77 protein-coding genes and 10 pseudogenes are annotated in these 87,361 nt (G+C 48.0%); 50 read left to right on the top strand and 37 right to left on the bottom strand.

Annotation, left to right across the window (positions count from 1 at the left end; all coding sequences use genetic code 11):
• Positions 1-1,366: 1,366 nt before the first annotated feature.
• Together kop and CW267_RS10005 are read left to right on the top strand one after the other, a co-directional pair.
• A complete protein-coding gene (kop, locus tag CW267_RS10010; RefSeq protein ID WP_004026564.1) occupies positions 1,367-2,302 on the top strand; it encodes an omptin family outer membrane protease Kop in 936 nt (311 codons plus the stop codon).
• Positions 2,303-2,774: 472 nt separating this feature from the next.
• Positions 2,775-3,257, top strand: coding sequence for a hypothetical protein (locus tag CW267_RS10005; RefSeq protein WP_206053251.1), 483 nt, complete (start codon positions 2,775-2,777; stop codon positions 3,255-3,257).
• 243 nt (positions 3,258-3,500) lie between these two features.
• On the opposite strand, the gene CW267_RS10000 is transcribed toward CW267_RS10005, so the two are convergent.
• On the bottom strand, positions 3,501-3,815 hold the full coding sequence (locus CW267_RS10000) for a hypothetical protein (protein WP_023288299.1): 315 nt from the start codon (positions 3,813-3,815) through the stop codon (positions 3,501-3,503).
• 1,560 nt (positions 3,816-5,375) lie between these two features.
• Between CW267_RS10000 and CW267_RS09980 the strand changes: the two genes are divergently transcribed.
• From CW267_RS09980 to CW267_RS09945, 6 genes are all read left to right on the top strand, one after another.
• Complete coding sequence (locus tag CW267_RS09980) at positions 5,376-5,654, top strand: DUF1778 domain-containing protein (RefSeq protein ID WP_100781744.1); 279 nt, start codon at positions 5,376-5,378, stop codon at positions 5,652-5,654.
• Positions 5,645-6,127 (top strand): GNAT family N-acetyltransferase, encoded by a 483-nt coding sequence (locus CW267_RS09975; protein WP_100781743.1) that lies wholly within the window; start codon positions 5,645-5,647, stop codon positions 6,125-6,127. Before CW267_RS09980 ends, CW267_RS09975 begins: the two co-directional genes overlap by 10 nt.
• Before the next feature lie 37 nt (positions 6,128-6,164).
• Complete coding sequence (locus CW267_RS09970; protein ID WP_004210282.1) at positions 6,165-6,569, top strand: DUF2251 domain-containing protein; 405 nt, start codon at positions 6,165-6,167, stop codon at positions 6,567-6,569.
• Positions 6,570-6,904: 335 nt separating this feature from the next.
• Positions 6,905-7,738, top strand: a complete 834-nt coding sequence (locus CW267_RS09965) for a GIY-YIG nuclease family protein (RefSeq protein ID WP_100781742.1) — start codon at positions 6,905-6,907, stop codon at positions 7,736-7,738.
• 99 nt (positions 7,739-7,837) lie between these two features.
• Positions 7,838-7,999, top strand: a complete 162-nt coding sequence (locus CW267_RS09960) for a bacteriocin immunity protein (RefSeq protein ID WP_223367960.1) — start codon at positions 7,838-7,840, stop codon at positions 7,997-7,999.
• 1,374 nt (positions 8,000-9,373) lie between these two features.
• Entirely contained in the window at positions 9,374-10,102 is a 729-nt protein-coding gene (locus CW267_RS09945; protein WP_012540055.1) for a hypothetical protein, read from the top strand.
• 391 nt (positions 10,103-10,493) lie between these two features.
• Here CW267_RS09945 and CW267_RS09935 read toward each other — a convergent pair.
• From CW267_RS09935 to CW267_RS09925, 3 genes and pseudogenes are all read right to left on the bottom strand, one after another.
• Positions 10,494-11,135 (bottom strand): annotated as a pseudogene (locus CW267_RS09935) (kinase); the annotation flags it as partial.
• Between the two features lie 44 nt (positions 11,136-11,179).
• Complete coding sequence (locus CW267_RS09930; RefSeq protein WP_100781773.1) at positions 11,180-11,866, bottom strand: IS6 family transposase; 687 nt, start codon at positions 11,864-11,866, stop codon at positions 11,180-11,182.
• 662 nt (positions 11,867-12,528) lie between these two features.
• A protein-coding gene (locus CW267_RS09925) for an IS5 family transposase (protein WP_101148623.1) occupies positions 12,529-13,373 on the bottom strand; the annotation gives its coding sequence in 2 pieces (ribosomal slippage) (positions 12,529-13,028 and positions 13,028-13,373; 846 coding nt in all).
• 446 nt (positions 13,374-13,819) lie between these two features.
• Here CW267_RS09925 and CW267_RS09920 point away from each other — a divergent pair.
• On the top strand, positions 13,820-14,182 hold the full coding sequence (locus CW267_RS09920) for a hypothetical protein (RefSeq protein ID WP_100781720.1): 363 nt from the start codon (positions 13,820-13,822) through the stop codon (positions 14,180-14,182).
• 13 nt (positions 14,183-14,195) lie between these two features.
• On the opposite strand, the gene CW267_RS09915 is transcribed toward CW267_RS09920, so the two are convergent.
• A protein-coding gene (locus CW267_RS09915) for an IS1 family transposase (RefSeq protein WP_100781721.1) occupies positions 14,196-14,887 on the bottom strand; the annotation gives its coding sequence in 2 pieces (ribosomal slippage) (positions 14,196-14,629 and positions 14,629-14,887; 693 coding nt in all).
• 259 nt (positions 14,888-15,146) lie between these two features.
• On the opposite strand from CW267_RS09915, the gene CW267_RS09910 reads away from it, so the two are divergent.
• From CW267_RS09910 to CW267_RS09870, 9 genes are all read left to right on the top strand, one after another.
• Positions 15,147-16,103 carry a 2-hydroxyacid dehydrogenase gene (locus CW267_RS09910; RefSeq protein ID WP_064144675.1) on the top strand — a complete coding sequence of 319 codons (957 nt, stop codon included), beginning with the start codon at positions 15,147-15,149 and terminating at the stop codon, positions 16,101-16,103.
• Positions 16,104-17,024: 921 nt separating this feature from the next.
• Positions 17,025-18,167: an alpha-hydroxy acid oxidase gene (locus tag CW267_RS09905; protein ID WP_100781722.1), complete on the top strand. Its 1,143-nt coding sequence runs from the start codon at positions 17,025-17,027 to the stop codon at positions 18,165-18,167.
• Between the two features lie 1,017 nt (positions 18,168-19,184).
• Positions 19,185-20,171: an ABC transporter substrate-binding protein gene (locus CW267_RS09900; RefSeq protein WP_100781723.1), complete on the top strand. Its 987-nt coding sequence runs from the start codon at positions 19,185-19,187 to the stop codon at positions 20,169-20,171.
• Positions 20,172-20,231: 60 nt separating this feature from the next.
• Complete coding sequence (locus CW267_RS09895) at positions 20,232-21,074, top strand: ABC transporter permease (RefSeq protein ID WP_049117517.1); 843 nt, start codon at positions 20,232-20,234, stop codon at positions 21,072-21,074.
• Complete coding sequence (locus CW267_RS09890; RefSeq protein ID WP_032445134.1) at positions 21,074-21,826, top strand: ABC transporter ATP-binding protein; 753 nt, start codon at positions 21,074-21,076, stop codon at positions 21,824-21,826. Before CW267_RS09895 ends, CW267_RS09890 begins: the two co-directional genes overlap by 1 nt.
• Positions 21,827-21,846: 20 nt before the next feature.
• A complete protein-coding gene (gene hisD / locus CW267_RS09885) occupies positions 21,847-23,175 on the top strand; it encodes a histidinol dehydrogenase (RefSeq protein WP_100781724.1) in 1,329 nt (442 codons plus the stop codon).
• Complete coding sequence (locus CW267_RS09880) at positions 23,168-24,463, top strand: hypothetical protein (protein WP_055323540.1); 1,296 nt, start codon at positions 23,168-23,170, stop codon at positions 24,461-24,463. Before hisD ends, CW267_RS09880 begins: the two co-directional genes overlap by 8 nt.
• Before the next feature lies 1 nt (position 24,464).
• A complete protein-coding gene (locus CW267_RS09875) occupies positions 24,465-25,430 on the top strand; it encodes a zinc-dependent alcohol dehydrogenase (protein ID WP_100781725.1) in 966 nt (321 codons plus the stop codon).
• A complete protein-coding gene (locus CW267_RS09870; protein WP_100781726.1) occupies positions 25,427-26,188 on the top strand; it encodes an SDR family NAD(P)-dependent oxidoreductase in 762 nt (253 codons plus the stop codon). Before CW267_RS09875 ends, CW267_RS09870 begins: the two co-directional genes overlap by 4 nt.
• A 5-nt stretch (positions 26,189-26,193) precedes the next feature.
• Here CW267_RS09870 and CW267_RS31570 read toward each other — a convergent pair.
• From CW267_RS31570 to CW267_RS09855, 5 genes and pseudogenes are all read right to left on the bottom strand, one after another.
• A pseudogene (locus CW267_RS31570) lies at positions 26,194-26,650 on the bottom strand (MFS transporter); the annotation flags it as partial.
• Between the two features lie 98 nt (positions 26,651-26,748).
• A pseudogene (locus tag CW267_RS30480) lies at positions 26,749-26,880 on the bottom strand (ISNCY family transposase); the annotation flags it as partial.
• Between the two features lie 56 nt (positions 26,881-26,936).
• Positions 26,937-27,929: a hypothetical protein gene (locus CW267_RS09860; RefSeq protein ID WP_206053247.1), complete on the bottom strand. Its 993-nt coding sequence runs from the start codon at positions 27,927-27,929 to the stop codon at positions 26,937-26,939.
• A gap of 48 nt (positions 27,930-27,977) precedes the next feature.
• Complete coding sequence (locus CW267_RS30475; protein ID WP_162994842.1) at positions 27,978-28,133, bottom strand: hypothetical protein; 156 nt, start codon at positions 28,131-28,133, stop codon at positions 27,978-27,980.
• Positions 28,134-28,322: 189 nt separating this feature from the next.
• A pseudogene (locus CW267_RS09855) lies at positions 28,323-28,709 on the bottom strand (recombinase family protein); the annotation flags it as partial.
• 1 nt (position 28,710) lies between these two features.
• Here CW267_RS09855 and CW267_RS09850 point away from each other — a divergent pair.
• Both CW267_RS09850 and CW267_RS09845 read left to right on the top strand, forming a co-directional pair.
• Positions 28,711-29,681 (top strand): annotated as a pseudogene (locus tag CW267_RS09850) (IS5 family transposase).
• A 160-nt stretch (positions 29,682-29,841) separates the two neighbouring features.
• Positions 29,842-30,635: pseudogene (locus tag CW267_RS09845) on the top strand (IS3 family transposase); the annotation flags it as partial.
• A gap of 62 nt (positions 30,636-30,697) precedes the next feature.
• Here CW267_RS09845 and CW267_RS09840 read toward each other — a convergent pair.
• Positions 30,698-31,384 (bottom strand): IS6 family transposase, encoded by a 687-nt coding sequence (locus tag CW267_RS09840; protein WP_100781773.1) that lies wholly within the window; start codon positions 31,382-31,384, stop codon positions 30,698-30,700.
• 57 nt (positions 31,385-31,441) lie between these two features.
• Here CW267_RS09840 and tnpC point away from each other — a divergent pair.
• From tnpC to CW267_RS31670, 5 genes and pseudogenes are all read left to right on the top strand, one after another.
• Positions 31,442-32,484: pseudogene (gene tnpC, locus CW267_RS09835) on the top strand (IS66 family transposase); the annotation flags it as partial.
• 26 nt (positions 32,485-32,510) lie between these two features.
• Positions 32,511-33,113: pseudogene (locus CW267_RS09830) on the top strand (ArsB/NhaD family transporter); the annotation flags it as partial.
• A 12-nt stretch (positions 33,114-33,125) separates the two neighbouring features.
• Positions 33,126-33,551: a glutaredoxin-dependent arsenate reductase gene (arsC, locus tag CW267_RS09825; RefSeq protein ID WP_100781677.1), complete on the top strand. Its 426-nt coding sequence runs from the start codon at positions 33,126-33,128 to the stop codon at positions 33,549-33,551.
• A 95-nt stretch (positions 33,552-33,646) separates the two neighbouring features.
• Positions 33,647-33,952 carry an AraC family transcriptional regulator gene (locus CW267_RS31675; RefSeq protein ID WP_100781678.1) on the top strand — a complete coding sequence of 102 codons (306 nt, stop codon included), beginning with the start codon at positions 33,647-33,649 and terminating at the stop codon, positions 33,950-33,952.
• Positions 33,918-34,064 (top strand): helix-turn-helix domain-containing protein, encoded by a 147-nt coding sequence (locus tag CW267_RS31670; protein ID WP_100781689.1) that lies wholly within the window; start codon positions 33,918-33,920, stop codon positions 34,062-34,064. The genes CW267_RS31675 and CW267_RS31670 overlap by 35 nt, the downstream gene beginning before the upstream one ends.
• A 70-nt stretch (positions 34,065-34,134) precedes the next feature.
• Here the strand turns inward: CW267_RS31670 and CW267_RS31665 are convergent, their stop codons facing one another.
• Positions 34,135-34,419, bottom strand: a complete 285-nt coding sequence (locus CW267_RS31665; protein ID WP_374733509.1) for an ATP-binding cassette domain-containing protein — start codon at positions 34,417-34,419, stop codon at positions 34,135-34,137.
• 5 nt (positions 34,420-34,424) lie between these two features.
• Positions 34,425-34,604 carry an ATP-binding cassette domain-containing protein gene (locus CW267_RS31660; protein WP_374733517.1) on the bottom strand — a complete coding sequence of 60 codons (180 nt, stop codon included), beginning with the start codon at positions 34,602-34,604 and terminating at the stop codon, positions 34,425-34,427.
• 946 nt (positions 34,605-35,550) lie between these two features.
• Here CW267_RS31660 and CW267_RS09800 point away from each other — a divergent pair.
• The 5 genes from CW267_RS09800 to CW267_RS09780 all read left to right on the top strand — a co-directional run bounded on the left by CW267_RS09800 (position 35,551) and on the right by CW267_RS09780 (position 44,742).
• Positions 35,551-37,002, top strand: coding sequence for a circularly permuted type 2 ATP-grasp protein (locus tag CW267_RS09800; protein ID WP_100696909.1), 1,452 nt, complete (start codon positions 35,551-35,553; stop codon positions 37,000-37,002).
• Between the two features lie 5 nt (positions 37,003-37,007).
• Positions 37,008-37,952: an alpha-E domain-containing protein gene (locus CW267_RS09795; protein ID WP_061156364.1), complete on the top strand. Its 945-nt coding sequence runs from the start codon at positions 37,008-37,010 to the stop codon at positions 37,950-37,952.
• Positions 37,949-41,293 (top strand): DUF2126 domain-containing protein, encoded by a 3,345-nt coding sequence (locus CW267_RS09790; RefSeq protein ID WP_100781681.1) that lies wholly within the window; start codon positions 37,949-37,951, stop codon positions 41,291-41,293. The genes CW267_RS09795 and CW267_RS09790 overlap by 4 nt, the downstream gene beginning before the upstream one ends.
• A 159-nt stretch (positions 41,294-41,452) precedes the next feature.
• Entirely contained in the window at positions 41,453-43,864 is a 2,412-nt protein-coding gene (locus CW267_RS09785; protein ID WP_206053243.1) for a circularly permuted type 2 ATP-grasp protein, read from the top strand.
• A complete protein-coding gene (locus CW267_RS09780; protein ID WP_100683711.1) occupies positions 43,861-44,742 on the top strand; it encodes a transglutaminase family protein in 882 nt (293 codons plus the stop codon). Before CW267_RS09785 ends, CW267_RS09780 begins: the two co-directional genes overlap by 4 nt.
• Before the next feature lie 60 nt (positions 44,743-44,802).
• On the opposite strand, the pseudogene CW267_RS09775 reads toward CW267_RS09780, so the two are convergent.
• A pseudogene (locus tag CW267_RS09775) lies at positions 44,803-45,090 on the bottom strand (amino acid ABC transporter ATP-binding protein); the annotation flags it as partial.
• Between the two features lie 241 nt (positions 45,091-45,331).
• Between CW267_RS09775 and CW267_RS09770 the strand changes: the two are divergent.
• From CW267_RS09770 to CW267_RS09735, 9 genes and pseudogenes are all read left to right on the top strand, one after another.
• A complete protein-coding gene (locus CW267_RS09770; protein ID WP_100781683.1) occupies positions 45,332-45,883 on the top strand; it encodes a thioredoxin fold domain-containing protein in 552 nt (183 codons plus the stop codon).
• Between the two features lie 200 nt (positions 45,884-46,083).
• Positions 46,084-46,332, top strand: a complete 249-nt coding sequence (locus tag CW267_RS09765; RefSeq protein ID WP_100781690.1) for a hypothetical protein — start codon at positions 46,084-46,086, stop codon at positions 46,330-46,332.
• A 298-nt stretch (positions 46,333-46,630) separates the two neighbouring features.
• The gene (locus CW267_RS30470) at positions 46,631-46,807 is read left to right on the top strand and encodes a hypothetical protein (protein ID WP_012540151.1); all 177 of its coding nucleotides are present in this window, start codon (positions 46,631-46,633) and stop codon (positions 46,805-46,807) included.
• Positions 46,808-46,832: 25 nt separating this feature from the next.
• Positions 46,833-47,609, top strand: coding sequence for a hypothetical protein (locus CW267_RS09760; protein ID WP_227521833.1), 777 nt, complete (start codon positions 46,833-46,835; stop codon positions 47,607-47,609).
• Positions 47,610-47,629: 20 nt separating this feature from the next.
• Positions 47,630-48,112 (top strand): hypothetical protein, encoded by a 483-nt coding sequence (locus CW267_RS09755; RefSeq protein ID WP_100781684.1) that lies wholly within the window; start codon positions 47,630-47,632, stop codon positions 48,110-48,112.
• Positions 48,109-49,971 (top strand): hypothetical protein, encoded by a 1,863-nt coding sequence (locus CW267_RS09750; RefSeq protein ID WP_100781685.1) that lies wholly within the window; start codon positions 48,109-48,111, stop codon positions 49,969-49,971. Before CW267_RS09755 ends, CW267_RS09750 begins: the two co-directional genes overlap by 4 nt.
• 345 nt (positions 49,972-50,316) lie before the next feature.
• Positions 50,317-50,904: a hypothetical protein gene (locus CW267_RS09745; protein ID WP_100781686.1), complete on the top strand. Its 588-nt coding sequence runs from the start codon at positions 50,317-50,319 to the stop codon at positions 50,902-50,904.
• Between the two features lie 490 nt (positions 50,905-51,394).
• Positions 51,395-52,309, top strand: a complete 915-nt coding sequence (locus tag CW267_RS09740; RefSeq protein ID WP_206053244.1) for a diguanylate cyclase — start codon at positions 51,395-51,397, stop codon at positions 52,307-52,309.
• 146 nt (positions 52,310-52,455) lie between these two features.
• Positions 52,456-52,662 (top strand): annotated as a pseudogene (locus CW267_RS09735) (IS1096 element passenger TnpR family protein); the annotation flags it as partial.
• A 9-nt stretch (positions 52,663-52,671) separates the two neighbouring features.
• Here the strand turns inward: CW267_RS09735 and CW267_RS09730 are convergent.
• Positions 52,672-53,900, bottom strand: a protein-coding gene (locus CW267_RS09730) for an IS3 family transposase (protein ID WP_165787430.1) whose coding sequence is annotated in 2 segments (ribosomal slippage) — positions 52,672-53,585 and positions 53,585-53,900 — 1,230 coding nt in all. Because the reading frame shifts where the segments join, the coding sequence is not laid out codon by codon here.
• A 120-nt stretch (positions 53,901-54,020) separates the two neighbouring features.
• A protein-coding gene (locus tag CW267_RS09725) for an IS3 family transposase (protein ID WP_165787429.1) occupies positions 54,021-55,246 on the bottom strand; the annotation gives its coding sequence in 2 pieces (ribosomal slippage) (positions 54,021-54,904 and positions 54,904-55,246; 1,227 coding nt in all).
• A gap of 629 nt (positions 55,247-55,875) precedes the next feature.
• Here CW267_RS09725 and CW267_RS09720 point away from each other — a divergent pair.
• Complete coding sequence (locus tag CW267_RS09720) at positions 55,876-57,486, top strand: alpha/beta hydrolase (protein WP_227521831.1); 1,611 nt, start codon at positions 55,876-55,878, stop codon at positions 57,484-57,486.
• Positions 57,487-57,755: 269 nt separating this feature from the next.
• Positions 57,756-57,893, top strand: a complete 138-nt coding sequence (locus CW267_RS30465) for a hypothetical protein (protein WP_165787428.1) — start codon at positions 57,756-57,758, stop codon at positions 57,891-57,893.
• Between the two features lie 40 nt (positions 57,894-57,933).
• On the opposite strand, the gene CW267_RS09715 is transcribed toward CW267_RS30465, so the two are convergent.
• The 8 genes from CW267_RS09715 to CW267_RS09680 form a co-directional block, all read right to left on the bottom strand.
• Positions 57,934-59,235, bottom strand: coding sequence for a tetratricopeptide repeat protein (locus CW267_RS09715; RefSeq protein WP_100781763.1), 1,302 nt, complete (start codon positions 59,233-59,235; stop codon positions 57,934-57,936).
• 160 nt (positions 59,236-59,395) lie between these two features.
• A protein-coding gene (locus CW267_RS09710; RefSeq protein ID WP_100781762.1) for an IS1 family transposase occupies positions 59,396-60,090 on the bottom strand; the annotation gives its coding sequence in 2 pieces (ribosomal slippage) (positions 59,396-59,847 and positions 59,847-60,090; 696 coding nt in all).
• A gap of 678 nt (positions 60,091-60,768) precedes the next feature.
• Entirely contained in the window at positions 60,769-62,268 is a 1,500-nt protein-coding gene (locus CW267_RS09705) for a helix-hairpin-helix domain-containing protein (RefSeq protein ID WP_004196935.1), read from the bottom strand.
• A 27-nt stretch (positions 62,269-62,295) separates the two neighbouring features.
• The gene (locus CW267_RS09700) at positions 62,296-64,029 is read right to left on the bottom strand and encodes a PP2C family serine/threonine-protein phosphatase (RefSeq protein ID WP_100781668.1); all 1,734 of its coding nucleotides are present in this window, start codon (positions 64,027-64,029) and stop codon (positions 62,296-62,298) included.
• Positions 64,029-65,069, bottom strand: a complete 1,041-nt coding sequence (locus CW267_RS09695; RefSeq protein ID WP_099745344.1) for a TerY-C metal binding domain-containing protein — start codon at positions 65,067-65,069, stop codon at positions 64,029-64,031. The genes CW267_RS09700 and CW267_RS09695 overlap by 1 nt, the downstream gene beginning before the upstream one ends.
• A gap of 92 nt (positions 65,070-65,161) precedes the next feature.
• Positions 65,162-65,800 carry a vWA domain-containing protein gene (locus CW267_RS09690; RefSeq protein ID WP_004026585.1) on the bottom strand — a complete coding sequence of 213 codons (639 nt, stop codon included), beginning with the start codon at positions 65,798-65,800 and terminating at the stop codon, positions 65,162-65,164.
• Positions 65,801-66,442 (bottom strand): TerD family protein, encoded by a 642-nt coding sequence (locus CW267_RS09685; RefSeq protein ID WP_004026586.1) that lies wholly within the window; start codon positions 66,440-66,442, stop codon positions 65,801-65,803.
• 24 nt (positions 66,443-66,466) lie between these two features.
• A complete protein-coding gene (locus CW267_RS09680) occupies positions 66,467-67,105 on the bottom strand; it encodes a vWA domain-containing protein (protein ID WP_087499071.1) in 639 nt (212 codons plus the stop codon).
• Between the two features lie 806 nt (positions 67,106-67,911).
• Between CW267_RS09680 and CW267_RS30460 the strand changes: the two genes are divergently transcribed.
• Entirely contained in the window at positions 67,912-68,106 is a 195-nt protein-coding gene (locus CW267_RS30460) for a hypothetical protein (RefSeq protein ID WP_157769350.1), read from the top strand.
• 262 nt (positions 68,107-68,368) lie between these two features.
• Here the strand turns inward: CW267_RS30460 and CW267_RS09670 are convergent, their stop codons facing one another.
• From CW267_RS09670 to CW267_RS09640, 7 genes are read right to left on the bottom strand one after another with little or no spacing between them, the layout of a single operon-like run.
• A complete protein-coding gene (locus CW267_RS09670; protein ID WP_100781670.1) occupies positions 68,369-68,827 on the bottom strand; it encodes a ribbon-helix-helix protein, CopG family in 459 nt (152 codons plus the stop codon).
• Between the two features lie 2 nt (positions 68,828-68,829).
• Positions 68,830-70,053: a DUF4236 domain-containing protein gene (locus CW267_RS09665; protein WP_100781671.1), complete on the bottom strand. Its 1,224-nt coding sequence runs from the start codon at positions 70,051-70,053 to the stop codon at positions 68,830-68,832.
• Between the two features lie 10 nt (positions 70,054-70,063).
• Positions 70,064-71,020, bottom strand: coding sequence for an HpcH/HpaI aldolase/citrate lyase family protein (locus CW267_RS09660; protein WP_011251315.1), 957 nt, complete (start codon positions 71,018-71,020; stop codon positions 70,064-70,066).
• Positions 71,020-72,099 (bottom strand): cysteine protease StiP family protein, encoded by a 1,080-nt coding sequence (locus tag CW267_RS09655; protein ID WP_012540224.1) that lies wholly within the window; start codon positions 72,097-72,099, stop codon positions 71,020-71,022. The genes CW267_RS09660 and CW267_RS09655 overlap by 1 nt, the downstream gene beginning before the upstream one ends.
• Before the next feature lies 1 nt (position 72,100).
• Positions 72,101-72,874: a hypothetical protein gene (locus CW267_RS09650; RefSeq protein ID WP_012540113.1), complete on the bottom strand. Its 774-nt coding sequence runs from the start codon at positions 72,872-72,874 to the stop codon at positions 72,101-72,103.
• Positions 72,867-74,009 (bottom strand): phosphoribosyltransferase domain-containing protein, encoded by a 1,143-nt coding sequence (locus CW267_RS09645; protein WP_100781672.1) that lies wholly within the window; start codon positions 74,007-74,009, stop codon positions 72,867-72,869. Before CW267_RS09645 ends, CW267_RS09650 begins: the two co-directional genes overlap by 8 nt.
• An 11-nt stretch (positions 74,010-74,020) precedes the next feature.
• Complete coding sequence (locus CW267_RS09640) at positions 74,021-75,079, bottom strand: ATP-grasp domain-containing protein (RefSeq protein WP_012540167.1); 1,059 nt, start codon at positions 75,077-75,079, stop codon at positions 74,021-74,023.
• A 310-nt stretch (positions 75,080-75,389) separates the two neighbouring features.
• Between CW267_RS09640 and CW267_RS09635 the strand changes: the two genes are divergently transcribed.
• From CW267_RS09635 to CW267_RS09605, 7 genes are all read left to right on the top strand, one after another.
• Positions 75,390-75,974, top strand: a complete 585-nt coding sequence (locus CW267_RS09635) for a TerD family protein (RefSeq protein WP_012540223.1) — start codon at positions 75,390-75,392, stop codon at positions 75,972-75,974.
• Complete coding sequence (terA, locus tag CW267_RS09630) at positions 75,971-77,122, top strand: tellurium resistance system protein TerA (protein ID WP_080901833.1); 1,152 nt, start codon at positions 75,971-75,973, stop codon at positions 77,120-77,122. Before CW267_RS09635 ends, terA begins: the two co-directional genes overlap by 4 nt.
• Positions 77,123-77,144: 22 nt before the next feature.
• Positions 77,145-77,600 carry a tellurium resistance membrane protein TerB gene (gene terB / locus CW267_RS09625; protein WP_004026604.1) on the top strand — a complete coding sequence of 152 codons (456 nt, stop codon included), beginning with the start codon at positions 77,145-77,147 and terminating at the stop codon, positions 77,598-77,600.
• A gap of 23 nt (positions 77,601-77,623) precedes the next feature.
• A complete protein-coding gene (gene terC / locus CW267_RS09620) occupies positions 77,624-78,664 on the top strand; it encodes a tellurium resistance membrane protein TerC (RefSeq protein ID WP_012540178.1) in 1,041 nt (346 codons plus the stop codon).
• 38 nt (positions 78,665-78,702) lie between these two features.
• On the top strand, positions 78,703-79,281 hold the full coding sequence (terD, locus tag CW267_RS09615; protein WP_004026609.1) for a tellurium resistance membrane protein TerD: 579 nt from the start codon (positions 78,703-78,705) through the stop codon (positions 79,279-79,281).
• Between the two features lie 86 nt (positions 79,282-79,367).
• On the top strand, positions 79,368-79,943 hold the full coding sequence (gene terE, locus CW267_RS09610; RefSeq protein WP_000301240.1) for a tellurium resistance cAMP binding protein TerE: 576 nt from the start codon (positions 79,368-79,370) through the stop codon (positions 79,941-79,943).
• Between the two features lie 84 nt (positions 79,944-80,027).
• A complete protein-coding gene (locus CW267_RS09605; RefSeq protein ID WP_100781673.1) occupies positions 80,028-81,284 on the top strand; it encodes a VWA domain-containing protein in 1,257 nt (418 codons plus the stop codon).
• Positions 81,285-81,604: 320 nt separating this feature from the next.
• Here CW267_RS09605 and CW267_RS09600 read toward each other — a convergent pair whose 3' ends face one another.
• The 6 genes from CW267_RS09600 to CW267_RS09575 all read right to left on the bottom strand — a co-directional run bounded on the left by CW267_RS09600 (position 81,605) and on the right by CW267_RS09575 (position 85,876).
• Complete coding sequence (locus CW267_RS09600) at positions 81,605-82,252, bottom strand: HAD family hydrolase (protein WP_001100942.1); 648 nt, start codon at positions 82,250-82,252, stop codon at positions 81,605-81,607.
• A gap of 224 nt (positions 82,253-82,476) precedes the next feature.
• Positions 82,477-82,791: a hypothetical protein gene (locus CW267_RS09595; protein WP_100781674.1), complete on the bottom strand. Its 315-nt coding sequence runs from the start codon at positions 82,789-82,791 to the stop codon at positions 82,477-82,479.
• Positions 82,792-82,833: 42 nt separating this feature from the next.
• Positions 82,834-83,223: a hypothetical protein gene (locus CW267_RS09590; protein ID WP_100751510.1), complete on the bottom strand. Its 390-nt coding sequence runs from the start codon at positions 83,221-83,223 to the stop codon at positions 82,834-82,836.
• Positions 83,224-83,290: 67 nt separating this feature from the next.
• Positions 83,291-84,049: a hypothetical protein gene (locus tag CW267_RS09585; RefSeq protein WP_100781676.1), complete on the bottom strand. Its 759-nt coding sequence runs from the start codon at positions 84,047-84,049 to the stop codon at positions 83,291-83,293.
• Between the two features lie 235 nt (positions 84,050-84,284).
• On the bottom strand, positions 84,285-85,016 hold the full coding sequence (locus CW267_RS09580) for a plasmid SOS inhibition protein A (protein WP_101148620.1): 732 nt from the start codon (positions 85,014-85,016) through the stop codon (positions 84,285-84,287).
• Between the two features lie 254 nt (positions 85,017-85,270).
• The gene (locus tag CW267_RS09575; RefSeq protein ID WP_071359872.1) at positions 85,271-85,876 is read right to left on the bottom strand and encodes a hypothetical protein; all 606 of its coding nucleotides are present in this window, start codon (positions 85,874-85,876) and stop codon (positions 85,271-85,273) included.
• Between the two features lie 1,239 nt (positions 85,877-87,115).
• Here CW267_RS09575 and CW267_RS09570 point away from each other — a divergent pair.
• On the top strand, positions 87,116-87,361 hold a 246-nt coding region (locus CW267_RS09570), incomplete at its 3' end, for a transposase (protein WP_165787427.1).

Here is an 87,361-nt window from a genome sequence, read left to right as displayed (position 1 = left end):
CTACTGTATGGGATGTCCGGTTAAAAGGCCGGGCATCGCCGGTTCTGCCGGGCAGGAACAACGGGTGTCTACTGTACGCGACAACTCACGCACCAGGTAGGTGCTGAAGGCAATGGTCTACTGTATGCGATGTCCGGTTAAATGGCCGGACATCGCCGGTTCTGCCGGGCAGGAACAACGGGTGTCTACTGGATGCGACAACCCACACACCGGGTAGGTTCTGAAAGGCAATGGTCTACTGTATGCGATGTCCGGTTAAATGGCCGGACATCGCCGGTTCTGCCGGGCAGGAACAACGGGTGTCTACTGTATGCGACAATCAACGCACCGGGTAGGAGCTGAAGGCAATGGTCTATTGTATGCGATGTCCGGTTAAATGGCCGGGCATCACCGGTTCTGCCGGGTGGGAACTACTGGTGTCTACTGTATGCGACAATCAACGCACCGGGTAGGTGCTGAAGGCAATGGTCTACTGTATGCGATGTCCGGTTAAATGGCCGGGCATCACCGGTTGGGAACTACTGGTGTCTATTGTATGCGACAACTCACGCACCAGGTAGGTGTTGAAGGCAATGGTCTACTGTATGCGATGTCCGGTTAAAAGGCCGGGCATCGCCCGTTATGCCAGGCAGGAACAACGGGTGTCTACAGGATGCGACAACTCACGTACCAGGTAGGTGCTGAAGACAATGGTCTACTGTATGCGATGTCCGGTTAAAAGGCCGGGCATCGCCCGTTATCACAGGTATGAACAACGAGTGTCTACTGTAGGCGACAACCCACGTACCGGGTAGTTGCTGACAGGTAATGGTCTACTGTATGCGATGTCCGGTTAAATAGCCGGGCATCACCGGTTATGCCGGGCAGGAACAACGGGTGTCTACTGTAGGCGACAATCAACGCACCGGGTGGGAGCTGAAGGCAATGGTCTATTGTATGCGATGTCCGGTTAAATGGCCGAGCATCGCCGGGTATGCACCAATAGGGTCTACTGTATGCGAGAGTCGACATATAACCCATGTTAGGTGTCTACTGTGTGAGGCAACCTGTGAAGCCTCGTGGGTAAAGGTCTACTGTACTCGATGGTTAACGATCACTTACTGACCATGGATATAGCTCCAGTGGTCTGTATTATTCTGCCGTCCGAGAGTGATATGAGTACGCAGTCCAAGAACCATCAGAAGATTACACTGACTATTTTAACTATAAGAAACTGAATTATATAACTATTAATCAACCTCAATAGAGATGCTGGATATGTTTCCAGAAACCTAAAATTACAAAAATTGACAGTTGCTACATATTTGTATGAGTTTTAAACTATCTCTGCAACACACGGAAAAATGTTTCATTATGGGAATAAAAAATGAACAAAAGTACAATTGCATTGATGATGGCCATGCTTTCAGGTACTGCTTATGCTGACTCTACGCAGTTAACGCCAAATTTCTCACCGGAAAGTGTAACTGTATCTACCTCCGCCGGGATGTTAAGCGGTAAATCTCATGAAATGGTTTATGATACTGGTACAGGAAGAAAGGTCAGCCAGCTGGACTGGAAGATCAAGAATGTTGCCATTTTAAAAGGCGACATTTCCTGGGATGCATATTCGTTTCTGACACTGAATGCACGAGGCTGGACATCCCTGGCTTCCGGGGCTGGTCATATGGACGACTATGACTGGATGAACGATAATCAATCGGGATGGACTGACCACTCATCCCACCCCAGCACGAACGTCAACTATGCCAATGAATTCGATCTGAACGCAAAAGGCTGGGTTTTCCAGAATGAAAACTATAAAGCGGGTGTAATGGCTGGTTATCAGGAGACTCGATTCAGCTGGACTGCAACCGGTGGTTCCTATAACTACGATAATGGTGCATATACTGGAGAATTCCCTGCTGGTGAACGTGGAATTGGCTATAGCCAGCGGTTTTCCATGCCGTACATTGGCCTTGTAGGTCAGTATCGTATTAATGATTTTGAGTTCAATGCATTGTTTAAATTCAGTGACTGGGTTCGGGCGCACGATAACGATGAGCACTACATGCGGGATTTAACTTTCCGTGAGAAGACGACCAGTTCACGTTACTATGGCACTTCAATTGATGCCGGATATTACGTAACTCCGAACGCCAAAGTATTTGCTGAGTTCACCTACAGTAAATATGAGGAGGCTAAGGGAGGGACTCAGATTATTGATACTAACAGTGGCGAGTCCGCCTCCATTGGGGGAGATGCCGCCGGGATATCAAATAAAAACTATACGATTACAGCGGGCCTGCAATATCGATTCTAAGTAAAAAAGCTTGATTAGGATGATTTGTTCCATTTCATTCGTTACCTAATCATGACACATGCCATATTTAATGCCAGAGTAACAGCTCTGGCATTGAAAGATTTCATAAATTAAAAGTCAGGCATACCCGTCAAGCGTAGAAGATGAAATCCACATAAAAAACAGAACCATAGTATGATGCAGCACCATATCATCCATCAAGATTTCGGAGGATATAAGAACAGAATTTATTAAGATATGGAAATATCGAGGTTCCTGTATTTTCTGTCTACTACAGTAGACCACCGGGAAAAGAGATAACATGTATACGCCCGGATTTCAGAAATCGGATTAACTGAATACCATAACACAAAAGCGATAATTCAAAAGAGACAGCCGCATGCACTAAATCAGATCGGTTTCCTGGTTTTTGTTTAACCTGATACTTAATGCTAATGTATGCGTACATTAGCTTTGGCTGAGGACAAGATTCGTGAGAGCTGAAACGAAAGAAGCTATGCGGATGTTTTTGGGGGGACGTTGCTACACGGCTAAACAACTCGAGAAGGACTATCTCTCTGAAGTGGCAGGTTACAGCGACGACCGCTGGGAAGCGCCGCAAAGAGCTGCCCGGCTGGCGGCAGCGGTAAAACGCTACAAAACCTCTGAGATGCTGCGTTTTATTTTTGCCACCATCGAGTATGATCCCGACCCGGATCTGACCCCGCTTGCCGTGAGGCGGCTGTGTCAGGCCTTGTTCGGCAGAACCGGTAGCCAGTGGCTTATAGTGGAAATTTTCGGGGTGAAGGGACGGCAGCACCGCAGCGATGACAGCACTCCGGAGGCCGTTGAAAAAATGGCAACCAGATATCGTCACGCCGCAGGGCTGCACTGGGCGGCAACTCTGGCGGAAATTGAGCGGGTAAAGCGCAACTATCAGACCCAGGTTAAGGCATCCAGTAAGGGAGAAGGGTAAATAACATAAATTTAAGGCTAATGTACGCATACATTAGCATTAAGATAAAATGGCTATACCACCAGTTTTTGTATCCAGATGGCTTACTGACATGTTTCCTTGCACGGTAATTCAGGTCTGAATGCGACAGGGGCCTACAGCACAGAACGGGATTGAGAACTGGAATGCGCTGGTCTGTTTTGCACCAGCGCTACGGGGTTTTTTATACCACACACAGGTTTCAGCTGGTGGGCATCACGGCAGCTACCTGAGCTTACTGTAGTGTTTTTGCCCAGCCCGATACTGTTTTATTGCAGCCTGTTGGCAGGCTACAGAGTCAGCCGGGGCGATGTCTGGATTTTCTTTCAGTGCGTCAATTGTGGCCTGCACCATGCCCTTGTCCAAACCCCATGTGGGGGAGGAGGGATTATTGGCTTCTAAAGGGACTTTCAGTTCCAGTACATCTCGTTTAGCACACGTTTTATTTGCCTGGTAAGTAAGGTCTGGGTCTGCAAGGATTTTAGCGGATACACCAAAACTCGCCAAAACCAGACACAGGGTGATACTTGTCGTTCGCATGTTTTATCCTTATTAATCGTCACTGATAATCAGAGTGGTCTGGGATGCTTCTTTCTCCACGCCATCCACATTCTGTGTTCTGTCCTGATGTTTCCTTCAGAAGTTACTTTATTGTGCTTCGTGGTCGGTGGAGAGGCTAAAACGCTTTCAAGCGTTTCACCAGCATCGAATCGCGCGTACAGCTTGTAATCGGCGGCATTCGTGTTTGTCGGCTCACATTTGCCATGGCTCATTTTTATCATCCTTTGCGATAAGAACTTAACTCTGCCAGGTACCAGCTGCTGGCGCCATAAACGAATTTTTACTTCCGGTGGTAAATCACCTCAGGCATCGTCATCCCGGAGTTCCAGGTTTTAATACGTAGTGAAGGTCTTGCTCAATACTCGCCGGACGGAATTATTCTTCATCACCGGCAGGGGCTGCAGTGCTGGTATGCACTTTATAGCAGTCCACCCGGCGGGACAATTCATGAAAGCTGGTGGGATCGGACCATCACACTCAAAACGTAAGACAACATGCCTTATAGTCCTGCAAAGCCTTTGCTCCGGAGTGCCACGCTCTGCGTGGGTCGCGACTGTGCACATTTTCGGCATATTCTTTTTTTCTTTTTTTTTATTTTTTCTCTTTTTTTCGTCCGCGCGGCGGGGGCCGGGTCGGGCACGTTGAAGGTCAAGACCCTTAAGGGTATGTTGTCTTACGTCTGCTCTTTTGCTACCTGGAACGCTTGCCGGCGATCAGAATGGAGAGAATGGCCAACACGGTAAGACGGCATTCTTTCCCACCGACTGGTCAGAGGTATCGCATACAGTAGACATCCCCCGGGCGCGCAGCATTCAGAACCAGTGACATCCTCCCCGGATCATCGACCGCAGGGGGAAGTAATAATGTAGGGTATGGATGGCTAACCCCTTGATAGGGTACTAACTAAGAAACGGGGGAGCTATATTGGTCAGTATCCCCCAGGAGGAAGGAAAGACTAAGAATGCTGCTCTATACGAAGTTGTTAGCTAAACTGCCTAATAGCGTTTAGGAAATGATTTACCACTGAAGATGGTAAGCAGTTATTGAACAGCCATGACAGCGCATAACTCTCTCCATTTTCCGACCTTTGCAAAACGACTATCCCGGTAATCAGCACCAACGTAAAACCAGATATTTGTCGATTCAAAGTCCGCCCGATCACGCTCCAGGACTGACGCCAATTTATAATCGTCAGGAATTTCAAGGTCGAAGGTTTGCTGTGGTTTTCTCATGACTTAATCTCTGTCAGGTTCTACTTGGGCTTGAGCTCACAAATCAGTGTACCGATCCAGTAAAATTTAACCAGCAAATGCATCCATGACCTTCGAAAGTTAATCTCATCCGAACACTAATGCCGAAGTACGAACCCTGTACTACCCGGTAAAGTGAGCAGACCGGCGAATCATTTCAGATGCGTGTAGTACCCTGACACATCATCGACGCCGTTAAAGCCCTTAGTGCCATAATCGTAAGTCTAGTGTAGCAATTTTACATATGCGGCCTATAATTGTGTATACAACTGCTACACGTGAGGTATTTATGAAACCAGACATTCGTGAGGCTCCGATAAACATCCGGGCGAAAACATCTCAACGCGATCTTATCGACATGGCCGCAAATCTTGTATCTAAATCACGTACTGATTTTATGCTGGAAGTGGCCTGCCGCGAAGCGCAGGACATCTTGTTGGATCAGCGCTTGTTTCTGCTGGATGATAAACAGTTTAACGCGTTTGTCGAAGAGCTTGACGCCCCTATGACCCCAGAGCGTCAGGCGCGTATTGATAACCTGATGAGCCGCAAATCGCCATGGGAATGAGGCCTCCGGAACCTCTTACCCCTGAACACAACATTGCTGAGTTTTGTTGTCAGGATCAGGTTCTTTCTAAGTGGTTGAAGAAAAAGGCGCTGAAGAACCACAGAACGGGCATTTCAAGAGTTTTCGTCGTCTGTGCTGAAAACACGAATAGGGTAATTGCGTACTACTGTTTGGCATCCGGAAGCGTGCACAGAAACACCGTACCTGGAGCATACCGTCGTAATGCACCAGAGGCTTTACCGGTCATTGTTCTGGGAAGGCTTGCGGTTGACGCTGCCTGGGCAGGAAAAGGGCTAGGAGCTGCGCTGCTTAAGGATGCGATATACCGAACAGAACATATTGCAATACAGGTTGGTGTTAGGGCGCTTCTTGTTCACGCCTTAAATGATGAAGTTAGGGAATTTTTCACAAAGTTTGGATTCGAGCCCTCCATTGCCAATGCGCTGACATTATTATTTCCGATCAAAACATGAAAATGTGCAAACAATCAGGGAAAGGAGTGTAATCGGTATGACAATTTTAGTGACGCTACAGGCTCAGCTCATTGTGGGAGAAGCACAGGTGATAAAAAGCCTGGCACCTGAGGGGATGCTGGCGGCTGTATTTGAAGACGACGGCCGGACCGGGTATTTCTATGCCCTCGATGAGTCCGTAGAAGGAAACCCGATTCTTGATGCAGTGCATATCTACAATGTTGAGGATATATCAGACGCCCACATTCCTTCTGACGTTAAAATCGGCTGGTCTGAAGACAGTCAGAAGTGCGTGCTCCTTATCAACGGATATCCGCATGCAGCGTTCGATTTCGTGGGGAAAAACGGGTACTGCAGAAGCGGATACCCACCCCCGATTAACAAGGTTTGGTCTGTGTCCGGCCATGAGTGGAGCGATTCGGTGGATGACTTTTTCCGGTGAGTTACGGTGGGCTTAACGCCTGCCGTTTTCTTTATCCATCGTGAAAATGTCGCCCTGAAGAGACCGGACGATTTCATGGACCTACAAATGATAAAGCAGGTATCCAAATGCCCGCTTCTCGCTCATAGCTGACAATCTATACAACCACAGTTACGAAAACAGGTTGCAGGTGAAGGTGGGATCTTCTTTAGACGTGAGTAAGTTAACGGCCGGAAGGCAACGAAGCTGATAACAAATCGAGTTTATTTAGGGATAACAGCGTACCAGAATGCTGACGTGTAACGTGAAGTCACAGCAAAGAGTTAACAGACTCAATTGATTTTTAAGGAGAGGAAATGAAGCTTTTTGATTATCTGAAGATGGAGTTTCCTGGCCTTACGCCTGAAGATACCAAAGTCCACCTTGCACAAATTAATGATTATAAAGAGGATCCGTTGGTTAAATTCCGTGCAGAGACTTTTGATGAATGGCAGTGCTGGCAGAAGCGACTGGAGTTTAACCGAAGATATGTCGTTTCACTGATTAGGATCCCGGGGACGGAAACCTGGCTATTTGCGGGAGCATTTCAGCAGACAGGCAATGCGGGAAAGAAAGCCTATCCTGGTCGTGAGGAACTGTATTATCAATACCTCCTTGAGAAAATTCCTGAGACTGAAGAATACGCAGGAAGGATGTATATCAGCTTTAAAAATACGGCCCGCAACTTCATTCGCCTCGGTGAAAGTATTCAGAGCGAACTGGTTATCAGCTCAATCACCCCGGTACGTCTGACCTTCGGCGAGTTTCCCGGCTACCGCAACGTTGTGCTGGACCGGAACAGCATCGGCGCTATCCTCAGACTTAATCTCCAATCCTGGCGCACCGCGCTTTCCGTGGTTAAAGGCATATATGTATTAACCGATCGGGACGGTGGAAAACTTTACGTTGGAAAAGCCGATGGAATCGATGGGATATGGGGCCGATGGGAATATTATTTTGGTTCCGGACATGGCGGCAATGTAGGGCTTAAGGAAGCTTTCGGCACATGCGATGAAAATCGACTGCAGAATATTACTTTCTCGATCCTTGAAGTCATGGATCTTAATGCCGAAAAAGGTGAAATTGACCGTCGCGAAACTCACTGGAAACAAATACTGCTCTCGCGGGAGTTCGGCTATAACCGAAACTAATCAAGCCTATACAAGCACGCTGAACTGCTCCCCATTGATTAGGACCAGGCATCAAGGGGAGCAATTGCGCACTCTTTTTTGCAGACCTTAGTCGTTGCTGTGGGTTGCTATGTGGAAGAAACGGACGTCACTACTCTCTCGGTCAGCCTGTATTCATTTGCCCAACTAACACAACATCCTGCTGGCTGGAACCCCATATTCAAACCTGAGGTGAAAGCAGAATCCCTGCCGAAAGGGATTGTTAAAATTGTAAAGGAATGACGAGAAACTAACGGTAAATCTGGCTTTAAAAGGCTTAAGGGAAAGTGCAGGCTAAGACAGTGAACCCGCGCTTGTAAGAGCCCAGTAATGAACTCACCAGAGCCAGCGTCGTCTGGCTGTTTGCCAGGAACCCTGCCAGAGGTCAAAACGCTTCAGTCGTTCGAGTTAGCTTAGCACGGCATCTTCCCCCTGAGATGAAAGGGTGTGCTCAGAAATTGCGAGACCAAAAAGGCCTTCTGCCACAGGGAAAACTTCGCATTCTGATATCAGATCCCCCAGCTCTTTCTCTATCTTCTGATAATCTGCTTTTACAATTAACTGGATTCCCATCAGCGTGTAAACTCAACAATGGCTACCTGCTGAAGCGCCTGGCTAACCCGGGTCAGAACCGCGTCAGAGACTGATTGCCCTCTGATATCATAGACAACTCTACAGCTTCGAATGTTAGGTGGAAGGTGTGACAGCCCGTAAGAGATTCTGCCAAGATTAAATGCAATACTCAGTTGTATAGATTCGCTGGATTCCAGGCTGTGGTTAGCAACCAGAAGAATCTCGCCTCGTTCTTCATTTACAAATTCTGGTGTAAACACCGTACCTCCCTCTCATGACCTACGAAAGTTACTTTTTTCTGAACATTCATAGTTAAATATGTCCGCTCTACTAACCGGTATAAGCTACTTTTTACCACAGTGCTGATATTGAGGCTTCAGATATTCTTCTTCTTCAGGCTTGTGAACCATTTGAGGTGCGATCTAAAGACCAGTTTCGCGTTTACCTTACACCATCGTATACAGTAGACAATTTCACAGTTTTAACAACACTCGCACCTATGGCATTATCTACTCAAGTCCACACATAGGTAAGCTGTCATGTCTATTTCTATCAAAGCAACAACCAACACGCGTACGGGGATCAGGGGAGTACAACGATACGGGACTATGTATCGATGGCGTGTAGATACGGTAAGATTCAGAAGCCTTACTGGACAAGACCCAACGCTACCATTCATTGCCCTTCTTAAAGACCGAAAATCGGGGTGTATCGATTCTGTAGGATTTACAACGATAGAAGAGGCTGCTGATGACCTTTGCAGCTTTTTAAATGCCATGACAGGGGACATATTTGGGTACCGGTGACCATTTTCAAAACATGACTAATTAATAGGAAACACTAAACGGGCGTAGATGCAACGAAATATGTAACGAGTAATCGCCGATGAGTGCTGACAGGTAACGGAAAGCAGGGAATGGCTGGCGTTGCTGGCGTGGGTACCATCTTCTTTAGATATCGTCTCGATTACTTTAATTTGAGAGCAAGTTAGGTTATCGCTAAAATTCTGGGCTAACTTATTTATTTAAAAAGGAAATTCAGGGCGTGGCAAAGTTTTTTTTTAGCTTAAGGTTACAGGAAGCAATCTCTTCAATACCTGTCATGAAGATGCTTGTTGAGCAGGCAGAAGCGAATATATCCCGTGCACTAATTGATGCTGATAAGCCAGAAGCCGTTGAGTCTGGGGAATTTCCGGATGAACAACATCATGAAGATGGTCGAATTACAACGTTTCCAAGTACTTACTATTCATGCGGTTCGTGCTTTGGCTATGATGAAGATGAAGTTAGGTCTGAATACAAACATCTGATCGCGCAGCTGACCCGCCGCTCCGTATTTCTTACCATTTTTGGTCTGTTCGAACACCGTATGGTTGATTGCCTCGCACTAATGGACGACCTTTCAAGCAAGACCACAGACAAAACGCGCAAGACCATTGAAGATTGCCACAAGCGTCTCAAACGCAACTTCGGCGGTAAAAGCATCAAGGATGTCGATCACCTGGCTGTTATCCGAAACATCATGGCTCATAGCGATGGTGTTGCAGAAGATTATAAGACTCTTTCCTGTAAAAAAACAAAAAAAACTGAATATGAAAAACGTCTCCTGCGTGCTATTCCTCGTGCGATGGCTGAGAACGCCGGTGTGTCAATTAACATGTTTAATGACATACTTATGGATGATCGGTTTCTGATGTATGCCGTCGGTGAATTTGAGCGCTATGTTAATGAACTGAACACTGCAGTTCGCACTTATCAAAGCAGGTTGACCTGAAGGAACCGTCTGCTTATACGCTCAGTTATGATGTAAAGTAAGCAATTCACAGTCTGGATATTCTTTTAACGGAGTTATTATATATAAGTTGCAGACTACTCGCTAAATTTGGTGATAAAGGTGCAATTAACTCAGGTAAAATGATCCCTCGTGTAGGCTGAGTTATTGGTGAGGCTTTTGATGGAGTTTCAACCAATCTTGTTGGTAATATAGCGAGGAAGCCCTTCATTGAAGGAAATATAATCAATGATGTCTAAAGATGGTCTGAGTATGTCGAATACTGAATTGAAAAATTAGTATACCCCTAATGTTGCGTTTCGATTGTGATAATTATGGCCCACCTAATGGTGGGCTCATATTAACGTTATGATATCAATGGCCAGTAATATATCTAATTATTCAAAAGCTGAACCACCACCAATCGCCCACCATCCTCTGAAGACAGAATGAACTGGGTGTTGTCCTCCAGCAGCAACTTTTCACCTATGCCGACAGTTTTCCGATCGGGAAGTGATATGAGCCCGCTAAGCCCCTCGTTAACCAGCCACCACTGGTCATTATGGAAGACGAAATAACCAACCCTTTTCTTCTGCTCATCGGTGGTTCGTTCGTTAGGAGCAATCAGTCGGTTGACGTGCCATGCATATAATGACTGACCGCTCCACACCATAAGCCGGTGATCATCTGGCCTGAAAGTTCCAGCTTTTCTCGACGAATACAGATTCAGGATGGGGAGTTTGACTTTGTACGGTGTACCGCAATAGGGACAAACGGGTTTGGTCTTGCCATTGAAAACGTACCATTTCTGGTCACAATCATTGTTCTGGCATGGCTGGATGAGATCAACGGTTTTTACAAGGGCGCTCTCCCATTCATCAGCTGTCGGGCGCTTCGACGGATCATGCAACCCGTCAATAAAAGCCCGGTCGAAGAGAGGTTTCAGGTAGGGCCCCATAATGGTGTACGGGATTTTCTGAGGATCTGCCCACGGGAGCGAAAACGATGAGACCTGATTAGGCTCTGTCGCATTAGCGTAGAGAGGTTAGCAAAAGTGGCGCTGCCGGTTATTTAGGCAGCCTACAGATAAAATTGTTCCGCAGGTGACAATCCCTCATTTTGCGGATGCTGATATTGTTCTTTACGTATCATGTGGAGCAATTCGATACCAGCCAGTATCGTCTGCGCACGCCGAAATGATTTGAATCCCAACATCGGGCGAGTTCGACGTTTGATATTCCTGTGGTCTTGCTCAACGAGATTATTCAGGTACTTACTTTGCCTGATAGTGAGGGTTTCTTCATCAGCTTTCCCGGTATTGAGTGTGGCCAGCGCCGCTGTATTGGCACCACTCTTATCGATAGTCACGACCTCCGGTTCGCCATGGTGACGAATGGTCTTGCGGAAGAAACGCAGTGCAGCTGCTGCATCTCGTTTGGCGGTGAGCAGGAAGTCGATGGTCAGGCCGTCGGTATCCACTGCACGGTACAGATACTTCCACTGGCCTTTGATTTTGATATAGGTTTCATCCATCCGCCACCGACGACCCACCTTACGTTTATGTCGACGAAATGCCTTGTCCAGCAAGGGCACCAGGCGGATGACCCAACGGTGAAGTGTGGAATGGTCAACGATTACCCCACGCTCTGCCATCATCTCTTCCAGGTTGCGCAGGCTGAGCGAGTAAGCCAGATACCAGCGGGCACATTGAGCAATGACATCGATGGGATAATGCAGGCGTTTGAAAGCTTTTCGGATGAGAGACATGGGCAGGCAATATATCAAAAAAACAGCATGTTACCTGACTACGCCTTAATGCGACAAAACCCTAAAAGGAGACAATGTGAATCTTCGTGAGCAAAAACAGTGCAAAAGTTTCACGAAAAAAAGCAGCATGAGCCGAAAAAAGGACCCGTAGATGGCAATGGGATTTAATGACGGAACGGGTTAGGGGCATACCAAAAGGGAGCTTGAGGGGCGGCAGGGGGACTAGTTGAGCAATATCCCAGACAGCAGATGAAAATTTGCAGGCAAAATCTCACTGTTTACCTGCAACAATTGTTTCTCTCGGGAGGTAAATGTTTCATCATTTTCTAATGAAATAGACGGATATTACCGCTCAATAACGACCACGGACATTATTTCCGCACCGGTAATCAGGCTGAACAGTCCGGATCTGGTCCTCGTATGATCGCATAAATTAAAGCCTGAAGGTCTCGGATATCGTCAGCCCCCATTCCGCGCTGATGGCAAAAAAGAAAATATCTGATTTACACTGTTCTGAATTTAGGCTTGGGTTGATTTGGTCGTAATCTCAAAAATGTATTGAACTAAAGAGGATCTATTTACAAGATATGCCTGTTCCTTATTGACAAATCCCGCCTCCATACATCTATCTGGAGAGGTAGTCGGCCACTAGGCTGTGTCCCTTAATTGCATAACCTTTTGTAAAACAATCTGATACAACCCAGTTTAACCATTGCCAGATAATTCCTCGCCGTTTTGTCGTAACGTGTGGCGATGCGACGATATTCTTTCAGGCGACCAAAGCAACGTTCAACAACATTGCGATTACGGTAAGCATCACGATCGAGCTGTGAACGACCATCCGACGCCATTTTCTCATTTAATTTGCGAGGGATGACGGTTTTTATACCCTTGTTTTTCAGTTCGTTACGTAACGCATGTCCGGAGTAGGCTTTGTCAGCCAGTATGGCATGACCACGGCGCTTCATGCTCCCGTTCTGACGCTGAACACCAATGCCGTCCAGAAGACGTTGTGCAAACTGGCTTTCGTGAGCCTGACCGGGACTCAGCACGATGTTTAACGGCAGACCGCTTCCGTCTGTCGCCAGATGGATTTTGGTGCCAAAACCACCGCGAGAGCGACCCAGCCCATTATCTCCGGCGATATCGGGATGTTTTTTTGAGCCCCGGCTGCACATCTGAGTGCACGGATATTACTGCCATCCAGCGCTGTCGCTGACCAGTCAATAAGACTGTTTGTATCAAGTAACGTAAGTAACCTGTTGAAAATAATATTAATAACTCCTGACTTTGACCACCGCTGAAAACGGTTGTAAACGGTCTTCCATGGACCATATCGCTCAGGCAAATCGCGCCATGGTGCGCCTGAACACAGCACCCAGAACATACCGTTGATGATCATACGGTGTTCTGCCCATGGGCGTCCGGCCCGTGGTGTTGCTGGTTTAGCAGGTAATAAGGGCTGGAGGAGAGCCCATGCTTCATCGGGAAGATCGTAACGAGCCATAGTTCAATGTGTTTTGGAAACAGGCAGTTACTATAGATCAGTTGATTAAGGGACACAGCCTAACGAAGCGGGTAAGGTCATCTACAAAACAATAACCCGTGACGTGGTGAAATATGTTCAGTCTCCGAATCGTATTGTATGTAGGTTTGATGATGATGCTGTGCAGCTGCGTCAGCGCGCCATCGATGCTGCCAACTCCATCCCCGGATTTGATGAGCCCCCCGTGCAAAGCAAGTGACGCCGCGAAGGACAGCGACGAAGATCTGCAGGCTGATATTGAAAGCACTCAGTGCTTGCGGCAACTGAGATTGGATAAGTACCGCTGGCAGGCTTATTATAAAGCGATAGCCCGATAGGTTATTTTCTTGTTGAATTCAATCCCTGTCTTGCTTATATTCTACCCAAAAATGAGTAGGTTGGTTGTGATTAGAAAATGTTATGTAAGAATGTCTGATCAAGCTTCAGGTGACAAACTGTCATTGGAAGTACTTGTATCAGATGGTGGACTTAAGATTTTCATCTATGATTTTAATAAAGGAGTGGCGACTCTCTCTCATGCTATAAAAGATAAGCAGAGTAAGTATATTTTACAAGGTGAACGGAATGCCGGGCATATCAATCTTGTCAGAGATAACACGATTGATTACACTCTTTGGGTGGTTAATAATTACACCGGTGGAAATGGTGATTCCGATAAATCCTCTCCTGTGCTTTGCGCATTGTGCGAGGGGCAGATACTCATTATCGAATGCAAAAAGACTTTTATAAGAAAACCATTAAGGCTTGATGAGCTCAGGTTTGGGTCGTGACGCTGATTTAGTGTTAATGGTTGATTGTCAGATACCATCCGATGACCTTATCGTGCATTTCTTCTGATTTTGAAAAGCAGATTGTCCTTCGGGTAAGGCGCTTAAGGTGAGTCCGCAGATTCAGGTTATGACGCTCTATTCGCTGGGTATATTTCTTGCTGACTACATGGCTGGCTGAGTCCAGCAACGTCCGGTATACCGGCCACGCATCGGTCATGTAGAAGGCAATATTAAATTTGCTCAGCAGTGCCAGAAGCCGCTGTAACGTCACCGCATTTCGGGGGCCAAAGACGTGAGCAAGAACCCGCTTTCGGATGCGGTCATAGGCATAAAAGAGCCAGCGTGGATTGCCTTTACAACATACGAATGACCACTGCTCATCAGCTTCACAACAGATGACAACTTCTGCTCCGGGCTCAATGTGTTGCGCTACCTGTTTCGGCGCCAGTTTTTTAGATGGCGGAGGACAGTATTGAGGCTGATATCAAGGACTCGTGCAGTGTCACGACACCCGGCCCCATTCATTGCCATATCAATAATGGATTGATGGGTATCGGGTTTAGCGGCGTTGTACTGAAAGCTGAGCTGGAAGGTTTTCAGGCAGAGCTTGCAGCGATAGAGCTGAGCACCTGACGTTGAGTGACCATTACGGATAACCCCTTGAGTTTCAGAGCAACGGGGACAAACCACATCAATCTTTGCCATCACTTATCCAAAAGGCGAAGTATACAGCAGCACTAAGTTGGCGTCATGACCGGATTATCGGTGAAATCTCCAAGGGTTACGTAGAATAAAGCCAAACACCTAGCAGATACAGGGTAGCAAAAATGTTGGTTTCTGACATTACCCCCTCAATAATTACTATGTAAAAGCCACATTAAAACTATTTTACCGGCACCCTTATCTCGAATAGTCTCACTGAACAGCCTAATTCAGAAACGCATAAATAGCTATAGAGACTAAGATGAGAACCACATACCAGCAAACGTTGTTAATAAACTTCGTAAGTCGCGAAGATATCGACGAATGGCGAAATCTTTTTTTACCTAATTTCCCTGACTTGCGTATCGCGAGCTGGGATGACCCTTCAGTTGAGCCTGAAAGTGTTCACTATGTTTTAGTGTGGGAGCCTGAGAGAGGCAAGCTTGCTCAATTCCCAAATTTACGCGTGATATTAAGCGAGGCAGCAGGAGTGGATCATATTTTGAATGATTCGACAGTTCCCGCCAATATTCCAATCACTCGCATGGTTACGCCAGAAACTGAGAGCAGAATGGCTGATTATGTGACTATGGCATGTTACCTGCTTGTACGCCAGATTCCGCTGGTGATGCAGGCGCAGAAAAGGCAGAGCTGGAACAATAAGCTAACAGGCAGACTAGTGAACGAAACGTCAGTAGGTATAATGGGTATGGGACGTCTAGGCACTGCTGTAGCTAAACGCCTGTTGGCCAATGGCTTCACTGTGCGAGGCTGGTCGCGTACCGAGAAAAATGCCCACGGTGTACAATGTTACGCTGAAAACGATCAGTTAGCAGCTTTTCTTCGCGAAAGTCACATTTTAGTTAATTTACTTCCCGACACTATAGCAACACGTGGCATCATCAATGCAGAACTTCTAGAGCAATTACCTCCGAATGCAGGACTGATTAATGTTGGACGCGGCCACCAATTGGATCATGATGCGTTATTGGTCGGGCTAAACAACGGACATTTGAGCGGCGCTGTGTTGGATGTTTTTCCAGTGGAACCCCTACCGCCTGAAGATCCTTTGTGGACACATCCCCGGATAATCATTACCAGTCACGTTGCATCGTTGATTTCTAACACCGCTAAAGCAAAACAGGCTATTGAGATTATTCAGGCTGATCGTTCTGGATTGCCATTACCGTTGGTATTTAATCGTGAGTACGGTTACTAAATGTACAGAATAAATGCTCTGTGGGAATTAGTCAGAAAAGTTTACGGGAGGAGGGATGAGGTTGAAACACAAGAAGTATGGCGTATTTATGACGATTACAATGCTAAACTCTTGATCGTGATCGGATAAATTCCATAGAGTCTGGCGAGGAAGAAATGAATGCAAAACAGGAGCAGTTAACAGCAGCGAGGCTTGCCGAAAACTACAAATTCGGTAAAATGTAATTTTAGGAAACATAGAGTTATGTTCTAGCCTTTTATAGTACTATCACATACAACAAGACTCATCAATTGGTATTTATACAACCAAGGAAGCTTGTAAAATATTTGTTACCCTTCGGGAATCATCCCTAATAACAACTTATAATCTTCATCTAAGATATGCAAAAGTCTTATGTTGTTATAGTTTTTTTTAATTCAGAAGCAATATAATTAATATTTGTGCAAAAGGAATGAGTAAGTGCATAATATTGAAAGTCACCGAGAAAGTTTTACCCCTTGTCTTGAGTAAGAGTTAACACCTGTCGTTATGAATGACTTGGCTTTTGTTTGACTGAATCCCCATATTGGCGCAGAAATCAAAATGTAACTTACACCGGCCATGCCTTAGATCTTGCCTTTAGGAAGATAATCATTATGTAATGTAACGTCATTCTGAAATTTCACCTGCTGCTGATAGTGGCTTCAAGGATGACATAGTTTCTTGCCGTACGACAATAGTTTCTTATAAACGATAAAGTGTATAAACCACGTCACTTACTTAGGAAACCTCGTGAACATGAATGAACGTCAAATTCAAATCGCTCTTGTTCCCTCTTCCTACATGTTTTCCTCTCCATGGTATGGGCTGTTGAGATCAACCACATCCACAACGATACGAATCTGATCTATTTGTGATAAAGCCTGAGGAACATACGCTATTATGGTTATTAACTGTGAGAACTTACGTCGGGCAGCGCAACGTGCGCTACCGGGCTTTGCATTCGATTATGTAGATGGTGGCGCTGACAACGAGCAGACTCTGAGACATAACAGAGAAGTCTTTGAACGTTGGATGTTTAAACCAACGGTATTAAAGGATGCAAGTGTACGCAGTCTGCATACACCACTTGGAAATGACCTATTAGCTGCACCGCTGCTGATAGCTCCAACTGGTTACAATGGCATGCTGCGTCATGAGGCCGATCAGATGCTAGCGCGAGCCGCCGCGCATAGCGGCATAGGTTATATTCAGAGCACCGTTTCGACGGCATCACTGGAAGAGACTGCAACTGTTAGCAGCGGGCCGCGCTGGTTTCAACTGTATGTTCTGAAGGACCGCGCTGTCACAGCCAACTTGATTGAGCGAGCGCGCCATTCAGGCTGCTCGGCGTTGGTAGTGTCGGTAGATGCAGTGCATTTCGGCAACCGTGAACGCGATAAATCGCACTACCGACGGCCGATGAAGCTTTCGTTCCGTGCGCTGGCAGATGTAGCACGCCACCCTGGATGGGTGTGGCGTACACTACGTCCTGCAGGGATGCCGGGCTTTGGTAACCTCAAACCTTACCTTCCCTCAGAGTTTCAGCGCGGTATGGGCGCGGCCACCTACTTCGCCCAACAGATGGATCCTACATTAACCTGGCAAACACTGGAATGGATACGCGAATTGTGGCCGGGGCCGTTGTATATCAAAGGTATAATGACGACTGAAGATGCATTAGCCGCACAACAACTAAAGGCCGAAGGTATTGTAGTATCTAACCACGGCGGTCGTCAGTTAGATGGAACATTTAGCCCAATGCTGGTTTTGCAAGACATCCGAAAGGCGGTGGGCCCTAACTTTAACGTGTTACTCGATAGCGGCTTCAGACGCGGTACTGATGTGGTAAAAGCTCTGGCGTTAGGCGCAAATGCAGTATTACTGGGACGTCCACTATTATACGCAGTGGCTGTAGGAGGCGAAGCGCTGGTGTCAGCCACCCTAGAATCGTTGATCGCTGAAATCGATCGTACAATGGCACAGTTGGGCTGTACCGATATCACTGAACTTCATTCTGGACTGCTCCATCATGCAAGGAATTAACCGACGTACAGTTCCGCCTACATCTACACAGGCGATTATAAGACCCTATTTTTTAGGTGTGAAGTTGCAGAAAGTTAGAAGACGGAAAGTACGTTATGATCCTTTACACTTGCTATATGAGTAAGCGTAGAGTGAGAACCATTTTGGCGAGCTATGCCTATCAGGTTCGTAATACGGTGCGACATGGTGTAATTTCGCTGGCAATTGTGTTAAAACTCGTTGAACCCGGTTACGCATTTGTCTGCAATACACAGTTTAAGCCTGCAAGATGGGTCTGCGAGTGGATGACTTTTCTGCCGGTTTGAAGACCAACAACGTAGCCGTTGCTAGTGTTGAGCCTGCGTTGTGGTTAACACGAACCTACGTCCACAACCGCCCGCTCTTCATCTTCGTATTACCGGACAACAGCACCGGTACGGGCATGTCATCGGTGTGGAGCTTGCCTTCAGTCAGCACATAGCACCGAAGCCCCCCTCCTGCGGGGTGACAGGAGCTGGCAGCATCCCTCCACTCAGCCCGACAGCAGTGAGCTACTCAGCGGCCGTATACTTCAAACTGACGAAACTGCTCTGTGTGCTCTGGGTTAGAGCTCGGGCAAGCCTCGTCGTGAGAATAGAATTTGTCTACGGGCATGGGCTCAGTCCAATCAATCAACTTACGAACTCAGATCCCCAGATGGGGATTATCATTGGCCGGTAAATCTTAAGACTGCTTCAAAAAAAACGTATTCCGATCACGGCATAAGGTATATCAGCAAGCAGATGTCGAGGGATTGGTCCACCCAAATTTCATAAGGTCCTTTTCCATTTTAGGGAATAATTTCTCATTTTTTATCTTTGAAGCTTTTTTAGTTACAAAAGAATAACCAATAAGAAACACTTATCACATTTTTTTTAACTCTTAGATATAGAAAATAACTAATTTCGCCAATAGAAGATTCTAAGTAATGTTACATCTCTTGGTTTTCCTCGGACAACCTCCAGCCTGTAGCCACAATGACAACGGAAGGAAATAGCCATGTATTCTCTCCATACAGTGAAAAAATCAATTAGTGCGTTTTTCTGTGCAGGAATGATGTCAGTTACAACTATCTCTGTTCATGCGGAAGAAGCCACGCATGTGAAAATGGGGATTGAACCTTGGCTGGGTTATGGTCAGTGGCATATTGCCTCGGCTAAAAATCTTTTTGAAAAGGAAGGTCTAAAACAAGTCGAGATCATTAATTTCGCTGAGGATAAAGATATTAATGCCGCACTGGCGAGTGGGCAGATAGACGCAGCTAATATCGCTACCCATACCGCGATGGGAATGATTTCCGCAGGTCTCCCAGTGAAGATTGTGCTATTACTCGACCAGAGCAATAGCGCAGATGCAATTCTGGCCACTAAAGATATTTTAAGCATTAAGGATCTCAAAGGTAAGCAGGTCGCCTACGAAGAAGGCACAACCAGTGATATTTTACTCAGAAGTGCCATAGCATCTGAAGGATTATCCTTTAATGATATAAAACCTGTTCCTATGCCTGCCGCTTCAGCAGGGAATGCTATAATAGCAGGACGGGTTCCTGTTGCTGTGACGTATGAGCCCTATCTGAGCATGGCCCAAAAAAGCGATACAAATCTTAAGATTCTATACAGTGGTTCCTCTGATCCAGGATTGATCAGCGATGTTCTGGTAATACGTGACGATTTCATCAAGACTCACCCTGATGCCATTAAGGCACTTATTCAGACCTGGGGTAAAGCGCTAGACTATTACAATGCCAATACGACAGAAGGTCGCGCTATTATCTCTAAAGCAGTGGGCACAACTCCAGAAGACTTAAATACGGCATTCGATGGCGTGAAATATTTTACCCTAAGCGATAACAAAGCACTTCTGGCTCACGACTTCACAACGAAAACGTTCCCCCATATTCTTAAAGCAGCAACTGCTGCGGGCATTATCACGCAGCCCATTACAACTGAACAAACCATCGATACTCGTTTCGCAAATGCGCAATAACCACATTAAAGATCTGTCCGCTGATTTTATAAGTGGTGAAGACTTGCACACGGAGGAATTATGAGTTCTCTCGAAACTCAGAAAGTAAATGTCCATGCAAAAAAAAGGCGGTATTCAAACTTATTAACCATAGGGAAAGAGCCTACACGTTCTCAGTTCCTCACAATCTCTGTAGCAGTTTTCGTACTGCTCCTTCTTATATGGTGGCTTGCGACATCCAGCGGCACCATTAAACCCATTTTCCTGCCAGGAATCGAGAATGTCCTGCTTCGGATGATAACTCTTGCGCAAAACGGAACGTTACAGAGTGATATTGCCAGCAGCCTTTATCGCATGATCATTGCTTTCACTATTTCGTCATTAATGGCAATTATCATTGGTGTTTTAGCTGGGTGCTATGGGTTATTCAAGGCGATTGTTGAACCGCTTGTTGACTTTATCCGCTATATGCCAGTTGTTGCTTTCGTCCCCCTTACCATCTTGTGGACAGGCACTGATGATATACAGAAATTTCTAGTCATCTGGATCGGTACTTTTTTTCAACAGGTACTGATGATGATTGATGCGATTAAACGTGTTCCATCTGATTTTGTCGGTTTGGGCAGGACACTCGGCTTGTCAGACCGAAAAACTCTCCTCCAGATTGTCATTCCTTCCGCGTTACCCTCGATATGGGATGCATTACGCATAAGTCTTGGATGGGCATGGACATGGCTTGTTCTTGCTGAACTTGTAGCATCAACTTCTGGGCTTGGCTATCGGATCGTCGTTTCTCAACGCTATTTTCAGACAGATACAATCATCGGCTACATACTCCTGCTTGGTTTCCTGGGGCTCATTACTGATCAAATTATGCGTGCAGCTGAGCATGTACTTTTCCGTTACAACCGGAGACGTTCCTGATGGCAATTTTGACGCTTAATAAACTGGAAAAAAGTTTCTCATTGGGCAAGACCCGGCGTCAGGTTCTGCATGGCATTGACCTCACGCTCAACGATAACGAGTTCGTTTCTATTGTCGGCTCATCTGGATGTGGAAAAAGTACCATGCTGTCAATAGCTGCAGGTCTGGAGGATTTCGATAAGGGTGATGTTCTTGTTGATGGTGAATCAATAACAGGCCCAGGACTGGACCGTGGAGTGGTATTTCAGTCATACACGCTGCTTCCCTGGCTGACAGCTAGAGGCAATATTGAGTTTGCTTTAAAAGCAGCAGGAACACCAGCCAGAAGATGCCGTGAAATCGCTCAAGAACATCTTGAACTCGTGAAACTGGGCAATGCTGCAGACCACTGGCCCAGCGAACTTTCCGGAGGAATGAAGCAACGTGTTGCCATTGCTCGAGCACTTTCCTACCGACCTAAGATTCTTCTGATGGATGAACCGTTTGGTGCTCTTGACGCCATGACTCGCCATCAAATGCAGCAACTACTTATCGAAATCTGGGAGAAACACCGCCTCACAGTAATGTTTGTTACTCATGATATCGAAGAGGCGGTCAGGCTTTCCGATCGGATAGTGGTAATGGGTCAAGGATATATAGACACCACTTTCCATGTTGAGTTATCTCGCCCTCGACAGGAGGGTATAAATCGTGAACCAGAATTCATTGAACTTCAGCATGAAGTACTGAACCGTATTCATCAACACTCCTAATTAACTGTTAAGGATTAAACATGTCTCCGACATTTCATGACCTTTCGAATTCCGAAGTACTGCCAACCCATTTATTCAAACGCACAGAATCTGATTTGTCATTTTTCATCGAAAAGGTCAAGCCGATAATTGAGGCCGTTAGGTCAGAAGGCGACCAGGCTCTAATCCGTTTCGCTCGTGAGTTTGATGGTGTGCGACCAGAGACCTTTTCTATAAAGGCAGAAGAGCAAGAGTTTGAAGACGCATTTGCCCGCGTTGACCCGGAGGTAATCGAATCAATTCGTTTCTCCGTCGAAAATGTTCGTGCATTTCATGAGGCACAGAAACCAGAGGAAATGTGGTGGAAGGAGATGAGACCGGGGGCTTTTGCCGGTGATCGCCATGTTCCGATAGATGCTGTTGCCTGCTATGTTCCTCGTGGTAAAGGCTCATTCCCGAGCGTACTGATCATGACTGCAGTCCCAGCCATCGTGGCGGGAGTCCCGCTTCCGGTCGTAATCACCCCTCCCGGCCCCGATGGGAGGGTCGATGATGCAACGTTGATTGCTGCGCGTCTTGTTGGTATCAAGAATGTGTATAAATGTGGTGGCGCACAAGGTGTGGCTGCAGTCGCGTTTGGAACTCAGTCAGTACCAAAATGCCTCAAAATCGTAGGACCTGGCAGCCCATGGGTAGTTGCTGCGAAACGTCAGTTATCAAGCCTAATTGATCCAGGTATACCAGCAGGGCCGAGTGAGAGCCTGATTCTGGCTGATGACTCTATCGATGGTGCGCTGGCAGCGCTTGATCTTCTTATAGAATCCGAACATGGCCCAGATTCATCAGCTTATTTGGTAACTTCTAGCCCTCGTGTAGCTGAAGAAGCTATTGCCGCATTACCCATGTACTGGAAACAAATTGGAGAAAAACGTGCAGAGTTCTCCCAGAAAGTTTTGTGCGGCTCTCACGGAGGTGTGGTGCTGACAAAGGATTTCTCTACAGCTATTGAGTTCGTAAATCAGTACGCACCTGAACACCTGGAGGTACTTGCACAGGAACCTATGGATGTAATGACGAAAATTCGTAATGCCGGTGAAATATTACTTGGCGAACATACTCCAATCACTCTGGGTAATTTTGTACTTGGCCCTAATGCTGTTCTGCCAACAAACAGCGCAGCGAAAACGTCTGGTCCTCTCTCCGTTTTTGATTACCTCAAGAGAATCTCCATCGCCTATGTAACAAAAAGTGGCTACAAAGATCTGGCACTGCAAGCTAAACGCCTTGCAGAGTATGAAGGATTCCCTGGGCATGCTTTAGCCGTTTCGGACATTCGCCAGGATTTGCTAAAGGGAAGTAAGAATGACTGAACTTTTACGCCCACCCTATGCAGCGGAAGCGCGCAGGTTGACGCAGGAAGGCAAGTGGGAGTTGGCCAGTGAAAAGCTCAGCCAACTGATCACCGAAGTTACTGGCGAACAAACATTAAGCCTGCAGATTAATCGTGACCAATATAGTCTGAATTCTTTGAATGGGCGTGTTTCATTGGTAAATGGCCGTTCCTTTTTCTTTAAGTATCATCATGAAGAGGGAGAAGAGCAGACTATTCAAGAATATTACCGGGCGGCACTTTTGCGAGATCACGGTTTTGATGTAGATATCCCCGTCTACGCCTGCGGAGAACCTGGACGCCAAATTCTACTGTATAAGCTTCGCGATGATAAGCGGCTAGCAGATGTTTGCCGAGAGATTGAGACCAAATCGGACTGGGAGAAAATAGGACCGGTTATCGAAGCTCAACGTTATGCTGATCACAACATTTTATCCCATACGTTACCGACCTTGCGCATGGCGTCAACTGAGAAAGTAGCATCTGAACCCATTCATCAGTTGTTCTGGAATCGGCTAGTTTCGCCTGGCCATGACATCGGCCTTGGTGGTCGTGTAGCCAGCTTTTATGTCAATCAGGAATTTATTCTTGGTGACATGCAGTTGGACTGGCAGACACTGAGTAGTCTCCACTGGCGTATAAATGGCGTGTCATATGAAAAAAGTCTGCGAGAGCTCTTTTTAGAGGCTGGTCGTGAGTTAGACCCTCAGAGGTTAGCAGATCATGGAGTCGTTGTTGCTCACGGCGATGCCCATAACGCTAATGTATGGTATGAAAACCATCACAGCAAACCCAGGCTGGTTAGTTTTGATCCTGCCTTTGCCGGAAGTTCCATTCCAGCGTTGCTGGCTGAAATTAAGGCAACTTTCCATAATATATTTGCTCATCCTTGCTGGCTGTATGAAGCGGATGAAGCGGCAGAACGTTATAACGTGAGTGTAGCGCGAGATGGCAATACCCTTACTGTCAACCATGACTGGCAACTGACTCCTTTACGTAAAGCATTCCTTGAAAGCAAAGGGGAATTGTACTGGAAACCTCTGCTGACAGAAATGAAACGAAAGGGATGTCTACCTGATAACTGGCATCAAATTATGCGTCTTGCTCTTTTCTGTTGCCCAACATTAGTTATGAACTTACGGGGTGGTTCTGACAGCGTTCATAATGCAACAAGTTCAGCCATAGGTTTTTCCATTGCAGTCATGCTGGGTTGCGATGGGGATGATTATTTTAGCCGATGGATGTCCGCTCTTATGACGGAGAACTAATATGAAAGCAGTACGCTTATATGGTATCAGGGAAGTTAAAATAGAGCATTCTGCTCCACCGACGTTAAAATCGGGATGGGCTAGAGTTCAAGTACATGCTGCGGGAATATGCGGATCTGATTTACACAATTTCATAACCGGTAAATGGTTTAGCCGGTTGCCTGTTACGCCCGGTCACGAGTTGTTCGGAGTGATTGCTGAAATTAACGAAAGCGAAAGTCTATTCAGAGTCGGTATGCGCGTCGTCGCTGATTCTCGGGTATGGTGTGGAAGTTGCTTTTTTTGCCTTGCCGGGGAAAATAACCTCTGTGAAGAACTAGGCTTTGTCGGTGAAGTATTCGATGGCGGATTCGCTGAAGAAGTGATACTTCCCCTACAAAACTTACTGATTGTCCCTGATAGTGTTCCTGATGATATCGCCGTGCTGAGTGAACCTCTGGGTGTTGCACTCCGGGTGATTAATCAACTGAACCCATCTGCAGGTGACACGGTTTGTGTAGCTGGTGGGGGGACGATAGGCGGCTTAACCGCATTACTGCTTAGCCGGCTAAAAAAATGCCGGGTTCAGCTACTGGAACCTAATAAACAGCGTTATCAATTACTCTCATCAGTTGTTGGCCTTTCACCGCCCGGCACATTTTCATTAGCCGTTGAAGCTTCCGGACACCCGGCCGCGCTCATTGATCTCCTGAGTAGTATCAGGTCTGGTGGACGCATTGCCCTCGTGGGTATTTTTCATCATTCGAAGGGGCTGGATCTTAATAAGGTAGTTGAAAAAGAGATTACTCTTATTGGCTGTAGTGTGTTCCAAGATGAACAGAATGAGGCATTGCAGGTAATGGCTTCACTGGCGGAGGATTTAAGAAAGCTGATTGCGCCTCCCATTACTCTTGATGAGCTACCGGATGCCTATATGTCTCTCATCTCAGGAGACTCTCACTATCTCAAAACGGTGACCAATCAATGAATGTGTTATCTACATTTTCGCTAAAAGGAAAAAGAGCCCTGGTAACCGGTGCGACCAGAGGAATTGGTTATGTCCTCGCCAGAGCTCTGGCACAGGCAGGAGCCAGCGTCATTATAACTGGCAGGCATCAAGCCACCCTCACTAAAGCGGTTGACGCACTTACCCTGGAAGGTGCTGAAATCACAGGATTACTTCTGGATGTGACACAAACATCTCGCATTACTGAGGTCATTTCTGGCATCGGTAGAATCAATATTCTGATCAATAATGCAGGCATTGAGCAGGTTTGTCCGTCACTTGAAGTAAATGAAGCTCTTTGGGACAACATTGTCGGGACCAACCTGAAAGGGGCTTTTTTCTGTGCTCAAGCAGTAGCGAAAACCATGGCTAGTACTGGAAAAGGTGGAGTTATTATTAACCTCTGCTCATTAACCAGTTGCGTTGGCGTATCTGGCGCAGCGGCCTACGGTAGCTCTAAATCGGGATTGGTCGGGCTAACGAAAGCGCTCAGTACGGAATGGGCGGCTCATAACATTCGGGTGAACGGTATCGGGCCGGGATATTTTGAAACAGAGATGACGCAAGTATTTTATCAAGATACACAGTGGCGTAGTACTATGCAGCAAAAGATCCCCCTTGGGAGATTTGGTGAGTTAGATGACCTCGCGGGAAGCGTGGTATTTCTTAGCTCAGAGGCCGCTAAATATATTACCGGACAAACTTTATATATAGATGGCGGCTATTTGTCCTCTATTTAACGGTTTTATTCTTCCGGCGTTGTTAAAGTGGAATGGATCACCATAAATAATGCGCAAAGCGCGAGCAGTACGGCCCCGCCGGTAAGTAGCCACCCGGCGTGATGAAACGCGGTTAAGCTCCCCCGGGTATGGGCAGATCTGACATTGCAGGCGGTCACCAGCGCCGCGCCCGCCATCGCCCCAATGCGCTGGAGGATATTCAGAACGGGTGCGGCATCAGCGACGTGACGGCTGCCAGCCATAGCCAGGCCCGCAACCATCGCGGGCACTGTTGCCAGGGCTAAACCGAACCCTCTAACCGCTATTGCGCCCCCCACAAGCGTATAGCGACTTCCCGCATCAATCATTGCCAGTGGCAATGTGGCAAATGCCGCGAGCAAACCGCCAATAATAAGCACCGTTCGTGGCCCCCAGCTTATCAGAGAAGTAGCCGGCTACCGGAAATCCTATCAAAGCAGAACCATGAAAGTCACTGAAACCCGACTGAACACTCTGATCGATAATCGGATGCCCCACCAGTTTACGCTGATGGTCAGACAGGGAGTGCCAGAAAAGGGGGATTAATGTCGGATCTGCGCTAGGTCATCTTCCGTCAGATCGGTCATTTTCATGACGGTATTACGGTCAATGCCATTCTGCAGCATGGTACGGGCAATTTTCAGAGTGGCCTGACGCTCACATTCTGAACGGCCTATTAGCGTGTGCTCCGGTGATTTGCACATGCGCAAATTTTTCAGCCCAAAGGAGGCTAATCATCACGGGGATTACGTTCAAATCCCCTGCGCCCTCTTGCTGCCCATTCAGCATTGAGTACCACGTAACGCTCCCAGCGTTCACGCAGCTGTGCGAGCTTTAGCGGTACTTCTTTAGTGACAAAGGCTTCCGGTATTTCAAAGTCATCAAGATGCCCTTTCAGGTATGCATGTACGCCTTCCAACACATCAATCAGAGTGATGTTGTTACTTTGTTGACCTTCAAGAAGCGGCCCCTGCCAGCTATGCCAGAAGGCCTGATGGCGCAGACTGCTTTCGTCATTCGCGAGCCACCATAAATCGACAAAGATTCCTCGTGCAACTTTGAACGGCTGTTCATCAAACTGTTCGATGAGAAAGAAATAACACGGGATCTTGAGCGCGTTGATACGCGCAATTTCAATTTCAGCATCACGGCGCAAGGCAATCAGATTGCTAAAGCGCGAGCGCATACAGGCGACAGGGTTCAACACCCTTACCTTTTTATTCATTTCAGGCATGCCGGGGCCGGTTGCTTCTACATAAAACGGGGCGGTATACAGGTAAAGCTTTTCCCCCAGAAAATCAGAACGGTCAAAGCCTCCGGGTCGGTCGATAATATCCACCACATTTGGCTCGTCAGGCGCATCCGGTACGGCAAATAAGCGTCCATCATCCCGTTTGATATCGTGTGTATCCCGATCTATAAGCATAAACTGCGCAAGGGATGGGGGCTGGCCGTCTTTGTTCTCCCACGTCTTAACGTTGAGCGTTTTTGCTATAGCCGCAATATCATCTTTCCGGGCGCTGTAGTCGCAGTCAACAGATGTGGTGAGACGCTCATCAGGCAATCTGTCGCCGTATTGTGCATGATAATAGGATATCCAGTATTGCACAGCCTGACCGCCAACTGTGATAACAGCATGTTTGAACTGATCAGCGTTGCAGATCAGCTGCTGATTTAGCAGGTACATCTGCTCATAGGGGGGAATAACTTCTTGAACAGGCATAAAAAAACCATGAGCGAATTATGATTTATTGTGCCTCAAAGTTCAGGATCAGGCAAAAGCGATAGTATGAGAAAATTTGCTACTAGCTGACTTACTGAAGCGGCTTTTCACGGCAGGTTTGTAACCGGCACGACCACGCAAAACCTGCAATGCTACGGCTTCGTAGCGTTCATGCTGCTTTTGTTTAGCTTGTACGGGAGACATAATTTTGTACCTGACGGTGGTTATAAACAAATAAGTTGCAGTAACTATACGTCACGAATCTACGTCACGCAATAGCGTACTATTGTAGCAACTTCGATGTACTTCCAGATTAAAAAGTAAGTCCTGATCTCTTAGCAAATGTGGTGAACGGAATTGCCATTCCTTCAGCGGACTGTGCCGGGGTGGATGTTAATCTGGTAACTCCGGGCTGACTGCATCGCCACGCAGGCGCATGATGGTTTGTCGTGAGGTCCCAAACTCGCGGGCAATGGCGCTGATGCTGGCACCAGCTTTCAGGCGTTCAAGCGCTGCCTGCCGCAGTTTCTGGTTCAGCGCAGGTGGCCGACCAAATCGTTTCCCAGCAGCCCTGGTCCTTGCCAGGCCAGAATGCGTGCGTTCAATCAGCAGGTCCTTTTCAAACTCAGCCACCGCCGAAATGACCAGCATGGTCATCTTGCCGGCCGCGATGGTGAGATCCACGCCACCCAGCGCGAGGCAGTGAACGCGAATATCGGATGCTGCCAGCTGCTCCACGGTCTTTCGCACGTCCATTGCGTCACGTCCCAGGCGATCAACGTTGAAGGATCAGATCACGCATCCTCCCGACAACACAGACCGTTCCGTGGCAAAGCAAAAGTTCAAAATCACCAACTGGCCCATCTACAACAAAGCCCTCATCAACCGTGGCTCCCTCACTTTCTGGCTGTACAATGAGGCGATTCAGGCCTGGTATGGGTCAGCAATGCCTTCATCCCGGGGAAGACCTCAGCGTTATTCTGACCTTTCCATTACCACTGTCCTGGTGATTAAACGCGTGTTCAGGCTCACCCTGCGGGCTGCGCAGGGTTTTATTGATTCCATTTTTGCCCTTATGGAGGTTCCGTTGCGCTGCCCGGATTACAGCAGTGTCAGCAAGGGGGGCCAGGTCGGTTAATGTCAGCTTTAAAACACCCACCCGGGGTGAAATCGCACACCTGGTGATAGATTCCACCGGGCTGAAGGTTTTTGGTGAAGGCGAGTGGAAAGTCAAAAAGCACGGCCAGGAGCGCCGTCCTATCTTGCGAAAGCTGCTTCTGGCAGTCGATGGCAAAACACATGAAATCATCTGTGCAGACCTGTCGCTGAACAACGTCACGGACTCAAAAGCCTTCCCATGCCTTATCCGGCAGACTCACAGAAAAATCAGGTCAGCCGCAGCAGATGGGGCTGACGACACCCGGTTCTGTCACGATGAACTGAGGCGTAAGAAAATCAGCGCGCTTATCCCGCCCCGAAAAGGCGCGGGATACTGGCCGGATGAGTATGCAGACCGTAACCGTGCAGTAGCGAATCAGCGGCTGAACGGAAGTAATGCCCGGTGGAAATGGAAAACAGATTACAACCGTCGCTTGATAGCAGAAACGGGCAATGTACCGGGTGAAACAATTGTTCGGTGGGTCACTGACGCTGCGTGATTATGATGGTCAGGTAGCAGAGGCTTTGGCCGTGGTGCGAGCGCTGAAAAAAATGACGAAGGCAGGTATACCTGAAAGCGTGCGTATTACCTGAAAATACAACCCGCTACAGGGTTACTTACCAGAAATCTGATTTATTCAACAAAGCCCATCGGCCCGCGAGTTATCACGCATATGTAAGCATCCCGGTAAAGCGGACCATTCACATTTAGAGATCTTCCTGCATACTGATTATGTTCCTGGAGGAGATCGCCATGCTCAAAGCCCGATTCACCGAACACCAGATCATCGCCGTTCTGAAGTCCGTCGAAGCCGGACGCACCGTCAAAGATGTGTGCCGCGAAGCCGGGATTTCTGAGGCCTCGTACTACAACTGGAAAGCGAAGTTCGGCGGTATGGAAGCCTCTGATATCAAAAAGATGAAGGACCTCGAAGATGAAAACCGCCGGTTGAAACTGATGTTTGCGGACCTGAGCCTCGAGTGCCGCGCATTGAAAGACGTTATTGAAAAAAAGCTTTAAAACCAGCGATAAAGCGTGAGCTGGTCAGCTATCTGACCGCGCAGTTTGCCATGAGCTTACGTCAGGCATGCAGGATATTGTCGCTGAGCAGGACGGTATTTCGTTATCAGCCGGATACGCAACGTGATGAGCCAGTCATTATGGCGCTGACCGTGGCGGCTGAACGCTATCCGCGATACGGATTTAAAAAGCTTTTTCAGGTGCTGCGCAGGCAGGGCAAAAGCTGGAACCATAAGCGCGTGCACCGGATTTACTGCCTGCTGAAACTGAATTTTCGCCGTAAGGGAAAACAGCGCCTGCCAGTGCGCAATCCGGTTCCGCTGGTGACGCCAGAGGCGATGAACCAGAGCTGGTCCATCGATTTTATGCACGATGCGCTGGTGTGCGGCAGACGCTTCCGGACCTTCAGCGTGGTGGATGATTTTAACCGCGAAGCACTGGCGATCGAAATTGACCTGAATATCCCGGCGCAGCGGGTCGTGAGAGTGCTGGACAGGATCGTGGCAAACCGCGGATATCCGCTAAAGAGGCTCTGTCGCATTAGCGTAGAGAGGTTAGCAAAAGTGGCGCTGCCGGTTATTTAGGCAGCCTACAGATAAAATTGTTCCGCAGGTGACAATCCCTCATTTTGAGGATGCTGATATTGTTCTTTACGTATCATGTGGAGCAATTCGATACCAGCCAGTATCGTCTGCGCACGCCGAAACGATTTGAATCCCAACATCGGGCGAGTTCGACGTTTGATATTCCTGTGGTCTTGCTCAACGAGATTATTCAGGTACTTACTTTGCCTGATAGTGAGGGTTTCTTCATCAGCTTTCCCGGTATTGAGTGTGGCCAGCGCCGCTGTATTGGCACCACTCTTATCGATAGTCACGACCTCCGGTTCGCCATGGTGACGAATGGTCTTGCGGAAGAAACGCAGTGCAGCTGCTGCATCCCGTTTGGCGGTGAGCAGGAAGTCGATGGTCAGGCCGTCGGTATCCACTGCACGGTACAGATACTTCCACTGGCCTTTGATTTTGATATAGGTTTCATCCATCCGCCACCGACGACCCACCTTACGTTTATGTCGACGAAATGCCTTGTCCAGCAAGGGCACCAGGCGGATGACCCAACGGTGAAGTGTGGAATGGTCAACGATTACCCCACGCTCTGCCATCATCTCTTCCAGGTTGCGCAGGCTGAGCGAGTAAGCCAGATACCAGCGGGCACATTGAGCAATGACATCGATGGGATAATGCAGGCGTTTGAAAGCTTTTCGGATGAGAGACATGGGCAGGCAATATATCAAAAAACAGCATGTTACCTGACTACGCCTTAATGCGACAAAACCCGTCCCATCGATCGCGGTATCGCGGGGCCAGGTCTGCTGGCACGGGTGTTAGCCGCGAAATACTGCGAGCATCTGCCGCTGTATCGCCAGACTGAAATCCTGGCGCGTCAGGGCGTGGATCTGAGTCGTGCACTGCTCTCCAACTGGGTGGATGCCTGTTGCCGGTTAATGGCGCCACTGAATGATGCACTGTACAACTATGTGATGGGCTGCCACAAACTGCACACTGATGATACACCGGTGCCGGTACTGGCACCGGGGAGAAAGAAGACGAAAACCGGGCGCATCTGGACGTATGTTCGCGATGACCGGAACGCTGCCTCGTCTGATCCGCCAGCGGCGTGGTTCGCGTACTCGCCGGACCGGCAGGGGAAGCATCCTCAGGAACACCTTCGCCACTATCATGTTGTGCTGCAGGCGGATGCCTTCGCAGGCTATGACCGGTTGTTCAGCGCAGAGCGTGACGGTGGCCCGTTAACAGAAGCGGCCTGCTGGGCCCATGCACGCCGCAAAATCCACGACGTCTATATAAGCACGCAAACGGCGACAGCAGAGGAAGCCCTGAAACGTATCGGCGAGCTGTATGCCATCGAGGAAAAAATACGCGGCCTTCCGATAGCAGAGCGTCTGGCAGCCAGGCAATCCCGGAGCAAACCGTTGCTGGCTTCGCTGCACGACTGGTTGGTGGAGAAAAGCGCAACGCTGTCGAAAAAATCGCGGCTGGGTGAGGCGTTCGCTTACGCGCTGAACCAGTGGGATGCGCTGTGCTACTACTGCGCTGATGGCCTGGCAGAGCCGGATAATAACGCTGCTGAGCGCGCGCTACGAGCGGTCTGTCTTGGCAAGAAAAACTACATCTTCTTCGGCAGCGATCATGGTGGTGAACGTGGTGCCCTGCTGTATGGTCTGATCGGAACGTGCAGGCTGAACGGTATCGATCCGGAAGCCTACCTTCGCCATATCCTGAGCGTACTGCCGGAGTGGCCAGCAACAAAGTGGCGGAACTGCTGCCATGGAACGTAGATCTCACCAAGCAATAGTCGTCAATACGGCGCTCACTTAACGCTTACTGTTATTGCTGCTTGTCGGTTTCTTTGTTCTGGAACCGCTGGGGATCCCGGTCAGTGCGATAGCGGCGGCTGGCGCAGCAGTGCTGTTTGTGGTGGCGAAAAGAGGCCATGCCATCAACACCGGGAAAGTCCTGCGCGGTGCGCCATGGCAGATCGTTATTTTTTCGCTGGGCATGTACCTCGTGGTCTATGGCCTGCGCAATGCAGGGCTCACGGAGTACCTGTCTGGCGTGCTGAATCTGCTGGAAGACAAGGGGTTATGGGCAACGACGTTCGGCACCGGCTTCCTGACGGCATTTCTCTCATCAGTGATGAACAATATGCCGACGGTACTGATTGGCGCGCTGTCGATTGACGGGAGTACGGCGACCGGCGTCGTCAAAGAGGCAATGATTTATGCCAATGTGATTGGCTGCGATTTAGGCCCGAAAATCACCCCGATTGGCAGTCTGGCAACCCTGCTGTGGCTGCATGTGCTTGCCCAGAAAAATATAAAGATTACATGGGGATATTACTTCCGTACCGGCATTGTTATGACTGTGCCGGTACTGTTTGTCACTCTGGCCGCGCTGGCGTGGCGGCTCTCTGTCAGTTTGTAATGAGATACTGATATGAGCAACATTACCATCTATCACAACCCGGCCTGTGGCACCTCACGCAACACGCTGGAGATGATCCGTAACAGCGGCAACGAACCAACGATAATTTATTATCTCGATACGCCCCCGACCCACGATGAGCTTATTAAACTTATTTCAGATATGGGAATTACGGTACGTGCATTGCTGCGTAAGAATGTTGAGCCTTATGAGAAACTGGGACTTGCAGATGACAGGTTTACCGATGAGCAACTGATAGAATTAATGCTGCAGCATCCAATTCTTATCAACCAGCCAATTGTTGTAACACCTGTAGGAACCCGCCTGTGCAGACCTTCAGAGGTGGTACTGGAAATTATTCCGGAACCTCAGCAGGGTGCATTCACGAAAGAAGATGGCGAAAAGGTTATTGATGAAGCAGGGAAGCGGGTGAAGTAATAAGCAACGAAATGGATAATTCGATTGCGGAACACGTTATTTAGCTTTAACAGCAAACAAAAAAGAGCCCATGTATTCCATGGACTCTTTCTGAGATGCCTCGATTATTCTGTCCAACTTTTGGGGGTCAGTACACACTGAGGCTGAGTTTTACGTCAGAAAACAGGGTAGCACCGGGGTTACTCGCGGGGCTGACTGACCAAAGGATTGCAAGGGTAATAAGGGCAATCCATGAAGACCCACACCGACGCTGGACGCTTGCTGAACTGGCGGCCATCGCGTGCATATCCCGTTCAACGCTGGCACAGGTATTTCGTGAGAAAACGGGGATTCCACCTGTAGAGTATGTAACTTGCAGTACGTGCCCTGGTAAACTCAGATATCCTGATTTCTGCTCTTAGCTATGCATTTGGGTATGATTCTGACAGTGCTTTCAGCCATGCCTTTCGTCGTATTAAAGGTCTTACACCCAGTGAATACAGAAAAACTATGCGATTAAAAACAACGAATTAATTTCTTAACGTTTTTTTTACACGATTGCCCCTCAAACATATATATTTTTTTAAATCAATGGAATATGCTCTTAATGTGCGTTTTCGTTCCATTGGACCTCAAACCCCATCGTGCTTATAAGGTCGATGGCCGTCATAGCGTCCAGATGACTGGTTGATTCATCGAGACAGATAAGATCAAGCATATTCAAAAGGATACGAGCAAAAGAAAGCCGTTGCTGCTCGCCACCAGAAAGGATATGGCCCCATGACTGGCGCTTGTTCAGTCGTGGGCACAGATGCTCCAGTCTAACCCTTTTTAGACAGTTTTCCAGGCGTTCGTTGCTGACTTTGGCTAAGCAAGGATACGTCAACACATGGGTCAGGAGATCGTGAGGCAGATACGGTTGTTGCGGGAAAACAGAGTTTTCCCAGTCGGTGGAGAATAGACCCCACTACTGTATGGCCATAGCCCGGAGAGTGCTTTCAAGAAAGTCGTTTTACCGCAACCACTGGAGCCGACAATAGCAATAGACTCACCGTGTTGTAAGTCAAGACTTATGGGGTTAAACAGGGACGCATCAGTGAGTTATGCGGGAAGATATGCATTTCTGAGACCACCTTTTATATCTTAGAACTACTTCATTTTTTCAAGTTCTGAGTCTGGTTTTGGGTTACTGCTTACATTTATCAGCATCAGGAAAATCTTTTCCCATATGGGTAATGCGCACACCATCGCCTTAAAAACAGGATTGGCCTCTGAGACCAGAATAAAAAAATCAGGTTCCGATTATGCAGGTGCAATCAGCCACAATTTCTCAATAAGCTGCAGCTTTTGAAGCGTACTATATGCTTTGAGAATAGCAGAACTATGTTTTCAGCAGAACTATACCCAGGAGAAACCATGTCGCTCGAATCAACGAAGGAGGGTAAGTTAAGGAATCATCGGATAGTGAACGTCTTGCACCGAAAGTAACCTATAGTATGGTGCAGGGTTAATCTGAAGCTTCGTTGAATAAAAGAAATGCCACGCCTCATTTTGGTGCTTTACGGTATCTCTCCTGCATCATGATGATCCATGCTCCATAGTAAATTACCATTACGCATCATGTTATCTTATTGATAATAAATGAATAAATTAATGGCACACTTTGTGCTTAAATTAATGTGAAAGCTTAAAAATTTAAATCCATGAACAAGTGATAATAACCTGTAGCTTGCATTGTCAGTACCGATGCGATGGGCCAAAAAATGATTTTCAATGCGATCATAATTTAACTCGCAACCGATTAAACGTTCACATTGACGATGATGACCAAGGGGAGGTGACTGTACGCAATATAACCATCAATACTAAATCAAAAATTCATGCAGAGATTTTTTATAAAATGACTCTGTGTTGCAAATAATAACTCCTATGTTTTGAGAAACGAAAGCTTTGAAGCTTTTTTCTGTGAAAGTAAAGTCTATACTGCCCAGGTCGGCGATTTAACAAGGATACAATGCTGATGCATAAACTCATAAAAAATTACGAAGCTGACATCTTTTTCGATGAGCTGATCGACCATGAGGGCAATCCACGTTTTTCCGCACAACGTCTGATTCAATGCCTTGATTCTCTCCCGCCGGATGAACTGGAGAAACGTCGTCTGACGGCAGAGGCGACAATTCAGGAAATGGGGATTAGCTTTACGGTATATACCGATAAAGGAAATATCGACAGGATTTGGCCATTCGATATTATTCCACGCATTATTGATGCCAGAGACTGGGCAATAGCGGAAACAGGTCTGAAGCAACGTCTTACCGCCCTGAACCGCTTTATCGATGACCTGTATAATGAACAAAACTGCATCAAAGATGGCATTATTCCTGAATATATTATTAAGGAATCTAAAAATTTCCGTCCTGAGTGTGTTGGCATGAAGCCACCGTATGGCGTATGGGCGCATATTTGCGGTACCGATTTAGTCCGCGATGAAACCGGGCAATTCTACGTCCTGGAAGATAACCTGCGGGTGCCTTCTGGCGTCTCCTATATGCTGGAAAACCGCGCCATTACCAAGCGCGTCCTGCCAGAACTGTTTGAAAGTGACGAGATCAAACCGATTGATGCTTATCCGGCACAGCTGCTGGAAACTCTGACGGCCCTGTCGCCGCGGCAGATTGAACGCCCGGAGATCGTGGTGCTGACACCGGGTATTTATAACTCCGCCTACTTCGAGCATGCCTTCCTGGCTCAGCAAATGGGGGTGGAACTTGTCGAGGGCGCCGATCTGTTTGTCGGCGACGACGACTGCGTCTACACCAAAACGATCTATGGCCCGGAGCGGGTGGATGTCATTTACCGGCGCATTGACGATATGTTCCTCGATCCGGAAGTCTTCCAGCCTGAGTCGGTTCTTGGCGTGCCTGGCCTGATGCGGGCCTGGAAAGCCGGAAATGTCGCGCTGGCAAATGCGCCGGGTGCCGGAGTGGCGGACGACAAGGTGGTCTATGCATATGTTCCGGACCTGATTCGCTACTATCTTGACGAAGAACCCATTCTCCCGAATGTCGAAACCTTCCTTTGCCAGAACGATGACGACCGCGAATACGTACTGCAGAATCTGAATAAGCTGGTGGTGAAACCGGCTAATGAATCAGGTGGTTACGGTATGTTGGTCGGGCCGCATTCAACCAAAAAAGAGCAGCAGATATTTGCCAAACTGATCCAGGAAAATCCCCGTAATTATATTGCTCAGCCGACGCTGAAGCTCTCCACCGCACCGGCGCTCATCGCCAAAGATTATCTCGAGCCGCGCCACCTTGATTTACGTCCATTTATTTTGCAAAGCAAAGAGACTTACGTGACGACCGGCGGCCTGACGCGGGTGGCGATGAAAAAAGGTTCGTTAGTGGTGAACTCATCGCAGGGCGGTGGCAGTAAGGATACCTGGATCGTGGAGAGCAAACGATAATGAATATGCTATCAAGAGTTGCGGCACGCCTGTACTGGAGCGCGCGTTATCTGGAACGCGTGGAGAATATCGCACGATTAGTCAGCGTGTATGACGATCTGCTTTACGATCTGCCACGCGATATTGCGGTTTCCTGGTATAACCTGATTGAAATTAACAGCGGTGTCGTCTTGTTTAACCAGCGCTATAAGATTAAAGACGAACGTAATGTTCTGAAGTTTCTGCTGGCTGACGAGAGCAACCCAGATTCACTGCTGTCGTCATTAAAAATGGTCCGTGAAAATATCCGGACCAGCCGCGATGTGGTACCGGGCGAAATGTGGGAGCTGATTAATGAGCTGGATCTCTATGCCCGCCAGAATATCCGCCTCGGTATCAACCGTTCTGAACGGCATACCTACCTTAATACCATCATAGAAGGATGTCAGAAAATTGTTGGTTTACTGACCGGTTCGATGAGTCGTGATGCCGGCTGGTATTTTCTGAACATGGGGCGCTATCTCGAGCGCGCTGATATGAATACACGCATCCTTGACGCCGCGAATTCCCTGATGATGCAGGCACGCGAGGAAGAGAGCATTAAGTTAGGCCAGGTCGTGTGGTCGAAGGTACTGAAATCACAAAGCGCCTATCTCAGCTTTCGCCGGGTGATGCGCTGCTCTATTAAAGGCTCGCTGGTGGTCACTTTGCTCCTTACGGACAGGCATTTCCCCCGTTCGCAGCGCTTCTGTCTGGAGCAGATCAAACTGGCCGCCGCTGAGCTGCCGCGGGCATCAGCCGTTTCTGTGCACATCGACAGCCTGCTGCTGGCGACCCGGGGCGTTGAACACTCTCACGATCTGAACCGAGAGTTCAGCCTCTATCTTAATGAAATCCAGCTCAGCCTGATTGCGCTTCATCATCTGATTACCGACAACTGGTTTCATTTCCTGCAAGGAGATGCCGTATGACCATCCGGGTAGCGATTCAACATAAAACGACCTATGACTTCGATCGTTTGATCAACGTGGCGCCACATATTTTGCGTCTGCGGCCTGCGCCACATTCACGTACTCATATCCATGGCTACTCCCTGAAAGTGACGCCAGAGGACCATTTTATTAACTGGCAGCAGGATCCCTTCGGTAACTATCAGGCACGTCTGGTGTTTCCTGAAAAAGTGAAGCGCCTGGAGTTTGCGGTGGAGGTGATCGCGGATATGACCGTGATCAACCCGTTTGATTTCTTTATTGAAGAGTATGCCGAGAATTTCCCCTTTGCCTATGATGCCTTGATGCAAGAAGAACTCGCGCCTTATCTCAAGGTCACCGAGCAGTGTCCTGAGCTGGAGGCGTGGCTGGCAAGCGTTGATTGTGAGGAAATGGTGCCTATCGTAACCTTCCTCGTGCAGCTCAATAGCCGACTGGCCAACGAAATTGACTACGGTATTCGCCTTGAACCCGGCGTGCAGAGTTGTCAGGAGACGCTGACATTAAAAAAAGGCTCGTGCCGGGATACCTCATGGTTGCTGGTACAGATACTGCGTAATCTGGGGCTGGCCGCGCGCTTTGCCTCTGGCTATCTGGTGCAGCTCACCGCCGATGTGAAAGCGCTGGATGGCCCCTCTGGCCCGGAACAGGATTTCACCGATCTGCACGCCTGGTGCGAGGTCTATTTACCCGGCGCCGGGTGGGTGGGGCTCGACCCGACCAGCGGCCTGTTCGCGGGCGAAGGGCATATTCCTTTAGCCTGTACGGCTGACCCGCAGTCTGCGGCGCCGATTACCGGCGCAACCGACCCGTGCGAATGCGAGTTTAGCTATTCCAATATTGTCACCCGCATCCATGAAGATCCACGGGTCACACGGCCTTATAGCGAAGACGAGTGGCTTAACATCAACGCACTGGGGCGCGCTGTTGACGCCGAACTGCAATCTAACGATGTGCGACTGACAATGGGGGGCGAACCGACGTTTATCTCCATTGACGATATGGATTCCGCACAGTGGAATACCGATGCGCTGGGTAAAGATAAATTACGCCTCGCGAAAGATCTGTTACTGCGCTTAAAAACGCAGTTTAGTCGCGGCGGATTGCTGCATTATGGTCAGGGAAAATGGTATCCGGGCGAAGAGGTTCCGCGTTGGGCGCTTGGATGCTTCTGGCGTACCGATGGCGAGGCGTTGTGGCACGACCAGGCGCTCCTGGCCCGTGTCGATCGGGATTATGGCCACACCCTTAGTGACGCGGAACGATTTGGTGAGGCTCTATGTCGGCAGTTAGGGGTTGCCGCCCGCTATTTACAACCCGCTTATGAAGATTCGCTCTACTATCTGTGGCTGGAGCGTTCTCTACCTGAGGGGGTCGATCCGAGGACCGCGAATCTGAATCATGACCTCGAACGGCGGAGACTGGCGAGTTTGCTTAGCCGCGGGATGGAAAACCCCACGGGCTACATCCTGCCTGTCGAATTCGATGGCGCATGCTGGCAAAGTAGCCCCTGGCCAATGCGTGCCGGGCTGATTACACTGATCCCCGGTGATAGCGCGATGGGCTACCGTCTGCCGCTCAATTCGCTGCCGCCATTAGCCGACGATGAGATCGTCGTCGAACGAGATCCTTTTGAACCTCGCGAACCCCTTCCGGTCTTTGCTATGGGGGGAGAGACGGCCCCTGTTCGTGCCCGGCAGACCTTGCAGCAACAAAAAATGGTCGCCAACGGCACTAAAAGCGTGGTCCGTACCGCACTGTGCTTCGAACCGCGAGAGGGCAAGCTGCATCTGTTCCTGCCCCCGGTAACCCACCTCGAGAATTATGTGGCCCTGGTGCATGCCATCGAGGAGGCGGCCAGTGAGCTGCAGCTTCCGGTGGTGATTGAAGGTTATGAGCCGCCAAAAGATCCTCGCTTGCAAAAGCTGTTATTGACCCCCGATCCGGGGGTTATCGAGGTCAATATTCACCCGGCCAGCCACTGGGATGAATTGGTGCATAATATTGAAACACTCTACGAGCAGGCGCACCAGGCAAGGCTGGGGGCCGAGAAGTTTATGCTTGATGGTCGGCACACCGGTACCGGAGGGGGAAACCATGTCACTTTGGGCGGGAGTACGCCAGCCGACAGTCCGGTACTTCGACGTCCCGATCTCCTGCGTAGCCTGGTGACCTACTGGCAACATCACCCCGGTCTTTCCTACTTATTCTCCGGTATGTTTATTGGACCAACCAGTCAGGCTCCGCGCCCGGATGAAGGGCGCGATGAAGCCCTCTATGAAATGGAAATTGCCTTCCAGAATATGCCGGAAGGGCTGGTTGATACGCCATGGCTGGTGGACAGACTGATGCGCAATCTGCTGGTGGATGTCACCGGCAATACCCACCGTTCAGAATTCTGCATTGACAAACTCTATGCGGCAGGCAGCAGTAGTGGTCGCCTGGGGCTGCTGGAGTTCCGCGGTTTCGAAATGCCCCCTCACGCTCGCATGTCGCTGGTGCAATTACTGCTCCTTCGGTGTCTGGTGGCGCGTTTCTGGAAAGAACCGTATCACCAGCCGCTGGTCCGCTGGGGGACACAGCTGCACGATAAATTTATGTTGCCGCATTTTGTCTGGCAGGATGTGAAAGAGGTGGTGGATGACCTGCAGCGTCATGGTTATCCCTTCAAACTGGCGTGGCTGTTGCCGTTTGAAGAGTTCCGTTTCCCGCACTATGGTCGTCAGCAAATTGATGATATTGAGCTGGAGCTGCGCTGGGCCATCGAGCCGTGGCATGTTCTGGGCGAGGAGGTGACGCTGTCCGGGACCTCGCGCTATGTTGACTCCTCGGTCGAACGTATACAGGTACGCCTGTCGGGTTTAACCGAAGGGCGCTACGTGCTGGCGTGTAACGGCCGCCGCGTGCCGCTGCGGGCGACCGGAAGACAAGGGGAGATGGTGGGGGCGGTACGTTATCGGGCGTGGGCGCCGCCGTCGGCGCTGCATCCGACGCTGGGGGTGAATACCCCGCTGGTGTTTGATTTGATTGATACATGGAATGGTCTTTCCATCGGTGGCTGCACCTATCGTGTCAGCCACCCTGGCGGACGAAACTATGAGACGCGACCGGTCAACAGCAATGAAGCCGAAGCCAGGCGTGTCAATCGCTTCTGGGATCATGGTTTTACCCAGGGCGCATTAGTTCCCCCGCCGGCATTCAGCGCGCTCAGGACATTCTATGAGCATGAGCAGGTTCCCCGCCCGATGGCTCCGCCTGCTGAGGAACCTGGCGACGAATACCCTCATACTTTGGACCTTCGCAGGAAGTATACTAGGATTTAGTTTTGAGCCGGGTAATCAGAATACATGACCGCATCTTTTTCTGAATCAATCACGCCGGCCTGTGAGCCGGCTTCTTTCGCTGTCGATAGCGCTTCGACAGCCATTTATAACGAGGCCTGCGATCTGACGAACACCCTCCGCCCACACTGGACAGAGGTGATGAACAGCGTCAGTGAGATGGGTGTGGAAGGGATGGAAAACCGTCTGCGCCAGGCCCAGCGTATTTTGCGCGACGATGGTGCCACCTATAACCTGAATGGCGATCCGCTTTCGCCAAACGTCTGGTCGCTGGATATCATCCCCAATCTGTTGGCGGAGGCGGAATGGTCAAGCGTGGAACGCGGGCTGGCGCAGCGTTCGCGGCTATTCGACCTGATGCTTAAAGATCTCTATGGCGAACAGCGGCTGCTGAAAGAAGGGGTTATCCCCTCGGAAATCGTCTTCTCTCACCCCGGTTTTCTGCGCCAATGCCACGGTATCCGTTTGCCTGGGGCCCATAATCTTATCTTCCACGCGGTCGATTTGGTTCGCGGCGGGAATGGACAGTTTGTGGCGATTGGCGATCGCACCCAGGCCCCGAGCGGTACCGGTTATGTTCTGGAAAACCGAATCGCCGTTTCCCGCGTCCTGCCATCGTTGTTTCGTAACAGCCATGTCCGGCGGCTTTCCGGTTTCTTTCATGCGCTACGGCATACGCTGGCCAGCCTCGCCAGCCACAAAACCGATACCCCACGGATCGTCGTCCTGACTCCTGGCGCCTACAGCAGTACCTATTTTGAGCACGCTTATCTGGCAAACTATCTCGGTTTTCAGCTGGTGCAGGGGGGCGACCTGACCGTGCGTAACGGCAGAGTATGGTTGAAATCCCTGAATGGGCTGTCGGAAGTCGATGTGATTGTGCGCCGGATGGATGATGCCTACTGCGATCAGACCGAACTCCGCTCCGACTCGCGCCTGGGGGTGCCGGGGCTGCTTGAAGTGGTGCGCAACGGTAACGTCGTGCTGGCTAACCCTCTGGGCTCAGGGGTCCTTGAAGCACCGGCGTTGCTGGCGTTTCTCGCGGAAATTAGTCAGTTTTTGCTGGGCGAACCGCTGTTGATCCCCACGGTTAAAACCTGGTGGTGCGGCCGAGTGGAGGACCGAGACTTCGTGATCCACCACCTTGAGCAACTGATCATCAAACCGTCTTATCGTAGTTTTGATAGCAAAAGTATCTATGGTCATAGTCTGGATGACGCGGGCCGCAAGCTGATTATTCAGCAAATCACCGCCAGCCCGCACAGCTACGTGGCGCAGGCCTATATCCCGGGCTCACGCGTTCCGGTGTGGGCTAATCAGCAAATTGAGTATCGTCCGACGATTTTCCGCGCGTTCACCGTTGCCGCACCGGAAGGATACTGCGTCATGCCAGGAACGTTGTCGCGGGTAGCAGAGTCTGCTGATGATTGTATTGTCAGCGACTTATCCGGGGCGTGGAGTAAAGATACGTGGATACTTGGTGAAAGCTTCGATACCGCGCAGCCACTTCTGACAGACTCGATTCCCCGTGATGAGGGAAGTTTGCCCAGCCGGGTGATAGAAAACCTGTTCTGGTTCGGCCGCTATGCGGAACGCGCGGAGATGAGCCTGCGTCTGATACGTATTCTTTTCAAGCAGCTTAACGGCGTTGAGCATTTTATGCCGGAAAGCCGCGAGATTCTGCTGGGGGCATTATCTGCGCTTACCGGGACGTTGCCAGAAAGCGGCGCTGTCGGCGATCAGAATCATGAGCTTTCTTCCCTGGTGTGCGATGGCCAACGCACGGGATCGATAAAATTTAATATTCTCAACATGCTGGCCTGCGGTGAGCAGGTGAAAGAGATGCTGTCGGCCGATACGCGCATTATCATCAATGAATTACGTGATTATATTCGGACGGTGGAAGTCGCATATCAAGACGGGCTGCCGGAATTGCCGGAAGAGTCGCTGGATAATCTGGTCACCTCTTTACTGGCCTTGTCCGGACTGAATCATGAAAGCATGCTGCGGGGCATGGACTGGCGGTTCCAGGAGATTGGTCGCCGCGCCGAACGAGCGCGTCTGACCGCCATTCTGCTGAAACATACTTTGACCCGCGCCGTTCCGGGTTTACAGCAACAGCAAATTTTAGAATCGGTACTGATGAGCGTCGAGGCGTTAATTTCTTTTCGACGACGTTACCGGGGGCAGATGAATATCATTTCCGGTCTGGATTTATTGATGCTGGATGGGACGAACCCGCGTTCGTTGATTTATCAGGTCGATCGGTTGCGTAAATATCTCCTCGATTTGCCGCGCCAGGAGGGACAGACCTCCAGCCTGACATCGGATATGCGCCCGGTGATGAAATCACTCACGGATATACAACTTGCCGATCTCGACCGACTGGCGCAAGTCGATGAACCCACCGGACTGCGTGAACAACTGGATACGTTAATGACGCAGATAATCAGTCAGCTGGAGCAATTCACTACCTTGCTGAGCGACAAATATTTCGACCACGCCAATGGACCGCAGCAACTGATTAACACCCAGTGGAAGACCGACTTATGAAATACCGGGTACGACATCTTACAAAGTACCAGTACAACTCTCCGGTGACGTTATGCTACAACATGACGCACCTGTTGCCGCGCAATACCGCCAGTCAGCACTGCGTACAGCGGCGGATAACCGTAACGCCGATGCCGGTTTATCAGAACGAAGGGTATGATTATTTTGGCAATCTGACGTTTTATTTCTCGATCCAGGTCCCGCACGACACCCTGACCATTGAGATGGAAAGTGAGCTTGATATTGACGAAATCAACCACGCGGATCTGCTGCATAGCCACTCTCTGACCTGCGGAGAGTATCGGCAGCAATTGCATGAGTCCGGGACGCCGGAGCTGCGGATGGCGAAGGAGTATTTGCTCGACTCCAGTTTAATTCGCCGTTCTGAGCGGCTGGCCTGCTACGCGGCGGATATTTTCCATGATGATGCCCCGGTCATTCAGGCGGCGGCGGCATTGACCCATCGCATTTTTGAGGAGTTTACTTTCGATCCGATTGCGACCAGCGTCAGCACCCCGCCAGAGCAGGTCTTACAGGAAAAGCGGGGGGTCTGTCAGGATTTTGCCCATCTGGCGATCGCCTGCCTGCGTTCCGTCGGCTTACCCGCGCGCTATATCAGCGGCTATATTGAAACGCTACCGCCCGAGGGGCAGGAAAAATTAGTCGGGACCGATGCGTCGCATGCGTGGTTTGCCATTTTTATCCCCGACGCAGGCTGGCTGGAGTTTGACCCGACCAACGATCTCATGCCTCAGGGGCAACATATTGTCACGGCGTGGGGCAGGGATTACGCCGATGTTGCCCCATTGCAGGGGGTTATTTTCGATGGCGGAGTCACGCTGGCCCTCGAAGTTGCGGTCGATGTACAGCGCGGCTGAGCACTAATATTTCCCCCTCAGCGAGAGCGGAGGGGGAAAATTGGAAGTAACCCTGGGCGTTTAGTGTATAACCTGCGACAAAAACGTACGGGTACGTTCTGATTTTGGATGGGAGAAAAATTCCTGTGGCGGCGCCTGTTCGACAATCTCACCGCGGTCCATGAAGATCACCCGATCGGCCACCGTACGGGCAAAACCTATTTCATGCGTGACGCACAACATAGTCATACCATCTTCCGCCAGGCCAATCATTGTATCGAGCACTTCTTTGACCATCTCCGGATCAAGTGCTGAGGTAGGCTCATCGAACAACATGATTTTTGGTTTCATGCACAAAGAACGGGAAACGGTGAGGCGTCGTTGCGATGAATGCCTGGAGAAAGCGAAACGTCCCCAGTCCGCGCCGAGGATTTTGGCAGTACCCAAAAGTAGTAAATGAGACTGGGCATCAGGCGAATTGCCACTGCCCGATGATTAAACCAGTATAAATCAGAAACTATCGTGTTTTCCAAATGATAAAAAAGTAGTTAACTATGGCGAGAGCCGGGCGTTAACGTCCTGGAATTACAAACAGGAAGGGGGAGAGGGAATGAGGCGTTTTTTTCTTAAATCATTAGCCGCAGGTATTTTTGTTTTAGCCAGCTCAGGCGTTCAGGCGTCGTCAGTCTCTGCTTCTGATACGACGCCCCAAATGGCCTATGAGGATATATCTCGCTCCTTACCTGAGCTGGAACCCATAACTTTCCAGGCCGGTGCGGAAAAGCACAAGCTGTTAGTTTTTGTCGATAACCAATGTATTTATTGCAGCTATGTCGTTAAAAATATCAAAAAATATACTGACGCAGGACTGACAATGTCGTTTCTGACGATAGTGCCGTCATCCATCAAGGATTCGGTTATCGAAGATATGGGTCGAGTCTGGTGCGCGTCCGATCGCCAAAAAAGTCTTCAGAACGCCATGGCCGGTTTTTTGCCGGGCAACGATAGCTCAGAAAAATGTAAAAATCTGGTGATTAAACAATCGGATCTTGCTGAACGACTGGGTGTGACGGTGACACCAGTCATGGTGGTGTTGGATCGCTCAGTACACACTTTCATTGGCAGTGTTTCTCCGGAGAAAATTCTCTCCGAACTCCAGTGATCAGATGAGAATGGTAAATGATTTTTTTGGCCGCAGCTCCTTCATAGTGGCTTAAATAACCGTGAGAAGCTTCACCCAACTTAGTGTTGACAATAATTCTGAGTTGGGTTTGCTGTCGCAACATTAGCGCAGTATTCCACGAGTATTGTACGGCGATTGATTGGATGTTCAGGTCACAATGAAGAGGTGAAGCCATGATAATGGATTACCTGTTGATGTCGTACATTGCGCTTGTTTCCTGTTGGCCTGTGACGCTGATCCTACTATGGGGTGCCGTTGTCGTGTTACTGCATGCTGAACGGCGGGTGCTGAATGTGTCCATCGTTGTCCTGGTTGGTTTTCTGGTCTTTGCTGCCTGGCAGTTCGGAGCGACTATGCGCGGAGCCTCTTCATTGCTGATGGGGGGCGCAGGAAGCTTTGTACATCTTGCCGGGATAGAAAGTCGCTAACCCCCTACCAATTTCAGCCATCAATACCGTACCCCTTTTGTAACTGTGCAAATCAGCACAGTTTCTTTTTCCAGTTAATCTGCCTGTGATTTGTACGCCTGAATGCTTAGCCGCTGAACTGGCGCTTTACCGGCGCCAAAACCTCCTGCACCTCCATAATCAAGCTCATTCATTGCCTACACGAATCCCGTTCCTTTTTTGATTAAATTATTTTATCTTTACGATTTAATTTACTGATCATAAGTTAAGCGCATGCAGAAGAAGCCTGTATGTTTAACCAGTGTCAGGAGGTCAGGAAATGGCAGTAACCAGCAAAAAGCCGATTCTTGTCGATCAGCCGATTCTCGAAGGCTTACAGCGCCTTCGGGATGATGAATGCCGACGTTCTGCCGTTGGCGCAGCCCCAAGCATTCAGGAGCTGGCGCGTCATCTTTTGCGGCAGGGTATCCACCGGCATGAGGCGGGCAAGAAGTAATATCACAGCCCAAAAGGAGAAACCAATGCCGCTAATGAAACTACCCTCATGGGCGCGAGCAGCGTTCGGTATGAAAGGTAAGAAAAAACAGTCCCAACTCTCTGAGGAAAAACCATCCATGTTCGATTTCTCGCATCTTTCAGGAAAAACCAAAACGAAGAGTGAATCTGATAACGGGAATGTGCCACTGAAACTGGACAGTGACGACACCAGGATCGCCAGACCTAAGCAGAACAGTCGCGGCCACAATGTCGCGGTTTCCCCGGAGGCAAAAAATAATCCGGTTCTGGCGGTTCGTTTGTTGAAGGAAACGGAGCTTTCTTCGAAGAAAATAAAGCTGCAGCTGGCATCGTCGCCGATGGCGCTTTCTGTGTTTACCCAAAAGTTTATGGAAGAGAACGACCCGACCTGGGAATTTCAGGATGACGAAGAGAAAGCTCGCTCGGCGCTAACGTTTTCAACGCAGAACCGTGATGCAAATGGTTACTCTGCTGCCCAGAGTAGCGCTCTGAAGGCGCTGAAGAAGATGGAAGAGCCTCTGACAGAAGACGAGATTAAAGCATTAGCCAGCAAGGCATCTAAGATGCAAAACGACTATGACCCTATGTCACCTCAGAATGTGAATGCTCGCCGTAAGGCTGACGAAGAGTACCGGGAAGAGGTCGCGCAGGCTGCTGCACGCCGTAACGATCGTATCCGGGCATCTGGTGTGAGCCTGCCGGGGGATACTCGTCGGGTGAATGGCAAGATTGAAGGGCCAGCGCGTGAAGCCGAGCTGCTTAAATCACAGGTTCCTCTCTGAGAGCTGCGGAGATGAGCGTTATGAACTTTCAGCACCTCAACAAGCCGCAATCTGATGCGCAGTCGTATGGCTTTTCCGGGCGCCGTATGCAGCGTATGCACCAGCTTCAGCAATCGGTTGAAGAAGAGGAACTCCCCGAATGCCCCCATTCTGATGCGCATCTGATAGCGGTGAGCAAAGAGGCAAAACAAAATCCGATACAGGCATTTCATCTTATCGCGGAAGGGATCCCACATCAGCAGGCCATTGCCAGACTAAAAGGCAGCGCTCGCCAGCTCAGTCGTTTTACCCGTCGGGCTATGGAGAAAGTTTATCCTGGCTGGGAGTTCCTTGATGCCGAAGACCAGAACATGGCGGCATTCCAGCACAGCATGATTAACGGTGACACAAACGGCTATCGTGCAGGTTTTAATGCTGCCCTGTCGGCGCTGGAGAGGTTTGTAGAGCCCATTACGTTTGATGACATCACCAATAGCGTTAATTCGCTGGTGGAGGAAGCATGAGTAATTCATTCGATTTTGAGCTGATTGCGGACGACAGAGTCAGCGCTACCATTGATGAGATCAACGAGGCCATAAAAAACCTCCTCCCTCACTTGGATGAGACACAAGAAAAGCTTAACCTCGGCGGCGATGATACTGTCGATAGACTTGATGATGTCAGTGAGAGATTGGATAAAATGTCCCGTAGTGCGCGGGATAACGTCCAGTTCATCGGAGATATTATTCCTCCATTGAAGATTGTTGGTGAGCTGGCCGGGAAAATGGCTGGATTTGGCGCTGTGGGGGTTATTGGATTCGGCATGAAAAAAGTTGCCGACGGCTTCCGAGATGCGGCAAAAGAGGCATATAACCTCGAAACACATGCGCAAAATACTGCTATGAGCACTAAGGAGTTTTCGGCGCTATCGGGGGCATTGCGCATTCTTGGTACAGATAGTGAGACCGCAGCTGCATCAATTGAGAGCGTCTTTAAATCCCTGAATGAGGCCGCCAGTGGGTCTAATACAACAGTTGCGGGGGCGATGGAGCAAATTGGCGCTCAAATAATCAAAAATAAAGATGGTTCTCTTGATCTGCTTAGCACACTAAACTCTATTTCCAGCGCCCTTCAAAACTGGAGCCCATCGCAACAAAAATCCTTCGCTAATGCTGTCGGGCTTACTCCTGAGATGCTAACGCTGTTACGTGAAGGCTCTAAGTATGCTGGACTTCTGGCAAAAGCAGAGAAGTTTGGACTAACTGTTGATCCCGAGCTGAACAAACAACTCTCAGACGTCAATGTGACGATGAATGAGCTGAGTGCTTCCTGGGATGGCTTGATTAATAAGGCTGAAAAAAAGGTTCTGAAATTTGTCATGTCCGATGGTTCCGTTAAGAACGGACTGGAGGGGGTCACAGATTTACTCACTAACGGTGATTTTACCGCATTATCCCATGCGGTTGGTTTTATAAATACTGACGAGGCTGAGAAGTTACGCCGCATTCAGGGCAATAAAGAGCTTTATAACAAACTCACTCGCCGGGAGCGCGGGGCGGTCGATGCTGGTTTTATGACCGATGCCGTGCGTAAGCGTTATGATGCAGAATATGGGGCTATTGACGCTGTAGAGCGCCTGCGTGTTGACATGTCCATAATTGTGCCGAAAAAAGTTCCTGGCAATGAAAAAATACCTTATGACGATGGGCACAACGTCCCAAATACACCGGGATTTAGAAATCATAATCCAGGAAACCTGAAAGCTGCACCTAACTCAACTGGGAGGAGGGGCAAATTTTCCACATTTGCCAGCAATGATGATGGTCTGTCGGCTATGGCTCGCCAACTTATGCTTTATGGTGATCGCGGGAATAATACTCCTGGAGGAATTATTCATACATATGCTCCGAGTTCGGAAAACAACACGCGTGCATATATTAACGATGTGACCTCCAGCACTGGATATCGGCCAGAGCAGCGGCTCGATCTTCATAACCCGGAAGTTCTTAAGACGCTGATGGCATCAATGATCAGGCATGAGCAGGGCTCTCAACCCTTCACAGAAGAACAACTCAAAAACGCTATAAGAACTGCCATCATGGATGACCGGTGGTCAGGAAAGCGTAGCCCGGAGATACTCTCTCAGCAGCGGGACAATATCAACTCGATGCCGACTGGTGGCTATCGTCCCGAATCAATACTGACGCCAAAGAAAACCAACAGTGACTCGAGTACCGTCACCGATAACCTGGCTCGCTCCCTCAAGGATACTTTCACAGAACAACCTCTAAGGCTAGAGATCGTTATGACTAACGATAAAGGCGAGCGGAAAACTTACAACGTTGAAAATAATGGGAAAATAATTACGCCCATGAACTATTGATGCCCCCTTTCACCATCGCCTTACAAAAATGGGTCCTTCCTGAGCCTTTTGTAAGGCACGGGCATTGCGCGCCGCAGTGTTTTTGTAGCTGCAGGTTTTCAATTTGATTGACACTTTACACTTGACACTTTTCTGTTGTCAGGTTGTTAAAGTCCAGAAGCGGGGCGTGATGTAGGGGAATTGGTGAGAATTTTGATTGACAGTTTGATTGACACTTTCAGCCCGAAAAGTGTCAAGTTGACAGAAAAAAGTGTCAAGCGGTTGATCCCTTGACGTTTGATTGACAGTTTCCCGCCGGCGGGTTGACACACTGGCCAGTCGGCGACAATGAGGCAGGAGAAAATTATGTCACTAATGAGCGTCAGCCAGTACGCAAAACATGCCGGAATGAGCCGGCAGGCACTGTATAACTGGGAGAGCCATGAAGGATTCCCGGCGCGGGTTGACGGGAAGATTGACCAGGAGGTCTGCGATGCCTATCTGGCCCGATACCGCAGCGCCAGTGACCCGCGCACGAAGAATGCCAGGGGCAAAATCAAGCCTGCTCCAGCAGGTCAGGTGCAGGGGAATACGTTGGTGGAAATGAGTGTTGCGGAGATTAAGAGCATCATAGCATCAGGTGGCGGGAAGGTGGCCGGGATGGACCCGGACGAACGCGCTCAACTGGCTGCAAAGGCCGTAGAGCTGTTTGTAAGCGAAGGCCCCTATAACCCGCCTGTGACGTTCGGCGGCTACCGGCTGTCGATTGTTGAAACGCCAGATGATGAAATCGGGCAGATCATCGCCGGTGGTGCGTTTGGCCTGTCTGCCTATGATGTGGTTTACGAGTGCCGGGATTACACCCTGACCCTCATGAGCGATGAAACTGAAGAAACAGCCATGCGGAGAGCGATCCCTTCGTTGCTGTATGCCCTGGCCGACGATACCGACTAAACGAAAGTGCGCCAGCGGGCTCCTGTTATTCCAGCCCTCCGGGGCTGGCTTTTTATATTGATGCTCAGGGCGTAGCCGGGGAGCCTGTAGGACTGGAGGGTGTATGGTGTTAAAACAGAAGAAAATCGATGCGGTAATTGAAGAGCTGGCCCGCCTGCAGGGGCATGAGCTGAATGACGGCCGATATTCTGAAGCAGGCCGCCAAAGAGGTTAGCGGAATGTACACCTGTAGGGTGAATATAGAAAGAACCGGTTAAAGCAGTGGCCCACTGAGATCAGGAGCATAACCACTTAATCCGGGTGGTAAAAAATTCTGTAATCAGGCATAACGTAAACTATTCTTCAACATCAAACTGAGTGGAATCAGAAGGTTTCAACTCAGTTGTTAAGTTAACCGATATCCCTTGATTTTTATTCGAATCATCATCTTGTATAGGAAAGATAACCAGTATATTTTAAAGGAATGAGTACGTTTCGGAGTGTGGTTAAAGTGAATAATTATGAACGATTTCAGGCAATCATAGCGTACTCAATTGATGTAATTGCAGACATGGTCATTTGGCTGGATAAAGACGGGCGATATATCTTTGTCAACAAGGCCGCAACTGAGCTTCTTGAATATTCCTCAGATGAACTCCTTAACTTAAAAGTATGGGATATTGATCCTCTATTTTCTGAGGATAAGTGGTGTACTCACTGGCGCGAACTTGAGGAAAAAAAATCGCTAAGAATTGAGACTGTTAACAGAAAAAAATCCGGACAGGATATCCCTATTGAAGTTACAGCAAATATGGTGGTTTTCGAATGTGAGAAATATAATTGTTCAATCGTCAGGGATATTTCAGAGTATAAACGAGCAGAAAAAGAATTGCGTTCATTAAATGAAGCGATCTTTCGTTTAAGTATCACTGATGGGCTGACCGGTATATCAAATCGCCGATATTTTGATGAAGTGTTTATGCGAGAGAGCAAAAGACATTCACGCACTTTGGATCCTCTATCTATCATTCTGTTAGATATTGATTATTTTAAAGAGTACAATGATTATTATGGACATGTTGCGGGAGATGAGTGCTTACAAAAAATTGGACGAGCTCTTGCTGATATAATTAAAAGACCCGGAGACCTTGTTGCTCGTTATGGTGGGGAGGAGTTTGCTTTTATTCTTCCTGAAACACCGGAGGATGGGGTCAGGGAGCTGGCAGGAGAAATAAAAAAGCGTATTAACTCCTTGAGTATTAGTCATGTTTTTTCGCCAGAGACGGGATGTATCACATGCAGTCTTGGCGTTCTTACTATTATTACTCCTGGACTTTCTCCAAGAGAAATATTAAATACTGTCGATCAGCTACTTTACAATTCAAAGCGAGCGGGAAGAAACAGAATCTCTTTTGGTGTGAGATAGGTAAATGAATACCCCGGCGAGGGGAAGTTAAGCGATTCGAGCTAACGCGAAGGAAAACTCTCTGTACCTGACTATAACTTAGTTGTATTTCTGGGAAAAACTAATATGTGCCATTGCACAATGTAGTTATTGTCCTGAGGTTCCCCATGTTTCAGTTAAAAATTTCTCTCCGCGACAGCAGACCCCCGATATGGCGGCGGGTACTGGTTCCTGAGCAAATGCCATTAAGCACCCTTCATCAGGTGATCCAGTTTTCCTTTGGCTGGAACGACGAGCACCTGTATATGTTTGAGAAAGGGCGCAAAGGTTATCCCGGCAATGACTATCGTGTATGGGGCGATGGTGAGGACATGGATTGGCCCCTATGTTTCCATACACTTTTTATCACTTAACCCATTACTGGTTCGTCGCCGCAGATATTCCCGTGGTGAACGATATCCCAGTGCACTATGCGGATGCCATTCGTTGTAATGTTCGAAGGCCTCCGCAAGGTTCTTTACCGCTGTTAACCCCTCAGGTTTTGGCATGATGCTGATGTAGTCGCGCTTCATCGTTTTCACGAAGCTCTCCGCCATCCCGTTGCTTTCCGGGCTACGTACCGCCATATGTTTAGGCTCCAGTCCTACCATTCTGGCGAACTGACGCGTCTGATGAGAACGGTAGGCTGAACCGTTGTCTGTCAGCCACTCAACGGGGGATGTCGGCAGGCTGTTACCGAAGCGAAGCTCTACTGCACCCAGCATGACGTCCTGCACGGTTTCACTGTCATACCCACCGGTACTGGCCGCCCAGTGAAGTGCCTCGCGATCGCAACAGTCCAGCGCGAACGTGACCCGCAGTTTTTCACCGTTATCACAGCTGAACTCGAAGCCGTCAGAGCACCACCGCTGGTTACTTTCTCCAACGGCCACTTTCCCTGTATGCGCTCGCTTCGAGGGCGGTATTGCCGGTTTACGCTCAAGCAGCAGCGCATTCTGACGCATGATGCGGTATATGCGTTTGGCATTGATCACCGCCATGTCGTCAGTTTCTGATTGTCTGCGCAGCAGTGCCCATATACGACGATAACCATAGGTGGGCAGATCGCCGATAACGGCATGAATACGGGAAAGCGCTTCAGTATCATCAGGCTTGCGCTTGCACCGACGATCCTGCCAGTCCTTCGACCGACGGGCCATGGCATGCAGCTGCGCACGTGAGACCCGGGGGCAACGACTGACAAGACTTATTCTCCATCCTCTGGTAACAAGGGCACGTGCGCTATCCACTTTTTTTTTCGGCCATATTCAACGGCTTCTTTCAGCAGTTCGTTTTCCATGGTTTTCTTACCCAACAGGCGCTGCAGCTCTTTAATTTGCTTCATCGCAGATGCCAGCTCCGACGCGGGTACAACCTGTTCACCAGCGGCAACCGCGGTGAGACTGCCTTCCTGATACTGCTTACGCCACAGGAACAGCTGACTGGCAGCAACGTCATGCTGACGGGCGACCAGAGACACGGTCATTCCGGGCTCAAAGCTCTGCTGAACAATGGCGATTTTTTCCTGAACGCTGCGCCGTCTGCGCTTCTCTGGACCTGGAACATCAATCATCCGGACTCCAACGACTAGTCTAAAAACTAGTATTAAGACTATCACTAATTTAAGTGATACCAACTGTCTGGAGATTCATGGGGCCAGTCTAGGGAGTTGCCCCCGCTAAAACGGACACGGCTAATTTATAGCTAGTAGCGAACTTCTGTACTCTCTCGGTGACTGCATTTTCAGCCCTTTATGAGGATGCCAGTTATTATAGTCTTCCATCCATTCCGTCAGTTTTTCCATTACGGTCACCGCATCCGGCAGGTCATTCACATACACGTAGTCACGCTTGAACGTTTTCACGAACGATTCAGCCATCCCATTGCTCTCCGGACTACGCACCGGCGTCGTACACACGATGAACCCGAGTGAGGCAGCGAACGTCCTTGTGGCGTCCGCTATGTAGCAACTGCCGTTATCAGTCAGCCACTCAACTGCGTGTGGCAGGTAAAGCGTATTTCCAAAGCGCTTTTCTACACTCTCTGTCAGCAGATCCTGCACCATAACGCTGTTTATACCACCTGTTGTGGCCGACCAACTGATGGCTTCACGATCACAGCAGTCAAGGCTGAACACCACCCGCACGACTTCCCCATTCCAGCAGCGGATTTCGAAGCCATCTGAACACCAGCGCGTATCCGGCTTAAGTGTCACGACGTTGCCGGTATGACAGCGCTCTGGCTTTTTATGGCCAGATTTTGCCAGTAACAGGTTATTCGCCTGCATGATCCGGTAAATACGTTTGGGGTTAACCCGCCAGTTCTCTTCCTTCAGCGCACGATTGACGTGCGCAGTCACGCGACGATAGCCGTTTGTTGCCCGTTCGCTGCATATCTGGCGGATAAGCGGTAACAGTCGGGCGTCATCGTCTTTGCTGTAGCGGGCTGACCGGTGCTGGCGTTTGTCCTGCAACCGGTCATACAGATTCGAACGCGATACACAGAGCACTTCTGCTATTCGGATGAGGGGATATCGTCCGGTGGCAGCAATGGCATGCGCGATATCAACTTTTTTGCCTGGGCTATCTCAAGCGCGTCGCGAAGGATTTCGGCTTCCATCGTTTTGCGTCCCAGCATCTGCTCAAGCTGTTTGACTTTTTTCTCCAGGGCTTTGAGCTCGGAGACGCTGACTACCTCATCGCCTGCGGCGATCGCAGACTTCCCACCATCGTTCATGAGCCGTTTCCACTTAAAAAGAAGACTGGGTGTGATGCCATATTGCCGGGCAACAAGTGAGACGGTGTAGCCGGGCTGCATGGCGAGCGCAACAAAACGGGCTTTCTCTTCGGGAGTATAACGGCGGCGCTTTTGCTCGCCAGTGATCACTTCGATTCTTTGCACAGGACACTCCTTAAACATAGCTCTATGACTATGTCTTACTGGTGAAGTGTCCGGTTTAAACGGGGGCTATTACATGACGCTCAGTGTATGTCTCATGGTATTTATGAACAACGCTCCGTCTAATAGAATCAGACAACTTACAAAAGTAGTCTCTAAGAAAGTACCTATGCTAAGTGTGATTAAAAACTGCGAAACATCTCCTTACCGACAGTTATGTCTGATAACCGTCTTTAAATAGTATAACCATTCAATTTTTATAACAACTTCAACACCATCCAGAATAAGAAACGGAAAAGTTAAAGATAAAAGTTGAGTTGATTTGCATAGATTCTAGAGGATACAACCGCTCAACAAAAATAAAACAGAATAAATCAATGGTCAAGTACATAAATATTAGTTATTCAAATCAAGTTCATCTTAGTTAGGTCGTTGCATTGTATTAATTTGATGAAAGAGTGAACATTGTTTATGCTTTACTATATCAACAACATAGATACCGTAAAGTTCTCACTTAATCATTAGGTTGCATATAATAAAAGAGGATTGGCTTTACTACATCCATCAATTCAAATAAAACCACACCGTTATCATTTACTATAACCAACTTATTAATATTATATTCACAGCAATTGTAAGAGTGTATGCATATGAAATTATCAAAAGTCTTTACTTTAATACTTTGTAGTAGTGCGAGCCTAAACTGTACTAGCAGTGATACAGTAATAGCCCCGTATGAAAAGACACTTGAACTAGATAGTTCAACTTCCAGAAGTTTTCATTCAATGCTATATTTTCCATCAGGAGTGTTACTTCACAATCCCGGATATATTGTCGGAATTGAAAAGTCACCCAAAGAGATAATTGGTGGGCCAAAAGGGATTGATGACGAATATCTAATCAAAAATGATACCTATGTTAATGGTGAAATAGATGGCAGTAATGATACCAGACATCAAATAAATATGTTCACAAAGCACAATATAAAGTCTATGTTTATTTCTCACATCATTAAAAATGATTTTAATGTTATTAAAGGAAATTCACTGTCTCCTTATATTACAAATAATTACTGTTTTGTTTATAATGCATATATATCAAAGTATTTGGCTGATAAGTCAGGAAGGGATCTGACGAAAGTAAATGGATGGGAAGCCTGCAAATTTTCAAGTGCTATTGAAGATGGGAAAAACGCAAAATTATCTTCATTTTATAAAAATAGTGATATGGGACTGGCTGCACTTAAGGACAATCTAAAACACGATCTTAAAACTGGATCTTATAGCCACATACTGATCATTGTCATGGGGTGGAATACATCTCAAAGTGAAGCTGTTAGAAATTTCAATGATATTGCAGGTAATATAATTACCGCATCTCTCGAACAAGTTAAAAAAAACAAAGTAAATCATTCGGCTAAACCAAACACTATGGTAGTCCCAAGATCACTGGCTATAGGCCCAAGGGAAAGTCAAGATAACAGTATTTTCAGACCTCTGATAATTGGTATAACGTGGCCTTCATACTGGTCAACTGGTCAACTTAATGTAATTAGTTATACTGACAAAGCAAACGATGCTGACGAACTGGGTATAATCTGGCTTAATAAGATTATCAATAACATCATACCAGAAAGTTTGAGCGAATCAGGGGTCAAACTACCTGTTATTGCTATAGGACATAGTTTTGGGGCTCGGGCAATGACTCGTGCATTATTTAGCAGTCCGTTTATCAAAAATGATAAAATGGTTACGAGCCCAGTCAGTTTAGCTGTTTCATTACAGGGAGCTATGAGTATAAACAGGTTCTTTCCTAAATTAGGTATAGAAGGTGCTCCGTACAGAGATTATTCTAAATTGACTAACACCAAAATAGTACTTACTGCTTCAAAATTCGATTCGGCAGTTACTATTGCGAAATGGACAGACCCTGCCGGTGGATATAAAAGTTATGAAAAAGCTTGTACACAGTCTGTTTACTCTGGAGCTTTTCACTGTATGACGGCCTCAGACACTTCATCTAAAATAGAACATGGAATTTTCAAATTATGTAATCTTGGTGAAACTTCTGATGAATGTGCAGACCCGCTAAATTCCAGTATTAGCCCGAGAGTAGTTGATTATATTGACACATCAAACGGGATAACGGAATACAATTCACTGGGTACAGGGGGAGGTGCACACAGTGACATATATCGATTACCTATGGGGCGATTGCTTTGGAGACTAATACAAGCCTATGCAATTGAAGAAAGAAAATGAAGACCTGTATGATTACAGCCTTCAAACAGCTCACCTAGATTTAGAAAAGAAGCCAGAACTCGAAGCCTGACTAGCTTTGTGAAGGCTGGCTGTTGAAAGAGCATGAATTTGATGGATTCGAGAATTTAAGCAACTTGTTAAAAAGTTTCTTTCCTGAGATCGACGTACTCTCCAAGTTAGAGAGGGAAGCAATCGCCCTAGTGCAGCCACTAAACTAAGTGTAAGCAGGAACTAAGCCACAAAAATGAGCAGAGGATGAGCATGGAGTTTTGGCAGAGCGCGCCTGCCTGCAAGTGATTGCATTGGCAGGCGGGCCGGGGAAGCGTTATGACATTCACGGCGAACTGGAGGGGAATAATGTCGATATATTGATCACCTATGAATCCTTTAGCGCGGGTTTTGCTTAAAGCGCAAAGGTAATTCAGGGCCGCATCTGGCGGTCATGAATTACCCATTAATAGCGCAAGAATTCACTACCAGCTTATCCCCGCTGTATGTGCAACCCTCCCGGGTGCGGTATTTATCAGGATGTTCGCAGCCATAAGTGATTGTGCCGTCGCTGTTTTGCGTTGAGCTGAAAATTCCTTTGATCACACTCTTACAGCACTGTTTAAATCTTGACGGTGTGGTGTAAGTGCATTTTTCCTGATTACTGGAAAATGAGTGCATAGCGCCCTTAGCGACTTCCATCATTTCCGGGTTATCCGACATACTAACGGCGGAGTCGGCCAGGCTGTTAATCACCGTCTGAGTGACATTTCCCCCTGATGCGCTTGCAACTCCAGCACTGACTACTGCTCCCGTTACCGTGTTCACCAGATCTTGCGTCTGGTCACGCTGTTGTGCTTCAAATTCTGCATTACTTTTTGCCAGAGTTGCATCTGCCTGAGCTCTATCGGCATCCGATTTTAAGAAGCCCTGATATTGTTTTTTGATGCCCTCGTAGTAGGTCGCCAGTACCGGTTCACCCGCGTTTCGGTAAGACTCTGAAAGGAATGCACCACGCTTAAAGCCTTCCAGATTGGCGTCGCCGCCTGCGGATGACTCAATTTCTGGCCCGGAGATATTTCTTGCCCTCGCTTTTGCTTCAACATGCTCTATAGTGGCCTGCCGTGTAGTCAGAGTCTGTGCCAGTTTTTTGTTACCTAATGACTGGGCAAGTTTGATCGGTCTGTCAAAACGGTCAGCATAGCGTAGCGGGTACTTAGGATTATCAATCAGCGCTACGTAGTTATTCATCAGGGTCGTGTCTCGGGGGCCCACATCGTAAATGGCATCCAGCACATCTACATTACTCTTGCTGTCCGGGTTCTGAAGCACCTGATTAACGTAATACTGTGCTTTTGCAGGATTAAGACGCGCCATGCTGATGTTGTAATACATCGTGGCAGGTCTTTGTAAATACGGGTTGGCGTTTTTAAAGGCCATCAGTTTTGCAAAGTTATCCGCAGCTGGCTGGTACTGTTGGAGGGCGTAATAGCTCAGTCCTGCATAGTAGTAGGCATCTTTAGCGTCCGTGCTCATCATCCCTTCTTTAATTGGACAGGTAGCCAACACCGTGTTGGAGGTATCAATCGCTCTCTGATACTGCTTGTTATTGATAAAGATACTGGAGTCATAGAGTAATTGAGAACACTGCGATTCAACCGAGGCATCGCTATTAGTAGAGGGATAACTACAACCAGAAAACTGCGATATGAGTGCCAATAATGCGATAGTAAATGGCAGCTGAGTGAGAAAACGCGTCATAAAACCTCTCAAATATTCCGTAAGTTAATTTGCTTTTAGTGACGATACCTGTTGAACCAACACTGTTCAATGCTGTTAAATCAGACTCTATTATTTTCCTCTCAATCTAACTTCGCACTCAATCACGGCTACAGCATCAGTATTTTGGTAATGCCTCCAATTAGTAGAACATGTACTTTTCGATGAAGGAACCGATGACTTTCTCGTGGACCTCAAGGGAGCGCGAGAAGCAAATCGTTTTGCGAGCTAGCCGCTTGATGCGGGTACGGAGCGTCAGATTGTTACGCTCAATGCGCTGTGTAAAGATTTTACCTGTCAGGTGCTTCTTCTTCGGCACTTCTCTGGCATAACTGCCCCAGTCGTCGCTGGTTATCATGCCTATGTTGAAGGGGGTCAGCAGCGCCAGTAGCTCTCTGCAAGTCTCATCGTTCCGTGGTCCGAAGGTGTAGGCCAGTACACCGCCAGTTTTGGTATTGTAAGCGTACCAGAGCCAGTGTTGTCGGGCTTTACTGCCAACAAAGGCCCACTGCTCATCAAGTTCACAGATAAGGGCTACGTCGGCGTGAGCAACCGGAGAAGATGTCATGCGGCAGGGTGAGAGTTTTTTAAAGCCCGTATGACGGTGTTGATGCCGATCTTCAGTGTTCTGGCGGTATCGCGAACACCGGAACCGTTATGAGCCATATCAACGATTTGTTCTTTGACTCCCGGCTTCCGCGCTTCATAGGTGTAGGTCAGTTGGAAAACACGTTTACATGATCGGCACCGAAAGCGCTCGTGTTGTGAGGTACTACGACCATGGCGATAAATTTCATCTGAATGGCATCGGGGACAATGGACGGTAACGGTAGCCACAGGAAACCTCAAATACCCATAGGTTAACAATAATTTCTATTGATTGAAGACATTACCAATATTGTTGATATTGTGTCGGTGTCATAAAATTATCTTTTTTTTGAAAAATTATTTAGCCGTTTTATTAGTTTTAACAATTGAAGTTTATACGATACACGGACATCCTACAAATTTTCAAAACTCTTATGTACTACAAAAAACCAACATTGATTAGGTAATTGATTTTTATCTAAGCTTTTAAACTTTAAAAGATTTTTCACACTATTATTGTCATATGGTTGGTAACGAGACAGTAGAGTTAGCAACTTAACTAGTGGCTAAATTAGTCTTTATAAGAGCAAAGTATGACAAATTCATGATAAAAGAGTAAAAGAATATAGATGCAAAGAATTTCATAACAAGTTATGGTCGAAGAGTTCTGACAGATACTGGAAGCATGAAACTGAAGGAGTGCCTGGGATGGGTTCTTCTTTCGAGAGAAAACAGGTACATGTTGCCGCTGCCATTTCGAACATTGCGCTGATCTGGATAACAGATAGCTTGATGAAATCATTGGCTCGATTACCCCCCAGAACATTTCTGGAACAACCCCGCTTATGCAGCGGGGCCTACATAATTATAATACCAAAACAACTGATAACGTTTTACCTCACCCCTTCTTTCAAGGTGATAAATCAGTTAATTCACGACGAGTTGTACAACCACCAGTCGCCCACCATCTTCTGAAGATAGGATGAACTGGGTGTTGTCCTCCAGCAGCAACTTTTCACCAATGCCGACAGTTTTCCGATCGGGAAGTGATATGAGCCCGCTAAGCCCCTCGTTAACCAGCCACCACTGGTCATTATGGAAGACGAAATAACCAACCCTTTTCTTCTGCTCATCGGTGGTTCGTTCGTTAGGAGCAATCAGTCGGTTGACGTGCCATGCATATAATGACTGACCGCTCCACACCATAAGCCGGTGATCATCTGGCCTGAAAGTTCCAGCTTTTCTCGACGAATACAGATTCAGGATGGGGAGTTTGCCTTTGTACGGTGTACCGCAATAGGGACAAACGGGTTTGGTCTTGCCATTGAAAACGTACCATTTCTGGTCACAATCATTGTTCTGGCATGGCTGGATGAGATCGACGGTTTTTACAAGGGCGCTCTCCCATTCATCAGCTGTCGGGCGCTTCGACGGATCATGCAACCCGTCAATAAAAGCCCGGTCGAAGAGAGGTTTCAGGTAGGGCCCCATAATGGTGTACGGGATTTTCTGAGGATCTGCCCACGGGAGCGAAAACGATGAGACCTGATTAACCTTAACTGCATTGCTTCTGTCAGTCGGGTGTTCGATAAAAAGTGCCCGCTCTCCCATGGAAAGCGCCTCATCCCTGACCTCATCATCGATATCGTGAATTTTCCCTCCCCGTAACGGGTGCCGGAAAAGAAGATACATGTAAATGAGTACCGAAAGTGCATGCCGGTCAGTAGCGATACTCGGCAATACGCGGCGGGGATCGTCTTTAGGAAGATGGCTTGTCTTCACCACTTCCGGTGCAATAAAATCAGGTGTGCCAACCACGTCTGGAGGATATTTTCCCGGAACCACCAGCCCATCAACATCAATAATGCATGCGTGGCCTAGTTCCGGATCTATCAGCACATTTTTATAACTCAGGTCACTATGACACAGGCCCGCAGCATGCATTCGTCTGACTGCACGCGTTAGAAGGATGCAAACCTTCAGATAGTTAAGCGTATTGCCACGTTCACGTGGATCGAGAAATTTATTCTGATTGTTCGCACTGGCAAACCATTTCCCTTCCTTTTCTCGTCCTTTGATCCCGAGGAAATCATTGTTTTTGGAACCATACCGGAAGAAGAAATGCTGCTGATAAGCAGGTACAACAATACCCACCTTATCAGCGTGCTCAACCACATCAGTGGGCCAGCAGAAAAGCCCTTTCCAGTAATCTCCACCAGTCTGCTCAAAAATATTCTGCCGGTACCTCCCGGTGATCATGTTGATACGTTCCCGGGCCTGTTCATTCTGAGGTTTATGGTAGAAGGCTACGACATATGATTTATCCGGAGAAAAATAAACGTCTTTCATTGAGCCAGAGCCGATGACTTCATCGACATACTGAATGGTTTTTCCATCCTTAGTTTTGCATGTAATTATATTTGCCATGAATAGCCACCTGCTATCGCATTAATTTCACCAGAGCACAATGATTGTGCGATCATCGTGATTTCCCGGAGAGAAAAAGTTAAGCCACTCCACCAGTTGTGCCGAGGCATGTTCAGGGTCTGTGAGTAGGGGAGAGAGCTCGGCCATCAGCCTGTCCCATTTTTGTGGATTCTGAAGCCCGTTATCCGTTTCAAACCAGGGATCGGAAACACCATCAGTCATCAGAACCAGATGCGATATGTCGTTCCACTTACCGATACTGATACGTTTACTGAATCCGGCATCACTGACGGCATCGGCATCCAGAAAACGCGTCTGACCTGCATACTCTCCGCTATCCGGAGTCCCAAGCACTCTGACTTTGCCAGCAGGTCCATATGCAGCTATCGCACCGTCACCTAACCAGAAAGACGCGGCAAACAGATCGGCACCGTCGCGAAAAGTGACGGTCGCGAGTAAAGTCGTTGAGAATGACTTTACTTTATCTTCAGCCATAATTGCGGCACTGCTGATATTGTTTACGGCCAGTACCGCTGCCTGTCTGAAGTGGTGGTTCATAAACTCCCATACTGCTCGCTGATCCTCACTGTTCCAGCGAAGGACCCTGTTTTTGATCTCAAGACCTTTTTCAGTCTTGAACTGGTTGAAGAGATAGTTACCAACAGTTTCAGAAACGATACGGGAACCTTCCCGGGAATATTTAGCGCTCCCCGCGCCATCAGCTACCAGTAATACACTCCATCCGGATACATCACTGAAGTTGAGGTAATAATCGTCGTCACGAAAAGAGCCTACATGTTCATGGGAGCGTCCACGACGGCTTGCTCCGGCAATATGAATACCTGACCGACAGACACTCTGGTGGTCGATACTCTTCTTGTAGAATGGTGCATCAGAAGGCGGGTCAATCACTTTCCAGAGACTTTTCGGATCAGGGTTCACGACAAAAAGTAACTTTTTTTCATTATCACGATGTGAGCTGCATGACCATTTCACAGTCAGTTCAAAGTCTCCGCTGTGCCCAGGCGTCCCCTGGAGGCGTCGCTCATTGATATCAAATATCAGCCCTATGTCCTGAGAGAAGTTAACCTCCGTAATCTCTGCCTCAACACCTGTATCAGTCGCTATTTCCAGTCGAACATCGTAGGGTTCACCTGCCCGTGCATTTGGCAGCATGATAAACACCTCCGGCACTTTTCCGGGGGAAGGGGATGTTTTATTCTCCACTCTCTGAGGTACTTCCCCGGGCCTTAAAGCACTGAGTGCGGTGTCAGGTGAAAGGTTGTCAGAAACAACCGGACTGGTTTTATCCATGTCTTCTGGTTGCGCCGTAACGGAAGCCTCAGTCTGTAAGACCCCGGTTTCATCAGGAACTTCTTCAGTGTGTCCCTGAACGCCTTCTGACACTTTATCATCCACCATTTCACTATGCGCTTCCTGATTATCATTTCCCTGAAGTGCAGTAGCGGCATGGACGGGTTCAATCTCAGGTCGATCAGCTTCGCTTTCACCAGAGTTTTGAGGTGGGAGGATATTGTCAGAAAAGGGCTGGGTAATACGTTCTGAAACTGTTTGAGTGTTCTCCGCCGGTATGGCTTCGCTTGCAGAGTGTTGAATGACCATTTCTCTCAGCTGCCGCACAGCAAGGGCAACATCAGGTATGTTACCAAGACAGAATACTTTATCAGCATCAGTCGGTTCCCCTGATGCCTCCAGAATGAGAGCAATAATTTTATGTTCAGGTGTAATGAACTCGCTCATTAGCCGCGTCCTCTGCTAACGTTAAAATCTGAATTTCCACCCTCGCTCTGAAAGGACAAACCTTTCCCACACCATGGGCAGTTCACATCATCAGGCCCATCAATACAGAGAAGTTTTCCGCAGGTACACATCGCAAAAGCACTACTGTTTCCGCAGTGTGGGCACCCTGGTACGCCATGGAGTTCACTGGTGTTTATCTGCGCCCCCGCTACGGCCATATCCGTCCATGAGAAGTAATCTTCATCCACAGGATAACAACCAGCAATGTTAAAGCTGTTAAGGTTTAGATCGAAAGCGAGTCCCGATACCCTGGCTGGCGGACGCTCATACTTAATCAGATAGGGTCGACGGGTTTTACTGCAACGCCCGGTTAATACCACACAGTTTTCATCGTATGCACGGGCTGTGTCATCTTTGGCAAGTTTGACGATATAGTCAGTTTGTTTAAGGGGCGGCTGAGAATCCTCGCCAACACTACGACTATGAGCCGTGACTGAAGCTGTGATCCACTGGATAAACCGCGAAAAATCGCCTTCCTGATTTTCCGTAAAGGATAAGACGTTTTCAGTCAGTTGCCTTAGTACACTGAGATCGACCGATGATCCGATCCCCACAGCAATCATGTTCACTTTTTTTGCATAAAATTCGTTCCAGCGCTTAACTTCAGCTGAAATGTCATCTGTCGGTCGACCGTCAGTAAGTAAGTAGACAACTGGCTTCCAGTCACCTTTTTCTTCCTGCGTCGTTTTTCGGACCTGAGAATCTATCTGTGTTGTCAGTTCCCGTAGGGCAGTCGCGAGGTTAGTTCCTCCACCGACAGGAAGGCGGGGGGGATAAAAAGACACAATGTCATGTAACGGGACAATCGTTCTGGCAACACCAGCAAAGGCAATAACTGACACCCAGACAGTCTCCAGAGCATGAGGGTCCTTACGCAGATCGCTCACAATCTTCTGCAAGCCATCATTCATCCTTTTCAGGTTTTCACCAATCATGGACTCAGAACAGTCCAGAACAAAAAACACGGGAAGTCGTCTCACAGGAAACTCCCTCATAGCAAAATGTGACGTCCATGGCAGAGATGGACTTTATCGGTATACGGCAGGGTTATTCCCTGCCATACCGGCGTAAGTTACAGAACAAGCTGGATTTCGGGCGGTGGCGGTGGAAGCGTGTCCGAATCAGTAGTGACTCCGGCACTGGAGCTTCCTGAAGCCACGCTGGCACTGACCCATTTGAAAAAGCCTGAAAATGCGGTCGAATCCAGTGTTTCAAGAGCCACAACTTTGTCAGTCAGTAGTTTCAGATGTTCGTGTCCCGCTTTAGGACCAACAGCACAGGCTATAATGGAACCAAACGAACGCCGCTGAACCTCTTTCACAGCTTCCCCATAAGCCCAGGCATCTGACGGAGTACCATCTGTCATCAGAAACACCAGCGGTCTCCAGTCGCCTTTCTGTTCACCATCAGAGCGGCGAATATCCCGGTCCACACACTGGATCAAACATTCAAGCGCCGCGCCGGTAAACGTACCGCCCGCGCTTGGTACTTCTATATCAGAAAACTGAAAGTCCGCCAGGGCAGTGAGAGGAACATACTCCCGGGCTTCATTATCGTATGTAATTATTGAGATATGGACGCTTTCGAGCGCATAAGGGTCCTGTCTCAGGGCACTCAGCATAGCCTGCACACCTACATTCACTGAATGTATCGATTCTCCTCTCATTGAGCCGGAAGTATCGATGAGCAGATATACGGGTAGTCTTCGCATTTAGATATAGTTCCTCAGATGGCTTACGAACGAATCGGAGGTGGAAGGCTCGCCTATCGCATTCAGTTTCCAGCCACTGGATTCCCGGACAAGCTCAGCAAAGACCATCGATCGCTGACCATTAAAGGCTACACCGCCGGAGAGGTCAAAGCGTGCCATTTCCACATTTTTTCCGTCTACAGCCCGGATAAATGCATTTTGCACTTTTCCAAAGTGCTGCTGTAATTTTTCGCCGTTGTAGATCTGAACAATAAAGACAATTTTTTCGTACTTCGGATCGATGCTGTTAAGTTTTACGATAATTTGCTCATCGTCTCCGTCACCGGCACCTGTCCGGTTATCGCCGGTCAACCAGATCTGTCCTGATTTATGGCGAAGACTGTTGAAGAAAACGATATCGCCGTTAACCAGTGTCGGCTTTCCATTTTCAACATTGCCAAGGTCAGTCACTTTACCGGCTGCGTTGCAGAGAAAGGCAATAACATCGAGGTCATACTCCTCCTCTTTTTTGCCAAAAATTCCGCCAAGGAAACCTTTTTTCTCTTCATTGATGTCCCAGCCAAGACCTATCGTGACTGATGAAAGATCGAACTCATTTTTACGCAGGCTGACGCCTTGCCCTTTCCGTAAGCTGACAGTCATAGGATCCTCTCTTTAGTTGGTTACTTATAAAACTACGTTTACTTCTGGCGGCGGTGGAGGCAAATCATCAAGACCGATAACTTCTTTTTTACCAGCATCGACTTTCTGGCTACCTACGGAAACACTGGCTGACACCCATTTGAAAAAAGCTTTGATGGAAGAACTGTCTGCCGTGTCCAGTTGGAGAACAATCTCTGTAATCTCCTTAAGTACTCCTGTGTCGGCATCGTGACCGGCAGCACAGGCAACAACGACACCTTTTTTGGCTGCTTTGAATTCATTCAGTCCTTTACGCCAGTCATCAGTAGGGCCACCATCCGTCATCAGGAAAACGAGTGGACGCCAGTCGCCTTTTGTCTCCGCTGTCGTTTTCTGAACTTCTGCATCAATTCGGTTTGCAGTCAGGGATAAGGCGTCGCCCAAAGCGGTGGTTCCGCTTGCAGAAAAGGAGGGCAAATTGAAATTGAGGAGATCCGTAAGAGGAACGGTCTGACGGGCAGTTGAGTCAAAGGTAATGACAGAGACATATGCGGTTTCTAATGCATATGGATCTTGTTTTAACGTGGTCAGAAGGGTCTGAACACCATTTTTTACAGCCTCTATAGGTTCTCCGTGCATCGAACCTGAAGTATCCAGAAGCAGATAGACGGGTAGTCTTCTCATCTTTGACATTCCTTAACGATTTGGCGTACAAGCACATTGCTTGTTCATCATTATATAAAAAATATTTCCTTACATTTATGACATATTACAAAAAACAATGGTATTTAGTTCGATTAAGAGTCACAAAACTAGTGTTTTATGTAAGTTCAGCTTTGCACCTTGTGTTCTGAACTTGGTGCGTTTGAACTTTTTTACATATTTAGGGGTAACCAAATACCACTATTTTTAGTGGTTGGTTAGCACGCTAACACTGAAGATAAGTGTACTCGTTAAATACTCATCACTCGATTGTGTATAGAAATCCATGCCCCGTAGCCAGTCATATAACTAGACTACATTCTGATTCTTTTTTCTCAAAATCTAATTCATAGATACTTCACCTCATCATTTGTACCGCTCTCATTGCATGAACTTCGGATACTTTTCCAGTAGATACCAGGTGTGGAACTTTTCATTGTTCAAGTGAAAAAGTTCAACTTAATCTTGTCATGCAAATACCGTCATACAGAATTGTTATTTAAATTATTTGTAACCATAAATTCGTAATACAATGCAGAGAACTATTTAGTACTACCCAGCAGAATATATATCAGAAGTAATGAAAGAAATCTGTTTTAGATGCCTCATTAGTATAATTGACAAGTGCGGGTGTAAGTCCGAGTTTTTACATTAGCTTTTTAATACCATTTTGTTTTGAGCATAAAATTCGATTGACCGCTGAATCTGCAATCAGTATGATGTAATTAGGGACAGCAACCAAAAAAAATTGCTGATACCCTAAGAGCCATGAGAAGGAAAAATATAATATGGCAAATCTTATAACAAAAGAAAGTATCAGAAGAAAACTACGTTTGCTAAGAGATCTTCGTGAGTATTGTTTAGATGATAGGGAACTTGTTAAATTTTTGAGCAACGAAATCCATGTATTAGAGAAGTTACTAGATGATATTGTAATGGAAGAATACAACCCATTGTCAACACGCTTTGATAAATGGGATTAGCTTTTCTCCAACATCACTAGTTATAGTAGTGGTGTTGGTTTTTATTTAATAAAGAATTCTCCATTATTAAATAACTGCCGCTCGTATGACTAAATTTTAATCCATCTACTTCATCTCTTTCTTCTGAGGATTTTTCCAAACAACAAGTAGTTATGAACTTATTTCCTGTCTTTTGAAATACCGAATATACATTAAAATCCCGGAGATAACGTTTAAAACCATAAATTAGTGGAGTTAGTGCTAAGACTCCACTAATGTTATATTATTTTTTCAAGACCTTTATAATTTCATCTATCTTCATTTCGACCAGTTTTTCAACTGCTTCGCTTCTTGATGATCCGCTCAACTCTGCCAGTTTATCTATTTTCCGGAGAATACGGCGTCTAATCGACAGGGAAACGGAAGTTTTTATATCCTTATCCAGTATCACCCGTGACCCCTGGTCATGTGTTTTTAAATCAGTATTAAGGTCCAGCGCCTCACTCATTCTCTTGAGTGTTTTCTTATCCAGTAATCCGGAGTTTACCATCTGATAGGAGTGGCCAGCCTTACTGTATTTAATTTCAGCAGCGTAGGTTTCCCTCAGCTCTTTAAGCGCCCGGCTTAGAGTCGGCTCAGAACAGGCCAGCGTCGCGGTGATGGATTGCGCCGATACAGGCTTCCCTGAGCCCAGTATGTTAGCCAGGGTGTATACTCTTTCCTGTCTGGTGTTTAATTGCATATTCAGTCGGTACCTGCCATATGGGTCAGTGGTTCTATAGGCTGAAAAATGTAAGTCGCACTCATTTTCCTGATCAGACCTCGATCACCTAATGCTTCAATGGGGTCAAGGCCACGCAGATTCCCGAAGTTGATTAGCTCGATTTCAGAGCGGCATACCCGCCAGGAAATAATGTACTCGTCTTCAAGATATCCAGTGCGTTTACTTACCCGCTGAGTGAAGCCTGAAATGACGACCTGTTCAAACGGAAGCGTCTGAAAAACGATTGCTGCTAATCTCAGCAGGCATCCGTGAACGTGTTTAGCGTAACTTTCCCGGACCGCTTTCTGCGTCATGGCTTTTTCATTGATATCAGTTCCCCGGGCATTCACGCTATACACTTTATCAGGCATATCCTCAATCTCAGGTAAATCAACATCAAGCCAGACTGTTGATTCCTCAGGTCGTACCTCAAACGACACCAGTGTTTCTCGCGGCCATTCTGTTTGCGAGAAAACTTCCTCAAGACAATGTTCAAAGAAGCGGGCGTCAGATCGGAATTGCTCTTTCGCTAAAGCTACAGACTCCGTGCGATTTTTTTCATGTTCCTGGTACTGATGCTGCCATTCTGCGTACTGCTCAGCCCAGGCTATACGCTGTTTCTCATAACGCTGCTTCAGCAACTCATTTTCACGTTCAATATCAGCGACTGTCACCTGCCACCGCCGAAGATTTTCGTTCTGTCGCTCCTGTCGGGCTGCATCAGATTCAAACCATCCCCCAAGGAACCCGCGACCGGCATGCTCATCAGGTTCTGGTGGAAGTGGTATATATTCAGGTTTGTTTGGTCGTACCGGCGCAGGAAGAGTGAAACTGCCCTGACGGAGCGCCAGGTACTGTGTCTCGAGCGTGGCCCAGGTATTCCCTCCCTTTGTGGAAGGGGAGAGTTCATGGATATTGGTTATCGCTGTTACGGTGGACATCAGTTTTTCCACCACCAGCTCCAGTTCATACCTCAGACCGGGATCTGCCTGACGCCTGGTATTCACTCTTTCCCGTGCTGTTCTGTCAATCCGGGTGCGGTAACTCAGTCCCGTTCCGGGAAGACCCAGGTTGGCAAACGTTCCATTCTTTCCCACTGACAGCGAAGCTCCACGGGGGCCAATACTCAGGCTGGGGGCCCCGTTACTCAGGTTAACCCTGACCCCCGGGATAATGCTGATCGATTTACGAAATCTGAATCCCATATATTCTTCCTTAGTGCTGCTTAGAAACTGGAATAAGCCTGATTCCTTCCGGATTTTGCCCCGTAGTCAGACCGTATACCTGTCCCCGTCCCAGGATCCCCTGAGCCCACCGGCGATGGGTGGCCGGTTCACACATCGCTCCCTGAGATTTGAAGACTGCCTGGGTGGAATTCAGAATTCGTAACGCATCTGAATGCTCACCAGGAGACACTTTAAGCGCCTCCTCTATCACACTAATCTGATCAGGATGAATGGCCGTTTTACCCACCAGCCCATGGGCGATATCCATAGAGAGTTCTCGTCCCAGAACGCCGTGATCGTCGATGTGTTCGCATACTGGTGCGGTAAGCGCAAAATCACGAGGAGCGAATACTGACACAAGCATTTTTATGACATAACCCATAGGAGTGTCATAAAGGGTCAGATCCCGTGGCCGTCGCAGAGACACGACGTTCATGAGATCGTTTCCGCCGATCCGCAAAGCGATTATGCGGTCACGGCAGTCATGACTCGAAAGTTCATTTGCCAGCGCCTGCATTTTAATAACATCATAGACTTCTTCGGTTTCAAGCGTTGGCATCATCATCAATGATGTTCCTGCCATGATGTCCCACCAAACCGGGAGCGTGGAAAGGGTGAATTTGGGCAGTACAAACCCATCAACTGCACTCAGGTCCAAATTAGTCGTTAACCATCTCCCCATATCAGGGTGACGTGGGCGGATAAATACCAGTGGGTACTTCTCATCATCGTTGACGGCTCTTGCGTGTCTCAATTGCTTCAAAAACAGTGAAAGATTCTGAATCGCAAGAGGGATGTCATGCTCGCTGACCGCATCTTCCAGGCAGACAACCAGAGAGCGTAGCCCCGGTATTTTCCCTTCCAGAACGACCTCAGCGATATCCTTGCGTGTGGCAGGCATATACAGCGTGGCACCGAGTTCCCATGGGGTGGGTTGTTTTTTCATCAGCGTACCTTTTTGATAATGGTAACCGCACGATACTGACCGAGCGTATCCCCGGCTTCCGTCACCTGGATACCTTTCTCTTTTGCCAGCCCAACCAGAAGAGAAACATCCGGGTCATCCATCTGGCGAACAAAAACATGATCAGGTACACGACGCAGAACCGCCCGCGTCGCTTCAGCGATACCCGGCTTAATGCGGTTAATGCTGTCCACCTCATAACGCTCAGCAAGGCTCTGGATAACTTTTCTGCTCAGCTGCCAGCGTGCGGCATTTTTCCCTGCGTCCCAGCCAGAAGCGGGAAGGGGTTTACCGTCAAGCTGTTCACGGAAATGTGCTACCGTATCCACCAGCATCTGGCTGCATTCAAAAGACTGAAGGTGATCGCAAACCACACAGCCATGCAGGCCTTCTTCGGCCCAGACAGAGCGCGAAATCAGACCCGAGACAGGCGCGCCCATGATACCGAACGGGATAAGCCAGTCATCGTCACTGGCAGCAAGCCAGGCACATCCGCAGGGGTCAGCCAGCACAACCAGTCGAGGCTGCTCCGGATAACCGGGACGGTCCTTCAGTGTGCGGGATAATTCGCCGGTAATAGCTCCTTTTCCCGTCCAGCCGTCGACAAACACTATGCCATCAGTACCATGGCGTGATTCGATAAAATCAAGCGCCGCAGCATCAATACCCCTGTCGCGGATAATGCTGATCCCGTAGTGGAAAGACTGTTTTCCCATCGCACGCAGAGCCTGATGCAGCATGACCCCCAGTGGAACACCAGCCCTGACCAGGCTGACCAGGACAATGGGTTCATCGCCAGCACGACGGGCCAGTTCACGAGCAAGATGAGAGACTTCCCGTGCCAGACGTGCAGCTCCCGAGTCAAGCGCACGGGTGAAAAGATCCAGGTGCCAGCGGGTAGGCTCTGGTTCCTGGCTTAACATGTCGGAATAATGCATTTTTCCTGACTGAATCAGTTCTTCCTTCAGGTCAACCGGTGTCATCTCCATGACAATGGGTTTCAGCAAAAAGTGAACATCGTCCGGTTTATAAGAACCAGAAAACGGGGCAAAATGCGACATCTTATTGCTCTCCAAAAATACGCTGTGAAATGGCCTCGGCAAACTGACTCTGGCGTGGAAGACCAAACCAGCTGCAGAGTTTCATGAATCGATGGTCGCTCAGGCTGTCACCCAGCCCCATCACCGGGAAAACCCCGCGCTCCTGACGCAGTTTCTCCAGCAACCATGAAACGGCCAGGCCTTTTTCTACCGGGCAGGGTAACCAGGCAATGTTGTTGCTGTTACGGTGGATGTAAAACCCTTCGGTCGAAAAGACGCGCTCGATCTCATCCCCGACAGCGTTCAGTTCATCAAGCTTCGTGCTGTCGCGGTGCTTCATGACCAGATACACCGGCGTACCCTCATATTCGTAGTTGAGGCGTGCCCAGGCATTAATGCCTCGCGCGTCCATGAGCTCGGTGATGATATGTTGCATTGACGTTAAGCGGTCGGCGTAGGAGGACAGGGACTCCAGCATATGGGCTTTCCAGTCGTCGTCTGGCGTACCATCTGGACGAAGGATCACCGCGCCATGAGTGGTCACGGCCCAGGAGCGGAAGGGGATCTGCACCCGACTGATTTCTTCCGTACCTCTGGCTGTCACCGGAATGAGGTCCGCATGCTCCAGCAACCAGTCCACCAGCATGGCCTGCTCTTCGGTCATAAAGCTGCGAGGCGTGAGGCTGCGATCCAGTGCGCCGGTCCGGAACGGTTCAAGGGCAAGTTCATCAACCATTTTTCGGCGGGTCTGGAACAGGGTGTCATCTAGGTCGCTGAATACGACGGGCTTATTCATAGGTAATCACCTCTAAGGTGGGAGCGACAGCGGAAAGCGCCTCAAGCAGCCGGGGGTCGACGCTGGCAACTGGCGTTTCGCAACAAATCAGGATCCGGTCAAACTGCTGATGAGCAACGTTATAGACATAATTCGGAATACCCAGTCCGTAGTTATCGCTGAAAGCAATGGCGGACTGGATAGCATAACCAGTGGAAATCGGTGAGCGGGTCGTCGAACTGAACACGACCTGAGCACCAGCCGCCTCAAGTCGCTCAGCCAGCAGGAACGGCTCCCAGACAAATTCACCGGTGCCCAGCACCAGAATGCTTTCACCGGGCGAAACCTGAACCTGAAGACCCAGGTCACTCGCCGGTATCTGCATCCCGAGTCGCCCCCAGGATTGTTTGCCGGTGATCGGGATGTTCCCTCTGGAGGTCACATTTACCTGGGGCATGACAGGCAGCGGGGCATCTGGTTCTGGAGTCCAGCGCCAGTTGCCTGAGATGAGCGATACTGTATGCAGGGGCAGGGGGCAGTTCTGATAGAGGGCTTCTCCGCTCCAGTCAGTCAGCGTGACAGCAATAACCCGTCGTACCTTCCGGAGTGCACCGGATGCACGTAATGCGGCGAGAAGATTGAGGAACGTTTTACCCGTCGTGGCTTCATCATCCACGAGCACTAATGTTTGAGCCTCCGCTACGGTTTGCCGCATCCCGGCACAAACTGGATAGTAGATCAGGTGGTCTGTGGCATGGCTGTGCTCTTCTTTAAAATCGCACAGCAGTTCAGCATCAACCGGATGCCGTGTTGATGTCAGATAGACACAGTCAGGTTGATGCTTACGCACCTCATCAAAAACTCCCGCCCCTAGGCCGACAGCCGTCTCAGCCATCCCGATAAATACCACCGGCCCATCCAGAGTCCCGGGAAACTTCTCCGCCAGCTGTGTATAAACATTGCGCATGACCTGAGGAGAGACAGGAATATGTCGACCCAGCACTTTACTGACAAACAGAAATGCGCGTTTTGGATTACGCCGTTCGGCGATATCAAACAGATCAGTAAGAGGATAATCGGTTACCTCGCTGCTTACCTCAATTCGCCCACAGGATAATGTCTTTTGATAAACGAAATTCCCATCAATTGCTGACATATCTGTCTCCATTAATCGATTCTGTTGGTCAATGATGCCGGATAGGGAATAACATCGGTGACAGAGCGGACGACTGCAGGTGAAAAATCAGTTTTGGCTGACTGCCGGACCTGTTCATCATCCATCAGTCCAAGTGTATGGAAGGCATAGAGACCCGGCAGATTCACGCCACTGTGCCGCGTATAACCGATACCTCCTGAAGGCCGCATGTTAATTTCCAGCAATAGCGGTTTTCCTTCGGCATTATGGCGTGTCTGTACATTGACCATGCCATCTGCGTTCATTAGGCGGGCGCAGTCGATGGCAAGTTCAATCGCTTCCCCTTCATTCTCCAGATACTGAAGCACACCTACCTTACGCCGCCCGATAGCGGCCAGGACCGTCCCTTGACTTACCACCATATCCACGGAGTATTCTGGCCCGGGTAAATAGGGCATCAGTACTTGTGGAGTAAAGCAGTCCATCCGGGCATGCGCAGCCAGATACTGTGATGGGTGGATAACACGGTTATCAGGGTTGTTGAGAAAAGCTACAGGAGAGACATTGTCATCAAAACGCCAGAATCCCATGCCATAAATGCCTGTGACAGGTTTAATACAGAGGCAATCAGAAGGGAAAGGGGGATCACTCAGTAGCGCGCGAAGCTCGTCAACATTTTTTACCCGAACCGACGGGACAACCGGAAGTCCATTTTTTTCCATAAACTCGGAAAAAGTAACTTTTTCGTCGGCTAATTCGAGCCAGTGGGTACCCGTTGACCCAGTAGTCAGGTGGATACCAGAACGTTGAATGTTTTCCCGGTGGCTTTCAAACCATTTACAGTTACGACCGGTATGTATCGCATTAATACCATGAGCACTCGTAATTGAATGGATAAATGAAAGGCGTTCTTCTTCACTTTTTGGTTCGAGCATTGAAAAATCGGAGACTGACAAGATCTCATTTCTTTCATTGCGATGAGACGAAAAAACAACAATATTCTGATTTTCCTTTTCCGCAAATGATTTTACCCCAAGAACAATGTCTCGCTGGGAAGATAGTCCTTCCATAAACCAAATTTTCTTAGTCATGTTTTATAATTGTCGCCTGATGAGAGGATGGTCGTTTTATGATACTTGAGTCTAAGAACACCCACGCACCGTGTCAATCATAATATGATAAACACTGTGTGTTTTTAGATTTCTTAAAAATAAAATAAAAATGATATATATCAACAGTATGCATGAGAATAAAATCAGTAGCGACAATGTAATGAAACGTAAATTATGAAAACCTACCAGTTTTTATCTTGCGAGTGAACTTTGTCATGATATGATTTTGATGTTGCTTCACTGAATATGAATTTTAAAAAACCTCAGTCAATACCTTTAAGGAATGAATATGGTTTCTTTAAGTAAAAACCAGACGGTATCACTCAGCAAACAATCCACCGCTCTCAGCCAGCTTCAGTTCGGCTTAGGTTGGGATCCTATAAAGAAAAAAGGATTATTTGGCAGCTTTTTTGGTGGCAATGATTCCATAGATCTGGATGCAGGTTGCGTTCTTCTGGATGTGGCAGGTAATAAAATTGACACCATCTGGTTCCGTAAACTGAAATCCAGCTGTGGTTCTGTCGTCCACTCCGGCGATAACTTGACAGGTGAGGGGGATGGCGATGATGAAATCATTCACGTCAACCTCTTAAAATTGCCGGCAAATGTCGAATACCTCGCTTTTACTGTGAACAGCTTCCGTGGACAGTCCTTCAACGACGTGGATAACGCCTTCTGCCGCGTCGTGGATCAGACCAATAAGGAACTTGCCCGCTATCAGCTGACAGAACAAGGCCCACATACCGGCATCATTATCGCTTCACTGAGGCGCAACAACGGCCACTGGGACTTTACCGCCCACGGTAAAGCAAGCGGTGGCCGCACAATCGACGATATGCAGCGCGATATCATCAGTACGGTGGTAAAAGCATGAATCTGACACCGGGGGGCAATGCCCCCGTACCTGCTCAGGAACTGCGCGTTAGAGTCATTTCTGGTGGTCCTGTTGATGCCTCGGCATTTCGATTATTCGCTGACGGGAAAGTTCGGGGTGACAGCGATATGGTCTTTTACGGGCAACCCCGTAATGAAGATGGTTCCATTAGCTTCAGTACTGAAGGGACCAATAGCGTTTTCACCGTTGATCTGTCCCGCCTCAAGCCCGACGTGCAGAAAGTCGCGTTCACCGTTACCTGTGACGGCAGTCATACAGTTTCCTCCCTGAATCATCTGTCCATACAAATTGAAAGTGGCAATACCTCGCTGATCAGTGGTCAGGTAGAACTGAGTGGCCGTCAGGAAGCCGCTCTGATCCTCGGTGAAGTCTATCGCAGGAATGGTGACTGGAAATTTCGTTTTATCGCCCAGGGCTTCAATGGCGGCCTGAAACCTCTCGCTGAGTACTATGGCGTCAACGTCGCGGATGAGCCAGTCCCAGTCACTCCGCCACCAGCGCCTCCGGCTCCGCCTAAAGTTAGCCTGAGTAAAGTTTCTCTGACCAAAGAGAAGCCTGCCATCAGCCTTGCCAAAAAAGACAATTTTGGTGAAATCCGCATCAACCTGAACTGGCATCGTGGCTCGGGTTCAGGAGGCTTGCTGGGCGGTATGTTTAGTTCGAACAAAGCGATTGACCTGGATCTTGGCGCATTCGTTGAACTCGCAGATGGCTATAAGTCAGTTATTCAGGCACTCGGTAATGCTTTTGGTAACTATCACTCTGAGCCTTATGTTCAACTTCAGGGTGATGATCGTACCGGCGAGGCTCTGGATGGGGAATGGCTTCACATTAATGGCCGCGAATGGAAAGAAATCCGCCAGGTACTGATTTATGCCTTTATCTATCAGGGCGTGCCCAGCTGGGACAAAACTGATGGCGTGGTGACATTACATGTTCCTGAGCAACCACCGATTGAATCGCGTCTGACTGAAGGTGATAACAAACGCACGCTGTGTGCGATTGCCCGTCTGGTCAACGAGAACGGTTCCATTCGTGTGGAACGTATTAACCAGTACTTCAGAGGCCAGGAGGAAATGGACCGCGCTTTTGGCTGGGGGTTTCGCTGGTCCAGAGGTTCCAAATAAACGCAATGATGAGGGTATAAGAATGAGTTTTTTCGACAAAGTAAAAGGGGCTTTGACCTCGGGTCGTGAGGAATTGACCCGCCAGGTAGGCCGTTACAAAAACAAGAAATTTATGCAGGGTACCGTCGCGGTATGCGCCCGTATCGCTGTTGCCAGTGACGGCGTTAGCTCCGAAGAAAAACAGAAGATGATTGGATTTCTGCGATCCTCAGAAGAACTGAAAGTCTTCGATACAGCTGAAGTTATTGAGTTTTTTAACAAGCTGGTGACCAGTTTCGACTTTGATCTGGAAATCGGAAAAGGCGAAACGATGAAATATATCCTCGCCCTGAAAGACCAGCCAGAGGCAGCTCAACTGGCTCTTCGTGTCGGTATTGCTGTTGCTAAAAGTGATGGCAACTTCGATGATGATGAGAAGAGTGCTGTCCGTGAAATTGCCCGTTCGCTGGGTTTCGACCCGGCTGAATTTGGCCTCTGATAAATAACGGATAAAGGTACGATATGGTTTCCACTCACATCGGTTTTCCGGCTGAAACAGTGACAGTCTTTGTTGCTCTGTCGGTCGGTGCCATCTTTATTGACCTGTTCATGCACCGACATGACAAGCCAATTTCCCTCAAAAGCGCAGCCTTATGGTCCGTTTTCTGGGTTGTTGTCGCGATGGCATTTGCCGGTTTCCTGTATGTGCATCACGGTGCCGAGGTTGCCAGCCTGTTTGTCACGGGTTATGCCCTTGAGAAGGTGCTGTCAGTTGATAACCTGTTTGTCATGATGGCGATTTTCTCATGGTTCTCAGTTCCGGACCGTTACCGTCACCGGGTTCTGTACTGGGGGATCATTGGCGCTATCGTATTCCGGGGGATTTTCGTTGCGATCGGTACCGGTCTGCTTAGCCTTGGCCCTTATGTCGAGCTGATCTTTGCCGTTGTTGTTGCCTGGACTGCGGTCATGATGCTCAAAGGCGGTGGGGATGATGACGAAATTGAGGATTATTCTCAGCACCTTGCTTATCGTCTGGTTAAACGTTTCTTCCCGATTTGGCCGAAACTGTCCGGACATGCATTCCTGCTGACCCAAAAGGAAGTGGATGCCGAACTGGCTAAACCAGAAAACAAAGACGTATCTGTAGGGCGACTGAAAAAGGCTGCGCTATACGCCACCCCATTGATGTTATGTGTGGCTGTAGTGGAACTCTCTGACGTTATGTTTGCCTTCGACTCTGTCCCGGCAATTATTGCAGTCAGTCGTGAACCACTGATTGTGTATAGCGCCATGATGTTCGCAATACTGGGCCTGCGTACTCTGTATTTCGTACTGGAAGCCCTGAAACAGTATCTGTCCCAGCTGGAGAAAGCTGTTATCGTCCTGCTGTTCTTCATTGCGTTTAAGCTGGGTCTGAACGCTACCGATCACATCTGGCACCATGGTTACAGCCTGTCTGCGACCACCAGCCTGTATGTCGTACTGGGTGTACTGGCTCTTGGTATTCTGGCCAGTGTCATCTTTCCGGAAAAGCCGGAAGCTGAAAATAAAGAAAGCTGATCTCAGCTGATTAATGATTAACGAAAGAGGATAAATAGATGAGCGTTTCACTATCTAAAGGCGGCAACGTTTCCCTGAGCAAAACCGCGCCAAGCATGAAAAACGTCCTGGTTGGCCTTGGCTGGGATGCACGTTCTACGGACGGTCAGGACTTTGACCTCGATGCTTCCGCATTTCTGCTGGCAGCCAATGGCAAGGTTCGTGGCGATGCAGATTTCATTTTCTATAACAACCTGAAATCTGCTGATGGTTCCGTTACTCATACCGGTGATAACCGTACCGGTGAAGGTGATGGCGACGATGAATCCCTCAAAATCAAACTGGACGCGGTACCTGGGGATGTCGACAAAATTATTTTCGTTGTCACTATCCATGATGCTCAGGCTCGTCGCCAGAGCTTCGGTCAGGTTTCCGGCGCATTTATCCGTCTGGTGAATGATGACAATCAGACTGAAGTTGCTCGCTACGATCTGACAGAAGACGCTTCTACTGAAACTGCCATGCTGTTTGGGGAGCTGTATCGTCACAACGGAGAATGGAAATTCCGTGCGGTTGGCCAGGGTTATGCTGGTGGACTGGCTTCCGTGTGCGCTCAGTACGGCATCAACGCGTCCTGATAAAAAGTAACTTTCTTACCCAAATCATTCGGGGGTGATGCCCCCGATATCCACGACCCGATATCTACGATTAGCAGGAGCAAAAAATGGCTGTTTCTCTCGTTAAAGGCGGTAATGTTTCTCTGACTAAAGAAGCCCCGAGCATGAATGTTGCTCTGGTTGGCCTGGGCTGGGATGCACGCGTTACTGATGGTCAGGCATTTGATCTGGATGCATCAGTATTCCTTGTTGGCGAAAACGGTAAAGTGCTGTCCGATTCGCATTTCGTATTTTATAACAACACCACCAGCCCGGATGGCGCAGTACAGCATCAGGGTGACAACCGTACCGGTGAAGGCGACGGTGACGATGAGCAGGTCAAAATTGATCTGACAAAAGTGGCCGCAGACGTTAAGAAACTCGTATTCGCAGTCACCATTCATGAAGCAGACAGCCGTAAGCAAAATTTCGGCATGGTCAGTAACAGCTTTATGCGTGTGGTGAACAACGATAATGGCGCCGAGATTGCACGCTTTGACCTGTCAGAAGATGCCTCTACTGAAACCGCAATGATTTTCGGTGAACTGTATCGCCATGGCGCGGAATGGAAGTTTAAGGCTGTAGGACAGGGCTTTGCTGGTGGCCTGGCTGCGCTGGCAACCCAGCACGGCATCAACATCTGATAAACCAGTAAAACCAAACCCCGGCCTGTCCGGGGTTTTTTCTACCCGCTGAGTGATCCCTTTACCCGGCAACAAGGAGCCTAAATGCAATTACAATCAGGGCAGAACATTCCGCTTCACACAGCTACACTGACTCTCCGGCTTGATTATCCCCCCAGCCCAGGATTTCACAGTACCCCTGAGACTTGCCTGTTTATGCTGAATGCTGAGGGAAAAGTGACAGGCGATGCCGATTTTATCTTTTACAACAATCTTAGTGCTGCCGGTGGCAGTGTGAAACTCAACCCCGGTCACCAGCACGCAGTCGTTCATTTTGCGCTTGACCAGATCCCGGATACGATTCAGAAGATTGCAATCACTATGGTGATAGATGGCAGTGATACAATAAGCGGCCTCGCGCAACTGAAACTTTCTGCTGAAAGTCAGGCCACCTTTTTTGTCGATCTCAATGGCCGCACAGAAAAGGCTGTAATTATGGCGGAAGTTTACCGATACCAGGGCAACTGGAAGCTCAGGGCGCTTGGGCAGGGATTTAATGGCGGGCTTGAGCCACTGGCAGTCAGCTATGGTGTGGACGTGGAACCTGCAGCAGAAGTTGTACCGCAACCAGCCCGGATCAGCCTTGAAAAGAAACTCGAAGGTAAAGCGCCTGCGCTTATCAGCCTGGCTAAGAAAGCCAGTATTTCGCTGGCAAAACACAAACTGGATACCGTTGAAGCACGAGTCGCTTTTGTTCTCGATGCCTCAGGCTCTATGACCGGCCAGTTTAAAAAAGGGCATGTACAGGCCGTTCTTGACCGTATAGCTGTCCTGTCTGTCCAGTTCGACGATGACGGCACGATGGATGTATGGGGCTTTGCTGAGCGTCACAAGAAATACCCTGACGTCACACTGGACAATCTTGACGGATACATTGCTGCAATTCAAAACACGGGTAAACGATCTGCCTGGGAAATCCTTCCCGGCCTTGGCGGGACGAACAATGAGCCGCCAGTCATGAATGAGGTTATCGATTATTTCAAGGACAGCACCTTACCCGTTTTTGTTGTGTGCATTACAGATGGCGGGATCAGCAAAACACGAGAAATTAAAGAGGCCATCCGCCGCTCAGCCAACTATCCTGTCTTCTGGAAGTTCGTGGGACTGGGCGGATCAAATTATGGCATTCTGGAGAGGCTGGACACCTTTAGCGACCGTCGCGTAGACAACAGCAACTTTTTTGCTATCGATAATTTTGCCCACATAAAGGACGAAGAGTTGTATGAAAAACTTCTCGAAGAGTTCAAAGACTGGCTTGGACTGGCAAAAAGGAAGGCATTATCTGACTCATCGCCCCGGTAAGGGGCGATAGGCCTGCTGCCATGACGACACCTTTTCAAAGTACGCAGAGCTAAACAGGGCTATACGCAGATGTGATCGCTGAAACCCAACTTCACCCAGTAATTTATACCCAGGAACACATCGGCAGGGATGAAAAAAACCCGCTCGGAAAAGCGGGCTGAAAGTAGGTATTCCAATGGTAACAGGTTGAAGCATACCTAATAGTCCGAGCTACCGATTTACCAGGATGCACTCTTTTTTTGACCAGTTACAGTGGTTAAATGTAGAATATATGTTGCATTTATGTAAAGAGGAAATTGCAGAACGATAAAGGGCAATTTTTATCTGATGATTAGCTTCGACGGAAGCTTACGACGGAAACCTTGATGGAAGTGACGCCAGTGAGGCTCAGTCGCTGCGGAAAGGAGTTCATAATCTCCCCGCGTATCACCCCATGCCCGAAGATGATAGTCAGTCAGAGGTCCATATTCTTTTTCAAGCCGGATAATTTTCTGTGAGCACCTGCAATTATGACCACTGATTCTGCCGGTCAAAATGCCGTCTTTTGTCTCTAATTGTGTACCAATCAGTTTGATCCTAAGTTTTTCGGCAAAGGGTCTGAGTACTATTTCCGGCGACGCAGAACATAAGGTGACGATCGCGCCGGAAGTGACTTCATTCGCCACAGCAATCAAACCTGCCGGGCGCATGAGGCGATGCCAGTAGAGCTGACAGAATTCCTCTGCTTTAGAAGACACCCACTTTTCCTCAACACCAGTAAGAAAAGTTGTAATGAGCGTTTCTTTTAGCTCATCACGTGTCATCTGCTTACCCATACAGCGTAACGTGGGTAGAGCCATGCTGACGATACGTCGCGAAAACGCCCGATTGCCAAAGGCAAACCGCAGAAAAGGGATAAAGCTATCATGCCGCGTTAACGTACCGTCAAAATCAAATACAGAGAGCATGCGGGGCTGAATGACGTTCATCGTGATCTTATTCCGTTGGATAGTAGGTTACTTCTGCCAGCCGCTGCACTATACCACCAGGACGCGAATAACAGTAACCGCACGTAAGGTGCTGACATCCTGCTCGCCTCAAAATGAAGGGCAGGGGTCCAGGCACCTCCTGAGAAAAGTAACTTTTCGTGATTGTTTGCTCAGTAAAATCTGATGCGGTAACCCCATACTCTGGATCGACGGAGGGCTGCATATTACTGTTCCTTCACAAGTAATGAGTTCTGATCTCTGTAAGCATACCTGTCACATTCAGCACGCTGAAACCGTACCCCGGAACTGTCTAGTGTCAGGACAAGTCCACCTTGTGCAGCATGTACGTGGAGAAGCGTATCCTCACCCGACACATTCAGATGTAGTGCAGGAACGCCATGATTGATTTCCAGTAATACACCTAAGCAAAGCTGACTTGTATCGTCCGCCACCTCGATTGAGGTCTGGTTATCAAGATGGTAGGTGGCCGTATAGATTCTGCTATCGGCTTCATGACAAACCTGTTCACCTTCAGGCATACGCCAGTCCGTCATTCGTTTAATAACAGGAGCACCGACAGATTATTTTTGTGCGGCCACAATAAGGAGAGTTTGTAAGGCAGCTCTGTCAGACTCTCGGATCGCCTTGTCGAGGATAGTTTCGTGTCCCTCGTCTGCCCAAGCTTCAACATGATAATTTGACCATACGTTACGTTCAGTCGAAGGCAGGCGGTCATCAGGTTCGATGTGGAGAATGGGGGTACACTCAATGTCTGAAAGATAGGGTTTTGCGACGTCACCATCCGTAATACCGTTGACCAGTCCACCACAGTGATCAGCAATAACCCGTCCAATATCCAGCATGAAGGCCTGGTGCGCCTCACGGGAGTCAAGCTCACCCAGCAGTTCAGGTTTAATAAGAAGACCGGTGACGATTTCAGCCAGTTCATTGGGTAATATTTGCTTTGTCATAATGCCTCACAAAAATAGACGTATCAGGGCAGGAGAGCTGCGGGATCATGCCCTAGCCAAAGGAAAATCACATGACGTTCAGGTACGATTTCATCACCCGGAACTCATCCGGAGTGATTGGTTTCATACTGGATTTTTTAATGGCAGAGCCAGAACTAAATTGTGTTCCTCCTTCGGCATCTATTTCCCCACCATCGCGATAGTTAAGCTGTATCTCATCATATCTATGCGCTGCATTAACGCTGTCCGGGCAACGCAATATAAACGATACTGGATATTCAAATTCACCGACGACCTCTGTAAATTCACAAAAGAAGTATTTCATCTTCTCGGCGAAAGCTGTTCGTTCAGCCTCAAGAAAATTGTGTAGACCTGTCCATCGGATAAAATCCTTGCTCACGACACAAGCAGCGCCTCCAAACCCGTCAGGTCTTTTTGAGTTACTGCATGTAAAAGCAATTTTGAACTCTATCAATTCATTTCTGTCAAATGCAATAAGTGCCGCCTGAGCAAACAGCGCAGCATGTTCAGAATTGAAATCTCCGAGATCACTGTTAATAAGAAAACCTTCAGGGCATTTATCCCCGTCAAAATGCCAGTCCAGGTCTTCAGGAATATTAGCAACAGTTCTGCCTGGGTGGTTTAGCACACAGTGACGTACAATAATCTCCATTTCTGAAAGGTCGTTTGTGTTATCACATGAAATGAGTTTTTGAATAAAATTATCGTCAGGTTCAAACAATTCATTCATTGCTTCAAGTAATATAGCAGTTTGAGTAGGATTTGCTTCAATAAGACAAGCGCATTCTGAATAATAGTCAGCCATGATAAACCTCATATCTGTTATTGATGAGTACGGTCGATTGGGAGTAAGACCATCATACTAAACAAAGTCAGCCCATCAAGGGGGTATTTTCACCGGAAGCAATAATAATCAAAGTCAGGTTCATAAATTCTGGATGATAATATTCACACCCATTGTGGCACAAAAAAGGCTATGAAAAGAAGCAAGAAATAATGGGCTTACAAAATTAAACCCTTTCTGATTGAAGCTTTGTATTCTATCCAGCTTTATATATAAGAGATAATGGTAGTGCCGAAAAACAGACGTTAAACTCCATAATTGTAATAGTGCTAAGAACATAATCAATCTCGTCCAGCAAATCAGCCAGTGTGTAACACCAGATATAGTCCTTTCTGTATGAAGTGATCCAGAATGATGACCACCAGTCGTTAATCAGCAGGTAAATATCAGTCGTTGTAAGTCCTTGTCCATGGATATCGTTTCGCCACTCCTCTAACCAGAGTTTATGTTGACCAGGAAGACAGAAAGACAGGTAAAGTCTGGATTTTGAGACGTTAAGTTCCATTTTATAATTCAACAAGTTAGACTCTTTGATTGTCAGGCGCTCCACCCTTTGATCATGAATCCGGTCACGGTGTTCGCGTCGCTGTAAATCCCGGTTCTGTAACCCTGGAAACATGGAGACTGCCAGAGACCTTGAAAGGGGTAGAATAAAGCGCTCTCCACGAGATTCAATCAGAATATCGATAGCACGAAGGTACTCAAATTTTGTTGCTTCTCCACGAACAAATGGATCGTAACTCGCATCGACTTTTCTCAAGTCATTCGAGGTAATTTGAGATTTACCTGTAAGCTCTTTAAAAAAGGCTTTGACGTAGGCCAGCTCTCCTGTTTTCCGTCCCAAAGATCTGCGATTCTCTACAGAAGCAATAGAAGCCATTGCACATCGCTGGAAAGGGTTAATCGGGACAAGCGAGGATAATGTCATAAATTACCATCCTTAGAGAATAGGCAGCACATAAAGACATATTATCAGTAATTATTTTTCTCGCCAGTCACAATTGTGTTAATCGTCATATTTAATTATTGTCAAAAACAGTTAATATTTTTGGATTCGACTTCAACCATGAGAAAGTAACTTTCCAGTACTTTCAAAATCCGTAAACATATAGAAACGGTGAGCGAAGGGAGGATTAAAAGTTACTAAGCCTTTCATGAAAGGCTTAGTGAAAGGAAACAAGGTTATTTCTTAGAGATACAGCTTTCAACAAGTATAGTAATGAACTTTCTCTCTGCGTAACATCCGTTCATCGATTTAGGGTCAAAAACAACATTATCAGCTTCAACATACCGTAGTCTGTGGTATACAGACAAACGCTCTTCATTTCGTTTGTGCTCTTCTAATACAGGAGTGTAATCATGTTCTGTCAATCCTATTACAAATAAAGAACAAAATACAGATAGTGCGATAATAAAGAAGGGGGCATTTTCCAGTAACGAGGCGGTAGTTTGAGATAAATTTACGGCAAAGCTATCAACAATGCCATTTGTTATTAAAGTAATAAATACAAGTACAATCATCCCACCAATTACGAACGAGATCCGGGTTAACATTTTTGAGTTGTCAGGCTCAGCAGTAACTTCATCAGGTGGTGCAAAGACAGTAGAGCGCGTCGTTTTCTGAATTTCTGAACCGGCATAACCTCCGCCTCCCAGAATAACAGAGTCTCCCGATATGCCGCCACCCAGCATTGAACCTGAACGCTCAGTGGTTGAAGTTTCCTTCAGATAAAGGGAGTTCAAAGGGATCCCGTCAGTTGGTGAATAATGAACTTTCATGATAGTCATAGTAAGGCTCCTGATTATTGATACTTTTATAGTACTGTGAGCCTGAGGACAATTTTTCCTTTAAAAGGGTGAAATCGCTATTTAACTATTTTTTTTACCGGGCACGAAAGGATAAAAACCGTAGTTGTCCTGCAAAAGCATCCAATTATGGAAAAACTATGAATGCAACATGTTGACGAGAAAATCTGATGGAAAAAGTTTACCTGTCTGGTATTGTCAGGAAAACCGGCAAAGGATTCAACTAACCAGGGGTGGTTTGTTGAATATGGAGCAGTAGCAGCCCCTTTGCCGGTTTGTCATCCTTTCATGCCTGCATCACTTTCCTTCCTGCTACCTGAAGACATCCACATACGATCTGCAAAAAAGAAGCCCACGTTTCGTTATGGGAGTGAACTACTTTTTTCACGAAAAGGGTCTCTCTAGGTGCACAATCCGTGACACTGTCACTTTTAGATGTAAGTGATCTAATATCATTAGATATAGTCACAATAGTAAATGTCAATAGCGATAAAATAACAGCAATTGATTATAAAATTTATGCTTATTAAATAAAACAAGGTTTCAATATGTCGCTATAAAAACAATAAAAATGTATGGATTCAGGAATAATGAGAATTATGCTCATATTTCCATCGCTTCAAGAGGTATGCAACATCCTAGTTACAGTTCGAATAATAACGATTATTCCATGTGTTAATATGATGTTAATACCCAAAATGGAGGTAACCGGCTTCTAAATTAGTCTAAAAGTTACTTTTCGAGTGGTTTTCGCTCAGGTTGCGCTACGCGAAATCTGAAGAAAATCGGAGGGGTGAGTACGTCAGATTTCACGTAGCGTGCGGGGAAGTTAAAAAAATATGCGGCTGATTTCTGTCCGGTTAATGGATCAGTATTAAAATCCCAGGATGAAGAACATCAGGGCTGAAGCACTTTACGCCGCAAAAGCTACTTTTATATTTTGGTGGGGGGAACGAGCAGGGGAGTGGAATCGTCCATGATATCGGGCCCTGTTTTCCATAGTACGCATAATGGTACTTTTGTTTTATAGTCATGTGGGCAAGATGTGCAGGCCTATCCATGCAGGAATAAAGTAGATTTGTTTAAAATTAACCATGATATGATTTATAAAATACATTTTTCAAACAAACTAGACTGGCCCCATGAATCTCCAGACAGCTGGTATCACTTAAATTAGTGATAGTCTTAATACTAGTTTTTAGACTAGTCGTTGGAGTCCGGATGATTGATGTTCTAGGTCCAGAGAAGCGCAGACGGCGCAGCGTTCAGGAAAAAATCGCCATTGTTCAGCAGAGCTTTGAGCCCGGAATGACCGTGTCTCTGGTCGCCCGTCAGCATGGCGTTGCTGCCAGTCAGCTGTTCCTGTGGCGTAAGCAGTATCAGGAAGGCAGTCTCACCGCGGTTGCCGCTGGTGAACAGGTTGTACCCGCGTCGGAGCTGGCATCTGCGATGAAGCAAATTAAAGAG

The sequence above is a fragment of the Klebsiella sp. X1-16S-Nf21 genome (assembly GCF_002837615.1).
Classification (GTDB): Bacteria; Pseudomonadota; Gammaproteobacteria; order Enterobacterales; family Enterobacteriaceae; genus Klebsiella; species Klebsiella variicola.
Note: the sequence above shows the minus strand (reverse complement) of the source record. Positions and strands in the feature narration are given on the sequence as shown.

What these genes read in the sequence shown, in the direction of transcription:
- CW267_RS09910 (WP_064144675.1), top strand. Translation starts at nt 15,147, where the DNA reads ATGAGAACCACATACCAGCAAACGTTGTTAATAAACTTCGTAAGTCGC.
- CW267_RS09790 (WP_100781681.1), top strand. Translation starts at nt 37,949, where the DNA reads ATGACCATCCGGGTAGCGATTCAACATAAAACGACCTATGACTTCGAT.
- CW267_RS10000 (WP_023288299.1), bottom strand. Translation starts at nt 3,815, where the DNA reads ATGCGAACGACAAGTATCACCCTGTGTCTGGTTTTGGCGAGTTTTGGT.
- CW267_RS09795 (WP_061156364.1), top strand. Translation starts at nt 37,008, where the DNA reads ATGCTATCAAGAGTTGCGGCACGCCTGTACTGGAGCGCGCGTTATCTG.
- CW267_RS09590 (WP_100751510.1), bottom strand. Translation starts at nt 83,223, where the DNA reads ATGACAAAGCAAATATTACCCAATGAACTGGCTGAAATCGTCACCGGT.
- CW267_RS09745 (WP_100781686.1), top strand. Translation starts at nt 50,317, where the DNA reads ATGTCACTAATGAGCGTCAGCCAGTACGCAAAACATGCCGGAATGAGC.
- CW267_RS09705 (WP_004196935.1), bottom strand. Translation starts at nt 62,268, where the DNA reads ATGGCAAATATAATTACATGCAAAACTAAGGATGGAAAAACCATTCAG.
- CW267_RS09980 (WP_100781744.1), top strand. Translation starts at nt 5,376, where the DNA reads ATGAAACCAGACATTCGTGAGGCTCCGATAAACATCCGGGCGAAAACA.
- CW267_RS09605 (WP_100781673.1), top strand. Translation starts at nt 80,028, where the DNA reads ATGCAATTACAATCAGGGCAGAACATTCCGCTTCACACAGCTACACTG.
- CW267_RS09840 (WP_100781773.1), bottom strand. Translation starts at nt 31,384, where the DNA reads ATGTCTCTCATCCGAAAAGCTTTCAAACGCCTGCATTATCCCATCGAT.
- arsC (WP_100781677.1), top strand. Translation starts at nt 33,126, where the DNA reads ATGAGCAACATTACCATCTATCACAACCCGGCCTGTGGCACCTCACGC.
- terD (WP_004026609.1), top strand. Translation starts at nt 78,703, where the DNA reads ATGAGCGTTTCACTATCTAAAGGCGGCAACGTTTCCCTGAGCAAAACC.
- CW267_RS09655 (WP_012540224.1), bottom strand. Translation starts at nt 72,099, where the DNA reads ATGTCGCATTTTGCCCCGTTTTCTGGTTCTTATAAACCGGACGATGTT.
- CW267_RS09900 (WP_100781723.1), top strand. Translation starts at nt 19,185, where the DNA reads ATGTATTCTCTCCATACAGTGAAAAAATCAATTAGTGCGTTTTTCTGT.
- CW267_RS09875 (WP_100781725.1), top strand. Translation starts at nt 24,465, where the DNA reads ATGAAAGCAGTACGCTTATATGGTATCAGGGAAGTTAAAATAGAGCAT.
- CW267_RS09670 (WP_100781670.1), bottom strand. Translation starts at nt 68,827, where the DNA reads ATGCAATTAAACACCAGACAGGAAAGAGTATACACCCTGGCTAACATA.
- CW267_RS09720 (WP_227521831.1), top strand. Translation starts at nt 55,876, where the DNA reads ATGAAATTATCAAAAGTCTTTACTTTAATACTTTGTAGTAGTGCGAGC.
- CW267_RS09920 (WP_100781720.1), top strand. Translation starts at nt 13,820, where the DNA reads ATGTCTGATCAAGCTTCAGGTGACAAACTGTCATTGGAAGTACTTGTA.
- CW267_RS09680 (WP_087499071.1), bottom strand. Translation starts at nt 67,105, where the DNA reads ATGAGAAGACTACCCGTCTATCTGCTTCTGGATACTTCAGGTTCGATG.
- CW267_RS09685 (WP_004026586.1), bottom strand. Translation starts at nt 66,442, where the DNA reads ATGACTGTCAGCTTACGGAAAGGGCAAGGCGTCAGCCTGCGTAAAAAT.
- CW267_RS09580 (WP_101148620.1), bottom strand. Translation starts at nt 85,016, where the DNA reads ATGACATTATCCTCGCTTGTCCCGATTAACCCTTTCCAGCGATGTGCA.
- CW267_RS09970 (WP_004210282.1), top strand. Translation starts at nt 6,165, where the DNA reads ATGACAATTTTAGTGACGCTACAGGCTCAGCTCATTGTGGGAGAAGCA.
- CW267_RS30460 (WP_157769350.1), top strand. Translation starts at nt 67,912, where the DNA reads ATGGCAAATCTTATAACAAAAGAAAGTATCAGAAGAAAACTACGTTTG.
- CW267_RS09975 (WP_100781743.1), top strand. Translation starts at nt 5,645, where the DNA reads ATGGGAATGAGGCCTCCGGAACCTCTTACCCCTGAACACAACATTGCT.
- CW267_RS09760 (WP_227521833.1), top strand. Translation starts at nt 46,833, where the DNA reads ATGCCGCTAATGAAACTACCCTCATGGGCGCGAGCAGCGTTCGGTATG.
- terB (WP_004026604.1), top strand. Translation starts at nt 77,145, where the DNA reads ATGAGTTTTTTCGACAAAGTAAAAGGGGCTTTGACCTCGGGTCGTGAG.
- CW267_RS09575 (WP_071359872.1), bottom strand. Translation starts at nt 85,876, where the DNA reads ATGACTATCATGAAAGTTCATTATTCACCAACTGACGGGATCCCTTTG.
- terE (WP_000301240.1), top strand. Translation starts at nt 79,368, where the DNA reads ATGGCTGTTTCTCTCGTTAAAGGCGGTAATGTTTCTCTGACTAAAGAA.
- CW267_RS09770 (WP_100781683.1), top strand. Translation starts at nt 45,332, where the DNA reads ATGAGGCGTTTTTTTCTTAAATCATTAGCCGCAGGTATTTTTGTTTTA.
- CW267_RS09765 (WP_100781690.1), top strand. Translation starts at nt 46,084, where the DNA reads ATGGATTACCTGTTGATGTCGTACATTGCGCTTGTTTCCTGTTGGCCT.
- CW267_RS09905 (WP_100781722.1), top strand. Translation starts at nt 17,025, where the DNA reads ATGGTTATTAACTGTGAGAACTTACGTCGGGCAGCGCAACGTGCGCTA.
- CW267_RS09895 (WP_049117517.1), top strand. Translation starts at nt 20,232, where the DNA reads ATGAGTTCTCTCGAAACTCAGAAAGTAAATGTCCATGCAAAAAAAAGG.
- CW267_RS09750 (WP_100781685.1), top strand. Translation starts at nt 48,109, where the DNA reads ATGAGTAATTCATTCGATTTTGAGCTGATTGCGGACGACAGAGTCAGC.
- CW267_RS09700 (WP_100781668.1), bottom strand. Translation starts at nt 64,029, where the DNA reads ATGAGCGAGTTCATTACACCTGAACATAAAATTATTGCTCTCATTCTG.
- CW267_RS09585 (WP_100781676.1), bottom strand. Translation starts at nt 84,049, where the DNA reads ATGGCTGACTATTATTCAGAATGCGCTTGTCTTATTGAAGCAAATCCT.
- CW267_RS09870 (WP_100781726.1), top strand. Translation starts at nt 25,427, where the DNA reads ATGAATGTGTTATCTACATTTTCGCTAAAAGGAAAAAGAGCCCTGGTA.
- CW267_RS09595 (WP_100781674.1), bottom strand. Translation starts at nt 82,791, where the DNA reads ATGCCTGAAGGTGAACAGGTTTGTCATGAAGCCGATAGCAGAATCTAT.
- CW267_RS09785 (WP_206053243.1), top strand. Translation starts at nt 41,453, where the DNA reads ATGAACAGCGTCAGTGAGATGGGTGTGGAAGGGATGGAAAACCGTCTG.
- CW267_RS09965 (WP_100781742.1), top strand. Translation starts at nt 6,905, where the DNA reads ATGAAGCTTTTTGATTATCTGAAGATGGAGTTTCCTGGCCTTACGCCT.
- CW267_RS09930 (WP_100781773.1), bottom strand. Translation starts at nt 11,866, where the DNA reads ATGTCTCTCATCCGAAAAGCTTTCAAACGCCTGCATTATCCCATCGAT.
- CW267_RS09890 (WP_032445134.1), top strand. Translation starts at nt 21,074, where the DNA reads ATGGCAATTTTGACGCTTAATAAACTGGAAAAAAGTTTCTCATTGGGC.
- CW267_RS09645 (WP_100781672.1), bottom strand. Translation starts at nt 74,009, where the DNA reads ATGTCAGCAATTGATGGGAATTTCGTTTATCAAAAGACATTATCCTGT.
- CW267_RS09880 (WP_055323540.1), top strand. Translation starts at nt 23,168, where the DNA reads ATGACTGAACTTTTACGCCCACCCTATGCAGCGGAAGCGCGCAGGTTG.
- hisD (WP_100781724.1), top strand. Translation starts at nt 21,847, where the DNA reads ATGTCTCCGACATTTCATGACCTTTCGAATTCCGAAGTACTGCCAACC.
- CW267_RS09800 (WP_100696909.1), top strand. Translation starts at nt 35,551, where the DNA reads ATGCATAAACTCATAAAAAATTACGAAGCTGACATCTTTTTCGATGAG.
- terA (WP_080901833.1), top strand. Translation starts at nt 75,971, where the DNA reads ATGAATCTGACACCGGGGGGCAATGCCCCCGTACCTGCTCAGGAACTG.
- CW267_RS09635 (WP_012540223.1), top strand. Translation starts at nt 75,390, where the DNA reads ATGGTTTCTTTAAGTAAAAACCAGACGGTATCACTCAGCAAACAATCC.
- CW267_RS31675 (WP_100781678.1), top strand. Translation starts at nt 33,647, where the DNA reads ATGCCTCGATTATTCTGTCCAACTTTTGGGGGTCAGTACACACTGAGG.
- CW267_RS09665 (WP_100781671.1), bottom strand. Translation starts at nt 70,053, where the DNA reads ATGGGATTCAGATTTCGTAAATCGATCAGCATTATCCCGGGGGTCAGG.
- CW267_RS09660 (WP_011251315.1), bottom strand. Translation starts at nt 71,020, where the DNA reads ATGAAAAAACAACCCACCCCATGGGAACTCGGTGCCACGCTGTATATG.
- CW267_RS09715 (WP_100781763.1), bottom strand. Translation starts at nt 59,235, where the DNA reads ATGACGCGTTTTCTCACTCAGCTGCCATTTACTATCGCATTATTGGCA.
- CW267_RS09690 (WP_004026585.1), bottom strand. Translation starts at nt 65,800, where the DNA reads ATGCGAAGACTACCCGTATATCTGCTCATCGATACTTCCGGCTCAATG.
- CW267_RS09780 (WP_100683711.1), top strand. Translation starts at nt 43,861, where the DNA reads ATGAAATACCGGGTACGACATCTTACAAAGTACCAGTACAACTCTCCG.
- CW267_RS09755 (WP_100781684.1), top strand. Translation starts at nt 47,630, where the DNA reads ATGAACTTTCAGCACCTCAACAAGCCGCAATCTGATGCGCAGTCGTAT.
- CW267_RS09600 (WP_001100942.1), bottom strand. Translation starts at nt 82,252, where the DNA reads ATGAACGTCATTCAGCCCCGCATGCTCTCTGTATTTGATTTTGACGGT.
- CW267_RS09640 (WP_012540167.1), bottom strand. Translation starts at nt 75,079, where the DNA reads ATGACTAAGAAAATTTGGTTTATGGAAGGACTATCTTCCCAGCGAGAC.
- CW267_RS09860 (WP_206053247.1), bottom strand. Translation starts at nt 27,929, where the DNA reads ATGCCTGTTCAAGAAGTTATTCCCCCCTATGAGCAGATGTACCTGCTA.
- CW267_RS09650 (WP_012540113.1), bottom strand. Translation starts at nt 72,874, where the DNA reads ATGAATAAGCCCGTCGTATTCAGCGACCTAGATGACACCCTGTTCCAG.
- CW267_RS30475 (WP_162994842.1), bottom strand. Translation starts at nt 28,133, where the DNA reads ATGTCTCCCGTACAAGCTAAACAAAAGCAGCATGAACGCTACGAAGCC.
- terC (WP_012540178.1), top strand. Translation starts at nt 77,624, where the DNA reads ATGGTTTCCACTCACATCGGTTTTCCGGCTGAAACAGTGACAGTCTTT.
- kop (WP_004026564.1), top strand. Translation starts at nt 1,367, where the DNA reads ATGAACAAAAGTACAATTGCATTGATGATGGCCATGCTTTCAGGTACT.
- CW267_RS30470 (WP_012540151.1), top strand. Translation starts at nt 46,631, where the DNA reads ATGGCAGTAACCAGCAAAAAGCCGATTCTTGTCGATCAGCCGATTCTC.